Origin of the sequence: Cohnella kolymensis, from assembly GCF_000829465.1 — a bacterium.
In the GTDB taxonomy this organism is placed as follows: domain Bacteria; phylum Bacillota; class Bacilli; order Paenibacillales; family Paenibacillaceae; genus Cohnella; species Cohnella kolymensis.
The window spans coordinates 225,032-340,374 of record NZ_JXAL01000016.1 but is presented as its reverse complement, the minus strand read 5'-3'; the positions used below and the strand labels follow the sequence as shown (position 1 = coordinate 340,374).

The window sequence follows — 115,343 nt, the reverse complement described above, 5'->3', positions numbered from 1 at the left end:
GAACAACCGGTGTATCATTGACGATTGCATAACTTGTCCTCCGTTTCCAGCTTCATGTACCAAGTATAGCGGAACCGCATTCCTTGAAATAGCGGCGCGGGTTGTAACTTTTTCTCCGTCTCCAGACCGAGAGAGGTTATTTCCGTTCCAAATGAAAGAGGAACCGCTGCGGTTCCTCTGAAAATCGTGGCCGGCAAAAACATTATGTACGAGGGCTGTCGTCGTGTACTTGGGCGTTTAACCTGGCTTTGCTGCGATGAATCCGGGCTTTAACCGTGCCGACCGGGACACCCAAGGTATCCGCAATCTCTCTGTCCTTCAGCCCGTAGTAAAATTTATACAGGAGTAATGTCCGGGTCGTCGGATCGAGACAGCCGAGCAGATCGGAAAGCTCCAGCATTAACTCCGGTTCCGACATCGCGCCGTGGATATTGTATTCATTCTCGCAAGTTTCGCAAATGACTTCTTTACTCCGCGCCCGATTAGCATTATACGCCAAATTGGCTGCGATCGTTTTGGCCCAGGGAATGAGCTTGTCCTGTTCCCGCAGACTTGATCTGTTTTCCAAAATGCGCACCCAAGCTTCTTGCACCACATCGCCCGCATCAGGTTTATGCCACAGTTTATGTCGAACGACTTTCAACATCTGGCGATACAATTCCTCAAGGAGCTGCTCTTCCGTGCAAAAAGTTTCGGGGAAATGAGGGTTTCGGAGCATGCCCATAGGTTCGATGTCACCCCAAACGATGCCATAATGAAAGCACTCTCATTTTATCATAAACGAATAAAAAAGAAAATATTTTCCATTTAAATGGCATGTAACGACAATTATTGCCTTTTAAAGCGGGGAGCAGACAAAAAAGAAGACTGTCAGGGTTAAGCCTGACAGTCTTCCGGCTGCTTCGATTAATCAGTTCGTTTGGTCGAGATGTCGGATGTAATTCGAGTAATGAAGTCTGCGACCGATTCCGCTCCCAAGTCACCTTCGCCGCGGCGGCGCACCGACACGGTTCCGTTTTGCGACTCGTTTTCGCCGATGACCAGCATATAGGGAACTTTCTCAAGCTGCGCTTCGCGAATTTTGTATCCGAGCTTTTCATTGCGCAGATCCATCTCGACTCGTACGCCCGCATGCTGAAGCTTCTCAGCGACCTGTTGGACATAGCTCTCATAAGCAGGATTAACAGGGATGAGCTTCGCCTGTACCGGAGACAGCCACACCGGAAGAGCGCCTGCGAAGTTTTCAAGCAGGAAAGCTGTCATGCGCTCCATCGTGCTGATGATGCCCCGGTGAATAACAACGGGACGGTGTTTCTTGCCATCATCGCCGACATATTCGAGCTGGAACCTTTCAGGAAGCAGAACATCGATCTGGGCAGTGGACAACGTCTCTTCCTTGCCGAGCGCCGTTCTGATCTGTACGTCCAGCTTCGGACCGTAAAATGCGGCCTCACCCTCAGCCTCGAAGAAAGGAAGTTCAAGCTCCTCCGCAACTTCGCGCAGCATGCGCTGGGTAGTCTCCCACATTTGATCGTCCGGCCAGTATTTCTCGGCATCGTTAGGGTCCCGGTAGGAAAGACGGAAACGGTAGTCACGGATACCGAAGTCTTCGTACACCTGGCGGATCAAATTGACGACTCTTGTGAACTCTTCCTTGATTTGATCCATTCGGCAAAAGATATGAGCGTCATTAAGAGTCATTGCGCGTACGCGGTGCAGTCCTGTCAAAGCGCCGGACATCTCGTAGCGGTGCATCGTTCCGAGCTCCGCAACGCGGACCGGCAGATCGCGGTAGCTGCGCATTTCGCTTTTGTACACCATCATATGGTGAGGGCAGTTCATCGGCCGAAGCACCAATTCTTCGTTATCCAGCTCCATCTTGGGGAACATGTCTTCCTGGTAGTGCTCCCAGTGGCCGGAAGTTTTGTAAAGCTCCACATTGGCGAGAACAGGCGTATACACGTGAGAGTACCCGAGCTTTTCCTCGAGATCTACGATATATCGCTCCAATGTTTGACGGACTTTCGCTCCATGCGGCAGCCAAAGCGGGAGCCCTTGACCGACTTCCTTGGAAAATGTGAACATTTTCAGCTCTCGGCCGAGTTTGCGGTGATCCCTTTTCTTTGCTTCTTCCAGGAAATGCAGATGCTCATCGAGCTCGGATTTTTTCGCGAATGCCGTCCCGTAAATGCGCTGCAGCATCTTGTTTTTGCTGTCGCCGCGCCAGTACGCGCCTGCCACGCTGAGCAGCTTGAAAGATTTGATGCGTCCGGTTGAAGGAACATGAGGACCGCGGCAAAGGTCGAAAAATTCGCCTTGATCATAAATCGTAATCGCAACGTCATTCGGCAAATCCCGGATCAGCTCGAGCTTGAGCGGGTCGGATACCTCTTCATAGATCCGCAAAGCTTCTTCCCGGCTGACTTCCCTTCTGACGATCGGCAGGTTTTCTTTGACGATTTTGTCCATCTCTTTCTCGATGACCGCCAGGTCTTCAGGTGTAACGGACTGTTCCATATCGATATCGTAGTAGAACCCGTCTTCGATGACCGGTCCGATGCCGAGCTTTACTTTATCGGCGCCAAAAATCCTCTTGATCGCTTGCGCCATCAAGTGTGCGGTGCTGTGACGCATCACTTCGACCCCGTCGGCGTTGTCCAGAGTAACGATCTCCAGCGACACGTCCCCCGACACCTCGGTTCTCAGGTCCACAACGACCCCGTTTACTTTGCCTGCTACGGCGTTTTTCTTCAGTCCGGGACTAATCGACCCGGCTATGTCTTCGACAGTCACCCCATCGTCGTAAGTACGTACCGCACCATCCGGAAATTTAACTTGTACGCTCATTCGGCGAACCTCCTCGTTTGTTCTTAAAAGGCAACAAAAAAACACCGCGTCCCAAAAGGGACGGGTGCTCTGTGTGCGGCCCGTGGTTCCACCCTCCTTCAACCGGCAGTTGAAACACCGGTCCTCAGGCATGTAATAACGGTCATGACCCGGCCAAGCTTACTATCGTACCGTATCGCGAATCCGGTGACGAATTCAACTCCGCAGCCAGAAAGGGGTCAATGCCAGCAGGTTTCGGAAGGAACTTACAGCCGGGGTTCCTCTCTCTGTACCGTCCAAATCGGGCATCGGTGTCTTTCTCATCGCTTGTAAATGTGGATTGTTATGGCACATTATACTCTCGTTCGCCGTGTGCCGTCAAGTTATGAGCGTCTAATGAATCGGCATGTCCGGATACAGCGCGGCCCGATCCCCGAAAATCCCGATAATGGTTCTTATGACTTGGGATTCCGGTTCCGGAGTATGGATGTACAACTGCCCCGGCGAGGCGGCCAGCAACCGGCTGACGACCAAGCTCTCTTCTTCTTCATCCGGGTCTGAATCCGGGTCTGCGTCCACATCGTCTTCCAGCGGTCTCATTTCGCCATCCAGCAATCGAAATGCAAAGCCGCCCGAATGAAGGACGTGCACGGCCGGCGTCCTCGTTTCCTGCCACTCGACCATCGATTTCAGCAGCGACATAAATTCCTGGTACTGGGTTTCCATTAATCTTTCCTCAACGGCGGTTTCCGCAGCTTCATAAACTTCGGCGCGATAATCGCTGAGCCGGAAGCGCATGAACCCGTCCAAGTGCAAACGGTCGAAATCCTCTAAATAAACGGAAAACCTCGTCGCCAGCTTTCTCATACGACGTTCCCGCCCCACGCCGGCCCAGATTTCTCCGATGCCCGGCTCTCCATCCAGGAGACTCACCGCTTCGGCAATCAACGCATCCGTTTCCACAGCATCTTTAAGCCCGAACCGATATTGAAAAATTTTTCGCAGCAGTGATGGTTCTTGTTCCGTCAATGTGTAATCGGCGAGCACCCGGCCCACTTTGTCGCAGTAATTTTTTTTTGTCCTCGGGGCTCGGCCCCAAAGGAAACTGGCAACAGATGAAACCGTCTTCCCGCGACAATTCCCACTGCACGCTGTCCACCGCAGTCTCGGTGCCTACCGTCGTACGATTCAACATGGCTGCCAAACGCTCCAACGAAGGTTGATCCTGACTATTCTCCACGACGAACTGCCATTTTTTCATATCGTCACCCCCGGCTTTTAATAACTATATGGCGGCCCAAAAAGGGTTATACGGATGGGTTACCCCATTTCCTCAATCATTCCTCATTCGAGTATCTCCCGTTTTTGCTGTTTTCCCCCTGGTAAGGGGCAGATAGTTATTTCCAATCCAAAAAAAAGCCCCGCGGCGGGAGCCGGCGGAGCTTACGGTATGGACGATTAGGCATGTTAATTCTGCATGACGAAATCTTGCGCTACCGTTTCGTTCTCGCGATAAATTTTTAAGGTACGATACTTGGTGTCGCGCTGCGCAGGCGTTTTGCCCGCGTCCCGAATGAGTTTCAGGATGAGTTCGATATTCACTTTATGTGTGGCGCCGGCTGCGGACACGACGTTCTCTTCCATCATCGTGCTGCCGAAGTCGTTACAGCCGTAAGACAGAGAAAGCTTGCCGATTTCCGGCCCCATGGTCACCCAGGAGGATTGGAAATTGGGGATATTGTCCAATGTAATGCGACTGATGGCCAGTGTCTTCAAATACTCTTCCGGCGTCGCTTTCTCACGCTTCATATTCGTGTTCTCGGGCTGGAACGTCCAAGGGATGAACGCCAGAAACCCCGGGGACGGATAGCCGTTGTTCATGCATTCGTCCTGTGCGTCCCGCACTCTGAGAAGATGGAGCGCCCGTTCTTCCATCTCTTCACCGAAGCCGATGACCATCGTCGCAGTCGTGTTCATGCCAACTTTGTGTGCGGTCGTCATCACGTCCATCCAGTCGCGCCAGGTGCCTTTCAGACGGCTGATTTTCTTGCGGGTCCGATCGTCGAGGATCTCCCCGCCGCCTCCCGGCAGCGAGTCCAGGCCCGCTTCGTGCAGTTGACGGACCACATCTTCCAGCGGTATGTTGCCTGCTACGACCTGCATTTTGCGGATTTCGGCAGGAGAGAATGAGTGCATCGTGATGTTGGGAAATCTAATCTTGATTTCCCTCAGCAGATCTAAGTAGTAACTAAAAGGCAGATCCGGGTTGGTACCGCCCTGCATGAGAATTTCCGTGCCGCCGACATCAACCGTTTCCTGGATTTTTTTGAAGATCGCTTCGTTCGGAAGCACATACCCTTCAGCCGAACCCGGTGCACGGTAAAATGCGCAAAAGCGGCAATAAACATCGCAAACGTTCGTATAATTTATGTTTCGACCCACGACGAATGTCGTGATCGGTTCCGGGTGCTGCCGGAGCATGAGCTGATTGGCCGTATGGCCCATTTTCTCGACCTCGTCGCTCTCAAACAGGGTGACGACATCTTCCAGCTGCATGCGCTCGCCTTGGAGCGCTCTTTGTAAAATCCGGTCCACTTGGCTCATTACGCTGGACCCTCCTTTTTGTTGCGCGACTTAACTCCTTGCTGCTTGTTCCCATGGTAACATAAAAAGCCCGAATGAGTCACGAGGAGATGATGCGCAGCTTGCACCTGCGCAACTGTAAGGCAGGTAATCGGACTTACACCAGCAACGTTACTCCATTTGAGTGGCTGTAAGTCCGGTGATCGGCCTTACACAAGTAACTTTACTACATCTCAGTGGCTCTAAGTCTGGTGACTGGCCTTACACCTTACAAATTCGCTAAGTCGTCACCCTGTAAGGCGGCTAAACCGCCTTACATCCAACAATTCACTCACTTGCCCACCCTGTAAGGCGGCGAAACCGCCTTACAACAAAGAATTCGCGCACTCGCCGACCCTGTAAGGCGGCAAAACCGCCTTACAGCAAACTATTGCTTCACTCGCCCACCCTGTAAGGCGTCCAAGCTGTCTTACAGCAACGCTTACTGCTTAATAGCCGAGCCGGCCGCTTCGGCGAATTGCTGCAATGCTTTCAGCAATAGCGACCGCGGGCAGGCGATGTTGACACGCAGAAACCCTGCACCTTGCTTGCCGAACATGGAACCCTCGTTAAACGCGACACCGGCTTTTTCCCACATGAGCTTTTTGAGCGTCTGCGGATCGTCCGAAATTCCGCGGCAGTCCAGCCAGACGAGGTACGTTCCTTCCGGCTTGATAACGTTCACCTGCGGCAAATGTTCGCCCACAAATTGAATCAGTGTCTCGAGATTGCCTTCCAAATACGGAATGAGCTGATCCAACCATTCATCGCCGTATGTATAGGCGCTTTCGATTGCCGTAAGCCCGAAATAGCTCTCCATGTGCAGAGACAAGGTTTTGAGCAGCTGGTTGTACTTCGTGCGATGTTCGGAGTTAGGAATGATAACGACCGCCGCCGCAAGGCCCGCCAGATTAAAAGTCTTGCTCGGTGCCATACAGGTAATGGACTGCTGTGCGAATGACTCCGAAATAGAGGCGAACGGAATATGTTTGTGCCCGGGAAATACGAGATCGTGATGGATTTCGTCGGCAACGACCAGAATATTGTATTTTACACAGATGTCGCCCACCCGCTGCAATTCCTCCCGGCTCCACACGCGCCCGCCCGGATTATGCGGCGAGCAAAGCAGCAGCATTTTTGCCCCTTCTTGCGCTTGCCGTTCCAGCAGATCGAAGTCCATCGTATATTGGCCGTCTTTTAAAACCAGAGCGTTGTCCACCACTTTGCGCCCATTCAGCTGAATGACATCATAGAAAGGATAATAGACCGGCGATTGCAAAATAATGCTGTCCCCAGGCTCGGTGAACGCCTGCACGATCACGCTCATGGCGGGCACAACTCCGGGGCTCGAAGTGATCCAGTCTTGTTCGATGTTCCAGCCATGGCGGCGTGACAGCCAGCCGATGATGGCATCGTAGTATGTTTGAGTGCGGAACGAATAACCGTACAAGCCGTGTTCCGCCCTGCGCGTAATGGCTTCCACCACTTCTTTCGGCGCCTGGAAGTCCATATCCGCTACCCACAAAGGCAGCACGCCGGCGCGGCCGAACATTTTCTCGGACTGGTCCCATTTGTACGAAGCCGTATTTGTTCGGTCAATCACTTTATCGAAATCATACTTCATTGCGGAATTCCCTCCGATCAGCCGTTGATTTCACGCTCTGCCGCTTTAATAGCCTGCCCTAAATCTTCCATGATATCGTCGATATGCTCAATTCCCACACTGAAACGCAGCAGTCTGTCGTCCACACCGATCTTGCGCCGTATCTCCTCAGGAATGTCCGCGTGTGTCTGTACTGCCGGGTAGGTCATCAGCGATTCCACACCGCCCAAGCTTTCCGCAAACGCAATGAGACGGATGTTCCGCAGGATCGGCTCGATCGTACGGGCATCTTTCATTTTAAAGGAGAAAATGCCTGTGTTACCGGAGGACTGTGCGTTCTGGATCTCATGTCCCGGATGGTGAGGAAGGGCAGGATAGTAAACCTCCTCTACTGCAGGATAGGTTTTCAGCCATTCCGCCAGCCGGGTCGCATTATATTGATGGCGCTCCATCCTCAGGGCAAGAGTCTTCATTCCGCGCATGAGCAGCCAAGAGTCTTGAGGCCCGAGGACAGCGCCGATAGAATTGTGCAAAAACGCCATTTCAGCCGACAGCTCTTTGCCTTTGGTGACAATCAACCCCGCCAACACATCATTGTGCCCGCCTAAATATTTCGTGGCACTGTGGATCACGATATCCGCACCAAGCTCGATAGGACGTTGAAAAAACGGCGTTAGCAGCGTGTTGTCCACGATCGTCAGCAGGCCATGCTTCTGGGCCCAAGCCGATACTTTCGCCAGATCCGTAATCATCATCAGCGGATTGGTCGGCGTCTCGATCAGTACGGCCTTCGTGCCGGCCGTCCGATGCGATTCCAACGCGTCCAGATCGTTGGTGTCCACATAGGAAGCCGTTACGCCGAAGCGTGACATGATCTGTTCCAGCATGCGGTACGTGCCGCCGTACAAGTCCAGCGATACTAGCAGGTGGTCGCCTTGCTTGAATAAAGCAAATATCGTCTGCAGAGCCGCCATCCCTGAGCTGCAAGCAAAGCCGGCATGTCCGCTCTCCAGATCGGCGGCCGCAGCCTCCAATACCGAGCGGGTGGGGCTTTTGGTACGAGCGTAATCAAAGCCGGTGCTCTGACCGAGCTTCGGATGACGGAACGCGGTGGACTGATACACGGGGAAGCTGACTGCTCCGGTCTGCGGATCGCTCTGAGATCCGATTTGAGCCAAACGGCTTTCGATATTCATTGAACTGAAGTGCCCCCTATCGCAACGAGAATTGGCTTGCTTTGCCTAGTTCATAAGGTGTTGTCTGGTAAACGTAATAATTCAACCAGTTGGAGAACAGCAGGTTGGCATGCGCACGCCAGGTGGACACCGGTAATTTGGAAGGATCATTATTGGGATAATAATTTTTAGGAACGTCGATGCGCAGCCCTTTCGCTTGATCCCGGTCATATTCCCACTTCAGCGTTTGCGGATCGTATTCGGAGTGACCTGTGACGAAAATCTGTTTGCCATCCTCGGAGGCGGCGATGTACACACCGGCTTCCTCGGACTCCGACCAAATATCGACGCCCGGTATTTTCTCTATATCTTCCCGACGTACCTCAGTGTGCCGAGACTGAGGCACATAGAACATTTCATCGAAGCCCCGAAGCAGCGGCACGTTAGGTTTGGAGATTCCATGCGGGAACACTCCGAAAATCTTCTCTCTCAGCGGGTGCTTCGCAACACCGAAGTGATGGTACAAGCCCGCTTGAGCACCCCAGCAGATATGAAAAGTCGAGGTGACGTTATCGACGGTCCAGTCCATAATTTCCTTTAATTCGTCCCAGTAATTCACTTCCTCAAAGTCGAGCTGTTCCACCGGCGCTCCGGTAATGATCATCCCGTCGTACATATCGTCCTTGATATCGTCGAACGTTTTATAAAAGCTTTCCAAATGATCGGCGGAAGTGTTCTTCGAAGTATGCGTTCTCGGGTGTATCAATACGGCCTCAACTTGCAGCGGCGTATTACCGATCAGCCGAAGCAGCTGGGTTTCAGTCGTTTCCTTCTCAGGCATTAAATTTAAGATCGCAATGCGCAGCGGACGAATATCCTGATGATAAGCGACGCTTTCATCCATCACGAAGATGTTCTCGGCGGCCAGTACTTCTTTGGCCGGCAAACTGTCAGGCACTTTAATCGGCATCTGCAGTTCCTCCTTCAGTTCAAATAAAAAACGACCCCGAATGAGATAGGGTCGTGTAAGAAACGTACGCGCGCCCCTCTCATCTGTCAGAAACTTTACGTTTCCGCAAGAATTAGCACCGTGCGTTGCTGATACACGCCGGTTGCCGGGCTTCATCGGGCTAGTCCCTCCGCCTGCTCTTGATAAGATGGCAAAACTCTTATTCAGTTGTGGGATAAAACTAAACTTAATTTACCCGAAATTATAGGTCCAGTCAAGATACCGGCTGCTTGGAGCCGTCCGATTTTGTCCTTGAAAGGAGCGTGGGCGAGGATTATACTTAACACGTCAACCGCGCCTTACGGCGGCAATGGTAATCGGAAAATAAAGGGGGGAGCCGGAAATGGAAGGCGATAAGCCCAGGCCGCAAAGTATAAACAACATGAACAATGCAGGATCCGAATCCGCACTGGGAATCTTCCTTTGCTCCGGCTTCAACGGCTAAGGCTCCCTCTTTTTAACTGTGGAGATTCGTCCTGCATGCACCTCACCGTACATGCAAAGGAGCGATATCCGATGAAAATCAGACTGGTTCACAACGGTGTGTTTACGCCGATCGAAGATATTAACGACACACTCACTCCACCCGATAACGGGTTTTATTGGATTGATGCGGACGTGGATGACCTGGCCGTGCTGCAGCCGCTGTTCGGCTTACACGATCTCGCGGTCGAGGACTGCCTGTCTGAAGAAGAGCAGCGGCCGAAGCTGGAGATTTACGAAAACCAATACTTCCTAGTCATTAACAGCATTCGTTTCGATGATGAAGAGATTTTCCTGCGGGCAGTGAACATTTTCCTTGGACGTGATTATCTCATTACTGTCACCCGCCAAAAAATCAACGAACTCAGAAGCGTCAAACCGGTGCTTTGGGAGCAGGAGGTTAACCGTGCGGACCGCTTCCTCTATCACTTGGTGGATATTGTCGTCGATAATTACTTCACGGTCGGCGACCGTATTGAAGCCCGAATCGAAAGCCTTGAAGAAGATATTCTGATGCATACGAAGAAGTCGCATTTGACGGAAATCATCGGACTTCGAAGTGAAATTTTGTGGCTCAAAAAAAGCGCTCGGTCCGCAGCGGGAGCTCATTGCCACCTTGAATAAAAAAGATCTCCGATTGATCGACGACGAGCTTCAAAAATATTTCGGCGACATCCATGAGAACGCGGTCAAAGTGTATGAAACATTCGAAACTTACCGCGATCTGATGGGAAACTTGCGTGAAGCATACCAATCTAGTATTGCCAGCCGCGCTAATGAAATCATGCGCGTGTTCACCGCTCTGACCACGATCTTCATGCCTCTAACCTTCATTACAGGTATATATGGAATGAATTTTGATTATATTCCCGGTATGCACGAGAGTTTTGGATCCGTTATCCTGCTTGTGATCATGGCCGCAATCGGGTTCGGTATGTTCTACTTCTTCCGCAAAAAGGATTGGCTGTGACAAACAAACGGGCTGGCCCATAAGTCGATGGGAATCGACACAGGGTCAGCCCATTTCGCTTTAAATCGCTGCTTTACTCACACGGCGGAAGCGTATCCGCATCATCCTGAGCTTCTCATATTGTCTCTCCACTTCCTGCTCGCTGGACGTTACATCCCCATATACTTTGCGAAGAAGCGGCTTAAGATAGCGGTCGCCTAATTCATTCAACGCAGACTCGATCTGCAAGGACTCTTCAGCCGTCAAGCCGGACAATTCCTTCTCTACAACCGGAAGCACGTCGTATCCCTCCTCGTCGAGCCGCTCGATTCTCTCCAGCAGCTTGCGGCGCGGACAACTCAATTCGTTCTCCAACTCGCCTAATGTTCTGCCGTCACGAATTCCCGACAACAGGGAGCGTTTCTCCTGAACGGAAGACAGAGCCTTACCGTATCTCTCTTCCTTCTGCTGGAACATCCACGAGCAGAGCTGATCTTCATTCACGGCCTTCGAGACCCAGCCTTCCAGCGGAAAGGAATGTGTGCGCTCCACATCCTTCAGCATTTCGAGCAGATCCTTTCCGTAGCGTTCCGTTTTAATTTTGCCGAAGCCGGGAATCTGCCCGAGCTCTTCCATCGTATGCGGGATGTAAACCGCCAGCATCTGCAGCTCCCGATTGGTAGCGACCAGGTACGCCGATCTCTTCTCCTCGGCAGCTTTGGCCCTGCGCCATAAGCGCAGCCCGTTTAACAGCTCCTCCACATCCTCCTGCATGTCCGCATAGCATTGCAGCAGAAGCGGCAGGCTTGGCCGGCGCTCCCAGAACGGGGTTTCCTCCAGCATGCCGTCAAGCAAAGGACGAAAGCCTTGTCTCATCTTTCCCGCCACTCCGTGACGAAACGCTGCGAGCAGCTCTTCCCAGCTCATGCCTTCATACCATACGTCGTCCAACGTGGAAGCATCCGGCTGTACGGAGCGCCAGCCTGCGCTCCAGATGCCTTGGTCTTCCCCGATTACAACTTGCGCACGTGCTTCTCCATTCCCGTCCAAACGCTCGAACTGATTCAAAAACACCACCTGCATCTTGAATCCTCCTCTGACCGCTTCTGCGGCGATTAAGTAGCGTTCAAGCCGCGTACCGGTGGAACAGCATGCAAAAAAGCACCCCGCCGCCGGATGGCGATCGAGGTGCTTCCTCTCTCCTGCAAACATGAACACCTTCAGATTAGCAAAATTTTGTAAGTTAGGCAAGTACCCTTCGATGATTTATAATAGGGTAAGCTCAGCTTCTGAGGAGGAATTGTACTTATGGAAATGAAGGATTTCGACTTTTTATCGGATACTACGGAAAAGACGGAAACACGCTTTGTCACTTTTATAACCCCCGGCTTGAAACGGTTCGATCTTGCGATCCTTACGACAAACCGGTTTTATGGGAAGAAACTTGTAACCGATCTGCAATTCGGGCGCAGCGCAATTCTGGGACCCGATGATCTGGAGGAAGACGGCGTGCTCGAGGCGGCTTTTCGGATTAACGAAGAAGAGGCTTCCGAACTCGCTCAGTTTCTCGTTTTGGTTCTCGGAGAGGTAATCTTTACAGACTAAAGATTCAAGAAACGGACATTCTAACTGCAAAATTGTCCCTTATGAGGGGGAGTCTTCAAGTGTCCGAATTCATGAAAGAGAACAAACAACCGACCACCGATCTGGCTACAGTCGAATCGCAGCGCAATGACCTGACCGCCGAGGAATTCCCGGAAGGCCCTTACGGTTCGCCGATGGCCCAAGAATCGTTAGGCAAAAGCACCCCATGGCGGGACGACCAACGGCCGCCAAATACTTTCACCTACGAAAATCGCGCACTCCATGCCGGCAGGGACAGAGATTACCCCGGCGACCACGACACGCATGCAGAGAACGGCGGCAAAAGCCACGGTTCACCCCCAAGTTGAACGGATTTTGAGCATGCGGACAAATTGTCCTTATCAACTCTCATTACTGTGCGGCTGCCTATTCTTGCGGACAAAAAGGGCTTATCAAAAGGATTTGAAGCCGCAATGCCCTTATTTTCGGCGCTGTTAAGGACAATTTGTCCGCATGCGTGGCGTTTTGCCGTAAACTGTCGTTGATACGGACAATTTGTCCTTTAGAAAACCGTCAGGGAAGCTAGCACTGACGGTCCATTGGAAAAGCCCGGCCATCGGCCGGGCTTGTTTATTTACTAAAATTTATGATACCGCGATAAAGCTGACATCCTTCACCAGACTATTGAACTCAAGCTCCGCGAACATCTTCGCGATCTTGGCCGAATCCGGCCGCCATAGGCATTCATCGGGCAAGCAGGTGACCGGTGCGTCGCAGCTGATTGTAGCCAGCTCTCGGCACAAGTGCAGCATCTCAAGCTCGGCTTCAATCTTTGCCTTCACGCTTTTCGGGAGCAATGCCAAATTTTCAAGAATTCCTTCGATCGATAGGTATTCGACCAGCAGCTTTGTCGCTGTCTTCTCACCGATGCCCCGCACCCCCGGATAATTATCAGAGGTGTCGCCGATCAGACCTTTCAGATCTATAAATTGCTTCGCGGTCAACTGTTTCTCTTCCAGCAGTTTGTCGCAATCATAGACGGCATAATTGGATGCGCCTTTTTTCATAATGACGACCTTAACCCGTTCGTCTACCAGCTGCAGCATGTCGTGGTCGCCCGTCAGAACGAGGACTTCCATATGTTCGCTAAGCTGCCGCGATAAAGTGCCGATGCAATCGTCCGCTTCATAGCCGGGAAAGCTGATGTTGGGAATGTTGAAGCCGCTGACGACTTCCTTGACCAAATCGAATTGCGGAATCATCTCCAAGGGAGCTTCCGGCCGGTTCGCTTTATAGTCTGCAAATTTGTCCGTTCTGAAAGTTTTGCTTCCCAAATCCCAACAGCAGATCACATGAGTAGGATTAAAAGTTTTACAAGCATCCATCAGATACTTAACGAAGCCATATACGGCATTGGTAGGAAGGCCCGCTTTTGTTTTTCTGATAAACCCGCCGTAAGAATTGGCGTAGAATCCTCGGAACAGCAACGCCATGCCGTCTACCAGCAGTACTTTCTGTTCATTCATGATCCGTTCTCCCCAATGGTTCTGTAGTCTTAAGAAATTCGCCGATCCGCCTCGCAGCTTCTATCAATCTATCTTCAGATTCGACCAACGCCAGACGGATGTACCCTTCACCCCGCTCGCCAAAAGCGTTTCCGGGTATAGATGCGACTCCCGTACCGGTCAAAATTGCCCGGGAAATTTGTCGAGAACTCCATCCTTCAGGAACAGGGGCCCATACAAACATAGTCGCTTGAGGGGCAGGAACTTTCCAACCTTGATGACGAAGAGTGTTCACGAACACATCTCTGCGTTTCTCGTATAATGCCGCAACAGGCTGCGGGTCGTACATACCCATCTCTAAGGCGGTGATTCCTGCTTCCTGCGTGCCTAGAAATACACCAAAGTCTATATTATCTTTCAGAGCTCGCACAGCCGACAATACTTGCCGATTGCCTACAGCAAAACCGATGCGCGTGCCCGCCATGTGAAACGATTTGGACAGTGAATGAAACTCGATTGCCACATCTGCAGCGCCCGGAATTTCCAATACACTCGGAGGACGCAGGCCGTCGAATGCCATTTCGCTGTATGCATTGTCATGCACCAGCAGCACCCCGTGACGGCGCGCCGCATCCACAGCCCGTTCAAAAAAAGCCAAGTCGGCCGTAACAGATAAAGGATTGCTCGGGTAGTTCAAGATCATAAACTTCACTTTATCCCATACCGTCTGTGGAACGGCATCGAAATCAGGCAGATAGCCGTTCTCCGCTGAAAGAGGGAGAGGTATCGCTTCCACACCGGCTACAGCCAGTCCCGCCCCATATACAGGATAACCTGGATCCGGCAGAAGCGCCGCATCGCCGGGATCGGTTATGGCGAGCGCCAAATGCGCTAATCCATCTTGGGTTCCCATGAGTGCGAGTACCTCGCCATACGGGTCAAGCTCTACCCCAAACCGATGATGAAACCACTTGGCCACTGTCTCTCGAAACCGGACAGAGCCTTCCGTTCCCGGATACCGATATACATCCGGGCGCTCGCAAGCTGCCGCTAAAGACGCTCGAACCTTTTCAGCCGGAGGCTGATCCGGGCTTCCGATGTCAAGACTGATGACGTCCAACCCGTTATTGCGGGCTTCTCTTTTCCATTCCGCCACCTCGGCAAAGATCGCCGAGCCCAAACGGTTCAGCCGCTGTGATCTCCATTGTTGCGCCATCATGAATTATACCATATCCGGGCGAAATCCTCTTCACGGAAACCGATGGATGCCCGTTTACCGTCTGTCACGATCGGCCGCTTGATCAGCATGCCGTTGGAAGCGAGAAGCTTTATTTTCTCGTCATCGCTCATATCCTTAATCTTATCTTTCAAGCCCATTTCCCGGTACACTTCACCGGCAACATTAAACCACTTGGCAATGGGCAGACCGCTTAGCGGAATAAGTTGACGAAGCTCCTCGGCGGAAGGAGGCGTCTCTTTAATGTTATGCAGATCCACAGTATACCCCTGCTGCTGCAGCGCTTTGACCGCCTTACGGCAAGTATCGCATGCGGGATAATGGTAAACCTTCAACTTTCGTGTCACGCTGCAGAACACCTCTTATTATTTTTTATCGGCAAGATGGGCGAAATAATCGGTCTCCATCGACAGCAGCTCTTTCTCGAGCAGCTGCATATCTTCCGGCATCGCAGCTTCCAGTTTCATAAGCTCTCCCGTTACCGGATGTGCAAAACTCAATCTCACGGCATGCAGCGCCTGACGAGTTATAATCGTGGAGAGCCTGCCGGCAATTTCACTGTTACTCCATTCGGGATCCGTGTAATACGTGTCACCGATCAACGGACAGCCAATGGAGGTCAGATGTACCCGGATCTGATGAGTCCGGCCGGTACCGAGCCGCACGTCCAATGCGCTTGCTTTGCCTATGTAGCTGGCCGTTACTTCATAGAACGTCTGCGACGGAGCACCGTCCTCCCGAATAACCCGGCGATGCGGATCTTCCGTCTCGCGGCCGATCGGTGCGTTGATCTCACCCTCTAGCTCAGGCGCGCGGCCATAGACAAAGGCGCGGTATTCCTTCTGCACGGTGCCTTCTTTCATTTGCGCAGCCAGCTGCTGATTGGCAAAAGGGTTTTTCGCGACGATAACGAGCCCCGAAGTATGTTCATCCAATCGGTTAACAGGACGAAACCGGACCCGCTCTCCGCGTTCCTGCCAATAATGCATTACACCGTTAGCCAGCGTGTTCAAATAATGGCCGGTGGTTGGGTGTACGATTAATCCCGCCGGTTTGTTCACAACCAGCAAGTGGTCATCCTCGAAAACAATATCCAGATGCATCGGCTGCGGCATGATATCTTCGGAAACTTCCGTTTCCATTCGCATCGCGATGACATCTCCTTCGCGGATCGTATCCATCGCCCGAGCCCGTTCACCGTTGACGGTCAAGCCTTCGTCGGACGTTTTCAAGCGGATCATGAGCCGGCGCGAGATGCCCACACGCTTTCTTAACACATCCCGCAAATAGCGGCCGTCATCGGCAGCTTCGGCGACAAACTCAACCGGCGCATAGTAGCCTGAATTTTCGTCATTCATGAGATGATGACCTCCGCCGGAAAACATCCGCTCCGCGTTCATATTCGACATCCGACACGCCAAGACGAGCGTTAGCGGCGCGTGCGGCGGTGAAGAAGTAATCCGAAAGCCGGTTCAAATACTTGCGCACCGCTTCCGGGCATGGCTGCTCGCCGGCGAGCGATACGACCCTTCTTTCCGCACGCCTGCACACCGTCCGGCATACATGAAGAAGCGCTGCCGGCTCGCTGCCTCCGGGCAGAATAAACCTTTTGATCGGCGGGGTTTCCTGTTCATAGGCATCGATCCATGCTTCCAACCTGTCAATCATCGCAGATTCGACCTTCATCTTCTCCGGCTCGGGCTGCGCGTAAGAAAGATCGGAGCCGCAATCGAACAGCTCATGCTGAATGATCGTCAACTGCTCTACAAGATCGCCCCATTTCCCGGTGTGCCCGCCCGCTGCAACAGCAGCCGCATGGCCGACACAGGAGTTCAACTCATCAATCGTGCCGTAAGCTTCCACGCGGACATCGTCTTTACGCACTCTTCCGCCGATTACCGACGTTTGGCCTTCATCTCCGGTCCGGGTATATATTTTCATGATGGATATTCCCCCGTTTCACTCGGTAGCCTTTTACTTCCGCCGCGACTCCGGCATTGACACGGTAAAATGTATGGCTCGCCTCCGCCAAAGTACGATTCGCATCGGCCACTTTGTATGTATACCACTGCTCCCACGATCCAAGCGATAACCCGGCGGACGCATCTTCCGTTACAACTATCATTTTACCCTGAAAAGATAAAACCGCATCCAGAACCTCGGCCCATGCAGCCTCCACTTGCGGTTGCACAGCGCGGAGATTTCCTGGTTGAGCTTTGCTGACAAGAGCGCGAAGCCATCCGGATATACTATCTACCACCAACACCCTGTGCTCCGCACGAAAAAAAATTGGATTGCACGTTAATGAATTTGATTTTTGCGGCCAAAGTATCGTCTGCATCCGTATCCGTCCAGCAGAAGTCCGCCTCGTGCGGATGCTGCCGTTCTCTATCATATATTTGAGCTTCGGGCAGAGCAGGACATGACAAGCAAATCGCTTCGCGGCCCACGCTGAGTGCCAATTCCTCTGCAAAGGCCGATTTTCCACTGGCGATCCCGCCGGATATTAACCAAAGCATGGACTGTCCTCCCGCCCCGAGCGTCATAGACTATCCTCACTATAGCATAAACACATTTTCTCCCAAAAGAAAAAAGAGACTCGGAGAAAAATATCACCGAGCCTCATCGCGACGGATAAGTGCTTGTTTCATATACTGATTGATTTTTTGATCCAGCCGGCGGCTAAGCTCCATGACCGCGCCTGAATTAAGAGAGTCTTGCGTGATGAACGAATCGATCATCTCTTTGCGGAGCTTATCGATTTCGCCCATCAGCTTGGAGTCGTAAAAGCTCTTCCGGTAAACAACAGGGATGTCCATAGAATTGGGTTCTGCCGCGCCCATGTTTTTCCCCCTTTTCACAACAAAATCTTGAGCGGGTTAAAGAGCCATGGTGGTTGCAGCGGACTCGTCATCAATTCGAACACGATTGTTGGAGGCCTTCTACCGTCTTAACCCAATTTTCGCAAAAATGCGCCGATCCGTTCCAACGCTTCCGTCAATTGATTCACCGAGGTTGCGTAGCAGCACCGGATGAAGCCCTCTCCGCCTTTACCGAAAACATGTCCCGGCACAGCAGCCACTTTAGCTTCCTGGATGAGCCTCTCTGCAAATTGCTCGGATGTCAAGCCTGTTGACCGAATGGAAGGAAACGCGTAAAACGCACCCTGCGGCTCGTGACAGTCAAGTCCCATCTCGCGGAATCCTTGGACGACCAGACGACGACGCTGATTATAGGATTCGACCATACGGTCTTTTTCTTCCAGCCCGTTGGTCAGCGCTTCGAATGCGGCGACCTGCCCCATAATCGGAGCGCACATTACAGTATATTGATGGATCTTCAGCATTGCGCCGATCAGATCCGGATGCCCGCAAGCATAGCCCATACGCCAGCCTGTCATCGCAAAAGCTTTGGAGAAACCGCTGACGAGTATCGTACGATCTTTCATACCCGGAAGGGCGGCAAAGCTAACATGCTGCGTGTCGGTATAAGTCAATTCCGCGTAAATTTCGTCGGAAATAACAATCAGATCGTTGTCCTCGACAACTTTCGCGATGGGCAGAAGCTCCTCATAATTCATAATCGCGCCCGTCGGATTGCTTGGGTAGCAGAGAACAAGAATTTTCGATTTCGGCGTAATGGCCGCCTTCAAGTTCTCGGCCGTCAGCTTGAACTGATCTTCAGCGAAAGTTTCTATGCCTACTGCGACTCCACCGCTCAGTGTCGTTATCGGAGAATAAGAGATGTAGCTCGGCTCCGGAATGAGGATTTCATCCCCAAGCTCAACCAGCGCTCTGAGCGCCAGATCGATCCCTTCGCTTCCTCCGACCGTAACGAGCATTTCTTTGGCAGGATCGTAGCTTACATTGAATTGGTTGGATAAGTATTGTGCGATCGCTTCACGCAGCTCCGGCATTCCCGCGTTCGGAGTGTACTGCGTTTTGCCCTTTTCAAGCGAATACACCGCAGCGTCTCTTACCCGCCATGGAGTCACAAAATCGGGTTCGCCGACGCCGAGGGTGATAATGTCCTTATCTTTGCTCGCGTTGACCAAGTCAAAGAAACGCCGGATACCGGACGGAGGTATGGCTCGCGCATTCGCTGCCAAATACTGGTTCATCCCGTTGCTGCGAGACTGTTCCATCAAAGCTTGCGGCTTTTCTTCATCTTTTATCATCGGGCTTCTTCCTTTACGAGGACTGCTGCTTATGGAGATACCGGCAAGCGGTGATCGTCTTCGAATTCTTCGAAAATGATGCCGTCCTGTTTGTATTTTTTCAATATAAAAAAGGTTTTGGTGGAGATGACATTCTCGATGGTTGACAGCTTGTTGGAGACGAATGAAGCGACTTCCTTCAAGTTCTTGCCTTCGATCTCGACTTGCAGATCGTATGCACCGGACATCAGATAAACGGATTTCACTTCCGGATAGAGATAAATGCGCTCTGCGATGCTTTCAAAGCCTCTTCCTCTTTGAGGGGTACATTCGACCTCGATGAGTGCGGTAACCTTATCTTCGTCCACTTTGCTCCAGTTCACAACGGACGTGTATTTTACGATGACATGATCGCGCTCCATATCCGCAATTGCGGCGGAAACGTCCTTCTCATCTGCCCCAAGCATCGTTGCGATGGTAGCGGCGGACAGTCGGGCGTCTTCCTTGAGCAGATCCAAGATGCTGTGTTTGAATTCGTTCATCGAGATCCCTCCTGAATTACTATCCATCTTACCTCAAAAACAGGCAGCATGAAAAGCGATTAAAACAAAAAACTCCCCTGTCGGAAAGCTTTCTCCGATCAGGGGAGCCGGCTGCTTGAGTGTGTCTAGTGATTGTGCAGGCTGTTCATAAGCACATGATAATGCTGCATATGCACGTCGACCATGTGGGAATAAACCTGCAGCAGATGCGGGTTGCCGATGGATGAAGCGGTTTCGGCAGCGAGCTGCAATAACGATTGCTGGTCGAATGTCTCATCGAAGCTGTAGTCTTCGCTAATGTGTTCGAATGGCTGCATCGGGTTGAGCCCCTTATTGAATAGGTAATATTATCTATTTTCTCATATTTCCCCGATTTGACTAAAAACAAACCATTTTCAGAAGATATCCATGCTCAAATACCGCTCACCCGTGTCCGGTGCGATGCAGAGCACACGCTTGTCCCGGCCCAGCCGGCGGGCGATCTGCAAAGCAGCCCAGACGGAAGCTCCGGATGAAGGGCCGACGAGTATTCCTTCTTGGCGTGCAAGCAGGCGTGTCGTCTCCAGCGCATCCTCGTCCTTAACCTGAATGATCTCGTCGTACACCGAGGTGTTCAGGATCGACGGCACAAAGCCCGGACTTGTCCCGACCAGCTTATGCGGCCCGGGTTGTCCCCCTGACAATACGGGTGATCCGGCGGGCTCCACCACCGCGATATGAAGCTGCGGCAGTTTATCTCTCAGCGCTTCACCGACTCCCGTGATCGTGCCGCCCGTACCTGCCGTAGCCACAAAAGCGTCAAGCCTGCCTTCGGTTTGCTCCAATATTTCCACGGCTGTTGTGATCCGGTGTATGTCGGGATTGGCGGGATTCTCGAATTGGTTCGGCATATAGCTTCCCGGAATTTCTGCGAGCAATTGCTGAGCTTTCGCTATCGATCCAGGCATACGCTCTGCCGCCGGTGTCAACACGACCTCGGCGCCATAGCCGCGAAGCAAGGCAATACGTTCAGGCGTCATGTTGTCCGGCAGCACGAGAATAAGCCGATACCCCTTGGCGGCGGCAATCATGGCCAAGCCGATCCCGGTGTTGCCGCTGGTCGGCTCGATAATGACGGAACCTTCGCGAATGAGCCCTTTCTCTTCCGCATCTTGCAGCAGCCCGTAGGCCGCGCGGTCCTTAACGCTGCCGCTCGGATTCATTTTCTCCAGCTTCACGAGAACTTCGGCGTCATCGGGACCTGGCAGCCGCTGAAGCCGGACCGCAGGCGTATCGCCGATCAAGTCCGTTACGGATTGAACGACCCGTGTCATGGATGGCCTCCAGTGCGTCTGGTCGAAGCCTCGCTCAAGCGGCGGGCGACATGATGCCGGTCGTTTTCCGCAAGTGTGGTCTGGACAGTGAAGCAAGAAGGACACATATATACGGTCAAAGCAAACGGGGCTTCAAGAACCGCTTGACCTAGAGCTTCAGGAATGCGGGGACGAAACTGCTCGCCGGATATGAGCTGCTCACCGGCCTCCAACATGTATTCACGGCATTGCGGACATTCCGGCGCCAAATCCTGCTCATCCAAAATCTCCGCAACCGTTTCTTCGAACCGAAGCAACGCTTCGTCTTTTTCGCTCATTGCCACGTCCGAATTCCAATCTATTGCGCTGTCGTCATTTTCCTCTGCTTCTTCCTCTTCCTGTTCCTCTTCTTCCTCTTCGGAGCCGACGTTCACCCTCAGCGTCCGATAACCGTCCATCTCATTGTCGCACACCGGGCAGAATTTTTCGGGCTCCTCGCCTTCCTCGTGCGGCACTTCACTTTGACACCAAGGACAAATAGTAACTGCCATATATTCGTTAACCCTCCTTCATCATATATATGATACCGATCGCGAAGAACAAAACAGCCAAAGCAAACAACGTACCCCAAAGGTATTTCATTGCGATTCCTCCGTTTAAATGACCGCGGCGCCGATAATGTAGGACAAGGAGACCGATAGAATCATCGCCAAGAAGCCGACCGCACGATTATCCCGCGCGATTTCTTCATCGACACGGAGAACGGGCGTTAAAAACTCGAATAGAAAATAGCCGGCCAGCAGAAGCAGAAACCCGACCGCGGACCACAGCAGGCTGAGATAGATCGTATCATTCGCCTCGATCGAGAATCGGAAAATGTTGCAGATGCCGAATATTTTACCGCCCGTCGCCATCGCCACGGACAGGTTCCCTTTGCGGATTTCGCTCCAGCCGTCGTATTTCGTCACCCATTCAAAGACAGCGAGAAACACAATCAAAGCGAGAATTCCTACAGAGAAATAAGCGAGCACCGCTGAAAAAGCGTTAGACATTACCGTATCGACCAAACTCTGCATCTGCAAACCCCCCAATCAGTGAAGCTCGGCTACCGTCACACCGGCTCCGCCTTCCCCGAATTGCCCCAAACGATAGCTTTTGACATGCTTGTGTTTGCGCAAAAACTCTTGAATTCCGGTCCGCAGAGCTCCGGTACCTTTACCATGTATCACGTACACTTGCCCCAGATTGGACAGAAACGCTTCATCCAAAAAACGGTCGAACTCCATGATGGCTTCGTCCAGTGTCGCGCCGCGCAAATCGAGCTCCGTACGAATATTCTCGTCCCTGGAACGCTTGACGATCGTTGCTTGTGCCTGCGGCTTGGCTTGCGCGGTTTTGCGAACCGGCTCCAAGTCTGCAAGGGGCACCTTCATTTTCATGATCCCGAGCTGAACGAGCGCATCCGAATCGCCTGACAGCTCTACGATGTGCCCTCTTTGCCCGCCCAGGCTGAAAACCTTCACTTCATCGCCAGGCTCGAGCTTAACCGGCTTCCCGCCGGTTGTTCTTGCCGGCTTCGCTGCCGGTGCGGGCACCGCGTCCTCCAGACGCCTGCGGGCTTCAATCAGCTTGTGCTCCTTGACGGAAGCCCCTTCTTCCATCGCAAGCTTGCGGAGATCGGAAATGATCTCTTCCGCTTCGCGCTTGGCTTTGGCGACGGATGCGCGGGCTTGCTCCCGGGCTTCCTCCATAAGCTTGGCTTTTTGTTCTTGGAAGCGTTGGCGCTCTTCCTGAATTTGATTCTGCAATGTTTCTATTTCCCGGCGCAGCTCTCGGCGATCTTCCGTTCCGATTCCGCCCGAATCCGGTCCTGCTCCAAGGAAGCAATCATCGTATCGACCTTCAGCTCATCCTCGCTCACTTCCCCGCGGGCATGGTCGATAATGCCGGCCGGCAGACCCAGCCGCTCCGCAATAGCGAAAGCGTTACTGCGCCCAGGGACGCCTACCAAGAGCCGATAAGTCGGCCTCAATGTAGCGACATCAAACTCCATGCTGGCGTTGGTGATGCCCTCACGGTTATAAGCATAAGCCTTCAATTCGCTGTAATGGGTCGTGGCGATCAACCGGCAGCCGACCCTGTGCAAATGCTCGAGTATGGCGATGGCAAGAGCGGAGCCTTCTGCCGGATCGGTGCCCGCCCCTAGCTCGTCGAGCAGCACCAAGCTTTGCGAAGTGACCTGTCCTAACATGGAAATGAGATTCGTCATATGACTGGAGAAAGTGCTCAGATTCTGCTCAATGCTCTGTTCATCGCCGATATCGGCATAGATGCCGTCGAATACACATAGGCGGCTGCCGTCATCCGCCGGAATGAACAAGCCGGACATGGCCATCAGGCTGAGCAAGCCGATCGTTTTCAGTGAAACGGTCTTACCGCCGGTATTGGGTCCTGTAACGATGATAGCGGAATAATCTTCTCCGAGCTCGATGTCAATGGGCACCACTTGTTTAATATCGATCAGAGGATGGCGGGCCCTGCGCAAGTACAACCGTCCCTCCGCATTCATAGCAGGCAATGTGGCGAACATCGCCTCTGCGAGCGCGGCTTTGGCGAAAATAAAATCGATCCGCCCTAAAATTTCCGCGTCCCCCGTAAGCAGCTCCGCACGTTCCCCCGTCTGTTCGCTGAGCCTGCGCAATATTCGTTCGATCTCGTTTTGTTCTTTTATTGTCAGCTCACGGAGCTTGTTGTTCATCTGCACTACCGCTTCCGGCTCGATGAAAAGCGTCGCCCCGCTCCCGGATTGATCATGGACAATGCCGCCGAAGTGCGCCCGATATTCCTGTTTCACAGGGATAACATAGCGATCGTTACGCATCGTAATGAGGGTTTCCTGCAGCATTTTCTGAATGGACGCAGATCGGATCAGGCTTTCCAGCTTCTCCCTTGCGCGGCCCTCATTCACCCGGATATCCCGGCGCAAAGACGCGAGCTCCGCACTGGCTGTATCCAGCACATCCCCCTGTTCGTCGATGCAGCGCCGGATTTCATCTTCAAGCGGCTTGAAATCGGTTAATGGCTCGCACAGATCTTCCAATAAAGGCATGGAAGTTTCTTCTGCAGCCGAGGAAATATACCGGGTGAGCCTGCGCGATCCCATAATGAATTGGGCGACACTCATCAATTCAGCCGGCTGCAGCACGCCGCCCAGCTTGGCGCGCCGAAGAGCGGGCCTTACATCCGTTATTCCGCCGAAGGGAGGAGTGCCTTTCAACGACACCGCTCGAACCGCTTCATCCGTTGCGGCCAATCTGCGCTCCACTATCTGCAGTTCACGGGACGGCTTGAGCTGTTCTGCCTCCTCGCGGCCTAAGCCGGTGGCCGTCAATCCGGTGAGGCGATGAATGATTTTTTGGTATTCTAATGTATATAACGCCTTGTCGTTCACGGCGATATTCAACTCCTTCGACCTATATTATAGCCGAATCTGGAGAACTTGAGAAACCGGCGCACATACTGGAAAGAACATAGGACACACTATACATCAAACCGGCGCTTCAACGGTTAAAACCTCAATGTTGAGGAGGTCAAGCATGATGCGTTTTTTAAGCACAGTGGTTCGGTTCATTGTCTCTGCCATCGTCCTGATGGTCGTTAGTTACCTAGTGCCCCGATTTTCCGTAGGGGGCTTCGGCAGTGCCCTTCTGCTCGCTTTGGTTATCGCGCTGCTCGGTTGGATCATTGAAGGAATTTTCGGCAAAAGGGTGACACCTTTCGGCAGGGGCATCGTCGGGTTCTTAACGAGCGCACTCGTCATTTGGTTAGCTCAGTTCGTTGTTGACAATGTGAGGGCGACGCTGATCGGCGCGATCCTGGCTGCTCTGGTCATCGGGATCATCGACCTGTTCATTCCCGTGGCCAACCCGTTCGATACGGTTAAGGGCGGAGCCGGCGGACGCGACAATCCGCGCAGTTGACGCCAGACGAACACAAACCCCCTGCCGAGTCAGGGGGTTTGTGTTATTGTCATGGTTTCGACATAGGCTGTATGGAGTTACATATGTTACAATTGGCTGTGCTTACCATAGCTTTGATTTAAGGGGGAAAGAAACATGTCTAAAAAGCTTGCATTGCTGCTCGCCGCGGTTGTCATGATGCTTACGCTTTCTGCTTGCGGAGGAAGCAACGATAACGGTTCTGCGGGTAATGAAGCTTCGCCGGCGCAAGAGGCGTCCCAAGAAATTGTGATAAAAGCGACAAGCTGGGAGTTCGACCAGCCTGAATATGTAATTCCGAAGGACACACCCGTCAAAATTACGGTGGAAAACTTGAAGGGCGCTCACGGCGTTGAGGTCGAAGGCACCGACATCAATATTCGGGGGAACGATTCGCAAGTCGTCACCTTGAAGGCAGGCACCTACCCAATCAGATGCAGTATCGTCTGCGGCGCCGGCCATGCCCAAATGGTATCGAAAATTACAGTAAAGTAAGGCGTTGAGTGCAAGCTGGTGACAGCTTTGCACTTTTTTTGTTTGCTGGCTTGAGTGGATCACAATGAGCTCGCGCACGCGGTTACTCCACAGGAAAATGTGATGAGCTTTCAAGTGCGCGGAGTTAGTTTAGTTTTTATACGATCTCCGAGCAATCAGCCTTCAAGTGCACGGCGTTAGTTTAGTTTTTATACGATCTCCGTGCGATGAGCCTCTAAGTGCGCGGCGTTAGTCTAGTTTTGATACGATCTCTCTGTGATTAGCCTCAAAATGCGCGCCGTTAGTATAGTTTTTATACGATCTTTGTGCGATGAGCCTCTAAGTGCGCGGTGTTAGTTTAATTTTTATACGATCTCTGTGCGATTAGCCTCAAAATGCGCGGCGTTAGTTCATTTTCTATACAATCTCGAAATTGCGACTAGCCTCGTTCCTCCGTTTATCCGCTTTCCAACTAATTACACGACCCCGAATCATCCGCAGCCCCAGTTAGCAGGTTTTTCCGGTTATCTACGTTTGATTTGGCTCTTGAAGACTCGAGTTAGCATGATTTTCTGGCTATCTCCGTTTGATTTAGCTCCTGAAGACTCGAGATAGCAGGTTTTTCCGGTTATCTCTGTCTGATTTGGCTCATGAAGCTCCGAAATAGCTAGTGTTTGTAGCCCCTACACCTCATCGACAATGCAAATAGAAAGAGCTGTGATCCTAAGTCAGCGACTAAAGTCACAGCTCCGACACTCCTCACGGTTGTTCCAACAAATCGATCCACTCGTTGTACTCCGTCTGCAGCTTCGCGTATTCACTCCGCAGCCCGGCGTGCTCCCGCTTGAGCGCATCAAGCTCCGCTTGCGCCCGCAGCCCGCGAGCAGCTTGCTCGCGCAGCTGCTCTTGCGAGGCGGTCGACTCCGCCTCGCGAGAACCCGCGGCGGCCGCTTCCGCTCTGGCCGCCTCAAGCTCGCGCGACGCCCGCTCCGCGGCTTCGCGAATGCCAGCCTCGGCCGCGCTGAGCTCGGCCACCCGTGCTTCCAGCGCCGCAGCCCGTTCCGTTGCGGCGCGCCCGTCCCGCTGAGCGGCGACAAGCCGCTCTTGCATCTGCTGCAGCGATTCGCGCGACGACTTGTCGCGCTCCTCTCGCTCCCGAAGCATGCCGCTCAGCTCGTCGCGTTCCCGCTCCGCCTTCTCGCGGGCTGCCGCATGCTCGCGGATTCGCTCCTGCGTCTGCGCTTCGATCGCCTGCAGCATTTCCTGCTGCTCCGCAACGGCCCGGCGCTTATCCTCCGCTTCCCGGAGCCAATGCTCGAGATCACCTTCCAGCTGACCGCGCAGCTTATTCCATTCCTGCTCCCGTACATGCCACTCTTCACGTTCCCGCACAAACGTCTGCTTTTCCTTAAGCGCGGCGTTCAGTTCGGCCGCATATTTCGCTTCTGCCGCCTTCAGCTCCGCAGCGTGCCGGCTTTCGGACTTCTCAGCAAGAACGGCATGATTTCGTTTGAATTGTTCGATCTGCACGGTATATGCGGCTTCCAGCTCATCTTTCATTGCCGATGAGGAGACCTTCCCCGCTTCAAGCTCGGCTTTAAGAGCGGACCACTGCTCGGCAAACTTGGTTTTTATGCTCTCCAGTTCCTTATCTGCCTGAGCTTTGGAAGCCGCCAGATCATCAACCGCAACGGCCTTCAAAGCTTCCTCTCGCTCGGCGGATTCGGCCCTCATTCTCTCCAGTTCCGCAGTCGCCTGTGCGATGATGCTGTCCAGCTCTTGCGCGGCTTCCGCCTTCTGGCGTTCCAATTCCTCCAACAGACGGACACGCTCGCTTTCAGCTTGTTGCAGCCTCTGGGTGTCCAAGCGCAGACGTACCAGCTCATCGCCCATATTTACTGCAGCCAGTACCGCTAAACGCGGCAAATCCAATCGCGGTGCCCCGGATTCAACCTTATACATTTGATCATTGACGAGCGAGGCAACTCTTTTCATATGATCCGAACTGGAGTGACCCGTAAGCGTATATTGCGTTCCATATATGTCAACGGTCACACGCGTTTTTTCATTGGCATTCACGGCGTGTCCCTCCTACCTGCGTCCATTATGTCAACGGACGTGAAAATAAGTTACAGCGAACGATCCCGATCACTTGTTGTCTACACGTATTCGCTGCAACGACGGCAGTTTCCTGCCTATTTGCGCAGCTCGGCGTGGAAAGATTGTTCCAACTTTTCCAGAATACGGGCGTGAACCGCCGACACTTCTTCATCCGTCAAAGTGCGCTCAGCGTGACGGTACACCAGGGCTAAAGCAACGCTTTTCTTGTCGCTGCCGATCCTGTCCCCGGTGTATACGTCGAACACCTCCACCGATTCCAACAGCTCGCCGCCGACCGATCTGATCGCTTCCGTCAGCGCGCCTCCCGAAACAGCACGGTCGACAACAACGGCAATGTCTCTTTCCATTGCTGGGTAGCGCGGCAGCGCTCGATACTTGATCCGGCGGTCCGCATGGTCATATACCGCAGACAATTCAATCTCGGCAACATATGTGTCGGGCAGATCGAACTGCTTTTGCAAGTCGGGGTGCAGCTGCCCGACGTAACCGATCGTTTCCGTTCCCCGTTCCGTCTTCAGCGTGATTGCGGCCGTTCTTCCCGGATGGAATCCTGAAGGCTGCGCCGGCTCGTATGCGATCAGCCCAGCCAATCCCAACCGATCGAATACCGTCTCCAGCAAACCTTTTGCGTCATAAAAATCAACAGCCTCACCAGCGCGATTCCAGCTCGCCGAACGACGGTTCCCGGCAACAAGCAAAGCTGCGCGCGGTTTCTCCTGAGGCAGCCGGGTTAGAACCTCTTCATCGGAATGGTATACGCTGCCGATTTCGAACAGTGCCGGCGCATTGTTCTTGCGGTTCAGATTGTAAGCCGCCGATTCCAAAAGACTCGGCAGCAGCGCGGTGCGCAGCACGCTTCTCTCTTCGCTCATCGGCATAGCCAGAGCAATCGGAAGAGCGCCATCCGTTAACTCCTTAAACAAATGAGCCTGTTCCAATGACGTAACAGAATAGCTGATCGCCTCTTGAAGTCCGCCGTTCGTCAAAATCGAGCGAAGCTCACGGCGTATCGCCTGGGATTTAGTCAACGCTCCCGTGGTCGCAGGCCCTTCGATGCGCGTGGTCGGGATTTCATCATACCCGTGCAAACGCGCCACTTCCTCGACCAAATCCACATCGCGCGAAATATCGCCGCGGCGTGTAGGAACGGTAACCGTCCAGGAGCCTTCTCCATTCGCAACAGCATCAAACTGCAAGCGGGACAAGATCGTCTTAATCTCCAAAGAGGACAGGTCGGTTCCCAGCATGCCGTTTACGCGGGACAGCGACAATTCAACCTTGACCGGTTCCACATCGGCAGTCTCCGCCTCCGCAACTCCTTCGGTGAGCTGGCCGCCCGCATGACGCACCATCAACACAGCCGCGCGATTCAGAGCTTCACGAACCCGGCCCTGGTCCACCCCTTTTTCAAAACGGGCCGACGCCTCCGACCGCAATCCCAATTGCCGGGAAGTGCGGCGCACGGCGCCGCCGTCGAACTTGGCGGATTCCAGAATAATATCCGTCGTCTCGGGTGTCACTTCAGAATTCGCTCCGCCCATCACACCCGCCAGACCGATCGGCTTGTCATCACCGTCGGCAATGACAATCATATGAGGCTGCAGCTTACGCTCCTGATCGTCCAGAGTAACGAGCACTTCGCCCTCTCGAGCCAGGCGCACCTCAATGCGTCCGCCGGATACCTTGGCCGCATCGAAAGCATGAAGCGGCTGACCGTACTCCAGCATGACATAGTTCGTAATGTCAACGATGTTGTTAATCGGCCGGATGCCCGCGGCAATGAGACGGTTCTGCATCCACTGAGGCGCAGGTCCGATCTTCACGCCTTTGATATAACGTGCGGTATAGAGCGAACAGACCTCCGGATTACCGATGGAGACCTTAACATGATCCTCCGTCTTGTCCGCAGACGCATGTAAATCCTTCGACGGATCCGGCAGCGTCAGAGGCCGGCCGGTCAAAGCCGCCACCTCGTAAGCTACACCGAGCATGCTCAGGCAGTCTGAACGGTTCGGCGTCAAATCCAGCTCCAGAATCGAATCCTCCAATGCCAGCACTTCAAGAATATCCGTGCCGATCTCCGTATCTCCCGGCAGCACCATAATGCCTTCTTGCTGGTCTTTCGGCAAAAGCTTGTCGTTCATGCCCAGCTCGCGTGCGGAGCAGATCATGCCTTGCGATTCCACACCGCGCAGTTTCGCCCGCTTGATATTCACATCGCCGGGTAATTTTGCGCCGACTTTCGCTACCGGCACCTTCTGTCCGGCAGCCACGTTGGGCGCTCCGCATACGATTTGCAGATCCTCGCCTGTCCCGGCATCAACGATACAGACGCCCAGCTTGTCGGCATCGGGATGTTTCTCCCGCGATTTCACATAGCCGACGACGACGTTGTTGATACCGCTGTTGCGCGATGGAACGGAATCGATCTCGATCCCGCCGCGTGTCATCATCTCCGCCAGCTTCTGCGGTGTGATGCCGCTCAAGTCGATATAGTCGGATAACCACCGATAAGAAACGTTCATGGGAAACTCCCCTCATTTTTCTCGAAATAAATGCTTTGCTCGTTCGCCGTTACATTTTGGCAAATTGACCGAGGAACTTCACGTCATTCCCATAGAAATGGCGAATATCGTCAATGTCGTATTTCAAAAGAGCGATGCGCTCCACACCCATTCCGAATGCGAAGCCCGTCACCTCGTTCGGGTCATAGCCGCCGTGTTCCAGTACTTTCGGGTGAACCATCCCGCAGCCGAGAATTTCGATCCATCCGGTATGCTTGCACATCCGGCAGCCTTGTCCTCCGCATTGCACGCAGGTAACGTCCACTTCCGCGCTCGGCTCGGTGAAAGGGAAGAAGCTCGGACGAAGCCGGATCTGCATTTGCGAGCCGTACATCTCCTGCACGAACTGAAGGAGAGTGCCCTTCAAATCGCTCATCCGCAGATTCGGCGCGATCACCAGACCTTCAATCTGGTGAAACATGAAGGAGTGAGTCGCATCGTCGTCATCCCTTCGGTACACTTTGCCCGGGCAGATCACTTTAACCGGCGTTTGGCCGTTCATGGCTTTCATCGTGCGAATCTGTACCGGCGAAGTGTGTGTGCGGAGCAAAATTTCATCCGTGATGTAAAAAGAGTCCTGCATGTCGCGCGCCGGATGGTCTTTGGGCAAATTGAGCGCTTCGAAGTTGAAGAAATCGGTTTCCACTTCAGGGCCTTCCGCAATCGTATAACCCATTCCGAGGAAAATGTCCTCGATTTCCTGCGCCACTTTGTTCAACGGGTGCACCGCACCGACTTGGACCGCTTTACCCGGCAATGTGACGTCAATCGTCTCCGCCTGCAGCCTCCTCGCGGTCTCGGCGCGGTCAAAGCTTTCTTGCTTTTCTGCAATTACGGCTTCAATGGCTGCACGAACTTCATTGCCCACCTGGCCGATGATCGGCCGTTCCTCAGCGCTTAACGCGCCCATGCCCCGCAAAATTTCTGTCAGCTGTCCCTTTTTACCCAAATACTGGACCCGCAAGTCGTTCAGCCTGCTTGCATCCGCCACGCCTTGAAGCTGTTCCAGCGCCTCACGCCGCAGAGCTTCCAATCGGTCTCTCATCGAGCTTCTCTCCTTGTCAAAAAGAAATAAAAAAAGCCTTCTCTCCCGTAAGGGACGAAAAGACCGTGGTACCACCCTTTGTTGAAATGTCCGAGCCGGTATGAGCTTGTTCGCTCAACCCGCAGCGCTGCGCGCCATAGACATTCCCGCTTCATACGGCGTAACGTGCCGTCGGCCGGTTCCTTCTACTCTGGCGGAAAGAATCCCCGCTGTTCAAAGGACTGCTCCGGAGCGAACTTCAGCAGCCTGATTTCTTAGGAACGCTCCCAGTCTGCGGCGCTCCCTCCCTGCAAGAAGGCACTGCTTACTCTTCTCCATCACTGCATTTCAAGATTTACAAACCATTATAGGTTATCCGGAATGCGCAAGCAAGTTTTACCTTCACCTTATTTACATATTCAAAACAGCTTTAGATGGTTAATTAAACTATTAAGTTAAGGGGGTGTTTTCTGTGAAAAATGCCGGCATTCCCCTGGGCGAAGGCGGTCGTTTCCATCAATTGGATGCATTGCGCGGACTCGCCGCGTTAGTGGTGTTAATTCGCCACAGTTTCGATGTTGTCATGCATTTGCCGTCCTTTCTCGAGGAGTCGCCGCTCTACCTGTTTGTGGGTGGTCACGAAGCGGTCATTTTCTTTTTTATTTTAAGCGGATTTGTGCTTTCTCTGCCGTTCTACAAAGGTAAGGAGTTTGCTTACTTCCCTTATCTGGTAAAACGTGTATCGCGAATTTATCTGCCTTTCATGGCCGCCATGATCGTTGCGTTGATGATGAGTCAAATGTTGTACCAGGGCGGCGTTACACATTTAAGCGCTTGGATGAGCAACAAATGGAGTATCGAAGTGACGGGGAGCACTGTGCTCGAGCAGTTGAACATTCTGGGCAATCACGAAACCCGCACCTATAATCCGGTCGTTTGGTCGCTGATTCATGAGATGAGAATTTCATTGATATTCCCTTTTATCATGATCATAATCAACCGATTCAGCTGGAAAATGTCGCTCTTAGCCGCTGCAGCCTGCTCACTCATAGGCGGGCTCAACGGGATCTTCGGGATACAACCGTCGCTCGGCTATCAGACAAGCTGGTTTGACAGTCTTCATTTTACCGCGATGTTCATCATTGGGGCGCTGGCCGCAAAACATCGGCATCAGCTGCTCTCTGCGATAGCGGGGCTGACTAAAGTGAACAAGATGCTTATACTTGCGGCAGGGCTGCTCGCTTACATCTACTCCAGAGAAATGAAGACAAGCTCTATGTATTTCACTGACGCCGCCGCGGACTGGGGAATCAGCTTCGGTGTGGTGACCATTATCATCTTTGCGCTCAAGGATCAATCATACCCTCATTTACTGGGAAACCGCGTGGTCACCTTTATCGGCAAAATTTCATTTAGTTTGTATCTCTGCCATACAACGGTGATGTTTACGCTGGTGCATCTGCTGCACAATCAGCTTAATCCGTGGCTCATTCTTGCTCTTTCACTGGCACCCATCTTCATCTTGTCGTACGCAGCGTGGAAATGGGTCGAGCTGCCTTCAATCCGGTTAGGCAAACGGCTCACGCAAAGCCGGGAAAAATCGCTACTCTCACCGGGTGGAGTCAGACAAGTTTCTTAGTTTGGAGAAGCAACGATGTCAATCATCGCTAATAATCAGAACTTCTACCCGGATCGGCCAACAACAATGCAAAACATCCTTATTTTCCGGCTGAGCAGGCTTCAATTGCCTTCTGCTACTTGCATAGTGATGTATTTCATCGCTATCATTCACTCAGCCGCTGAGAGATTAAAATGACGATGAAAAACATCATATTTGTACTGTAAGCAGATGAGTTCCACTTTCCTGCATGGAGCAGCAAGCAAAAAACCGCGGTTTCAACTGCTATAAGCAGCAATACCGCGGTTTTTTCACGCCCGCTTGCGGAACAATGCAACCAACAGCGCGAGCACGCCTGCAACCAAGCCTGCAATGGCGAGCGACAGTGTCAGCGTATCGCGGCCTGCCGCGGCAGCTTCTCCTGCGGTTGCATCAGCCGCGCCGTGTCCATCGCCTCCATGTCCGTCGCCCTGTGCCGCCGTTACCGTGGTCACGGATGCAGGTTTGTCGGCATCCGGAGCACCGGTCCACTCTACAACTTCCCCATCTGCATATGTCTGGTAAGCCTTCCACACCAATTCCTTCGCATCATCGGCGACTTTGCCCTGCATACGGAATTCTCCGAATTCCGTTGCGCCGAGCCCTGCACCCGAGGTTTTCCAAGTTACCGAAGTGATTTTGCCGTCGGCATTCTTCTCGGTCACATAAGTCCAATCCGGTTTCGGTTCGAACCGGGAAACTTCCACACCCTCCGGAATCGCCACTTTAACCGAGGTGGTAGCGGATTCCTTCTCCGATGGAACACGAAGCGTGAACACCTGAAAGGATCCGGCCGGTGCCTCCTTCGGCTGAACCGTCACGTGCGCGCCGGCTAATCCCGCGAATCCCAATGTCAATACCATCACAAGCGTAAACATCAAACTTTTTTTCATCGGCACATCCGACCCTTCTTGTACAGAAATCGTTATGTACCCCAGTATATCCCGCTCCATCCTTTACACACATGACTCGAAAGAGTCATTTCGCGGCCGTTTCTGTGACAAATTAGAGAAGAAGCCTGCAGCTCCAGTTCAAACCTTAATCCGGATTCATCATTCCCCGTTCAAAAGCATACCGGGTGAGCTGAACTCTATTGTCCAGATGCAGCTTCTGCAAAATATTTTTCAGGTGGTTTTTGACGGTATGTTCGGAAAGGCGAAGAGAGGCCGCCACCTCCTTGTTCGTCTGCCCCCGCGCTACTTCTTGCAGAATTTCCCGCTCCCGCGGCGTCAGCTCTCTATCGGGAGATGATTCCCCCTGTTCATGCGAAACTGCAGCGGCCGCCGTCTTACTGTTCGAAAATTCCCGCAAAATAGCCAGGGCGAGCTCAGGATTGAGCGGAGCCTCATCCAGCGCCACCGCGCGAATGTAGTCCCGCCAAGCCGAAGGATTCAAGTTTTTCAGCAAATATCCTTGAGCTCCCTTTTTTAATGCCTCGAATAGATGTGAGGCCTCATCGGATACGGTGACCATAATAATCTTCACGAGGGGATATTGACTCTTGATCGCTTTAACCGCCTCAAGTCCTCCCATCCCCGGCATATTGATATCCATCAGAATCAGATCAGGCAGCAGACTTTCGGTCAGCGCCAGAGCTTCTTCTCCGTTTGAAGCTTCCCCTACAATTTGAAAAAAAGGATCTTCGGAGACGATCATCCGCATGCCCTCAAGGGCGTGCTCGTGATCATCCGCCAACAGGATCCGGATCGGCCCATTCATCCCGCTTGTCCTCCTCTTTTCACCCATTCCGCCACCGTTCTGTCCCCTCGACGTTCCAGTGAGAATCCCCATCCCATCCGCTCAGCCCGATCCTTAACCATACGCAGGCCGAACCGGCCGGGCCGCTGCAGAGGATCGCCGATAAAACCGAGACCGTCGTCTTCTACCGCACATCGAAACCCGCCGCTGCCGTCCGCTTCGCCCAGGACATATACTTTTGCAGCTCTGGCGTGTTTACGAACGTTAATTAACGCTTCGCGAACACAGGCATGAAGCTCCACTTTTTCTTTGTCCGTCAAGCTTCCTTCGGGGATATTCCAGTTAAACTCCGCTTCCGCTTCCGTAACGTCCGCCGTGTCGCCGAGCAGCTGCCTCAGCGGTACGACCCAAGCCGCATCGGCCGGATAAGGCGGAAGACGCAAGTTGGCGATCGCCTGGCGAACGTCCTCATGGATCACCCTTACCGTTTCCCGCAATCCGGCTCCCAACTGCCGTACCTGTCCTTCCGGAGCTATCTTGTCTAACTGATCCAGCTTAACCGCCAGCAGAAATAAAGATTGTGAAATGCCGTCGTGAAGTTCCCGTGCAAGCCGTTCGCGCTCCTCAAGAGCCGCATTCGAGGCCTTTTCCCGCTGCAACGCTTTCTGCGAATGTTCAAGTCGTGAGAACAAACTTCTAACTAATGTCAGCGTCACGGCCAATACGATAAAAGGAGCCAGCATATTTCCCAATTCCATGGACATGTAGGGAAGCAAAAAAGCATGTCGGATATATTCCCACAGCCCTATTGTTAAAGTTGGAATCGCTAATATGAGCCATTTTATCTTGTTATCCTTCACGAGATTCCCTCCCGTTCAATAAATCCGATACACCGTCTCCACGACTCTTTCGGTATCGTTCGCATCCGTCACCCGAACCTGTGCTTTCCATTCCCCGGCGAACGGAAGATAAGGGCCTTGAGCCCGGTAAGCGGTCTTCGTAAAGCCCGAAAAGCCGTCCAGCTCTTCATCCGAGTAAGCCCGGAGCGGAACGTCGATATACGAGACATCCTTACGGCCTGTCGGGAGCATCCGCAGCTGCACGTTTTTAGGCTTTCCTTTTCCAACCGTCTCCGGCAGCCAGATTTTGACCGTAAACTCATTGTCACCCGGCGAATTCGGCGTTACGACAAGGGTAACATGCATCTCCGTGCCCATCTTGTGAAAATGTAAAGGCTGATTGGCAGGCACGGGAGTTTGATAAGTCAGCACACCTACACTCACTACAATTGCCGCCAAAAGACCGAGATCCGCCTTTAACAGAATGCCCTGAGGCAAATCTCCCTTTTTCAATCGGATCCGGATGAGAAAAGCGACACCCGCCACTATGACGGAGAGAATCACCTTGGCAATCAACCAAGAACCCCAGGATGTGAACTTGAGATACTCAAGCGAAGGAAGAAAGCTCATCGTCGTGAGAAGTCCCGTTATCCAAAGCACAAAGAACGAGATCAGTGCCCACCTGGAGAATAACAGCGCAAATCTGCCCGCTTCGGGACGTTCCTTCATCCAAACAGCCAAGAGGAGAACGAGACCCCCGCTCCACACGGAGCTGCCGCCAAATGCACAAGATCCAGTCCCACCGTATAGGCGATGGGGGAGTAAACAGCCGCATGGCCAGACCAAGCTTCTGCAACTAAAGCGGCATAGGCCCATAAAAGGCGTACCGCCAAACCCGTCATAGGCAAAAGCGGCGCAGCGAATGCGAGCAGCAGCTGAACGATATACAGCCGGCCGACTGTCGTCTCGATGAGTATGCGCCCCCATTCGGACAAGGGCTGTCCTTCCCCTAAATCCTGCAGGCTCAAGAAGACATAGGCCAAAGTTGCGATCAAAGCGAATTTGCCGGCCAGTCCGATGGCTTTATCACGAGCTTCGCGGACCAAAGGCGATGCGTTGCGATGCATACTCCAGAACAACAAGCCGGCAACAACCAAAAGACCTGCATAGTACAAAACTCTCGCAGCATACAGCACAAAAACTCGTACCGTGAGATCCGATACTTCATGCGCATGGCCGACCTGCTGATGCGGATCCAGCTGATTGCCATCCGGCAAAGCCGCCGGGCTTCCTACAGTGAACACGTAGGCTCCGGACACGGGATGCCCGTCAGCGGAAATAACGGAGTATGACACCGTATAATGCCCGTCCTCAAGCCTCGGAAGGGGAAGATGAAGACCGGTGCCTTCCGCGATAAACTCCGGTTCGTCGTCAGCAACGTTGCTAGAGGATTCATCTAATACCAAGAGTCTCGCTCCTCCGGGATCAAGGCGCTCGTTAAAGAACAGTTCAATGTATTCCGGACTTTTATCTAAGCGGGAGTCGGCAGCAGGCGTTGTTTTCTCCAACTCGGCGTGAGCAGATGCATTCCCTGCAAAGCTCAATGCCGCCAACCACAGAAATCCGAAAACCATCAATATTTTCATCACGGATTTGCCTAACCTCATACCGCGCTTTCTCATGAACTTGCCCCCGCTCTAATACAGCACTTATGAATTCCATCCTACTGCAATGGGATGCTCTGTTCAACCGCCGGTTTGCAACAGATCGCTCTATAAAGTTAAAATCGGAATATCAGCTGGGAGAGTGGGTGCACTAAATGGAAACATACGACTTGGCGGATCTCACAATCTCCCAAGGAGCGCAAACTCGGGCTTTGAATTTTTCACGCGCTAAATTGATGGTTGTATCCGAGTACGGGACGAGACTATGGTACATAGACATTGAGGGGGTGCGCGACGACCGGCTGCTTGAGCATTTTGCCGCTTCCGAGGATATCGGAGTCGATGTCAGGACTACTACGATCGGCGGACGCAAGTTGCAGGGCAGAGGATTTTTTCACCCCAATCCGCAGCACAGCGCTGCAGCCATTAGGGGCGATGGGCATCTCGAGGGCTATAGCCAATCAACACCGAGTGAGATCGGATAATGGGTTTTATGCAGGGTACACTACAGGCAGGCTGAAACAAAAGAGGAGGAATTTACGTGGCTGAGACTGAGAATACGGTAACCGGCGGCCCATCCGGCGACTATGACACCCGAACGGAAGGGCCATCCAAGCCGGGGATCCCGGACGATCAACGCCAAAAAATAGAACCTAGCGATCCGACAACCGCCGCATACGATAAACATCGTGACGGGCCTGTCAGCCCAAGGTGTTGAGGAGATTCCGGACATGAACAGCGCAGAGGGCGGCAATCAATCGCTGAAGGAATCCTATCCCGTAGCCAAACTGTCAGATGGCGAAGAACAAAAGATCCGCGAGCTTGAATCGGAGCTCGACGTCGTTTTGGTCGCTTATGAGGATAAGCAAGACGGCAATTGAACGCGATAGCATGATAAACAAAAAACCCGGGTCCGCCTGTGAATGAAAAAAACAGGGCTCCCGGGTTCAGTTTTAGTCGACGTCAAAATATCGCAGTACGTAAGCGACAGGCTCTTTAACCGTATACGTACCGGCTGCCGTTGCTACATGGGTAACCGGTTCGCCGAGGTCGCTGTCAGACGCTTCGAACACGGCTGCGATGGCAGATCGCTTGATGTGCATTTCCGTACCGTTCGTTCCCGTCAGTCTGATCATCATGTTCTCCCTCTCGAAGTTTGTTTAGAATTAGCCCCTGCTAGGCTAATGAATTCGATGAGCGCGAACGATAATCCTTCTCTGCGAAATTAAAAGTAATAATCGACTGCAACCCTTCCGACCAAATAGCGCAGCATCGCCTCAAGCTCCAACTGCTGAAGCTGTTCCAGAATATGACGGGCGGTGTCGTCGGAGGACCGGGTTTCCTGGATTTCAATCACGTTCGTAAAAAGATACGGGTTCCAGCTCCCTTGCCCGATCATGGCAGCCAATGCTTCTCCAACCGCGCCGGCCGGCAATCGCTGCTGTCGAAGCTGGGCCTGCACCCGAATTTGCAGGCTGTGATATGCCGGATGATCACCGGTACGGCGAACCCAATATCTTGCATTGTCATAATCGCCTTCCCGGCGGTGAATGATTCCATGCACAGCGGAACCTGTCTGGGTATCAAGATGTTCTATCAGCGAATGTGCAGCCTCGAGGCTGTCATTCCAGAGATGAAGCGCCGCCTTCCACGCCGGTGCGGATAGCTCGCCATCGGGCCGCCCCGCAGCCAAATCCGCTTCCGGCAAAGCCGCAATCTCGGCATCCAATCCCGGATGCCAAATATGGGCGGGGCTTAGCGGAGGTAAATTTTTGCGGCTTTCCAGCCGTGCAATCAAAGGAACGCTTTGAGTTTCAAACGTCAAACCTTTACCTCCTTGTTACCATCATTTGACATCACAATAGCCCAAGCCGCGACATTTGTCGAGCCTCCATTGTAAAAAAGCGACAAAAAAGGACTCTCCTGTGTGGAGAGCCCTTACCGTTGATCATCACTTACCGTGAAAAACTTCCGGCGTCGTCATTTTATCGTAGAAATCCATGAATTTGTCGCGGTTGGCGGAAGCCCGCCACCCCATGGCCGAGCGAGGATGCTCATCCAAAGCGCCGGTGACCATGTCTGGAATGAGGTACCCCCACTCTTCCTTCTCCCGCAGCTTGATCATATGCTTCTCGATCATGCCGAGGATCGGCCGCAAGTTATAATCAGGCTTGGTCAGCTTCGCCAGCAAAAGCTCGGTGGGTGTGTTCCCCGCTGCGCGTCCCATACCGTACACGGAAGCATCGAGCAGCTCGACGCCCATCTGGGCTGCCGTCAGCGTATTGGCGAAAGCAAGCTGCAAGTTGTTGTGAGTATGCACACCCAGACGTTTGTTGTTAAGATTGCGCCGGAACTTCTCGACCAGATAGCGCATGTCATCGGGATCGAGACTGCCATAGGAGTCGACGATATAGACGAAATCCACCGGGCTCTCGTCAATCATCGCCAATGATTCATTGAGCTCGTTGTCCATAACGTTCGACAGAGCCATAATGTTGATCGTTGTCTCATATCCCCGGTCATGGAACAGGCTCACCAATTCGAGCGCTTTTTCGGTATCCCGGGCATAGCAGGCAACGCGGATCAAATCCAGCATCGACTCGCTGCGCGGTAAAATATCAGCCTCATCAACCCGGCCCACATCAACGAGCGCCGACAATTTGGTTTTCTTCTTTTCCCCGATCACCTTCCGCAGGAAATCGTCGTTCAGAAATCGCCATGGACCTTCGCTGCCCTCGCTCTTGAGCAGCTTGGGGGAATTTTTATAGCCGACCTCCATGTACTCGACCCCGGATTCATTCAGCGACTCGTACAAATCCTGCACGAACTCGATACTGAAATCCCAGTTGTTGACGAGGCCTCCGTCGCGTACGGTACAGTCGACAATTTTACAATGGTTCGTTTTGCTATGTATAGTCATCATGGTGCGGAATCTCCTTTTCCATAAGCAGATACGTAATAATTCTATCTAGTTTACATCAAACACGATAACTTGACCACCTAAGACAATTGAAACACGATATCCTCGCCTTCAGAATCGATCTTCAGGCTTTTGCCTTCGAGGAACCAAGTATCTTTCCGTTCCATGTAGAACGTCACTGCTTCAGCTACAGTAGTCACCGCTGCGTCAAGGGGAGTATCTCTCGTGATTCCGAACGCAAAAGGAAGCTCTCCTCCGCTCACGTACCGCACAAACACCCGTATGATTTCACCGTCACCGAAACCCCATTCCTTTTTAAAACATGACAGAGCGGAAGGCGTAACGATCAATTCCACTTCCATAACCTCCTGGACAGTTCGGATGTATTCAGCATAACAGAAAAGGTGCCGCCAGCTACACCCGCTGACGGCACCTTCTGCTCTTTCATTTTATTCCGTATAGAAGCTTTCATCCACAAGTTTTTCTAACGCCAAATCCTCTTTGATGCCGTCCTGTTCCGGCATATGGAAAGAGTGACGAACAACAATCGGCGGACATGGTAAAATGACCCCATTCATAACCACCATCATTCATAACCGGAGGCGGTTGCTCTTATGATATCCGATGAAACCCGGACTGCTGCAAACAGCTCCAGCCTGCTCTCCGTCCTGTCGACCTTTTTTGTGCTCGGAGCCACAACCTTTGGAGGAATGTGGGGCTCTACGCAGCAGCTTGAACAGGTCCTCGTACACCAAAAATGTTGGGTAACCGAGCAGGAGCTGGAAGCGATGCTCGTCACCGCCACAATCGTTCCGGCGCCCCGATTCATCGCTTTTGCCGCGTTAATCGGCTATAAGCTGAAGCAGTGGCCCGGCAGTCTAGCGGCTAGCCTTTCATTAATCGCGCCTGGCGCAATTATGCTGATGGCGGCCGTGTTTTTGGTCAACCCTTCGCTTCTTCATGGCAAGCTGGATCCGCTGCAGCATACGGTCTCCATCGCCATTGCCGGCATTTTATTCGGCAATGCCACGACACACTTCCGCAAAGCCAAAAGAAACAATAGCCGTACGGCCGCCGCGGCGGTTCTAACGATCGCTGTGGCTGCTTCGATCATCGCCGGGGTGCCCTTGCTTGCTGCAGCCGCAGTCGGATTTATTGCAGGTTATTTTGTGCTGAGAAATGGCAAGAAAGAGGCAGAGCATGAGTCCGGTTGAGCTTTGGGAGATTTTTTGGGTTAATTTGATCGGATGCTTGTTCTCCGTCGGAGGCGGGAACGGCTCGATCGCTGTCATTCAAGATGAATGGGTCGATTCCGGCCAATTGGCACCCTCTTTGTTCGCCTGGTCGCTCGCCATTAGCTATTTGACGCCCGGTCCCAAGGTTGCCTTCGTCGCAGGCGTCGGTTATTACGTTGGCGGCGGCTGGGGTGCGCTGGCCGCGTTGCTGGGCATTACAATCCCCACATGCGTCGGTGCCGCGGTTCTCACACACGGCATGAAACGCGTCAAACCGATCATTGCGAAAATCCAAGTATCCGCCGGTTTTGTGATTGCCGGGATGATCGCGGCTGCGGGATGGGCGATCGCCATTCCGCTCAAATTAAACGGGTTCGAAGTTGCCTCAGCCGCAGCGGTTGCAGCCGCTGTCGGATGGAGAAACGTCGAACCCATATGGATTATCCTTGCCGCTTTGGCCATAGGTGCCGTTCAAGCGTTTATTCTTTAATAATCCAAGGCGTATCACCGATTTCATCCTCAATATATTCGCAGAGGCCGTATATTCCGGTTTGGATGACATGCACATGGCTGAATTCACTTTCGATCAGATACTCGGCGGCGAAGCTGGAGCGTATGCCTTGTGAACAAATAATGTAATAGATTTGGGAAGGGTTAAGAGAATCAATATGCTCCGGCATATGTCTTAGAGGAATGTTGATGCTTCCGAGCAGCCTTACCTTTTTGAATTCCCACTCATCCCGCACATCGATGATTTGTCCTTCAAGCTGCGACGATTGATAGACTTCAATAAATCTCTTCGGGTAAATATCATATTCGTGTCCGTACTCGTCTCCATGGTCATGATGATGGTCATGGCCATGTTCGTGATCGTGGTCGTGGTCGTGCTCATGGTCGTGCTCGTGATCATGGCGATGATGATGGCCCCGATGTTGATGAGAGTGTTGCTGTTGATGACCCATCATAAGTCTCCTTTATACCGGTTATCTACTACCTACTATCAAACTATCAAAAACACTTGGTGCAATACACAGCTTGTGCCGCTATACGGAATCGTGCCCCAACGATATTCAACTTTTATTAACCGGTTGCTGACGGGGAGGCGTCCGTTTTGTGTGACGGTGAGTTCGGCATAAAGAAAATGAGTAGATTCGCCAGTATAATCGTCGCCGCGACAAAGTAAAATGTTGAGAACAAACCGAAACGATCGGCAATAAGTCCGGCGGCCGTCGGTGCCAGCGAGCTGAACAAGGCTTGCACACCGAATAGAAAGCCGACGCTTGTTCCGGCCATTTTCTTCGGAGTAGACTCCATCAGCCACGCCTGCATGACGGGACGAATGGCATAGAGAAAAAATCCGAGCACCGCAATAAATACGACAAATATTTTGGACTGGGGAAACGCCGCCATGACAACCAGGATCGCGGCGGTCATCACCATGCTGGCCGTTATGATGTTCTTCCTGCCAAGGCGATCCGAGAGCGATCCGGAAATCGGCGCAGCGATCAAGCCCGCCGCTTGCAGGACGAATAAAGCGACACCCAACATCGCTTCGGTAAAATCAAGCTCATAAAACAAATATAACGGTAAAAACGTATTTAAGGCGTTTTGCGTCATCGATCGAAAGCCGGAGCTTGTCGAGATAATAAGCAAGCTTCGGTTTTTCAGTAAAGCCCCTAAACCGGCCCGGTACTCTTTAAAGCTCATCCCATCCTTGTCTTTGGCCGGAGTCGTGTCCTTTTTATCTTTCTTGCTTACATATAAATTCCTTAAGAAATATAGGATGGCGAACGCCATGAAGACACCGGGCACGACGTTAAAAACAACGACCTGCCTCCAATCGAGTACGGTAAGAATAGATCCGATCGCAAGCGGCGCCAATGCGTCACCGATGTTGGCTCCCATGCCATGTATGGATAGTACGAATCCTTTACGTTCCGGATAATTATGCGACAATGTCGGAATGGCCGTCGGATGCCACAGGTTATTTCCGATTCCGACCAAAGCCACGCAAATCAACAAAAACCAATAGTTTTGCGTAAGACTCATCAAGACATAAGGAAACCCGACCCAAAATAACGACGTCGCCATGAGCAGCGATTTCCGACCGACCATATCCACAAGCATGCCGCCGGGGATGTTCGAGATGGAGCTTGCAATATATTGGAAAGAGATGATAAACCCGATCTGCGTATACGTCAGTCCCAGCTCTTTGCCGATGATCGGCAACAGCAAATAAAATGTAGCAGGATACCAATGGGTTAAACCGTGCCCGACCGTAATCAACCAAACTTCTTTCAACGATCGCTTCGGCCTGGCATCTATCGATTGCTCCATATACTTATCCCCTTATTGACGAGTGCCGTCTATTCAATACCAGACTTGAATGACATCCGCCTGATCTACGGCCAGCAGCAAGTTACTCACGTGAAAACCATCCTTCTCCGCAGCCGCCCAGAATGGATCCCCTTCTCTCAAGCCGACGAGAACTTGAATACCTCTGCTGCGCAGTCTGCGCGCCTGATCCTGTCCGTCTTCGTTATATCCGAGAATAGCCACAACTTTGTGGCTCAAATAATCGTTGGTCTGTGTCATGTTAATACGATCTCCTTTCCCGGTTTCTTTCTAAGATAGTTCATAAACCGGAGTTGCGGAGGGGGTCGTTCTCTCATATGGAACGCTTGAGCTTTGCATATTCATAGTCCCATACTTTTCTAAGTAAATTCGGTTTCCAAAGATTGTTGGCCATCGTGTTTCGTTCCTCTGCAGTCAAAGGCGTCACTTTACCGAGCTGCGTTGCCAGATACTGTCTCTCGGCATTATCCTCCAAGTAACAGGTAAGAGCAAACGTCTCGATGATCCCTTCCGCTGCTATGACTGCACCATGGGAACGCAGCAGCACAATACGGTGGGCGCCGAGCGTTTGGGCAACCCGCTGCCCCATCTCAGGCGTATTGACGGAAAGTGATGTAGGAAAGTATTGAATGTCTGCCAGAGTGGATGCTTGATTGATGACCGGCTCCAGCGGAACACCCGCCATGGTGAATAACGTGGACCACTTCGGGTGGGGATGTGCGATGGATCCGACATCTTCTCTCTTCTTGTAAATTTCCGTATGCAGATGGCATTCCATCGGCGGAGCCGAAGTGCCCTCCACCAGTCGGCCGTCCAGATCAATTTTCACAATGTCGTTCATGGTTAACGCGCTTCTTACCGATGAGCCGGAATTGATCCAGATATGATCCGAATCGGGAACGCGTACGCTGAAATGCCCGTTGCAGTCGAATATTCCGGCCTGTTCCAACATTAGAATCGCATCCGCCAGCTGCTGCTTCAACAGTTCAGCGTTCATCCTGCACCACCTCTGCAGTGTCGTTGTTTACATACGGAAAAGCAATGATTTGACCGTTACCGGAACCGTCATGGAAGGCTCCAATTGCTGCCCGATATCGATAAAATCGAAATCCTGAAGCATGATGCCGTCAATCGATACGATCGGATTCGTAAGTTTTAACTCTTCTTTGATCAAACTGCCCACCGTATAAGCCAGATCGCCGTCGAATACGACGAACACGGATCGACCGGCGGCAATCGTTGCCGTAAGTCCGCCGACGATGCCTTCAGCCAGCGCACGAACTCTGCCATACTCAGGCGCTCCGATCCATCGGAATGCGAGCGCGATATCCGTTTCGCCATTTTTAATATCGAATGCTTGTAAGTGCGAGCGTATCGATTCGGACAATTTGCCCGGCTCGATCATGCCGTCCAGCGCAACTTCAGGCTTCAATACTTGCACGTTCTTTTTGGGCAGTATGGAATGATCGGAAATATAGTTCGTATTGCCGCTCATCTGCACGGTGTACTCGGAGGCACCGACCACTGTCGCACGCATGCACTCCCCGGCAGGCAGCACTTCCCAAGGAAAGCGCGATTCGTCGAACAGCTTATGGAAAGCCTCACCCAGATAACGCCCCAGGTCGCCGAAATCCTTTTCCTCACGCTCGTAAATGAATTCCCCTACGCCGCCCGAGAACATAACGCCGGTTAATTCCCCGAGTTCCTGAAGCTCCGGCGTCAAGTAGAGCGACGAGCATCGATCGGGCAAGGGTCGCTGAACGATGCAGTCAACAATGGCTTGCGCCATCCAATCGGCCATTGTCTGCATTTGAGCGGGGGTTATGCGATCTCCCACTGCAAGCGGATGCCCAACCTGCTCGGCAATAAACGCTCCGCCCGGGTCCAGACGGACAACCACTCCTTCTTCATCCGCAACGACCAGACGTCCGCCGATATAGACAGCAGCCGTCTGTACGACTTTGCCGTTCTGCACGACAGCGAGCTTGGTAGTACCTCCACCGATATCGATATTCAGAATTCGTTCCTTGCGATCAAAAGATCTTCTTGCCGCGCCGGAACCGAAGGCAGCCAGCTGGGCTTCCATGTTATGTCCTGCTGTGGCGCATACGAAATCACCTACTTTGTCGGCCAACGCATCCCCGATGGCATGCGCGTTCTCGCGGCGAATCGCTTCCCCGGTCAAGATGACCGCACCCGTATGAATGTCCTCCGGCCGCATACCCGCGTGCCGGTAAGCATGATCTACGATGTCGGCAATCTTGTCATGGTCGATGAGGCTGTTCTCCAAGTACGGTGTGAACGATACCGGCGAACGGTAGGTGGAGCCTCTTTTGACGACGATATATCTACTGGATAAATCCTCTCCTTTGCGTGCCAAATGCAGCTTGGAGAAGATCAGCTGGGTTCCGGCCGAGCCGATATCAATTCCTACCGTGTTTAGTTCAATATGATCTGAAATCCATAACATGTTATTGTCAAGATCGTGATCCTCGTCTTCGTGTACATGGCCGAAGTCACCGTCATGATAGTAACGCATATCTACAACTCCTTCATGTTGAAACAACGCCGAATAGCCGCGTATGGCGGACATTCGGCGTTGTGGTAATTTTGCTTAATAGGGCTTCGGCGGTAAATCCGCCAATTCCGACTCGTACGCTTTGTCCATTTGCGGGTCAAGGCCGATCTTGGCCAACTCTTCTTTAAACATGTCGCGAATGTAAGGGAGTTCATCGGCGTAATCGATCTGGTCGCCGCCGACACGTTGACTGATCCATGCCTTCGGAACACCTTGTTCGTTACGGATGGACGTGCCTTCGTATTTTAATGCCAAATAACGGGCCGGTGCGTTGCCGGTATTGAAATGCTGGTGATACCAGAGGTTGGGCGGCACGATCATGCTGCCTTCCTCCCAGTCGTAACGATGCATGTTGTCAGGATCCAACCCCATCAAGCTGTATCCGCTGCCGCTCAAGATAATAACGTGGGCGCCGGGTCCGTGACGGTGGCACTTTTTGTACGTAGCGACCGGGAATTGCGAAATGTGGCTGTTCATTGAGCCTTTTGCCATATTAAAGCGGATATGGCCGCCGCCCGCACCGCGCTCTTTGGCTGTGATCAGAGGGATGTTTATGGAGTCCGCCACGAAGTTCGTTTCAAGCAGCAGTCCTTTTTGAACACCCTCGTTGTTGAAATAATCCGGCTCCCCGTTGAAGCGGTTCTTAAAGTCGTAAGCCGTGTTAAAAATAAAATTATCGTCGTCATACAAGTTAATGACGATCGGAGAGTTCGTTACCGCCAGAAATCTCGCAGGCTGTTGACCCGATCCGTTGAAGTGCTGGTGCCAGGTGTTAAGAGGTATTGCGAACAAGGCGCCGGCCTGCCATTCGAACGTAATCCGCTTTCCTTCATCGTTCCATACAGTGGTGGAACCTTTGCCATCCAGTACATAGACCATTTCCTCATAAAGCTGGCGCTGCGGCTCCAATTTACCGCCGTTCGGTATCTCGCATACATAGCAGTCGTTGGAGTGGCGGGAAGCCTCGTGATTAATGTAAACTCCGGATCCGCCTCGGCGGGCCCAGGTCTTCAATTCCACCGTGTGCAGGTTCTGAATGTAATGAGCGCTGATAATATCGAGCCCTTCATTTTTCACCCATCGTGAATAGGCGGATTCCTTTTCCGTCGCGAACTTTTTGGCTAAATCGTCTGAAACCTTTGCATCTAAAGCCATTACAAGCCCTCCTTTATACGAATTGTCCGGGTTAATGGGGACAAAACTTCGTGATGGAGCTTTGTCCCGCATTTGTACCGGCTATTACTTTTTCACAATGATTTCATTCCACAGGCCTTCCCACTTGTCGAACTCATCCAACACAATCCCGGCGTCGACGAAACGGAGCTTCATATCGTTTAGCGGGGTGTCGACCTTGGTGCTTGTCGGAACGAAGTCGATTTCTGCCAGGAACGGTTGAACATCATGAATCATGAAATCATAGAACAACACAGCAGCTGCGGGATTTTTCGGCTGTTTGGATACACCGACGCCGTTAGCGCGGGCAATCGCAGGCTCAATCGCATACCAATCGAGCGGAGCGCCGTCTTTTTTGAACTGTTCTGCCTTGTAGTTGTACACCGTCAACGCAAAGGGCACTTCGCCTGAAGCGACCAATTCAGTGAGAAGCGTATGACCTTTACGGAGAGAAACACCGTTCGTGCTCACCAGATCACGGAACAACTTGGTTCCCTTTTCTTCTCCAAGCTCTTTAATAACACCCGCAAACCAATCGATGTCTTCCGCTTCCACCGCCAGAGCCCCTTTAAACTTCGGATCCAGCAGTCCTTCCCATGTCGTCGGCAAATCCTCTTTTTTGAATTTTTTGGTGTTAAACGCCTGTACGAAGATGTTGAGCCGCGTGGCCGTCCAACCGCCGTGCGGGGTGATCGCTTCAGGGATCAAGTCGGCCAAATACGGAGACTTGACCGGCGTTAGCAGCTTCTCGCGCTGAAGTGCCTCCAATTCCGGACCATTCGTTTCCACCACATCGAAGTCAAAAACGTCCGGCCTGCGCCTCCGTTACGATTCGTTGGAGCACATTTTCCGATCCGGCGCGCCAAATCTCCACCTTGATGCCGTACAAGTCTTCAAACTTTGCCGCTACTTTCTCCATATCTTCTAATGCCATCGAAGTGTAAAGGCTAAGCTTGCCTTCTTTTTTTCGCCGCTTCTATTAATTTCTCTTGGCGATCCGCGCCTTCATAAGCCGCTAATCCCGCGATGTCGGCCGGGAATGCTCCCGCCGCCGGCGTTCCGCTTTCACTCGGCTTATCGGATGCTGCCGGAGATTGGGCTGCTGCCGCTGACGGTTTCGTCGATTCGCCTTTTCCGCAAGCCGCCACGAAGGACAGCATCAGAATAACAGCGATACACAAGGATACGATACGCCTGGTTGTCATTGCTTTTTGCATCTTATGAATCCCCTTTCCTCTAATTAATGCAAATACAAAATCAGGTGCAGAAACAGCGATGCAAAACAGACGTTGACACCTCCTTCGTCAAGAAACGGCTTGGGGCGGTGCCGCAACGGGCTCAATGGCCGGCGGCTTCCCATCCGCTAATGCGATGCATTTCTCCGGATCCATTGCCAAGTAGACTTGAGAGCCGACCGGATATCTTAAAGACGGATGGATCCGGGCCTGCAGCAGGGTTTCTCCCACTTTCAGCTGCGTATCCGAATATTCACCCAGGAACATTCGCGTATCAATCACTGCTTCGGCAACATTTCCATCGACAGGGCGTTCATGTGAAATATGGATATTTTCCGGCCGGATCGAAATGACGGCTTTGGTTCCCGGATGGAGCGCTTGGGCTGAATAAGCTTTGATGCGCCCGATTGGGGTTAGAACAAGATAATACCCGTCCCCGGCTGCATTCTCGACAGTTCCTTCCAAGAAGTTGGTCGACCCGATGAAATCCGCAACGAACTGGTCAGCCGGTTTTTCGTAGATATCTCGAGGTGAACCGACCTGGACAATTCGGCCTGCGTTCATGACGGCAATCTGATTCGAAAGAGCCAATGCTTCACTTTGATCATGGGTGACGTACACGGATGTAATTCCCAGCTCTCGCTGCAGTCTCTTGAGCTCAAACCGCATCCGCTCACGAAGCTTGGCATCCAGGTTACTTAACGGCTCGTCCAGGAGGAGCAGCTTGGGTTCCATGACCAGCGCCCTGGCCAGAGCAAGACGCTGCTGCTGCCCGCCGCTCAGCTTGGTCGCTTCTCTCGTTTCGTAACCGTCAAGCGCGACGACGTGAAGCGCCCGGAGAACTTTCTCTTCGATCTGTTTCTTGGAATATTTCTTCTTGCCGACCTCGAGCGGGAACGCCGTATTTTTGAATACGTTCATATGAGGCAGATGGCGTACGATTGAAATACCATGCCGATGTCCCTGCGATTCGGCTGCACGAATACTTTCTGTTCCGACGAATACATAACCTTTCCGTCTACTGTGATCTCGCCGCCTGAAGGGCGTTCCAATCCGGCAATCGACCGGAGCGTTGTCGTTTTGCCGCAGCCGCTTGGACCGAGCAGCGTGAACAGTTTGCCTTCCGGAATTTCGAAAGTGATATCTTGAGCCGCTTTCACCGATTCGCCTTGATCGTTCGGATATTCTTTGTACAAAGCCCGCACATTCAGCACCCTGCAAACACCTCCGCCTCAATTAGGATTCTTTAACTCCTACTCGTTTCGTGAACAACTGCATGGCGATCACCAACAGGAACAGCGTAATGATGAACATGACGCCCAAAGCGCTTAGTTTCGTGTACTGACCGTTCTCCCACAACTCCCATATCACAATGGATATAACTTCCGATCCCGGGCTGTATAGAAGGATCGAACTGGACAGCTCCCGGATAGATACGATGACGATATAAATCCAACCGGCAACAAAACCCGACTTCATCAGCGGGAGAATAATCCGCCGGAACGTCGTTCCCCATGTAGCCCCGCTCATGGCCGCCGACTCTTCCAACTCCTTGTGAATCTGCATCATCGATGTCGTGTTGTATCGTAAGCCGTACGGCATGAAACGCGTCAGATAAGCGATAAACAGAATCCAGATCGTACCGTAAACGCCGATGTCGAATTGCAGATACAGGATCATGATCGAAACGCCAAGTACGATACCGGGGAAAACCATCGGGAGCGACGCAATGTTATCAAGCATCCATCTGCCGCGAATACGCGTTTTGACAACGATCCAACAGATAACTGCCGTAATCAGCATGATTGTCGTTGCGCTACCGATCGACAACAACAAGCTGTTGGAAACGGAGCGCAAGAAGGATGGGTACTCCAGAATATAGCTGTAATTATCGAACGATATTTTTTTAAGAGCCGTCAATGACGGAACGCTGTAAAAACGTTGCAGCGACGACCAGACGAGCACCAGGAACGGCAATATTACGATCAACACGAAGTACACGATAAACACGGCTGCGGTAAAGTAACGCCACTTGCCCAGGTCCATCGCGCGCGGCCGGTAGCCTTTGCCCGTCATCGTCGAATATTTACTGCCGCTGCTCGACAGCTTGGATTGAAAAAATACACCTATACTGGTGATCAAGAGCAGTGTCACTGCATAGGCGCCGGCCAGACCGATTTCGCTCGGGTAGCGTTTAATGGCGCTGTAGATCGCCGAGGTGAACACATGAATGCCGGCAGGCAATCCGAGCAATGCGGGCACCTCGAAAGATTCAATCGAACGTACGAACATAATGAGCACTGCAGCAAAGAGTGCCGGCCAAGCCAGCTTTATCGTGATTTTAAAGACGATGTGCCGGATGCTTGCTCCGCTCATCATCGCCGACTCTTCCAACGAAGGGTCCATGGACCGGAACGCCGCAGTCATCAGCAAGAAAGCCATCGGTGAGTAATGAAGCCCTTCAACCCAAATCATGCCGCCCAGAGAGTAAATGTTGAAAAATACGTGATCCGTACCGAACAACCACTGAAGCGCCAAGTTGAAAATTCCGATCTCAGGGCTTGCCAGGAAAATCCACGAAACCGTGAATAAAATACTGGGTATGATCAGCGGAATAATCGAGAGCGCATAGAACAACGATTTGAAAGGCGTGTTCGTCCGTTCGTTCATCCATGCCAAAAGTGTGCCGAGCACGAGCGAGAACATGCTTGTCCCCACCGCAAACACGAAGGAATTGCGGAACAATACCAAGGTCTGCGGGTCACTGTAAGCCCTTACATAGTTTTGTGCGGTGAATTCCGCCCCTTGCACCATCGTCTGTGGTGTCGAAAAGCTTTGCCAGATCAGAAAAATGAGCGGCACGATTCCCAGATAGGTCACAAAGAAGATTGACACTCCTATGATGAACCATTTGAGATCGATCAACGGTTTCGGTTCTAACGTTGTCGGCGTTAACCTTAACGTTTTCTGCAATTCATCATCCCCTTTGAGCTGGAGAGCCCATGCTCTTCAGATCTAGATGTTCCATCCTAACGCCACTATAAACATTGGGGAAAATCGTTACCATAGCGGTTTTTTTAACGCGCTATTAGAAAATCCGAAGTGACCGGGGCATGAGCCTGAAATAAAAAATCAAGACACTCCGCAACTTCTTTCCTATACACATTTTTTTGCAGAGTGATGACATTGACTTCACGGGACAAGGGTACGGGCAGCTCCAAAGGTAAAATCTCCAGCCGTCCGCTTGCGACATCCTGCTCTGCAGCGCTCCACGGCATGAAACCAATGCCGTTTCCTTCCAAAATCATCCGTTTCATCGTATACGAATCGCTTAACTCCATAAGCAAGTCCGTCCGCATATTAATATCCCGAAACAAATTCTTTATCATATAAGACATGTTTGACTCCAATTTATACGTAAAAAGAGATTCTTCCCTCAGATCGTACAAAGTTATCGTTTCCCTGCGGCACAATGGATGGCCTGGCTGGGCCATCAAGTAGAACGGATCCTTAAACAGCGGGAACGTTGCTACCTCCGGATGTTTATAAAAGCCGTTGATGAACCCGATTTGACATACTTCATCCAATACCTGCTCGGTAACTTCCCAGGAACGGGCGGTTGAAAGTGACAGCTGCCAGTCCGGGTGTTCGCGATAGATTGTGCCGAGCAGCTTGGGAACGACATAAGCGCACAGATTCGGAGTACCGGCGATGGATAAACGGACGGTTTCGACCGAATGCTGTCCTCTGCATTGCTCCATCCCTTCTCTGAGAACGCGCAACGAGCGTTCGATATGCTCATAGAGCGTCTGCCCTGCCGGTGTCAGCTTGACCTGATTGCCCATCCGTAAAATGAGAGGCAGTCCGAGATCGTCCTCCAACGCCTTGATCCGGATCGTAACCGTCGGCTGCGACACGCCAAGATCTTTTGCCGTCCGGCTAAAGTTACCTTGCTTGACCAAATTCACGAATGTTTCCAGCTGAAGCATATCCAATGGTTCCACCTCCTAAGGAAGCAGATTCGCAGTGTAAGATTCGGCAAAGTTGACGAATGTCTGCGCTGTGACCGAAAGCTGCTGATTGTTCCGGGACGCGAACATGATCTCCGAACTCGCATCAAGGGCAGGATCGGCCGGTAACAGAGCGAATGTTCCCTCTGCGATTTCGTCCATCACAGAAACACGCGGTAAAAATGAAGCTGCATTCAGCTCCTTCATCAACTGCTTTAACGTTTCAACATGAGCCACTTCCATGATTACCTTCGGTTCAATTCCTTGCTGCCTATACCAACCGGCGAACGCGTCCCACTGCGGATGACCCTTTCCATAAGCCAACAAAGGAATATCACGCAAATCTACGGCCTTCACTGCGTTACCATGGGTAAACAAAGGATCCGGGATGACAAAAACCCAGTCATCCCGGTACCATTGATGCAGATTCAGCCCGTTCTCCGCTGCGTTCAAATACGTGATGCCGAGCTCCGCATGCCCGTTGTTCACTTTTTCGATCACCTGATAATTTGGACAAGCCGCTATTCTCAATTGAATGTGGGGATACTGCCGGCGAAATTCGCGGATGAGCTTGGGCAGCACGTAGCTGGCCACGATTGTCGTGACCGCGATGCTGAGCTCTCCCGTCCGCCCTTCCTTGGAAAGCTTCACTTTCTGATTGCCTTCCTGCAGTATGGAGATGAACCTGTCGACGTAAGACAAAAAACGCTTGCCTTCCTCATTCAGCTCGAACCTTCGTCCCGCACGATGGAACAAATCGATATTCAGCTCTTCCTCCAACGCCTTGATCCGCCCGGTCACCGTGGATACGGACAAATACAAATCGTCCGCCGCCTTGGAAATGCTCTGCAGCTTCGCGACTCGTTGAAAGGTTTGCAGCAGATCAATGTCCACCGGCGGTCGCCTCCATCCGTTGCGCTACATGAAATAATTAATCTTTAAGCCGAGCACAAAAGATAAATATACCGCCAGCGCCGTCAGCAAGGGATAAAAAACCGAAAGCATCCAGCTTTGCTTTGAAATCCACCTCAAATAGATGAACATGCATAGGACAATCGCATAAATCATGCCGACATAATAAATCAGCGCGACAAACAGAACCATCCATCCGATATACAGAAATCTGCTTTTTCTTTCTTCATTCGTTTCCGTATCTTCTTCAACGACTCCTTCACCGCCGATTGCGGTGTCCGCACTAGAACTCTTACTGAGAGAGGACAGCTTTGAACTGATCGCCGGAAACAGGTCAAGCGCCGCCTGAACGGCTACAAAAGCAAGGAGAATGACGCCGACGAGCCGCGGAACAAGGACGGTGTCATCGCGCATGCCGATCGTATCCGACAGGAGCACAGCGGTAAACACCAACAACAGAACCGAAAACAGGCTTTTTTCATTGATCCGGATCACGCTTGAATCCCCCTTCCGCGCTGCGTCCACTTCGTTCGAGCATACGGCCATATCAGGGACAACAGCGTCAGAGCAAGCAGCACAAGCGCGATCGGCCGGGTGACGAATCCGCTGTAACCGAACGTGGTCATGCTTTGGTAATAGGAGGATTCAATAAGCCCCCCAAGCACCATAGCGATAATAACCGCAATTCGTGAATAGCCGAATTTCTTCAAATAAAAGCCGATGATTCCGAAAACGAGAGCGACGATCACGTCCGCAATGTTGCCGGATGTCGCGTAGCAGCCGACTAATGCGATCGCGATAATTGCCGGCGCCATTACCGTCCCCTTGACCTTAGTGATGAACACCATCCGGGTACCGATGATAAAAGAAATGACCCCGGCGAAAAGTTTGCCCATGACCGCAGCGGCAATCAATAAATATGTAAGTTGAATGTCCTTAGTGAGCATCTCCGGCCCAGGAGCCAGCCCATGCATCAGAAGCCCCCCGATGAGTACGGCCATAGCCGAGCTTCCGGGTATACCGAAAGCGAGAGTCGGTAGCAGCGCGCCGCCTTCTTTCGCATCGTTGGCCGATTCGACGGCAATGACGCCTTCGATCGCCCCTTTACCGAATTTTTCCGGATTCTTCGAAGTTTGCACGGCCATCCCGTAGGATAAGAAGCTGGCTACAGCACCGCCCACACCAGGAATGATACCTATAAAAATGCCGATAAAACAGGATCGCAAAAACAGCCAGAAATTACGGAATACTGCGACAATTCCTTCCATCGCACCCTTGCGTCCGACTGTGATATCACTTCCATATGCTTCTTGCTGCGTAAACAGACTGAAAGACTCTGTAATCGCGAACAGCCCTATAATCACAGGAACCAAGTCAAGCCCGTCCCACAGATAATCCGAGCCGAACGTGAAGCGATCGAGCCCGAGCAGAGGGTCGGTTCCGATATAAGCGAGCATCAAACCGAACATCCCGGAAATCAATCCCCGGAACGTGTTTCCTTGCGTGACGACGGCAATGACGGTTAATCCGAATAAGCCCAGCATAAAAAAATTCCGGATAGGAGAAAGCGAGAACTAAGTTTCTGGCCACCGGTATGAGCAAGTCCAACAGGAACAGTCCCAAGAAGCCCCCTAGAACCGAAGCGAAAATCGAGGCGGAAATCGCCATCTTCGCTTTTCCTTGTTTGGCAAGCGGATAACCGTCGAAAGTCGTAGCCGCATTGGAGGCGTCTCCGGGGGTGTTCACCAGTATCGATGTGATCGATCCGCCATAGTTAACGGCGCTGTAAGCCGACATCAGCAGGACGATTGCAGCCTCGGGGCTCATGCTGAACGTAACGGGGATGAGGAGCGCCAATGTGACGCTCCCGCCTAAACCCGGCAAGATCCCGATAATTAAGCCGAACAGAACGGCGCCTATCATGATAACTACATAGTTCCAATGTAAAAGAGTGTCGATTTGGCCTAAAAAGCCCATAAATGTGTCCTCCCCGCCCGTAAGCGGTACGCAGCATTATTCTTTTTTGCCCAGAAGCTCGGTAACAACATCTTTGTATGTTTCGTAACCCTTCAGCGCATTATTGACCATGTTAGCGGTGTCTGCACCATTGAGGTAACTTGTCGTGAAATCCATCTTTTTCAGCACCTCATGAAATTCCGGGTCATCAATCGCCTTCTTGATCGCTTCTTCCAAAATGGCGCGAACATCATCCGGCAGTCCCGGAGGCGCCCCGATCAGGCGGTGCGTATTAAACGCTTCATTCATTTCTGCAGGCAATCCGGACTCGGAAGGAATCGGAACGTCGGGATAATCGGGGTGCCGTTCCGGACCATAATACATCAGCATCCGCAAGTCGCCGCTGTCAATATATTGCTTCTGGCTGTCTATGGAGCCCCAAGTGATATCCGCATCGCCTCGAATGACGGACAAAATCGATTCACTCGTTCCGTCATGGTTCAGAGGCGTCCATTTTACGCCCATTTCTGCGAATGTTGCAGCACCTGTCAACGTAGCGTTGGCCGCCAAACCTTTGGTGGACACTTTGACATTGTCCTTGGAAGCGAAATCTTGCAGGGACTTGTACGGCGACTTCGCGCTGACCGTCGCGATCGCGGGATCCTGAGACAATCGGGCCAGCCACGTCACTTTGGAAAGTTCGAATTCGACCTTACGGGCCAGCTGCGTACCCGCGAGTCCTCCGAGATTGTAGATGCCGATGGTGTAGCCGTCCGGTTTCGCTTTTTGCATGTAATTCGCTGCTATTGCGCTGCCTGCGCCTTCCATATGCCTGACCACGACGTTCGCTTGTTTCGGAAGATGCTTCTTGATGAATGGAGCTATCGCTTGAGCCCAGTCGCTGTAACCGCCGCCGGGAGCGTAGCCCACCACGAATTCAATGTCTTTATTCGGGAAATTAGAGGAAGCGCTTACATCACCGCCGCCGGGGGATGCACCGCATCCCGCCGTCACCAGCGTCAAACCCAGTACAAAAGCGAGCAGAACATGATGCCGACCTGCCTTTTTCACACAGAGCCCTCTTTTCCGTTCTAATTGGGATTACGTGTTTTGCTTTTGCTTTGCCTTTTGGATATATTCGGCTATCTTGTGTGCGTCCAATTTGACACTCGGGTCATATTCAGGCGCATTCTCGATTTGTTCCAAATCGTTCAGTCCGCAGTACTTATAAATCCGGTTGATTGCAGAAATCAGACGGGCCGGTTTCTCCGGATCCGCATTAAAATGCTGGTGGATCGTATTCGGCGGTAGGTAGATAACGTCGCCGGCCTTCCAATCAAAGCGCTTGACCTCATCTTGCGGTTTCCAGTGAAACGTATCCGTTATTTCCACATCGCAATCCTGATGCAAATCGTAACCGCTGCCTTCCAGCACGTACAGACACTCCTCCGCCAAGTGACGGTGCTTACCGGATCGGCTTCCAGGCGGAAGGATCTGCATGTAAGCGTCCACCGTTTCCATCCGGGTATTCATTTGTTCGTTCAGAAGGTGCTTCAACAAGCCTTGCGGCGCCATTTCCCATGGCATCTCGTTCGGTCTTACTATTTTCTTGCGCTTCGCATCCTTTACCGGACGTTCCGCTGCATCGGTGAGCAAATACTGATAATAATCGCCTTCTTCGTCGCCCTGCAGCCAAACCTTAGATTCATCCCAAGCCATTGAAGTTCCTCCCTATGATTCGAATTTTTACTGCTTGTCGCCTTCCTCGCGGGCTTTAAAGCCTACGCCCTCTGCAGTCGGCTCGATCGGGCGGGGCTCCACTTGCTTCTGAAAGAGCAGGTTCATGAACATATACATCGGTTTGGTCTTGATCACCAACGCCCTGGCCGGTTTATGAGCGTCCGCATTGAAATGCTGGTGCACGCAGTTGTTATGGACGATCGCTATGTCGCCCGCTTCCCAGTCATAGCGGATCTCATCGTGGATTTCATAACCTTTGCCGTCCAAAATGTAGAAAGCGGCTTCGTTTACATGGCCATGCTTTTGCGATTTGCCGCCCGGTCCATATTCTTCGAGGTGAATATGGAACGTCTGCGTCACTCCGTCTTCCGGTTCGATATAATGCTTGCTGAATGCTTGGGGGCCGTCGTTAAACTTGATCTCATCGCCCTTAAACACTCTCGGCATCGACCGCAATCGCTCCAATTCCTCTTTCAGGCTGTACTGACCTTGAATGCCTCTGACAAACACGCGGTCCTTCTTACTGTGATAATGCGATTCGTGACCCATAGCTTCAACCTCCGATTATTAAAATTTGGCCGCAAAATCCTCTTTCATGGCTTGACTCCAGTGCAAATCCTTGGGAATGAGGCGATCGCAACCTCGCACATTGCGGTAGGTTGAAGGATCGACGCCTTTGGGCTTTCCTCCTTGTTCTACGACTCTCGTCGCTTCAAGAAGCAGATGACGGGCCGCGATGATGGCCGTGTCAGCGGTGCCGAGCCTCTCTTTGGAACGGTCGCAGAACGGTTTTTCCATCGTTTCTTGAAGGGCGAAATCCTGAGTGTTAATGCCTTCGATCCCGGTAAAAGTTTTGGTTCGCTGCACTTCCCGGTCGATGAGAAAATCATTGGCAGGGTTGCGCTTGAGCCGATATCCTGCAAGCACGGCCTCCGGGCCCCTTCCGAATTGCGTTTCATGTTCGAGCACAAATTCCTCAGTAAACGGAATGCCGGGTTCCGACGAGTAGATGAAATTCCAAACCCAAGTCGTTGCGTCGTCAATCGGTACCCACAAGTGGCCCGCAATAGAGGGGAAGTCCTCCATTTTGCCGTCTTTCCAGCGAATGTTCGCTCCTCTCATCTGTTGTGCAGGCATAATGTACTGGTAACCGCGCACGTAGTTGCCGTCTTCCTTCAGGTCGCGAATACCGACGTACGAAAACCCGTAGTCTGACTTTACGACTTCCAGCTTCGGAGACGGAGCACGTGTTCTCAGTGCATTCTTGTCCGCAATATTGTTGTTATGCGCGAATGAGGAGTGAGACGTGTCGATTCCGCCCTCCAAAGCTTGCAGCCAGTTGCAGCTCTCGAATGTTTTGGATACGTGCCTGTGCGTCTCGGGCGCTCTTATCCACTCGTAGTCCGGAAACGGCGGCTGCTCATCGGCGGGGCCCATATAGGTCCAGATCATGCCTGCTTTTTCCCAACACGGATACGCTGTCGTTCTTACCTTCTGCTTAAAGTTGCTTTCCGACGGTTCGTTAGGCATATCCACACACTGGCCTGTCGTATCGAATTTCCAGCCGTGGTACACGCAGCGCAAGCCGCATTCCTCATTGCGCGCCCAGAACAGCGGTGCCCGCCGGTGCGGGCAATAGGCATCCAGCAGTCCCAGATTGCCGTCCGAATTCCGGAACGCAATGAGATCTTCGCCAAGCAAACGTACGCGGACCGGAGGACAATCCGGCGCAGGAAGCTCCTCCGAAAGCAACGCCGGTATCCAATAGCGGCGGAACACTTCACCCATAGGCGTTCCAGGACCGACCCGGCATAACCGTTCATTGTCTTCACGTTTCAACATGTCCCGACTCACTCCTTTCGGCGCTTTCGAATTGGAATGTATAACTTTCCCTAAGTGTAAAATGTTGTCGTCTGCCGCACATCAGTACGTTCTTGCATATGGAACATTTGTCAAAAATAAAAATCGGTTCCCAGAGGAAACCGATTTTTATGTGTAAATCGCTGTTATTCAAAAATCATGCGTTCGTTGATCAATCTGCTGTACATCCGCATTTCCTGGACATAGGACTGCACTTCGGCGGCCATGAATTGCGAGGGTGTTCCGGTAACGCTGACGGCGGCGATCACTTCGTTGTCGTCATTAAATACGGGAACCGCCGCGGAACAGATGCCCGGCTTCAATTCTTCGTGGCATACCGCGTACCCCTTCTGCTTCACCTGCTGCAACTGCTCATTCAATATTGCTTCATCGGTGATCGTTTTTCCCGTATACGCTTTCAAACCGTTAGAACAGAGACGACGCAACTCTTCTTCAGCCAGATAGGCCAAAAGCACTTTGCCTGATGCCGTACAATGGGAAGGCACTCTTTTTCCGATTTTGGAAATGGTACCCTGAGTACCCTCCGGAATTCGTTTGATCAAGTAAACGACTCCGCCGTTATTATAAACGCCCAGATGCACCGTTCGGCGAATCGAGCGCATCAGCTTGTCGAGAAGCGGCATTGCAACCGAGCGCAATTCCATCTCATGGTACACCGTAAATCCCAGCTCAAAAGCTGCGATCCCAAGATGATACTTCTGGTTTCGCGGATTTTGCTGCACGAGGTTGTTCTCGGTCAACGTTCTGATTAACCGGAACACCGTGCTCTTCGCTAAGCCTAAACGGCCGCTCAATTCACTGATCCCCAGCTCAGGCTGCTGCTTGGTGAATTCTTTGAGGATACGCATGGCATTATGTACCGATGAGAGAGTTTCCATTTGTTTAGCCAACAGCGAAAACCTCCTCAACATAATCAAGCGAAAAAGGAAGCGGATATACGGTAAGAGTAACATGCGCGGAATGAAACTTCAAACATTTTGTTTTCCAAATAAAGCCCTTACAACCAAGGGGATACTGTGACCAAGAGAGGCGAGGGCTCCCCTTCATTGCCCGCAGTCTTTAACGCCATATCCGTATCTTTTAACGCATAATTGTGCGAATTCATAATAGACAGAGGAAATTTCCCGGCGGCAATGAAGTCGATGGCCATCCGAACCGACTCGAAGCTGTGACCCCTTACGCCTTTGATTGTCAAAGTCTTTTTAATAATCTCGTCAAGCTCGAAAGCGTCCACCGCCTGGTATTTGTAGGCCCCGAACAGCACGGTTCCGTCTTTGCCGGCGCACTGAACGGAAGATAGGACTGGCTCGCTTCCGCCGGATGTCACATCAATGACGAGATCCGCCATTTTCCCGCCGGTAATGTCGCTGACACGCTCCAGCAGCGGCTCATCGGAAATATTAACGATGTGGTCAGCGCCGAGGCGGCGGGCAAGCTCCAGACGCTGCAAGCTGGAGCTGCGCCCTGTAACGATAACCTGCTCCGCGCCGGCCGCTTTCGCAGCCAATGCGCAGGCGAGACCTTGCTGGCCCGGCCCCTGTATTAACACCGTATGACCGGGCCGCGTGTCGCCGATAATGGACATCCACTCGAACCCGTTAGCCAGCGGCAGTGTCAGCGCAGCCTCTACTGCTGCAACATGGTCAGGCATCGGATGAAGCACAGCGTTCGGATGCAAATATAAATATTGGCTGAAACCGCCGTATAAAGAGGGCTGAACGCTAATCGGCGTGGCACCGTAGCGGATCCCGCCGGACCTAGGGTCGGTCGCCGGACAGGAGCGGTACTTCCCCGTCCGGCAAAACTCGCATTGACCGCACGGAATGTACTCTTCCATCGCCACGCGGTCGCCTTCCCTGAGGCCCCATCTGCGGGCAGCCTCCGCACCGATCTTTTCGATACGTCCGACCACATGATGACCTAGTATTCTCGGATCCTGCTTTTTCTTATAGTAAGAAACGTCCGAACCGCACACTCCGACGATCTCCACCTTCAGAATGCCGCTGTCCGCAGGGATGTCCGGCATGTTGAATTCGCGCAATTCGGTCGAGCGCGCATCCGTAGCTACGGCTGCAAGAACTGTTGTCATCTGTTTCCCTCCAGCCTGATCATTACAGGGTATATTTTTCCAACGTCGATTTGGCAAAAAGCTGTTCGATTTCCGGCTTCCGTTTAATCAACCCCTGCTCGTGCTGGTAGGTGACAAACGCTTCCAGAGTTTTTCGGTTTTCCTCCAAGCCATATGGCCAGAAGTCTTCGCCCATCAATTCCTTCGTTCTTTCGACTTCGGCGACTAACCATGCAGCGTTACCTTCAGTGCTGCCGTTTGACGGAAGCCGTCGTATATTTGCTGCTTAGCAGCGGTAAAAGCGTCGTAAAGATTGGCTGCGATCCAGGGGTGGCGTTCAAGCACTTCGTTGCGGATCGCAATGACGTGCATGATCGGGAATATGCCTGACCTCCGAAAGTACTCCTGCTCCACGGACGCGTAATCCGGGAACAACCGTTTCACTTTGGGTGATCCGTTCAAGAAACAAGACGGCGCGCGAGGCGCGATAAAAGCGTCGATCTCCCCATTTTCCAGCATCGCGTTCAACGTTTGATCGGGACCAATCGGTGTAAGCCGAACTTCCGGCGGCAGGTCAAGCTTCACCTTTTCAATTCGGCCCGGCTGCTCTTGTCCTCCCGTCAACCATTGCACGTCGCTTGCGGCCACTCCGTAATCATGCTGCAAAAATCCGCGAATCCAGGTACACGCGGTTAGTTGATATTCCGGTATACCGATTCTTTTTCCTTTCAAATCCCCCGGCTCTTGAATACCGCTGTTCACGTTGACATAAATACCGGAGTGACGGAACATGCGGGACATGAACACCGGGATGGCCGTAAACTTCGGATTTCCCCGGTCGTTGGCAATAAGGAAGGAAGAGAACGACAATTCCGAAACATCGAATTCTTGATGCCGCATCATCCGCCAGAACGTTTCCTCTACCGGCATTTTCAAGAAATTGAGATCGATTCCTTCCGCCTGAACGGTGCCGTTAATCAATGCTTGAACCCTGTCATAATCCCAACATGCGAAACTTAATTGAAGCTTTGACATAGAATCCCCGCCTTTGTGGTGGTTATATAGCTGCGCGTCGGCCGACAATCTGTTCGTGCCGATACGTGAACTCCGACTCCATTACCTGATGCGGGTGGCAAAAGCTCCAATCAGCAGCACAGCTCCGCTTAACCAGAAAATCGGAGACAATCCCGCCGAACTCCCGACTGCACCGAATAAAATGGGTGCGCCGAACTGAGAAGCCCGGTTAAAAGTAAGCCGCATCCCCAACACTTCGCCTTGCCGTCCCTCCGGGCTTGAATTCAACGCAAACACAAGGCTCAGCGGCTGGCCGAGCCCTAAGCTGCTGCCCATCGCCATCGCGAGGAACGCGAGCAGCACCGGCCAGTCCGAGATCGGGATAAGCAAGTACGCCGCTGAGCTCAGCAGAAGGGTGACGAAAAACAGCTGCCCCCGCCCGAACCTCCTTACTAAATAAGCCTGTGCTAGCCGCACCACGATGGACATGGCCGCCATGAGCGACAGAATAATCCCGATCTCCCCCGAACTCATGCCCAGATTGCTGGCGTAAATCGGGAAATACGCAACAAATAAATCCTTCGAATAAAGCACCAATCCGCTGATGACGAGCGCATTGCGAAGGTTGACGCTGCGGAGAAGCCCCCAAGTGTCCCCCATGCTGAACGCTCCGGATTCGCGATGGCCGGCTAAGGGATCCCCGCTCTTCCAAGCGGATCGGGCGATAATAACGCCCATGAACAAGGCAGCTGCGGTAAAGCCGGCTGCCGCCGTGTACGCAACGCTAAATCCGAAATGCATATAAATAAATCCGTTCATTAACGGCCCGATCAATTCTCCCGCCGAACCGCTTAAGCTGAAGGTCGCAAACAAGCGATCCCGGTCTCCGTTCAAATTACCGACCGTCTTCTGCAAAGAAATGAGCACGCAAATTTGTGACAGTCCCATCATCAACTGGGAAAAAAAGAACATCGGAACATTGGGGTACATGGATGGCAGCGCAATGGCCACGAGCATGCCTAACCCGCCCCACAAATTGACGGAACGTGCGCCGAAACGATCGAGCCATTTCCCCACACGAACTGCAAACACCATAGGAAGCAAGGCGTAGATCGAAACCAGTACGCCGACGAGTATCTCCGAGCCTCCGCTTTCGTGCACATAGAGAGAAAGAATGGGGCGTGTTCCGTAAAGCGCGACGGAATAAAACACATGCATCACAAAGTAATAGAATAGAAGCATCCTGATCCCTCGTTGATGAATCGGTTTGTGAACGGCTCAGCCAATTTCCATCATGAACGAGTCGGATAAGACGCGAAAGTACTCTGTTCCGTTATACAGCACGCTCGGGCAGGGAGGCATTCAGGCTTTCGTGCAGCTGCTGCTGGAGCCACCGGCTCAACTCCCCGATCCGAATCGGCATGGAATGAGGATCCCCTTGCCAAAGCATCGCAGCCAGCTCCGCCATCGGCGGCAGCTCCAGCTTCGTCTGCGCGAGAAGGCTGCGGTCCGCGAACAACTCGTTCGGACTCATTATGCCTGCACATTTACCGTCACACATAACGATGACGTCTTCCGCCCATTCCGCCACCAATTGCATATCATGTGTCGTGATCACGACCGTTCTGCCCATATCGGTGAGCATATTCATAATGCGCTGCAGCTCTTTCTTCCCGTGAGGATCCAAAAAAGCCATCGGCTCGTCGAACACGACGACTTCCGTTTCCATTGCGAGCACTCCCGCAATGGAAACCATCTTTTTTTGACCGAAGCTTAATTCATTCGGATTCCGTCCTTCTAGTTCGGATATACCGACAAGTTCCATATAATAGCGAACACGTCTATCCATCTCCTGTCGATCCAATCCCCGTTGTACGAGACCGAACGCGACATCCTCATACACCGTTAACGAAATAATCTGGTCGTCCGGATCTTGAAAGACGATGCCGACATGATCGACCAAACGAGCACGGATTTCCGGCGTAACCGGTTCCCCGCGAAACCAAACCTCGCCGGAAGACGGATGAAACAACCCGTTAAGGTGAAAGACGACTGTTGACTTACCCGCTCCGTTGGCACCGACGATCGCGGTCTTCCGGTTATCCATAATTTCAAAAGAGACGTCGGTTAACGCGGCCCGGTCAGTTCGATAACGATAAACCACCTGTTTGAATTGCACGATCGGCTTCATAAATTCCTCCAAAAGATACTCCACAGGAGCATCCCCAATACCGCTGTCGTCATGACGGCGGCTTTCAAAGCATCCAACCGGTGCGGAAGCGCGAACTCCCTTAAAGGAACAATCCCTCTATAACCTCTGGACATCATACCCATCGACACTTTTTCCGAGCGCCGCAGTGAACGAAGCATAAGGGAACCCAACAATCGGGATAACGCGGCGTAGTTCTTCAGTGAAAACCAGCTGGATTTACGAAATCCGCGGCTTCGAATGCTTTTCATCATGTGTGACGCCTCGGATCGAAACAGCTGCAAGTAACGAAGCGTGAATAAAATCATTTCGACAAAAATGGACGGCACCTTAAGGCGAAGCAACGCTCCAAAAAACAACGGCAGCGGCATTTGATGAAACAACAGCGTCAGCATCTGCAATGAAAAGAGCAGACGCCCGCAATACATCAGCGCTTGCGGAAGTCCTGCAGAATAGCCCGCATCAGGATGTGTCCACGGATACAGCAGCAGCATGAAGACAAAATACGGAATGGCCAAGCGAAACCGGCTCCAAAAGAGGCGGATCGGCACTCCGCCTGCCAGCAGCCACCCTTGTCCCAAGATGACTAAAAACAGCAGGATTTCAAGTCGTTCCACCGACACGCCCATAGCGATTATTAATAGAACAACGGCGATCCGCAGAGGCGGGTAGTGGATGACCGGGTTCATTTTGACTTTCTTCCTAACCGGCGCCCAATGAAGACGAACACCGCAAACGTAACAAGCACACCCACAATGCCTGGGATACTGGACGACAGCCAGCTTCCGATTCCCGGAATCGAATAGTCCGGCATCGGCGCAGCTAATAAAACTTCCGCGCGCTCGATGTAGCCGGCCTTTTCCCCGGCTTTCTCGAAGCCGTCCGGATGGGACGAAGCGAACAAGGAGAGGAAGCCTGCAAGGAACAAGGAAACAGCCATCCATGCGATGATTCGTTTTTTCACGACGCCATCTCCTTAGCGGCAAATGCAAACGAAGACCGTATGGCAAACTGCAGTACAACAGCTGTGATCAACCCTTCTCCGATTCCGATGAATCCATGCCAGAACAGAAGTGTGCTCATTGCAAGCTGAAGGGAAACGACTCCGGACAATGCTAATTCCAGCGCCCCGACGGCAGCGACAGTGACAACCGACACCCATCCGCTGACGATGGCCGACACACTGCCGGGCAGCGACAGCTTTTGCATCAGTTTGTGTGTCAGCGCCGCTGCCGCCGGTGCGACAATCGCCATATTGAGAATGTTCGCGCCTAAGGCGGTAATGCCCCCGTCCTGGAACATGACGGCTTGAATAATGACTACCGTAGACATAATCAGTGTCGAAGGCCAAAATCCGAACAAGATCGCGCAGACCGCAGCTCCGATCAAATGCCCGGAAGCGGCGGCGCCAAGCAGCGGAAAGTTAATCATTTGCGCGGCAAAAATAAAAGCGGCCATGGCGCCCATCACCGGTACTGCGCGATGCTCCAAAGTACGCTGCGAATACTTGACGCTTTTGTACAAGACGGCTCCGGTAACGGCCGCTGCGGAAACCCAAACCTTCGGATCGAGAATTCCGTCTGGAATATGCATGATTTACAACACTTCCTTTCTTTTGGAGCTTACTTTTTCATGGTGCTCATGGAGCCGGCTGCCGGCAGTGTCATGCCGGGTGTCAATAACGCTCACTGAAAGCTCGGCGTAGAAAACGCCCTTCTGTACGCGAATCGCATCGGTGAAGCTGCTCAACCGCCCGTACTCTCCGTTGACAACGATGATTTCCATACATTTATGATGACTGAGATGAACATGCATGGTGGAGATGATGTCACCGTAATAAGCGTGCTGGAGCTCCATCAAATGGCTCGGCAGACCGGACGCATGATGATCGTAAACAATGACGATTGTTCCGGCTACCAGCGCATTGGGCGCAAGGTAATCCATTTGAATAAGTACTTTCCTCACCAGATCCCGAATGGCTTCCGAACGATTGTTGTACCCCCGATCGGCAATAAAGGAATCAAACTGTTCGATGAGGTCCTGCGGCATCGACACCCCGAACCGCACCAATTCGCGCTCTTTCAACCTCGTAATCACCACCCGTGTTATCTTTAGGTAATAAAGTAACACGAATTGCGGCAGTGCAATATCCGCCTGTGCCATATAGCAGAACATATTGCTCGAAGTCAAAAAATAAAAAAAGCGAACCGTGTGGTGACGGTTCGCTTATTTGCATCAAGGCATCGGTTGGCCGCGTGAGGTGACGTAAAGCCGGTACCACTCTTCGTGACTCAAGTTTACTTTCTCGGCATCTCCGCATGCGCGGATTCTCTCTGGATTGACGGTGCCGATCACAGGCTGAATCTGTGCCGGATGGCGCAGCAGGAACGACAGGACAATGGCCTCCCGCGTGACCCCTCGATTTTCGGCCATACTTGCTATCAACGCCGCCGTTTCCCGCACGGTGCCGCTCGCGTCCGTCAGATCGCCGCCGCTGAGCAAACCTCGTGCCAACGGGCTCCAAGCCTGAAGCTGCACATTCTCAAGCCGGCAATATTCGATCGTTCCCTCAGGGAACGAAGAGAGCTTTCCGGCTTCTTGGTTCACATGCACGCCTGCGTCCAGCCAATCGAGCTTCAGCAAGCTCATCTCCAGCTGGTTCGCGACAAGCGGCTCATCCAGGTAAGCCTGCAGAAGCTTCATCTGCCCCGCGCTCATGTTGGATACGCCGAAGCGGCTCACTTTACCGGACGACTTCAGCTTTCGGAAAGCTTCCGCAACCTGTTCCGGTTCCACCAGAGGATCCGGGCGGTGAAGAAGCAGGATATCGATCTTCTCCGTACCGAGCCGGCTCAGGATATCATCTACACTGGACAAGATATGGTCCTGCGAGAAATCAAACCGTGTGAATTTCCCTTCTTGCTCCGGAAAACGGATGCCGCACTTGGATTGAAGAAAGATCGATCGCCTGAGCTCCGGCCGCTCTCTCAGCATCTGTCCGAACACCTGCTCGGCCTTGCCGTAAGCGTATATATTCGCATGATCGAACATATTGATGCCGATCGACAACGCGGCGTCCACAGCCTCATGTGCTTGACGCAGATCGTCCGCGGTCAACGGATTCCGGTTCCATCCGCCGCCCATGCCCATACAGCCCAATACAAGTCTGCTCGCAGAGAAGCCGTGCTTGTTCAAAGGTATCGTTGTACTCATCAGACATTCCTCCCCGAATAGGTATCCACCCCATTATAACGTAAAGAAGATTTGCGACAGGTACACGACTGCCGTTACCGTAATAGCGCTCAGCAAGGTGGTAAGCAGTACCGCCTCGGCCGCATAATCGGGATCATTCCCGTACTGCAGCGCGAAGAGAGCTGTGTTCCGGGAAGACGGGAATGAGCTTGCGATGAACAACGCTTGCGCCGTTACCCCCTCCAAGCCCATAGCCATAATGATAAGAAGCCCCAGCAAAGGTGAAAGCAGCAATCTGCCGAAGATCGTCAGAGACAGCGGCAAGGATGGCCGTCTGACCTTTAAGTACGCGACTTGTGCTCCCAGAGTGAATAAGGCGACCGCCAGAAACGCATTCGAAACGTTCTCTATAGGCTTCCATATAAATGAGGGTATTGTGATGGCAAATCCCTTAAATAAAAAGCCCAGCATTAAAGCGTAAATGATCGGCACTTTTAACAGTTCCAGCACGATTCTCGATCCGCGAACTTTGGCCGATACCGAAGTAAACAGGCCGTAGGTATGCGTAATTACATTTTGAAAGATCATGACAATGACTTGAATGGACATGCCGACCACATTGCCTTGGAAGACGAGCTGGCTGACCGGCAAGCCGTAGTTGCCGGAATTGTTCAGCACGACGCTGTTCTTGAAAGTTGCGGACACTCCGGTCTCCAGCTTCGCAGCTTTTGCTACGATTGCAGTGACAATCATTAAAGTAAAGTTCTGAACCAATAGAAAGCCGACGATCTGGGTCAGCAACTCTCCGGCGATATTGCTTTCATAAATATTTACAAATGCGATGGCAGGTAAAAACACGGATGTCGTCAAGGTCGATAATGTCTTCAAATCGAAATGATATTTCCGGTGCAGGAACGCACCTGCACCCAGCAATGCGAATACGGGAAAAATCACTTGCAAAATGATGAGGAACAAAACGTCCATTAACGGAAGTCCCTCGGCACCCGTCTGGCAACTTGCGTTTCGATTGCGGCCTTGATTACGGCCGCGCGCACCTTTTTGACGACGTCTTCATTAAACACACTGGGAATGATGTACTGCTCGTTCAATTCCTCTGTGCTCACGACGGAAGCGATGGCTTCCGCCGCAGCCAGCTTCATCTTCTCGTTGATCGTACTGGCGCGGCACTCCAGAGCTCCCCGGAAAATGCCCGGAAAGCAGAGAACGTTGTTAATCTGGTTCGGGTAATCGCTTCGGCCGCTGGCCATGACGCGAACGTACGGCTCCGCCGATTCGGGATCGATCTCCGGCTCCGGGTTAGCCATGGCAAACACGATCGGATCGCGAGCCATCTTTTTCAGATCATCAACCTTCAATATGCCCGGCCCCGATACTCCGATGAACACATCGGCTCCTTCCAACACCTCCGACAGAGAGCCCTTGATGTTGTATGGATTGGATCTCTCAGCGAGCCAGTTCCACATCGAATTGGGGTAGGATTCACCGGCCACCAGCGCCCCCTGACGGTCGACGGGGATCAAGTTTTTCACGCCTGCAGCAAGCAGCATCTTCGAACACGATACGCCTGCCGCACCTATGCCGGCGACAACCACTTTAATCGTCTCCGGCGTTTTGCCTACAATTTTCAGGGCATTCAGCAAACCCGCCAGCACGACGACAGCCGTTCCGTGCTGGTCGTCGTGAAATACCGGAATATCAAGCTCCTGTTTAAGCCGTTCTTCGATTTCAAAGCACCGGGGTGAGCTGATATCCTCGAGATTAATGCCGCCGAAGCCCGGCGCAATGTTCTTGATGGTACGGATGATTTCTTCCGTGTCTTTCGTGTCCAGACAGATTGGGACGGCATCTACGCCTGCCAGCTGCTTAAACAGCATCGCTTTTCCTTCCATGACCGGCATTGCCGCAAATGGGCCGATATCCCCAAGCCCTAATACTGCCGTGCCATCGCTGACAACTGCAACTGTATTCCGTTTGATCGTTAATGAGTAAGCCTTTGAAGAATCCTCGTGGATGGCTTTACAGACCTTTGCTACGCCTGGTGTATATACATGGGACAAGTCTTCCCGGTTTTTGATCGGCATTTTCGGCTGCATCTCAATTTTGCCGCCAAGGTGAACCAGGAACGTCCGGTCGGATACATTGATTACCTTCACACCGTTCAAGTCACGAATCCGCTTAAGCAATTCGGTATTGCTGTGATCAGGTACATTGACCGTAATATCGCGGATTGCCGACTCTTGACCGGAATGGATAATATCCGTCGCAATGATGTCACCGCCGGCGTTGCCGATGGCGACCGCTACTTCACCGAAAGATATTTTTGCTTTCTGAATATCCATCCGAATAATGATGTTTGAACTCGTGGCCACTGGTATTCTCCCCTTTGTCTGCTATAACCCAAGTTTACCTCTTATGCCTCCTCATTGACCAGAACCTTTTTCCCGCGCATCTTCAAGATCAGCGGAACGACAAGCCAGAGCACCGCAATGACCAAAAAGACGGCTGAAATCGGTTTTGTCATGAAGATGGAGAAGTCTCCATTCGAGGCCGTCAAAGCACGGCGCATATTATTTTCGATCATCGGTCCCAAAACGAGCCCTAATACCAACGGGGCAAGAGGGTAATCGTTCTTGGATAGGAAGTAGCCGGCAATGCCGCATCCCATCAACAGCAGCAGGTCGAACGTATTGTACTGAACCGCATATACTCCGAACACAGAGATCGCAATAATGATCGGAAGCAGGAACTTCGGCGGAGTATCGATGATTTTGGCAAATACTTTGACCAAAGGCATATTCAGCACAAGAAGCATCAAGTTTCCGATAAACATACTCGCGATAAGACCCCAAGCGACTTCGGGGTGGTCGGTGAACAACAACGGACCTGGCTGCACGTTATACATAATAAGAGCGCCCATGAGAATGGCCGTCGTTCCCGATCCTGGAATACCCAGTGTAAGCAGCGGCACCATAGCTCCTCCGGAGGCTGCATTGTTAGCCGATTCTGGAGCGGCGACACCTTCGATCGCACCTTTACCGAATTTCTCAGGATTTTTGCTCAATTTCTTTTCCATGATGTAGCTGAAAAAAGAAGCCAGCGTTGCGCCCGCTCCGGGCAGAACGCCTATAAAAAAAGCCTAAGATAGAGCCTCGCGCAATCGGACCGGCGCTGTCTTTCAAATCTTTCCTAGTTGGCAGAATGCGTCCGACACGAGCCTTTTCTCCGGTCTCATATTCACGATTGATGATCGTTTTGAATACTTCGCCAAGTGCAAACAAGCCTACGGCAATAGTCAAAAATTCAAGGCCGCTGTAAAGAATAGGGTTATTATAGGTAAACCGGGCGACACCGGACACGTTGTCCATGCCGATCGTGGCAAGCAAAAGTCCCATGACTGTCATAATCAACGCCTTGGTCATTGATTTGCCTGCAAGCCCGCTAACCGCCGCCAGTCCCAATAACATCAAGGAAAAATATTCTGCAGGCCCGAATCTAATCGCGATGTCGGACAATGGTCCTGCCAAAGCTACTAATGCGACTAACGAAAAAATGCCGGCTGCGAACGAACCGATTGCAGAAATGGCCAGTGCTGCTCCTGCACGTCCCTGTTTGGCCATCTGATAACCATCAAGTGTTGTCACAACAGAAGAAGATTCACCGGGCGTGTTCAAGAGGATCGAGGTGGTGGAGCCTCCATACATCGCACCGTAATACACTCCTGCGAGCAGGATGATTGCGCTTGTCGCCGCTTCTTCCGGACCCTGCCCTCCGGTCATTGTTGCCGTTACCGGGATCAGCAGGGCTACCCCGCTCATCGGGCCGATACCCGGCAGCACGCCGACCGCCGTACCGATGAGGACACCGATGAAAGCGAACAGCAAGTTATGCCACTGCAGGGCTGAAGCGAATCCATCCGCCAAAAAATTTAAAGCATCCATTTAGATGACCTCCGATTATCCCAGATTAAGCCAAGAAGGAAAACCCGGAAGACTTCCCTCTAAAACCTTGACGAATAAAAAATAAATCCCGTAGGAGAAAACCGCGGACACAATTAACGAGGTGACCCATTGCCCGCGTTTGATTACCTGGAACCCGAATAATAAGAACACAAACGTCCCAATCACATAACCGATGTCCTCTAAAAAATAAGCATATAGAATAGACGCCCCAAGTATCAGCAAAAACCTCTTGTAGTCAGGACGGGGCTGGTCACCCTCTACTGCACTCTGCGCCTTCATGACTTCATAGAAAAGCCGAATGCTGAGTAAAATCAGCACTATGCCGAGCCCCATCGGAAAGATGTCCGGTCCTACATTGCTGCCGTAAGAGCTTTGGCTGATCTTGCGGCTCTCCCACACAAAAAGAACACCGATCAATAGAAAAACAATACTTGCATACCTGTCAAATACTCTGTTCATACTTTTCACCTCACCGCTTTCTGGAAAAAAAGTGACGAAGGACGGTTTGTGCCGCCGACTTCGCCACTTCCGATAGACTTGCCTCTGCTAGGTATTACTTGGCCATACCTAAAGCGTTCAGTACATCTTTAATGAGCACTTCTTGTTCGCCAAGGAATTTCTCGAAATCGGCGGAGTTTTTATATTCAGGTTCCCAAGCGTTGGCTTGAAGCTCCTTCTTCCATGCTTCCGAGTCATTCAACGATTTCAGCGTTTTTTCCCAGAACGCAAGCTCATCGTCCTTCATTTCTTTAGGTCCGAAAACGCCGCGCCAGATTGTAAACTCCGCATCGATGCCGGATTCCTTCAACGTCGGAATGTCTTTAAAATCTCCGCCTAGTCTTTCTGCGGAAGTTACCGCGAGCACTTTAACTTTACCGGCCTTCAGGTATTCAGCCGCGCTGGAAATATCAGTGCCGATGGCGTCTGCATTTTTACCCAGCAAAGCTGCAATCGCTTCGCCGCCGCCGTCATAAGATACATATTTCACAGTTTTCGGATCGATTCCGTATTTATAAGCCGGCAATACGGTGATTACATGGTCCATGGATCCCGGCGCCGAACCGCCGGCTACGGTAATCTTGGACGAATCTGCTTTAATATCGTCGAGCAGCGATTTGATGTCCGTATATTTGGAATCGGCTGCTACGACGATCGCGCCGAAATCCTTGGTCAGCTGGGCCAGCGGTGTCGTGTCCTTATAGCCGTATGGGCTGTTGCCCTCTTTTTTAAGGTTGTTGATGATAATCGGCGGTGAGCTGACAATGAGCTTGTAAGGGTTTTTAGATTCTTGTGTAGCGTATTCCGCCAAGTAAACGGCTCCGCCGCCGCCCGGCTTATTTTCGACGGTCATCGTCTGATCTACGAGCTTCGCTTCAGCCAATATCTTCGTTAAGGAACGGGCTGTTTTGTCCCAACCGCCGCCTGCGCCGGAAGGGGCCACGACTACGAGCGGCTTCTCCGGATAGCTCGATTTCCCGGATTCTTTGCTGCCGCAAGCCGTTAAAGCTACTGCCGTCAGGAGCGTAAACGCGCCGACCTTCCACATTTTCTTTTTAAGTGACAATTTTCTTCCCCCTTATGATATATTACCTATAACCTTGCAACCCTTGTTAGCGCTTTCACTTCGAATATTACCACTGATGCATTCGCTTGCAAAGGTTCTGAACATTAATTGAATTGTGGCCATAAACTTTATTTTGTTCATAAAATTCACGGAACGGTGTGAAACGGATTGAAGCTGCAAACGAAATTAATACTGCTGATGTGTACTCTGACCTTCATTTTATTAGTCGCTGTGTCTGTTACGTTTCAAGAAATGTGGTCCACCTCATACAAAAATCAAATCGGGTCTAAGGCGCTTAATTTGGCGAAAACGGTCGCTTCCATCCCCGAACTGAAAAGTGCATTCCATGATCCCAATCCTGCTGCAACGATACAACCGATGGTTGACGAAATTCGCAAACAGACGGATGCCGAATTTATTGTTGTCGGCAATCGCGATGGAATCCGGTATTCCCATCCCATTGCGTCACGTATAGGCCAATCCATGGTCGGCGGTGATAATGGACCGGTATTTCTCGGGCAGTCTATCGTTTCACAAGCGACGGGTACTCTGGGGCTCTCACTCCGGGGAAAAACGCCGATTTTCAACGAGCGGCATGAGGTCATCGGCGTAGTGTCCGTGGGTTTCCTGATCGAGGACATTAACAAGCAAGCCTACCAGTTTCGAAACACGATTATTGCGATCGCATTGGTAGCCCTTCTTCTTGGAGCGGCAGGGGCAGCGATAATTGCGAATAATGTGAAGCGTTCTATTATGGGCTTGGAGCCCGAAGATATCGGAAGACTGTATCAGGAACAAGAAGCCGTCCTGGAATCCATACACGAGGGAATTATTACCGTCGATAAGAAAGGCGTCATTACCCTGGTCAATCAGAACGCTTTAAGTATTCTAGGAACGGAGGATAAATCCGAAATCATAGGCCGACCGATCTCGGAGCTCGTTCCATACATGACCCCGCCTGAAGCCATCCAAAAAGGCTTGGCCGAATTCGACAGCGAATTGGTGGTAGGCGGTAACGTGGTCGTCGTCAACCGGTTGCCGGTAAAAGACCGCAATGGTACGGTAATAGGTGCCGTGTCGAGTTTTCGAAATAAATCGGAGCTCTACTTACTCACCCAACAGCTGTCTCAATTAAAGCAGTATGCAGACGGCCTGCGGGCCCAAACCCACGAGTATTCCAATAAGCTTCACACGATTTCGGGACTTATTCAATTGGAATCCTATCGGGAGGCCATCGATTTTATAACACGCGAATCAGATACCCAGAGCGATCTGCTCAAGCTGATCACGAAGGAAATTCCCGATCCCATCATCGGCGGTCTGTTAATCGGGAAAATCAACCGGGCAAGAGAGCTGAAAATACGCTTGAACATTGACGAAGGCAGCACGTTCAAAGATGTGCCGCCGTCGATCGACCGTAATCAGCTCGTCACCATTTTGGGCAATTTACTGGATAACGCAATGGAAGCTGTGCTGGCAAACGACAAGGACAAGCACGTTAACATACTGCTGACGGATCTCGGACAGGATTTGATCGTGGAAATTGAAGATAACGGCCCCGGCATTCCAGCCGAATGGTGGGACCGAATTTTCGAAGTGGGCTTCTCAACGAAAAATGGAGAAAAGCGCGGCTTGGGTTTGGCATTGGTCAGCAGAGCGGTTGAGCAGCTGGGAGGGCTGATCGAGCATCATCCGGGGCAAACGGCGGGCACGCGATTTTTTGTTGCGATTCCTAAGAACGGGAGGGACACCGATTGATACAGGTACTCATCGTGGAAGACAACATCCGAAATGCGGAGATCAACAAACGGTTTGTCGAAAAGGTCGAGGGCTATCAAGCAGCCGGAATCGCCACGGACGGCCGCCAAGCCAAGGATCTCCTGGAGATATTAACGCCGGATCTGGTGCTGCTCGATCTTTATCTCCCGGATGTTCATGGCTTCGATCTGCTTCGGCATATCAAATTAAATCATACGCGCACGGACATCATTATGGTCACTGCCGCCAAAGAGCTGCATACGGTTCGGGAAGCGATTCATGGCGGAGTTTTCGATTATATATTAAAGCCGGTCATTTACGAGCGCCTGGAAGAGACGCTGCAAAAGTACAAGAGCTTCCGAAGTAAAATAAGCGCGCTGGAGGAGCAGGGTTCCGAAAGCACCGTTGATCAATATAAAATAGACCAGCTGCTGCGGCTGAACGAAGGCGATAAAAGCAGGTCTTCTTATCCTAAAGGGATCGATCAGTTGACGCTGGATAAAGTGACCGCGTATACGAACCGGGCGGAAACGTCTTTTACAGCCGAGCAGGTCGGCGCGGATTTGGGCATCAGCCGATCCACATCCCGAAGGTATCTTGAGTTTCTCGTCTCTTCGGGCAAAGTAGCTGCGGATTTGGCTTACGGATCGGTGGGCCGTCCGGAGCGTGTCTATAGAAAAAAATAAAAGGCTGGGAGGCTCCCAACCTTTTTTCTTATTTGCGTACCCACATCTTTTCGATATCCTCCAAGGATTTCCCCTTGGTCTCGGGTACGACGGCGGCCGAGAAGATCACCGCGACTACCGCGATGACGGCAAATACCCAGAAGGTTGCGGCAGGACCGATGCCCGTGCGGCGATGGATCAGGATCGGAAATGTTTGCGCAACGATAAAGTCCGCAAACCATAGCGAGAACGAGGCGATGGCTGTCGCGCGCCCGCGAATGCGTGTAGGGAACAGCTCGGAGATCATGACCCATACGACCGGTCCGAAGGAAACGGCGAAAGACGCTACATACAGCAGGATAAAAAACAAAATCAGCATGCCCGATACATTCTCCGCTTGAAAAGCATAGCCGACTACCGCCAAGCTGATCGCCATTAAAATTGCGCCGACGACAAGCAGCGGTTTGCGCCCGACCTTGTCGATCAGCCAAAGTGCAACCAACGTAAACACGAAATTCACGATACCGACCAGCACCGTTTGAAGTAACGCGGCATTCGTGCCTGTTCCCGCCTGTTTGAAAATGTCCGGAGCGTAGTACATGATTGCATTAATGCCTGTAATTTGTTGAAGCACCGCCAGCACGACACCGATGATCAGCGCAAGGCGGAGACCGGGCCGCAGCAATTCTGTAACCGAGGCTTCTTTGCCTTCCTTTAAATTCACAATCTCATGAAGCTCCGATTTGGCGGCCTCCCTGCCGTTCATCCGCTCGAGCACTTCCAACGCCGCTACCTCTTGTTTCTGTTTCATCAGCCATCGCGGGGTTTCCGGGATCCGCAATAACAGCAGCAAATACAGCAAACCCGGCACAACGCCGAAGCCAAGCATCCAACGCCAGGAATAATTGATTTCCCAAGCTTCATCTCCGAACCGCACAATGGCGGCATTGATGAAATAGGTGACGAAAATGCCTGTGACAACGGCGAACTGATAAATCGAAACAAGTCGTCCGCGATTTCTGGCCGGGGCAATTTCTGCGATGTAGAGCGGAGACAATGTAGACGCCATACCGACGCCGACCCCCGCGATCATTCTGGCCACAATGAGTTCGGCGACGGTGCTCGGGATGGCGGAAGCGATCGCTCCGACGATGAACAACAGAGCGGAGAGAATCAACATTCTTTTACGCCCGAAGCGATCGCTCAAGAACCCGGATACTGCAGCACCGAGAGTGGCTCCGACAATCAGGCTGGATACGACCCATCCCTCCATGGCGGGTTCCAAACCGAACAATTGTCTGATAAAACCGATCGCGCCTGAAATTACAGCGGTATCATATCCGAACAGGAAGCCGCCGATTGCAGCAATAATGGCATAGATCGTAGCAACTTCAGTAAATGTGCGTCTTGAGCCGGCAGTAGTCAAAGCGATTTCCCCTTCGTATGTGATTTTATGTAGCAGATTCTGCCAATACGTAGTCTGCGCAGTTGCCCCTGAAAAATCCGCAGAACAACAAAAAAACCCAACCTCGGTTGGGTTTCGTTATTGCTTTCGGGTTCCGGATGCTCTGTTAATGATCGTTTAATCGCGCCGTTATGATAGCTTGAGCTACCCTTTTGCCGCCGGTGTAGACTTCCACTTGAACCTTGCAGAACCTCCGGCTTGATTCGATGACAGTCGGGAACAGATCCACAACGTGATCGATTTCAACAGGCGCAAGATAGTAGACGGAGGTGCTGTCGATGACGAGATCTCCCCGGCGCTCCTCCTTCATCGTTCTGGACACGACTTGATTGATGAGGCCGGCCAGTATCCCTTCGGATAGATTACCCACCGGGTTGCTCATATCGGCGGCAACGGCTCCGTGGTAATACGGCTTCCCGTCATCATCACGGAGCTCCTCGAAGCCGGACCAGATTCTTTCTTCCAGCGTTTCCCCGTATTGAGGCTGCATCTGAATGTTCTGCATGGCCTTCAGCACATCCTTGCGGCTGATCACTCCCTGCAGGCTGCCCTTATCATCGATAACGGGAAGAAGTTCAATGGCTTCCCACACCATTTTGTGGCCGGCCGCCGCCACTGAAGTTTGCCCGGTAACGGTTACCGGATTGCGTGTCATCAACTTATCCACTCTCTGATTGCCGGAAGCGCCGATAATATCCTTGGTCGTAATCATGCCGACCGGCTTATTCGCATCGTCGACCACCGGGAAGCGGTTATGGTTCGTCTCGTCGATGCGCTTCAATAAATCATCGACGGTGTCCGATTTGTGCATATAAGCGAGCGGCAAGTCATGGCGTACAATATCCCTGACAAGGACGATTTTCTTCTTGATGAGCCTGTCGTAAATGGCGCGATTGATGAGTGCAGCTACAGTGAACGTATCGTAACCGCTGCTTATAATGGGAAGTTCAAGCTCATCGGCAAGCTCTTTCACCTCGTCCGTCGTGCCGAAACCGCCTGTGATCAACACACCTGCGCCCAAAGTGAGCGCGCTGTGATGCGCCTTATTCCGGTTGCCGACTATGAGCAGATTGCCCGGTTCGATGTACTTGATCATCGCTTCAAGCTGCATGGCGCCGATCACAAATTTGCTTAACGTTTTGTGGAGGCCGGCTGAACCGCCTAAAACTTCTCCATCCACCATTTTAACGATTTCTTCGAATGTCAATTTGTCGATATGCTGATTTTGTTTTTTCTCTACCCTTACGCTTCCCGTCCGCTCTTTGGTGCTGACAATTCCACGATTCTCCGCATCCTTGATCGCCCGATAGGCCGTACCCTCGCTTACCTCCAGCTCCTGCGCGATCTTACGTACGGAGATGCGCGTCCCCACACTAAGACTTTCAATATGTTGAATGATTTGCTCGTGCTTGGTGGCAAATTCCGTAGGACCCATGGCTCTCAAACCCCTTAATGATAACTGTGAATTCCCGCTAAGCTCATTATAGTATAAGATTCAGCAGATGTTGGTTTAAACTTCTCGCTGACAGCCGGCAATAGATTAAAATCCGCTCATTGTTATAGGTTTTACATTCCAAAAATATCTATCGAACATTCGTTTTCTAGAATTTAATTGAGCTTCTACCTACTAGAAAACGGAGGTAAGTTGATGAAAAAAACAAAGTTTATCGCCCCATTGTTGAGTTTGGCGGTGCTTTTCCCATCCGCAGCGAACGTATTCGCTGAACCTGACAAAAGAGTGTCCGTCGAGAAAGTGGAGTTTATAGGAATGGACGCACCCGATACCGCCGAAGAACGCTCCAAAATGTATAGTGAGGCAGCCGTTCTGGTTACATACGACAACGGTTCTCAACGTACGCTCCCGCTAGAGTATAAATCTTTGTTCCGGCCAGGGGATGTAATTAACGGAACAACCGCTGGCGCAGCTTATGATGCTGATGGCAATATGATCAAGTCTCCTGAAGGTAAACCATACATCTCCACTTCTCCGGACAGCAACACCCTGATTGATGTCCACGGAAACCTGTACATGGTGAACCATTATGAATCCATGCCGTCAAACACGATCGGAAACATGCCGAAATCCATGATGTTGAATACGGTTGTACAAAATCAAGAGACAGGTCAACTGACTGTGACGGACACGAAACCGATTGATTTTTCTGCTGACGGCGGTATATGGACTCCTTGCGCAGGTTCCCTGTCGCCTTGGAACACACATCTGGGCAGCGAAGAGTATGAACCGGACGCTAAAGAGCATGAAGCGAATCCGGAGAAGTCTGCCGTCACTCAATTCGCCCGCAATTACTATCAAGACGACACGATCCTGGGAAATCCATATCTTTACGGACACACACCGGAAGTAACCGTTCACGCAGACGGTACTGCCACGGCCGTGAAACACTACAGCATGGGACGGCTTTCTTCTGAGAATGTAAAGGCAGCCCCGGACAACCGTACCGTTTATTACGGCGATGACGGTTCATATACGATGTCATTCATGTATGTCGCAGACAAAGCGAAAGACCTTTCTTCCGGAACACTTTATGCCGCAAAATGGATCCAAACGAGTGCGGATAACGGCGGTACTGCCGATTTACAGTGGATTAAGCTGGGGCATGCGAATGATGCGGAAATCAAACAAATAGCTGAGAAAGTTAAATTCAGTGATATTTTTGAAACGACTGCCGATGCAGAATACGCAAAAGCCAATGGATTCACGAGAACCAAAGCCGGCGGACGAGACGAGTGGTTGAAGCTGAAGCCGGGAATGGAAAAGGCAGCTGCTTTCTTAGAATCCCGCCGTTACGGTGCCCTGCTGGGTGCAACTGCGGAATTCAACAAGATGGAGACCGTTGAACTGAATGAAGCCGACAACAAGATGTATGTTACCATGTCAACGATCAGCGGCGGAATGACAGCAAATACGATGGATCCTGCGGATGATATTCAAGTTTCTAAAGTAAACTCCGGTGGAATCTATCAAATGTCCCTGGCCGACGGCCAGCTGGATCGCGACGGCAATAAGATAAAAAGCAAATATGTCGCTGACACAATGACCGGTCTTGTGTTCGGTAAAGACCTTCCTGCCAAAGACGCGGCAGGCAACACATCTGATCCGGAGAGAATATCCAATCCCGACAACATCGTATTTTCCGAAAAGCTGAGAACCTTATTCATCGCCGAAGATGGCGGCAGGCACCACAACAATTACGGCTGGGCCTATAATATCGATACCGGCAAGCTCTCCCGCATAATCTCCGCTCCCGATGGCGGAGAAGTAACGGGCGTACAATTCGTTGACGATTTGAATGGATTTACCTATCTTATGGTCGAATCCCAGAATCCCGGCAACGCAGGTTATATCTCCGGTTTGCCTTCTCTTGCTAAGACCGACAACGATGACAACAATGATGAGAATCACGGTATTAACAACAACGATCAAAGATAATGCAATATAAAAATGAGGAGGTCGCAATATGGTGCGGCGACCTCCTCCCAATCTAGATTCAATCATGTTACGCTGGAACTGCAGGAATTAATGTAGTTGCAGAAGCCCTTAAAAAAAAGTGCCCCGACCGTGGCTCCTGGGTCTTGAAGTCCAATAGATCTCTCGAGATAACGACCAGCCCTGCCGTGCCGTGATTGCATATCTATGGTCCTCTTCGCACCGTTCTCTGCCGCTGCAAATGCGTCATTTAGAGCCTCTTTCATGGTTTTCCCCTGGTTTAAAGCTTCTTCAACGGCATCCATTGCTGGAATAAACGAATCAAGGACCGTTTTGTCTCCCGCTTTTGCTTTACCCCGATCCATTAAGGCCTGCACCATTGCGGTTATCATATTTAGCAGATCTTCGACCGACAATTCGGTTTTCCCCTGAGTAACTTTACCTCCACGAATCAAAGCTGTAGCCATTAAAGTGCCCATAGTAGACGCAACCGTTTCTCCCATAACAACAGCACTGTTCATTAACATAACACCAATATTATCGTCTGGAGTTTGTGGCAAGTTCTGGATAACGGCCTTAAAACCCTTTGACATCGTTAACCCGATATCACCATCTCCTAGCGCCCCATCGAGCTTGCACAAGTAATCCTTGTTTTCATCCATAATCGTGCTAATCTCTTTAAGAATATTTTTCAAATCATTCACATTAAGAGTTGCTTTCACGTTAGATCCTCCTCCTTATGCGACTCTTTGATGCTCAGTTTTGTATGCGAAAAGGGGTAACGAACGGGACATCGAGCAAAGAACGTAATTCCTCGTCAGTCCGTAGAATAGACACGGAGAGACCCGCCATCTCCATAGAAGTGGCAAATTCGCCGATATAGCGGCTATATACATGAATGCCTTTTTGTTCGAGCAGCTTATGAACAGCGCGATAAAAAATATACAGCTCTTCCAACGGTGTGGCTCCCAATCCATTGATTAGGACAGAAACATCGCTGCCTTTCTCTATTGGCATATCTTTCAATATGGTGCTGACCAACGTATTTGCCACTTCATCGGCAGTTTGTATAATCCCGCGTTGGATTCCCGGTTCACCATGAATACCCATTCCGATTTCCATTTCACCCTCACCGATTTCAAAAGTGGGACGACCGACTGCAGGCAGGATGCAAGGGGTAAGCGCAACACCCATGGTTCGAACATTTGCATTGGCCTTCTCCGCTATCCGTTTTACTTCGTCTAAACTAGCTCCCTGTTCAGCTTTTGCAGCCGCTAATTTATAGAGGTAGAACATGCCGGCAACCCCACGGCGCTGATGCTCATAACCTTGAGGCATCGAGGCCACATCGTCAGTGGCAACCACAGTCTCTACTCTTATGTCTTCAAGATCAGCTAATTCCGCAGCCATGTCGAAGTTCATTACATCTCCACCATAATTCCCATAAATATACAACACACCTTCCCCACCATGGATGGAACGGGTGGTGTCGAGCATTTGTTGAGAGCTGGGCGAGGCAAAAATATCACCCACTGCTACTCCGTCTAACATGCCTTTACCGACATATCCGAGGAATAATGGAAGATGTCCGGAGCCGCCGCCCGTGGCGATCGCTACTTTTCCCGAAACAGGAGCATCCGCCCTGACAAGAGCCCGGTTGTCACTTCTCACACTTTTTAGTTGATCCGAGTGAGCAATGAGCAGTCCTTCCAACATCTCATCAACGACTTTTTCAGGATCATTAATAAACTTTTTCATGACATTCAGCTTTTGGTCCATCATTCATTACCTCCACAGTTTCTTTTGTAGTGTGCAGTCGAATGCTATTTGGATTTTTTATTGCTTAGCGAATCTATTAATGCGGCTAGAAGGATAACGCTTCCCATAATTAAACCTTGATAGTGAGAAGAAATATTCATAAGATTCATGCCGGTATTTAAAACGTTTATTAATAGAACACCAATCAAAGTTCCGAAAATCGTCCCTCTGCCGCCCGACAAGCTGCTTCCGCCAATGACAACTGCAGCAATCGCCATCAACTCAAGGTTGACACCCGCAAGCGGGGTGCCGGAACCTAGTCTCGCGGTCATCATCAGTCCGCCAACACCGGCCAGAACACCAGCGATGATATAAACCATCATTTCTACCCGTTTTACATTGATGCCTGAAACCTCAGCCGCTTTTTTATTACTGCCAATGGCATAAACATGTCGACCGAACACAGTGTTGGATAGTACATAATTCGCAATGATAAATAATACGGCGGTGATCAGGATCATGACCGGAACTCCTAAGACATTTCCCATACGAAGAAATTGCAGGAAAGGATCCTTGTACACTGATATGGTTTGTGCATCCGAGTAAACCAAGGTAATAGAACGAGCAGCAGCCATCATGCCTAACGTGACGATGAAAGGCGCCATATTGAACCTGGTGATAAAAAATCCATTAATGACACCGCTGCCCATGCCGATAACAAGACCAACCAGAATAGCCGCTATGACCGGAATGCCGGAGATTATCATGCCTGCAATAATCATTCCGGAAACCGCAACAACTGAGCCTACTCCTAAGTCAATTCCCGCTGTTATGACGACATAGGTCATACCGATAGCGATGATACCCATGATTGCGCTTTGCAAAAACACGTTTAAAATATTGTCGATTCTTAAAAATTGTTCGGAGGATAAGCTGAAAAATACGCATAGCAATAATAAGGCGATAAGGACCTTATTTTTCAAAAGCAGTGAAAATATATTCCATCGTCCTATCGGCGGTCCCTGTTTATGTATGGGCTGTGGTGAAGATTGACTGGCGGAGAGATTAGGATCGCTCATGTTAAACTCCTTTCGTAGCACTAAGCATGATCGTTTCTGGTGTGGCCTCTTCTCTAGAAAATTCACCGGTAATTTTCCCGCTGGCCATGACAAGAATCCGATCGCTCATTCCGATGATTTCCGGTAATTCCGACGAAATCATGATGATGGATGTTCCTTTGGCGGCCAGGTCATGAATAATTCGATAGATTTCTGATTTTGCCCCGATATCGATTCCACGAGTAGGTTCGTCAAGAATCAGAATTCTTGGCTTGCACTCGAGCCATCTGGCTATGATTGCTTTCTGCTGATTGCCACCGCTCAGATTGGATATTATCGTTGCGCCGCTAGGCGTTTTGATGCTGAGTTGGGCAATGTATCGATCCGTAATCTCCCGTTCTTTCTTGAAATTGATCTTTTGGAGAAAGCCAGATATATTTCTTAAAGTTGTAAGAGTTACGTTCTGAACAACCGAAAAATTGTTAATCAGACCATGCTTACGCCGGTCTTCTGGTACTAGGGCAATTCCTCTGGAAATGGCGTCAGAAGTGGACTTTATTTTTACCGGTTCGCCATTTAAGAATAATTGTCCTTGTGATATATGCTCTAAACCAAATATCGATTCCATCAATTCGGTTCGGCTGGAACCCATCAATCCGGAAATACCTAGAATTTCACCCTTATAAAGTTTGAATGAGATGTTGTCGAAAACACCCTCCCTTGAGAAGTTTCTGACTTCCATAACTACCTCATCAAGGTCATGTCTTTCTCTCTCCGGAAATATCTGGGTCATTTCTCTTCCGACCAGCATTTTCACGATTTCCTTAGGCTTGAGAGAGCTCGACAAACCTTCACCGGCATTTCGGCCATCCCGCAAAACAATTATGCGATCACAAATCTCGTAAATTTCTTCCATTCGATGAGAAATATAGACAATGGCAATCCCTTTAGATTTTAATGAACGAATGATCTCAAACAGTTTAACTGTTTCTTGCTCCGTAATCGCCGAAGTGGGTTCATCCATTATGATCATTTTGGATCGAAATGATAAGGCTTTCGCTATTTCAACCATTTGCTGGGCACCTACGGTTAAGTCCTCAACAAGGGTTTTAGGATCAACACCGAAGCCTAGATCATCCAGTAAGAGTTGCGACTCTTTTAACAGCTTCTTTTTATCTAACACGCCCCTTTTTTGGGGCAATGATTGTATAAATATATTTTCCGCTACCGTTAAGTGCGGCAACAGATTTAATTCCTGGTGAATCGTGCTGATGCCGAAATTTTGCGCGTCTCTGGGTCCACGAAAAATAACCGGCTCTCCTTCTAACAAGATCCTTCCATCATCAGGCATGTATATCCCGCTTAATACTTTCATTAAGGTCGATTTTCCAGCACCATTCTCCCCAACAAGGCCGACAACTTCGCCTCTATTTACTGTAAAATTCACGTCATTTAAAGCTTTCACTCCGAGAAATGATTTGGAGATCCCCGTCATCTTCAATAACGCTGCCTCATCCATCATTGCGATCCCCCTTATTTTGAGTCTGGAAGGGTGAATTTCACGAATACCCTTCCAGACCAAAATGGCGACTGATTAGTTACCTTTTAGTTCAGTAGCCCAAAGCTTCTCTTTGTCCACGTTTTCTTTAGTTACAAGGAAATTGCGGGTAAAAGTATGGTTCTCTACTGTCTTTTTATCAACTAGTGCTTGCTTCGCATATTCAACCGCTAATTCACCCATCTCGATCGGTACTTGGGAAATTGTTGCATCGATTCTTCCATCTTTAATGGCCTGCACAGCACCTCGCGTGCCGTCGATTCCAATAATAACAATGTGATCTTTGTCCCCAATCGCCTTAAACCTTCCTGCTTGGTCTACAGCATTAGCAGCGCCCACTGTATTGTCATCATTATGGCCAAAAACGGCATCGATCTCAGAATTGGCTTGAAGAATATTAGTCATGACATTGAGTGCCTTTTCTTGGTTGAAATCCGCGGCTTGGCGCGCAACGATTTTGATATTAGGATACTTTTGCTCCATTTGCTCGTTAAATCCCTTACCCCTATCACGTGCAGCAGATGTACCTAGCAGACCTTGCAGTTCCACCACGTTACCTTTGTAGTCTCCGTATTCTTTTTTCAGTTCCTCTGCAATATAGTCCGCAGCTCTCCGTCCCATTTCAACGTTATCTGTCTCAAGAAATGACAGTAACTCACCAGCGGAAGCCCCGCGATCCAACGCAATCACTGGTATTTTTGCCTGATTTGCTTTCTCAATGGCAGGGACAATAGCATCAATGTCCTGCGGGTTAACAATAATAGCGTCGACGCCTTTTTGAATCATATCTTCGATGTCTGCGACTTGTTTGGCTGCATCTCCGTTTGCGTTGGTGTTGATAAGCTCATAACCGTTTTTGGCTGCTCCTTGCTCTACGCCCTGCTTAAGAGCAACAAAAAAAATCTATACTCAAAATGGAGTTTGACATTCCAATCTTTAATTTCTCATTCCCGGCTGCAGAATTATTTGCCGTATTGGCATCTTTAGAGGCAGTGTTAGACGCAGAGCTACCGGAAGCATTATCTTTTGTGTCTGAGTTGGATCCACAAGCGGCCAGAACAACGATAATTGTTAATGCCATCAGTAAACTAATGATCTTTTTCATTGAATTTATCCCTCCATAAACTTTGATATGTACCATGGCTTAATAACACAACTCTGCAACCTTTAAGCCTTTTTATATTCCTACATCACCTCCAATTCGGTTGATTTTTTCACTCAGAATGAAACGTTTCATTTATAAGGTGAGATAAGACCTCTGGGACTCGATGATTAACAATGGGATGACAGCCGCAAGATGCACCGAGAATAATTTTAGGACTTATTACAAACTCTTTTGGTTCACTAATCGGTTTATCCATTTCGATTCTCTCGAACAATGTCTCATATGCGATCTTTCCAACCTCGTAAGGATCTTGTTTTGCTACCGTAACACTTGGTTTCAAAATGCCGTAGGTATCGATGTCTCCGAAACCAACAATCGCAATATCATCTGGAACGCGAATATCCATATCCCACAGAGCTCTAATCGTTCCAGCTAAGGCTAAGTGATTCGTAGCATATATCCCTTGTGGCAATCCTTCATGTTTCAAGTAGTTTCTAACAGAAGCCGCGATGGAGTCTAAAGTCGTTCCTGCGTCCAAAAAGTTCTGCTCATCAATATCGAGTTTAAGATTGCTGATTGCCTGTCGGATCCCGACTAATTTTTCTTTCTCGGCTGAATGGCGCAGTGAGCCATGAATAAATAGAAATTTTCGATGACCATGTGAATATAGATGCTCTACTAGGCCGGCGGAAGTATGCATATTTTCATGTATTACACTGTCAAAGCGCTCATTCTTATCCTTGGTCTCGACGAAGACTAAAGGCATTATGTTAGGCACATTTAAATCATCCAAATCACTCCCGATAGGCATGATAATGATACCGTCAACTCTTTTTTCCAATAACCACTGAAGCGCTTTCTTCTCTTGTTCAGCTTGATTGTTGTGTGAGCAGGAGATAAGGTTATACTCCATTTCATAGGCGAAATTTTCCACAGCTTTGATGATCTTCATCGTATATAAGTTTGAAATATCATCAACAAGGATTCCAATTAGTTTTGTTTTCGACTGCTTTAAACTTCTGGCTATGGCGTTGGGTTTATAATTTAGAAGAGAGATTGCAAGAAGAACACGCTCTCTTATTCTTTCACTTACAAAGCCGGACTTGTTGATCACTTTCGATACGGTGCCGATTGAAACACCGGCAGCTGCCGCTACATCTTTAATTGTAGGTGTCATGTATACTCCTCAATGAACGTTCATTACCAATAATTATAATTTAAAAGCGCTTTCATTACAATGCAATTTGTTAAATTTTTGAAGTAATGCGTGTTCACTTTTTGCCTTCAACCGCTTATCGACTTTACTGACCACGCGGGGCTTTTTGTTTTTCCAGACACAAAAAGGGACTGCCCATCAAGTCATATTAGACCTTTTGGGAAAGCCCCTTTTGAACTGAACCGAATTCAATCTGCAAAACGGTAATAATACTGGTTTAAAAAATAAGCCGACATCGGCAGATCGGCGGTATCGCCGCAGCTGCTGCAAAGGATCGAGGAGCCGCTCGGCTGTTCGTTGTCCATCGTCTCCCCGCATGCAAAGCAGCAGGCTTTCTCCGCCGTCGTACCCGTCGTGTTTCCAGTGTTGTTGATCATTATTTTTCCTCCTCTTATGGACTTTAGGCTAAATAACAATAACCGCGTGTGGTGAAAAAATCCTCAAAGGTTTCGGAGAGTATCATCTCCCGGAACAACTTGGCTGCCAGAACGAAGTTAAGCTGCCGAAGCGAATCCGGACCAAGCTCTTGCATCATTGTGTCCGACTCTTCCTTCACAATGAGTTCGAACCATTCGGCCGTAATTTGTCTGCCGTCTTCCAGGACGCCTTTGGGGTGCCGGATCCATTGCCATAGCTGCGCTCTGGAAATTTCGGCGGTGGCCGCATCCTCCATGAGATTATAGATCGGAACGGCGCCGGAACCTCTCAGCCAAGCGTCCATATATTGAAGCCCCACGCTGACATTCAGTCTGACTCCGGCTTCCGTAATAGGACCTTGAGGAACTTCAAGCAGATCGGAAGCTGTGATGTGAACTTGATCAAGCTGTCGGTCAACCTGATTCGGCGACGGCATCCATTCATCGAATTCCTCCATCGCGACCGGCACAAGAGCGGGATGAGCGACCCAGGTCCCGTCATGTCCGTCCCTGACTTCGCGAAGCTTATCGGAGCGGACCTTGCCGACCGCTATTTCGTTTGCAGCCGGATCATTCTTGACGGGAATCTGTGCCGCCATGCCGCCGATGCACAGGGCGCCCCGTTTGTGACAAGTTTTAATCGCAAGCAGCGAATACGACCTCATGAACGGAGACTCCATCGTGACCAAGCCGCGGTCTGGCAAAATGACGTCCGGCCGGTTCCGCAGTTTCTTGATATAGCTGAAGATGTAATCCCATCTGCCGCAATTCAAGCCGGCAATATGATCGCGCAGTTCGTACAGAATTTCATCCATTTCAAAAGAGGCGAGAATGGTTTCGATCAGTACCGTTGCTTTGATCGTCCCCTCCGGGATTCCGAGCTCCCGCTGCGCGAAGACAAAGACTTCATTCCAGAGTCTGGCCTCCAGATGGCTTTCGATCTTCGGTAAGTAAAAATAAGGGCCGGTTCCTTGTTCAAGTAAAACCTTGGCATTATGGAACAGGAAAAGTCCGAAATCGAACAAGCTTGCGGATACCGGCGAACCGTCAACGAGGAAATGCTTTTCGTCCAGATGCCATCCGCGGGGGCGCACCATTAAGGTTGCCGGAGACTCTCCCAGGGTGTATATTTTGCCTTGTTCATTTTCAAAGCGAATCGTGCCGTTAATTGCATCCCTTAAATTGATTTGTCCGTCAATCGTATTGGACCAAGTCGGGGAATTCGAATCTTCGAAGTCCGCCATGTACGCTCTGGCACCCGAATTCAACGCATTGATGACCATCTTGCGATCCCCTGCCGGACCGGTGATTTCGACCCTGCGGTCCTGCAGGTCGGCCGGTATTGCGCCGATCGACCAGTCCCCATTGCGGATGTGAGCCGTCTCCGGCAAAAAATCCGGCAGCCGTCCCCGGTCGATCTCACGCTGTCGTTCCTCTCTCCGCTGCAGCAAACGGTTGCGCTGCGGCCCGAAATACGTCTCGAGCTTTGCGACGAATGATAGAGCGTTAGAAGAAAGGATTTCCTCGTGGCCAGGTCTCTTCCTTTCTCCCCGCAGTTCCATCATCCCGACCCGCTGTATATCCCTCATTTCCGTATCCCTCCTCCGGCATGTATCATTGAGCGAATTGCTCTTCTTCCGTAGAACCGGTAAGCGCTGTGGTGGTTGCACTGCCGCCCGCAATCACTTGCGTCACTTCATCAAAATAACCGGTGCCCACTTCACGCTGATGGCGAGTAGCCTCATAGCCATATTTTTCGCTTGCGAATTCGGCTTGCTGCAGCTCGGAGTAGGCTGCCATGCCGCGCTGCTTGTAGCCGCTGGCCAATGTAAACATGCTGTAATTCAATGCGTGGAAACCGGCAAGAGTCACGAACTGGAATTTGTAACCCATCTGCCCCAGCCTTTGCTGAAAGCCGGCGATCTCGTGTTCACTAAGCTTCTTCTTCCAGTTAAAGGACGGTGAACAGTTATAGGCTAACAGCTTGCCGGGATATTGTGCGTGGATGGCTTCGGCAAATCGTTTGGCCTCCTCCAGATTCGGTTCCGACGTTTCACACCAGACCAGATCAGCATATGGGGCATAGGCGAGTCCTCGCGATATCGCCTGTTCGAGGCCTTCTTTTACATAGAAAAAACCTTCCGGAGAACGCTGCCCCGTCAAAAACGGCCGATCGTTCTCGTCGACATCGCTCGTGATCAGTCTTGCGGCATTGGCGTCGGTTCGCGCGATGATTACGGTGTCCACTCCCATGACGTCAGCTGCCAGTCTGGCTGCGATCAGATTGCGCACCGCTTGCTGCGTGGGCAGCAGTACCTTGCCTCCCATATGTCCGCACTTCTTTTCCGACGACAATTGATCTTCAAAATGAACACCCGCCGCGCCGGCCTCGATCATCGATTTCATCAGTTCAAAAACGTTCAGAGGCCCGCCGAATCCCGCTTCGGCATCCGCTACGATCGGTGCGTAGAAATCAATATCGCTCTTGCCCTCCGAGTGCTGGATCTGATCGGCCCGCTGCAGCGCTTGATTGATTCTCTTCACGACATGGGGAACGCTGTTCGCCGGATATAAGCTTTGGTCGGGATACATATGGCCGGACAGATTCGCGTCTGCCGCCACCTGCCAACCGCTTAAATAGATGGCGTTCAATCCCGCTTTCACTTGCTGCACGGCTTGGTTTCCCGTCAGTGCTCCGAGTGCGTGCACATAATCTTCCTCTTGGAGCAATTTCCACAAACGTGCCGCACCTCTCTGTGCCAGCGTCTGCTCTACCAGAACGGATCCTCTCAATCGGAGGACATCCGGCGCCTGATACGGACGCTCAATCCCCACATACCGCGGCTGCCGCCACCTGTCTTCCAGTTCTTCCAGCATAGCTTCCTTCAACACTCGGCATCTTCCTCTCCCTGAGATCTGACGACTCTTCTTCTAATGACCTTGCCTACGCATACTGTTCGAGGAATCCGCTTCCCGCACAGCGGTAACAAGATACGATGTGCGTGTCATTGCACCGCTCACACCGGAATTCTGCAGGGGCGCTTCTCTCCATCTGCTCTACGGATTCGCAATCATGGCAATCCAGTTCTCCATTACCGTGACACATCGGACAGTCCATCCGTTTCACCCCCGAGGTTATCTGTTGTATAACAGATTTATTAATGTGATGTCATTATATAACAATATCTAAAACTGTTGCAATACTGTTTTTTAAATTATTTTATTGTTATATAACAATTAGTGATTTAGTCCCGGGAAAACAAAAAGCAGCCCTTGAAGGGGCTGCAACAAGGATATCTATAACTGAATTCTAAGTTATCGGTTTTAGCCATCCCCGTTCTTCTCCAACCCGTGCAGCCGCTTATCAATATGTGTCAGCCGCTTTTGGATCTCTAAATTTTCCTGTTCTGCCGTATAATTGATAGCAATATCGAGCATTTGCTCCTGCTTATCCTTCATGGCCTGCCGGTTTTGGCTCATCTGGATGAGCGCCGCTTGAAAGACAGTAAATATAGAGAGGCTGAAGCTGAGCATAAACAGTGAGAGCCGGCCGTGGTCCCAGATCAGCCATACGGTCAGGATGACAGTCAGTGCGGCGACAAACCGCCAGCTGCCGCCAAAATTGGCTACCCTGTCAGCAAAACGGTCCATACGGCCGGCCTTCTTTTCCTGCTGCTCGTGCAAATGCGCTTTGATTTTTCCCTGGTATTCATTTACCATTCGGGCAACCCGATACACGTCATCCTTGTTCATTTTATGTTTAGGGTATTTTTCCAATTCCTGCATAAGGAGCTCTTCCGATTGCGGTTCCGGATCAGAGACAGAGTGTGCACGCTGTGTTTCGGTCACCTTTCATTCCTCCTGATACAGACATCCTCTTTCTTACCCGTTTTCACACCGCAAGCTCACTAGCTCGCATCAGCCTTTTTCTTCCACAACGCTGCATCAGCCCGCTATACACGACTCTGCATCCGCTCGTGAAAACGAGAAAAAGCCGAATCCCATTGGGATCCGGCTTTACAAGAGTGTGATTGCTGCCAGCATTATGAATGAAAGTCCTGACCCGAACGAACTTCTCTTACGTAGCCCGCGCGGATGACAAAATCACCGAAGTGCTCGGCTTCCTGCCGTTCCTTCGCATAGTGATCGATAATCGGTTGCAGCGACTCCAGAATCTCGGCTTCGCCGATATTTTCCTTGTACAGCTTGTTCAGCCGGTTTCCGGCAAAACCTCCGCCCAAATACATGTTATATTTGCCGGGCGCTTTACCGATGAACGCGATTTCCGCCAGCATCGGCCGGGCACAACCATTCGGACAGCCGGTCATACGGATCACGATTTCCTCGTCCCGCAGCCCCGCTTCAGCAAGCATAGGCTCGATCTTATCCAGCAGCGAAGGAAGGTAGCGCTCCGATTCGGCCATCGCCAATCCGCAGGTGGGGAAAGCCACGCACGCCATGGAATTTCTCCGCAATGCCGAGTGGTGAGCCCCATCGGTGAGCCCGTATTCCTTGACCAATTCTTCGATCCTTTTCTTTTTCTCGCTGCTTACGCTTCCTATGATCAGGTTCTGGTTCGGTGTCAGCCGGAAATCGCCGGTATGGATCTTGGCGATCTCCCGCAGGCCCGTCATGAGGAGAAGGTTGTCTTCGTCTTTCACCCGCCCGTTCTGGATGAAGAGGGTCAAGTGCCATTTCCCGTTGATGCCCTTCACCCAGCCATAGCGATCCCCGTTATGATCAAAATGGAACGGGCGTGCTTCCTCTAGCTGCCAGCCTAATCGATGGCTTAGTTCAGCAATGAACCACTCGATCCCGCGATCGTCGATCGTGTACTTGAACCGCGCGTGCTTACGCACCGAGCGATCGCCGTAATCGCGTTGGATGGTGACTGTCTTTTCCGCGACATCGATGATCTGATCCGGTGTGCAGAACCCGATCACTTGGCCAAGCTGAGGATAAGTGCTCGGATCGCCGTGCGTCATTCCCATACCGCCGCCTACAGTAACGTTGAAGCCTTGCAGGCGCCCGTCTTCGACGATCGCGATCAAGCCCAGATCTTGCGAGAATACGTCCACATCGTTAGAAGGAGGAACGGCTATAGCGATTTTAAATTTTCGCGGCAAATAGACAGGCCCATAGATCGGCTCTTGCTCGCCTTCGGTATCCTGGCTGTCGACCACCTTCTCACCGTCAAGCCAGATTTCATGATAGGCTTTGGTCCGAGGATTCAGATGCTCGCTGAGCCTGCCGGCCCACTCATATACTTCCGAGTGAACTTCCGACTGGTACGGATTCGGGTTGGCCATGACGTTGCGGTTCACGTCGCCGCAAGCTGCCAGCGTGGTTAGAAGAGCGTCGTTCACTTCCCGGATCGTCTTCTTCATGTTCCACTTGATCACACCATGCAGCTGAAAGGACTGGCGAGTCGTCAGACGAATCGTTCCGTTGGCATTTTTCTGCGCGATCCGGTCCATCATCAACCACTGTTCAGGCGTCACTACCCCGCCCGCCGCACGCACGCGCAGCATAAACTGATACGCCGGTTCCAGCTTCTGTTTTTGCCTCTCGTTCCTCAGATCCCTGTCATCCTGCATATAGCTGCCATGATGCTTCATTAACCGGTTATCATCCTCGGGTATGGACCCGGTAATGACATCTTCCAATGTCTCTGCAAGACTTCCCCGCAAATAATTGCTTCTTCTCTTAATATCCTCAACGTCACTGTGCGGCGCACTATTCGATGAAAGTAAATGATTGTCGGACATTTGCATTACCCCTCTCGCAACCTTAAGGACTTTACTTAGTAAACATCCCGCTGATAACGTTTCTGCTGCTGCATACGGCTCAAATATTCCGCAGCCTCATCCGCGCTCAAGCCGCCCTCTTTCTCGAGGATATCGGCCAGCGCTGCGTGGACGTCATGCGCCATCTTGTTTTCGTCACCGCAAACATACACACACGCCCCCTCCTGCAGCCATTGGTACAGGTCGCGGCTCTTCTCCAGCATCCGGTGCTGTACGTACACCTTATGGTCGGTATCGCGGGAGAATGCCACATCCATGCGTGTCAGCACGCCGTCCTTGAGCCAACGCTGCCATTCAACCTGATACAGGAAGTCTGTGGAGAAATGCTGATCGCCGTAGAAAAGCCACGTTTTTCCCTGCGCTCCGGTCTCTTCCCGTTCTCCCAGGAACGCCCTGAAAGGAGCAACGCCCGTGCCCGGCCCAATCATAATGATTGGAGTATCCGGATTGTCCGGAAGCTTGAAATTCGGGTTGTGCTGAATATATACCGGCAGAGTGTCGCCAGGCTGCACACGCTCCGCAAGCTGAGAGGAGCATACGCCGTATCGATTACGTCCATGGGTCTCGTAGCGCACCGTACGCACAGTAACGTGAACCTCATCCGGAAAAGCTTTCGAGCTGCTTGCGATCGAGTATAGGCGACCAGGAATCTTGCGCAGGAACGATACGAATTCATCTGCAGGCACTCCCTTAAGAGAATAATCCTGCACCAGATCCAATAGATCCCGACCGCCAATATACGCCCTTAGTTCCTTTTCGCGTCCCGGATTCAAGAGCTCTTTCAGGCGACTATCCGTCGTAAGCTTTGATGCTTGCTCCAATAACGGCTTGGTCAACACGGTAATCTCATAATTTCGCAGCAGCGCCTCTCTCAACGTGCGCTGATCGCCATTCTTAACGGTAACTAGCTGCTCAGCTGTCCAGCCCATAGCTTCGATCAGCTCATCCACAAGGCGCGGATGGTTTTCCGGGTAGATGCCCAAGCTGTCACCAGGTTCGTATTGAAGATTCGATCCCTCCAGGGAAATTTCGAGATGGCGAGTTTCCCGGGCAGACCCTCGGCCGTTCAAATTCAAATTCTCCAGAACCTCGGCCTGGAACGGATTTGACCTTGAGTACTCCGATTCGGCTGCACTCTCGGTTGTAGCGCTCACAATACTTGTATTTGCCGGGGAGGCGGACGCCTCAGTTAGCGTCTCAGCAACTTTATTCATCCACTCCGAAGCCGCTTCCTCAAAATCGACATCACAATCCGCACGCGGGGCAAGACGCTTACCGCCCAGCTGTTCCAGACGCTGGTCAAAGTCCTTGCCTGTTTGGCAGAAAAACTCATAGGACGTATCCCCGAGCGCCAGCACGGAATACCGCAGATCGTCCAATTGCGGCGCTCTCTTGCTGTGAAGGAATTCATAGAAAGCAATAGCGTTGTCCGGCGGCTCCCCTTCACCATGAGTGCTCACCAGTAAAAGCAGGTTTTGAACCTTCTTTAAGCCGTTCGGCTTGAAGTCCGCCATCGACGACAGCGTAACGTGAACCCCTTGCTGTTCGAGCTTTTTAGCCACTTTTTTCGCCAAGCCATGACAGTTGCCTGTCTGTGATCCGAAAAGCACGGTCACCTCGTTGGAGGCTGCGATCACATTCCCCGCCGAAGCCGAAGCAGGTGCAGCGCCGGACGCCGCCGGCATAGCAGTTCCGGGCAAAGCTGCAAGATAACCGCTCAGCCACATCCGCTGTGCTTCCGTCAGCATTGGCAGCAGGCGATTGAGCAGATCAACTTGATCTTGATTAAAAGGACTGTTCGTAACATGAAGTTCCAATAATACCACCTCGCGCAGCATGTGATCATCTAATTCCGAGTATTCTTATCAAATTTATATTTGCTCTCTTGACCGTACCATAGCAAGCGATAAGGGTCAAATAGAATGACCTTATATGATTCATCAGTGAAATTGATAAAGGAAAATAATGGCGTGCTTATGCAAACAAAAAGACGGCCGTAAGGCCGCCGGTCACTTTCTACTCTTCACTGCATCGAATTCCGCCCGGTACTTCCGCTCGTATTCCTCGTCCATATCGTTAAGCCAAAATGCGTATACATCCGCGTCGAGAGCCATCTGGCTGCCGTCGTAATCGTCATTGTATGGCTGTAACTCCAGCTCACCGTATGCCTCCGTAGCGACTCTTTCATTAACGAAGTGCATAATATCGTGCATTGCTTGACACAGTGCCTTGATCTCGATATCAGAGAGTCTTTGTGCTTTTGCCGCCATCATCGCGTAACCGATCGCTGCCTGGTTTATCATGCTGCGTCCCTCCTCCTATCTCATCTCCGATATTAAGGCAGGAGCGTAAGCCTGTCAACGTTTGGCCGTCATACGAGGCCGTCTTGCATGCACTGCGTCTATATAAAAGGACCACAACTTTCCCTCGCGGATAGAGTCTAAACATAACAATTGCGAAACGATCTTGGGAGTGTGCACGCATGAGAGCAAAAATTTTGACACAGCTATCGATTCTTTTTATGGCGTTTATGTTGCTCGCTCCGGCCGCATACGCAGGAGACACCGATCAGTGGATTGCACGAGGCGATCAAGACGCACTTGTTATCGGGAAAGTTACCTCCTACAAGGATGGCATGTACACAGTCGATGTCCAGAACACGTTGATGGGCACGATGGAAGAAAAAAAGATAAAGATAGCATTTCCTCACAACCCGAATTCAGTAGAACCTGCTGCCGGTGATTATGGATTATTTTCACTTGATGAGGATGACGACCATTATAAATCAGCGTACGGAGTGTACAAAGTGGATTCTCCCGATTATCGTACACTGAAGATCGCCCGTGCAGTAGAACATGATGGCATCAGGGAACGATTGCAACAATTTATAAATAGCGGAGCGTTCATGGAGAAACAAAAACAGGCGCCTGCGAAAGAGGCAGCTGTCTCGATCAGTACAAAGACCGCAACTGCCGAGCCGATCAAAGCATCGGCTGGAATGAGTTATCTTCCGTTCATTATCGTAGGCGGTATTGCTCTGTTTGCTCTAACAGCAATCACCGCGGTGCTCATGCTTAAACGTAAAAGAACATGAGAGAAGATGGGAATTGATAAGACAAAAGAGCGCCTAACAGCGCTCTTTTTGCATACTGACATTCAAATCTCCTTCGATCCGAACAAAGAGATCACTGGCGGCATATCATCAACATATTTTCGTCAGGGTCTTTGATAATGAACCAATGATCGTATTGAATATCGGTGACGATATTGATGTTGTTAGTTTTGGCGAACTCGTAAGATACCTGCAGGTCGTCCGTTACCAGCATAAAAGCCGGAGTCTTAAGATTCGGGGCGCCTCCGGGCTCATTGCCACCCCACATCGGCATCGTGTCTAGAATAAGGCCTGTTCCATCCATCGGCAGCGGGCATAAATGACCGTTCATGATCGGACAGTCTGTCGGCAGCCCAAGCAGCCTGCAGTACCATTCACGTGACTGTTCGATGTTCCGCACGGGGATAAATATGCTGCCGACTTTGTTCTTGACGGGGCTTGTGACAACTTCCGACAGCTTGTGATCAACATTTCTCATAGCGATTCCTCCAAATAAGATCTTGGCCGCTTTAGGTATGATCAGCGGTTTATAACCATGGACTTTTCTCCTTATCGTAAATCCAGACTTACCACGGTGCTTCTTTGCGTTCTCAGACATCGCGATCTATCCTTTCGCACTTGATGACTCTACACATTGCTTCTAATTACGGGGAGATAACAGATAACGGTTGTAGATCTTTCCGCTTCCGGGCCGCTCGCCGGCAAATATTCGGCGAACCACGAGCGTGTTTCGTCAAGACAGTAATCATCCGTTTGACAGAGCCACTCGTGAAGCAGATCCAGCACACCCGTCATCACGCCATATGCCACGGTGCTTACGGACGCGTAAAGTCCCCCGCCCAACCATTTGACTCGTCCCGCATCTTCCCCAGTGATATGGATGTCATCTGGAGCCGCTATCCCAAGTTCGTACCATGAGTCGTCACACTCAGTGATGCCGTAGCTATAAGACATATAAAGTGAACGACGAATATCACCGACCACTGCTTGCTGATTCAACCATGCAGTCAATTGATCGTCTGCCAACGATTGGGCATGAATCCCGCCCGCTCTAAAAGCAAGTATCCGGCTGCGGGGAAGAGCGGCAACTTCGATCGTTTCCTGTTCATGTTTCTTCGATACCGGCAAAAACAGCTTCATGCGTGTAATCCTGCCCCGATGATGGAAGAACTCCTCTACGAACGGATGGGAGCCGAGCTTGAAGCTACTGCGCGGGAGCCATTCGGCCACAATCCGGTTCCAGGCTGCAATGATGGCCGAAGCGGGTGCAGCGGGCGCCTTACCCTCTGCGTAGAGTCCTCCCGGCAGCTTTGTTACGAAAAGGTCCGGATGTCGGATCGCTGCAGGCAGCTCAATCGGAGCCATGATGACGTATTCGTGAAGATCAGAAGGACTGTCTGACAACGGGGCATCGAATCCAAACAACCTGGTTCGCTCCATTTCTATTCCAGCGCTCGCCAGCATTTTGTAAAAAAGCCGAAAGGCCTCGTCTTCCAAACCCTCCCTTACGGAGGAACCATGGCGGTAAGCGATTGCCGGCTGCGCTGCGAGCCGTACAACCTTTACATCCGGAAACCGGTGGGATAACTCCCTTTCTTCCAGATAACTGACTCTTTCCAGTAGATTTACTCGTTCGAAACTATAATACAAACTGGCCTTGCGATACATCCCTGGCGTTAAACCGGTTGCCTTTTTGAATACGGCCGCAAAAGTCCGGTAAGAATCAAATCCGCTTTCAAAAGCGATATCCAGAATGGGCGATTCGGAGTAACGCAGACAATGAGCCGCCCGATTGACACGCCTTTTCCGTATATATTCCATGAGAGGATGGCCTGTCAGGGCATAGAAAACACGGTACAGATTCGGCAGCGACATTAATGCGGCTTCGGCAATTCGATTCGGTTCCATCCGTTCGCAGAGATGTTCCTCCATATAGTCGATCGCTTGCTGTACGGCTTTAACTGCTTCCATGTCCACCCTCTTTCCCGTCGTTTGTCCGATAACTGAATCATACCAAATTAAAAACAGAAAAACGTGCCATTTTTTATCAAGTTAATATTGATGCAAAAGCCAAACTAAACAAAAAAAATCGAGTGCCGGCATTTAGCCGTGCACTCGATTTTTTTTCATCATTGATGATAATTACTCTGCAGGCGCCGCGTCGATCGCAATCTGATAAGCATCCAGTATGGAATTCGCCTCTTCCTCATTGTCGATGCCTTCCAAATATTGTTCGCCGGCTTCGTTGCCGACCACGCGCATCAGAATGATGTCATCCGTTGATTTCAACAGCGCATAAGTACTGTCATTCATGTCGAACAGTGCTTCGACTGCAAGCTGCTTGGTTTTACCTTCCGCATCCTCAACCGTTATAAGGTCTCTCTTCTTTTCATCCTCCACCGAAAGTCACCACCCGTTGGCTGAATACACATTATTGTGCTCATTATCCAGGCCTTTGAATCGAAACGGGAGGCAAGAACTTTGTTTACGCTGAGCAAAATTCGATTTTCGAGGATTCCCGGGTGTCTGCGAAAGACCGAAACTGCTCGTTGTATTGCTCAATGATTTCCGATGCGCTTTGATTCGATTGGCCCCAGGTACTGTGAGCGTCTTCGGCAACGAGCACTTCAAAACCCAAATCACCGGCTCGCCGGCATGTTGCATCGACACACATATCGGTTTGAATGCCCGTCAGGACCACTTTTTTAATTCTTAGCTCCGCTAATTCGTGCTGCAGATTCGTTTCGTGGAATGAGTCTGGAGTATGCTTTTGAATGATGAGGTCTCCGGCAGCAGGCTCAACTGCAGGGTGTATGTACCAGCCTGGACTGTTTGTTTCTAACGGTTCACCTTCGTCTTCACTGTGTTGGACATAAATGACGGGAACATGGCAGGCTCTTGCTTTCGCGATAAGGCCGCTAATGCGCGCAAGCAACCCATCGGCGTCGTAAACAGGGTCTGTTTCCGGAAACATGGCGGCTTGAACATCAATTACCAGCAAAGCAGTATCGATTTTCATATATAAGGCCCTCATCTCAAGTAAGGAATTTATTTCCTTTCCCATTATATTAGAACATATGTTCCTGAACAAGTGAAATCATATTAAAATAGCGAAGGTATCTTATTCAACCATGCAATAATCGAAACTTAGCAGTTGGCGAAACACAGTGAAACTTCGTTTTCCATTACTCTTCACGATAATCTGCTTATTACTTTACTTAAATGACATGGTTTCTTTTGAATGGCCTGGACCAGCAGTATTTAAATCCATAGTGTTTGGCTTAGCAGTCGGGTTGCTGTTTTACATATTCGATAGGTTGGGATTTCCGATAAACAAGTATCCGTACCAATTGGAATAGGGATTATTATGCTAGGAATCATTATGTATTGCCCGCTCCCCGACATATAAATGATCTCTTCGTCATTAAATTGTAATTGGAGGCATAAATTCGTTTCACAGCAAGTCAATACGAGGGGAGCTTGTATGATGCAGTACGGACCTCATCCATTCGGCATGGTTAATGTTCCGCATCCCATCAGGAAAGATGGCGCAGGCGCAACTGATTTCGGTCCCCGGGACGTCATGAGGGATCTTGAGAACCCCGACCTGCTGGTTCCGCCGGCTACCGATGCCGGAACGGTCCCTAACTTGAAGTTTTCATTTTCCGACACTCATATGGAATTAAGCCACGGCGGCTGGTCCCGGCAAGTGACGGTTAGACAACTGCCTATCGCCACTAGTCTTGCAGGCGTTAATATGCGTCTCACCCCCGGGGGTGTTCGTGAGTTACATTGGCATCAGCAAGCGGAATGGGCGTTCATGATTTTGGGGAAGGCACGCATTACTGCCGTTGACCAGAACGGACGGAACTTTATCGCCGATGTAGGCGCAGGCGATCTCTGGTATTTCCCCCCCGGCATTCCTCATTCCATACAAGGGCTGGAGGAAGGCTGCGAGTTTTTGCTTGTCTTCGACGACGGGAGCTTCTCGGACCTGAACACCTTCTCCATCTCCGATTGGTTCGCTCATACGCCAAGGGACGTGCTCTCGGCGAATTTCGGCGTACCGGAAACCGCCTTTGCGAACATCCCCACCAAGCAGCGATATATATTCCAAGCGGAGGTGCCTGGCACAATGGAAAGCCAGAAAGTACCGGATCCTTATGGTACAGTGCCGAAGACTCTCACACATCGGCTGCTTGCGCAAAATCCGATAAGAACTCCCGGCGGGACGGTGCGTATCGTTGATTCAACCAACTTCCCCATATCCACCAGGATTGCGGCGGCGCTGGTTGAAATTGAACCGGGCGGAATGAGAGAAATGCATTGGCACCCGAATAACGATGAGTGCAGTATTACCTCACGGGTATGGGACGCATGACGGTCTTCGCATCCAATGGTACGGCCCGAACATTCGATTACCGAGCGGGTGACGTAGGATACGTACCATTCGCGTACGGGCACTACATTCAGAACACCGGGAACCAAACCCTTTGGTTTCTGGAAATTTTCAAAAGTGACCGATTTGAAGACGTGTCGTTGAACCAGTGGATGGCACTGACTCCTCGTCAATTGGTACAGGACAATTTAAATGCAGGATCAGAGCTTATGAACGCACTGCGCAAGGAGAAATGGCCCGTGGTCAAATACCCGGGGCTCTGAACTTGAATCCTATTTTAATGGATTACATAAAACACTAAAGATTTTTTTGTATAACTCCGTAATTGCTTCATCACTAAGGTAAGCTTCGATTAACTCTTTCTGGCCATCAATGGCTTCCCCTCTTGCTTTTATAACATCCTGAGCTATTTCAGCAGCAAGGTCATACATTGTTTTGTACATGAGCATTCGCCTCCCGATTTCATCATATGACGTGGATAGGCATAAAGCTAAAAATCCATTCGCCGTCGACAGCGAATTTTCCCGCAGCAGGATCGTTAAAATCAATCACACCTTCGATAACGCAGCTCTTCATGTGGATCATGATTCATTCAGATTTCACAGTGTCGCATTACTCGGAGCAAGATTTCTGACCACAAGTAGGACAAATCGCACATCCGACATTAACCGGTACTGGATATGCTGTTACACAATTGAAGCACTCGATAACTTTCATTTCAGTTTTTTGTTGAAGTTGCGGATAGGCATAATAATATCCTCCAGGAAGTTGCTCGTGTCTAATTTAGAGTCTACGTAAACACGCTTACTCTTTTCTCACATTATAACCGAACATTTGTTCCTGTAGGCAAGTATCCTGCCAATTAGCTGAAAAGGCTACCAAAGCAGCCTTCTGTGTATTGAGTTATCGTATCCGCTAGCATAGAAAATTCGTTATTTATGATACGGTTCGGCGTGCTATCTGTAACGGCAAGTTTTCGCTAAGACCAAGGGTTCGCACTGTTGAAGTATAAATTTCGCGGATAAGCTCTGGGTTTTTCAACAGTGACACGCCATAAGAAGGAATCATTTCTTTTATTTTCGGCTCCCACGCTTTTATATGTTGCGGAAAGCATTTTTTTTATTACGTCAAGCATGACGGAAACGGCGGTAGAAGCACCCGGAGAAGCGCCGAGCAATGCAGCGATCGAGCCATCAGCGGCACTAATAACTTCCGTACCAAATTGAAGCGTTCCTTTTCCGGCATCAGTATCTTTGATAACCTGCACACGTTGACCCGCTACCACTAAATCCCAATCCTCGCTTTTGGCGTTCGGGACAAACTCCCGTAAAGCTTCCATGCGCTTTTCTTTCGATAACATTACTTGCTGAATCAGGTATTTTGTCAATGAAACGTTTTTTGCGCCTGCCGCCAACATCGTTACGAGATTATTCGGTTTTACGGAAGTTAACAAATCAAACATTGAACCGGTTTTTAAAAACTTTGGTGAGAAGCCGGCAAACGGTCCAAAGAGCAACGATTTTTTGTTGTCGATAAATCTTGTGTCAAGATGCGGAACAGACATTGGAGGAGCACCAACCGGCGCTTTGCCGTATACTTTTGCATGATGCTGCGCTACAATATCCGGATTGTTACATACCATAAATAGTCCGCTTACCGGAAAACCTCCAATATGTTTTCCCTCAGGAATACCGGATTTTTGCAGCAAATGCAGGCTTCCTCCGCCGCCGCCGACAAAGACGAATTTTGCAGTATGGTGTTCGACAGTACCGCTATCGACATTCCGCACTTTCAATTCCCACGAGCCGTCGCTGGTACGTTTAATATCATCAACATTATGGTTGAATTTTATATCGACGTTTTTACTCTTTAAATGGTCAAACATCATGCGCGTTAAAGCGCCAAAGTTGACATCAGTGCCAGAGTCGATTTTTGTTGCCGCTATAGGTTCATCCGATGTACGGTCTTTCATCATAATCGGAAGCCATTCCATCAGTTTTTCCGGGTCATCGGAAAATTCCATCCCTTGAAACAGGGGATTGTTAGACAGCGCTTCAAACCGTTTTTTTAAGAACGTTACATCTTGTTCCCCTTGTACTAAGCTCATATGAGGCAATGGCATGATAAAGTCCTGCGGTTTACGTATCAGATTTCTGTTTACAAGATAAGACCAAAACTGCCTTGAATCCTGAAACTGTTCATTAATTTGTATAGCTTTGCTAATATCTATGGATCCGTCCGGTTTTTCGACGGTGTAGTTGAGTTCGCAGAGTGCCGAATGCCCCGTGCCCGCATTATTCCATTCGTTAGAGCTTTCCTCACCCGCGTTTGCGAGCTTCTCAAACACTGTGATTTTCCAGTCCGGTGCTAATTCTTTCAACAGTGATCCCAAAGTCGCACTCATAATTCCGGCACCAATTAAGATTACGTCTGTTCTAGTTTGTTTGTTGATCATTTTTACCTTCCTTATAACCTAAGAATTGCATACCATAACCCTAACAAAGCTTATTACTATTATTATAGATTAAAATAATTGTTCGTGTAACCCTTTGCTATCTATTCGTCACTTTCAGCGTTATAAAAACGAGCGCAAGATATGTCTGCTCTCCCTCGTCAGGTAAACAGATGTAAACTCCCGATAACGGATTTGCGCTTACAGCCACGCAGCTTCCACGCCATTTCACGCAGATTAGCGTCTGTTTACAACGCCTAAATGTGTAATCGCACACCGGGCCGACGTGTAACTGTGAGCCGGCTGCTGCCGCGGCCTTTCGCCTGTCATGTGTCAGTTCCCGATAGCGGTCCGTATTTAACCGAAAAAAGCCTCGGCAACAATATGTCGAAGCCTTTCGAATGGCGGTGGAACTCGAGAGCTGTCGCTAACTTACGAACGGCGCATCCACGTTACACAAAAGAAGCGTGATCATCGTTGAGCTATCGTTCCCGTTAGCGTAATACTGATGATCACTACCGTCATAAAATAGTTTATGGTCCTTTATATTCTTAGGAGGAATGATGGTAATGGGAGAGGAGCATCTTGAAATAACGCCCCCGTGGCAAGGATTCCATCATATCGCATTGATTACGTCAAATTTGGACGAAACAGTGAGCTTTTATGTAAATGTACTAGGCATGGAACTGCATGAGGCAGGGATCAGACCGGCAAATCCCCTTCACGGTAGACATGCAATGATCAAACCTGGTTCGTGCGAATCATGGGGCTTGCATTTTGTCGAACAGGCAGACGCCCTCATTCATACCCATCCCGAAGTATTGCAGAAAATGGTCTTTGTCTCCGGTGCCCTGCAGCACATTTCCTTCGGGCTCCCCGACGAAGAGTCAGCTTCTGCATTCAGAAGTAGGCTGGACCGCTTCGGTGTACCCATGACTCCCATCATCAAACAAGGAACCTTAAACCTCATGCAGTTCACCGACAACATCGGCATTATACTAGAAACGATATGGCCACAACGGGAACCATAAATTGATACCAAGCATCTCAGCCATTTCGCTGCGCCGTTCCCGAATGTCACTGCGCCGCTTGTCGCGCTAGTCAATTAACCCATTGTGGTGGTTGTACGCAGATCCTGTCCATCAAAGAAAAAAATGGTAATACTTATAAAATAAGGTATATAATAGAATAATATCGTATAATACTAAAGCCGCCTATTTTGCGGTGGCCGGGTTGGCCGGCCTGTCATCACTCATGTAGAGGAGGAACTGATGTTGAAAAGCATCGACCTAGGCAAGACCGCCATTCTTTTCATGGATTTCGTCAACGACGTGGTTCATCCCGAGGGTAAGTTTGCCGCGATGGGAGTCGCCGCACATCTGGAGCAAACCCGCACAATCGAGAACGCCGAGAAAGCGCTCGTTGCTGCCCGCACCAAGGGCTTGCCGGTCATCCACGTCCGCGTCGCCTTCAGGCCCGGTCACCGAGAGCTGAATGGGGATGTCCCGTTCTGGGCTGGAGTCATACAGGGCGATGCTTTGGTCGAAGGCACCTGGGGGACTGAGTTCCTAAAGGCGTTGGCTCCGGTCGAGAACGAAGTCGTGATGATAAAACGCGGCGTCAGCGCGTTCAACGACACCGAGCTCGCTCGCTACCTCACCTTCAAAGGCATCCAAACGCTCGTCCTCGCTGGCGTAGCCACGAACTGGGTTGTCGAGGCGACCACCCGCGACGCCGCCGACCTCGGCTATACACTGGTCGTCCTCCAGGACTGCTGCGGCAGCTTCAACGAGGAGTTGCACAGCTTCTCTGTCCAGAACATTCTGGGCTCTCTCGCCACCCTCACCACAGCCAACGAGTTCGCAACGGCCCCATGATCATTGCTCTCCGCTAATAGTTCTACCTTTAGGGTTGTAGCATGGTGGCCATAGGGTAGACCGTTCGAAGCCAATAGGGAGAGGATATACTTGACGGATACGCAAATTGTAGACTTCGATGGCGAATACGGGCAGGAATATGAACAGCAAATCAAGAAACTTATCCCCACTTATGATCAGTTGTTCGATATGTGTTACGCATTCCTCAAAACTACACTTGAAGATAGTGCAAGGCTACTTGTCGTCGGCGTCGGGGGTGGCAAGGAACTATCGGCCTTTGGTCCTCCTAATCCTAAATGGACATTCACCGGAGTTGATCCTTCTGGTCAAATGCTTGAAATTGCAAAGAAGCGAGCTGAATCATTGGGATTTGAGGATCGAGTAAGCCTTTACAAGGGAATCGTGGAAGAACTTGTAGATGCTGAGCCATTTGACGCCGCAACATGCCTATTAGTTTTACATTTCATACCTGATGATGGTTCAAAGCTCTCTATCCTGAAAGGAATTGCAAAACGTTTGAAGCCGGAAGCTCCTCTCATCCTTGCGTGTATGGTTGGTGAGCATGGGAGTCCTGAGCACAGCAGGCAAATGGCTGCGTTGTCAAAGCACAGGGAGCTGGTTGGGCTATCCCCGGAAATCATCGGGTGCGGGATGAAGCGCATGGGAGCCACACCAATAGTACCAGAAAGCCGAGTGCTCGATCTTTTACAGACCGCTGGATTTGGCAATGTCCTCACATTCTACGGCTCATATCTGCTCCGAGGGTGGGTAGCGACGAAAATGTAATTGATACATTTCTCTGATTAAAAGAATACGGTGTTCAAGTAAAAGGTTCTGACATGATGAAAGACATTATCTACCTAGCTATTTTCACGAAGTACGAGGACGACGAGGGAAGGTACGGCGTTCACTTCCCCGACATTCAATTCGCAGCTACCGGAGGCAACGACGTTCCCGAAGCGTTCCGCATGGCTACCGAGTTGCTTTCGAGCGTACTCTACCATGAATACGCATCCGGGAATGAGCTTCCTAAGCCAACTCCGATTAACGAGGTTAAATTCGTACCGGATCCCGACGATGGTCCTTGTGAGTGGTTCGTATCGCTCGTGACGACTCGCTTCCTAGCGAATAGATATAACGAAGCCGTCGAACGTGTCAACTGCACCCTGCGGAGCATTTTAAAAGCTGCCGCACAAAACGCCAAGCTTAATTTCTCGATGATCCTGCAAGAAGGTATTAAGGATGCCCTGGGTATCGTCGAAAACAAACGAAGTGAATCCGTAATGATTAAAATGTAAACCTCACCAAATCTTGAAGCGCCGGCAAAAAAACCGTCTTCAAATATCGACCAGTCCACCTTTTTACGCCCAATTAAACGACTAGCATGGTATTTTGACCAACTTGCTTTTTTCTTTAGTATAGTGACAAACTCACCTCTCAGTTATAACGAGATACCAATTATATTTTATTTTACAATAATCAAAAAATTACTTTGAGCTATCCAAACTCAAACACAAAGGAGACGCTGTATAAGCGTCTCCTTTGTGTTAGTCAAAATCATACCGTTGCTCTTTCCAAGGGTCGCCGCGCATAAGACAATGTAACCATTATGAATTAGACCTGTGGCGGGCTCTTTTTGTCCGTCTTTTTTCTTTTTCTCTCCACCCATTTCCAGAGCCTCGATCTTTGCACAGATTTCATGGAGCCATTCCATATCCCCGACTTCGTATGCGACCTGTGAACAATTCTGCAACATAACCAGTTCCCAACAATAACTTGCGTTGGCCGCTAAACAATGCGTCATCTCCATGACTTCGGAATCGGAGAGAGTTCTTTGACGTTGGTGCAGAAACAATTCAGCGAGACGTACATGATACGGCATAGCACCCATTTGTACCATCCTCCTGTTGATTTGGATAGCACATGTTATGCCGGCAACATTAAAATTGACACTCTAATCAAGCGAGATTATTCCCTGATTGTCCAACAACATAAATGCCTCCACTGTTCTTCCGGTTTTAGAGGCTATCTTCAGCGCCCATTCCATTGAAGGCTGCTGGTTGTTACTCTCCCATCGGCTGTATGTGCTTGCATTAACCCCAAGAAATTCCGCGAAGTCCTTCTGATCCATCTTCATTTCGAAGCGTAAATCTCTGAGTGTGTTACGAACACCCATAAGAACCACACCTTTCAGATTTTTGTTTATAAGTATGAATGGTTATGGTTGTTCTATTTCTTTTATCCAAATATCATGCACGCTCAAGTTCAATTCCTCAGAGATCCGATAGGCCATTTCCAGTGTTGGCAGCGAACGATTATTCACTAATAAGCTCAGCGTTGTTTGGCTGATTTCCAATTTTTCCGCGAATGGTTTCTGACGTGGTGAATTTCGCCAAGGACTTGAAAAAGAACTGGGAGTACTTCGAAATGTCTCACAAGAAGCTCGCTGTTCAATCCTTGTTTAAGGAAATTATTGTGGATGCCACAGGGCCAGCTATTGGCGGCCCAGGACGCAGAACGCCTTGTAAAATCGTATCAATAACAACGAAATAAGGCGGCTTAATTGCCGCCTTTAACTTTAATCAAAATCGTAACGTTGGCTTAGCCACGGGTCGCCGTACATGCTGTAGCCGTTGCGCTCCCAGAAGCCGGGCTTGTCCTTTGCCATGAACTCGATTCCTCTGAGCCATTTCGCGCTTTTCCAGAAGTAGAGGTGCGGCACAACCATGCGTACGGGAAATCCATGTTCCGGCGTGAGCGGCTCTCCGTTATGCTTGATCCCGAAAAAGGACGTATCGCGAAGAAAATCTTCCAGCGGCAGGTTGGTTGTCCATCCTTGTTCGGCGTGCAGCATGACATATTTAGCTTCGAGCTTCAGTTTAACACGTTCCATTACGGCCGAGACCGGCACGCCTTCCCATACATTGTCCAGCTTGGACCAAGTCGTAACGCAATGGATATCGTTAGTGTACTCCCGGCGAGGAAGGCTCATGAACTCATCGTAAGATAGAAATACCTGTTCCTCGACAAGACCGAATACCCTGAAATCCCACCTGCTCAAATCTCCATATTCAATTGTGTCCCCATGATGCAGCACGGGGAAGCCCTCCGTCAGTCTTTGCCCCGGAGGCACCCGTTCCTGCAGCTTCGTTGTATCGTCTATACTCATGCTTTAAGTTTCGCCCCTTCCTTCACCTTCATGTTAACTCTAGAATGCCCCCGCCGATGACTGAACACAAACGGAGCAATGCCAAGGGCTAAGAGCAGCATGGCCGCCCCGGCGATAGAAGTCATCCCATACGTCTGCAGCCAGCGAGGACCGGTATCCGCCTGATCGTATAACCAGCCTCCGGCAATCGGGCCGATAAACCCGGCAATTCCGGTGAATGCGGAGAACACGGCAATATACATAGGACGCTCCGATTTCGGAGAGTCCCCGATAAGAAAATTGAATACAAGCAGGTTATAGCCGGCAAGACCGAAACCAAGCATGATATGAACGACCACAAGAATCAGAAGAGCAGGCAGGATCACCATCCCGGCCCATACGACACAGGACAGGGCAATGATCGGAAACGTCCATAAAAGCAAAGTGTTCGTAGAATATCTGCCGTTTAGAATTCCCCAATAGTAGTAGCTGACCATCATCACCAAATTCTGCAGAACTGCGATTAACGTAACCATCGTGGTGCTGAGGTTCATCACTTCAAGCATGACATACGCGAAAAGCGGAATAACGACGTTCTCCACAAGGATAAATACGGAGATGAACAAAGTGGACGACAAGAAAAGCTTGTCCGAAAACGGCCTAAACAGCATTCGATACGACGTACCGCTGTCCGAAGGCTGAAACGGTGGATTCGGATAGCGGGACAGCTCCCATGCGTTCCAAATGACGCAGATCCCGCTGATTGAGAACAGGATGATGAACCCCGTTGTCCCGGGAAGCCACTCCATGATTTGACCGCCGGCGAACAGCGTGACGCACACGACGGCCCAATGTATCGTGTTGCGGATACCGAAATATTTGCCCCTGACTGATTTGGGTACGAGATCCGCCATTAAAGACGTCCAGATCACCCCGCTGGAATGAGCAGCGAGAAAGGAAACGAGCCACAAAGCAATATAAACGGGAATCCAAGCATCTTGCGAGAAGAATAGCGGAATAAGTCCTGTACAGACCCATAAAGCCCGATGGGCAATGGCAAAAAAGGACAAAAATAATTTACGGTTATGCCACTTCTGCATGGCAATTGCAATAACTATCTGAATGAGCATCGCAAATGGAGGAATTGCCAACACAAGCCCGATATGGACCGCTGTGAAACCGAGATAAGTCAGGTAAATCGTCTGCAACGGTCCGCCAAGCAGGTTCGCAATGATATTGGCAGGTATTCCTTCAATTAACGCAGTGCGTAAACCTTTGCGGTTCACAGACTCAATCTGGCGAATGCCCATCGTCCGCCGGAAACCTTGAAGAAATGAATTCAGCATCCGAAGTTCCCCCATGTTGTGTAAAAAATTATGTCATTCTACGATGTTCCGTTTCGTATCGAATATATTCAAGCAGCGTCCGGACCATAACACCCGTTCCGCCTTTGCTCTCGAATCCCCGATCGCTCCACATCCAGGTTGTTCCGCCGATATCGAGATGAATCCATGGACGTTCCTCCGCGAACGCGCCGATCAGCAATGCGCCTGCAATCGCGCCTGCCCAAGGTCCGCCGTGGTTTTTCATATCGGCAACTTCGCTTTTGATCAAGCTGCGGTATTCAGGATGCAAAGGCAGCGGCCATACGTACTCACCCGCCCGGTTCCCGGCTTGAATAAAGCTCTGCAGAAAAGCGTCCTCGTTCGTAAAAGCGCCGGTGGTAAGATCGCCCAACGCATGCATTACCGCGCCCGTCAAGGTTGCGATATCCACGAGCTGTGTAGCGCCGGCTCGAATCGCGGTTGTCATTGCATCCGCCAGAACGATGCGCCCTTCGGCATCGGTGTTAAGCACCTCGATGGTTTTTCCGCTATAGGTCGTTATTACATCGCCAGGCTTATAGGCGCTGCCGGACGGCATATTTTCAGCAGCTGCAACGACGGCTGCGACATTGATCGGCGGCTTTAACGAGCCGAGTCCTCTCATAACGCCGAATACCGCCGCAGCGCCGCCCATGTCTGAAATAAACTCTTCCATGCCATGCGACGGCTTCAGAGATATTCCGCCGGCGTCGAAAGTGATGCCTTTGCCCACCAGGCCTAGAATTTCTTTGGAATCAGGCGCACCCGTATAACGCATCACAATCATTCGAGGCGGATTTATACTGCCTCCGCCAACGGCTAACAAGCCGCCCATTTCCTCTTTGGCAGCTTCTTCCTCATTATAAATACGGCACTCAAAGCCGTATTGGTCCGATAATGACTGGGCCTGCTCGGCCAACACCTGAGGTGTCAACAGATTAGACGGCTTGTTCGTCAGCTCCCGAGCGTAACAGACTGCGTCAGCCACCTGTCTGCCATGCTCCACACCTTGATTCCAATCCGCAATATATTGCTGATCTTCAAGAACAAAGACAACTTCTTCGAGTGCGGCTTGCACGCGGCCGGATTTCTCCAGGGTGTCGCGGCGGTACAGGCTTAACAAAAGTCCTTCAACGAAAGCGGAGCTGCAATCGATAACTGCCTCTCGACCATCGACATCGATAATCCGGCAGGTACGATAACGTGCGCCGTCCTGATCTTCAACTCGAGCAGCTTACTGCCGATGCTCCCTGCGGCATTGCGCAGAGCTTTGGACGTATAAGGCGCAGCTTCACAGCCTGCGAATAAAGCGTATTTCTGCGGGAGCAATCCCAAAGTAGGCAACAATGCCGTCTCAGCCGGCTTCCCTTCAATAACGCCGCGGCCCGCTAAGTCGCGAAGCGCTTCATCCAATACCGGATGCAAGATTGCTGTGCTGCCGTCCTTAATGCCGGTATCGACCAGCACGATAATTACATCGGCCGAACTGTCCTGCAGTTCACCGGAAGCGACGGATTTCCATTTAACCGGCCATGCTTTCCATAACATGAGTGAATGGGTCCCACCTTATGCGGATGTGTATTTATCCCGATTCTACTCTTTTCCTTCCGCAAAAGGCAAATAGATCATAAATTCCGTGCCTTCATTCACTGTGCTGTCCACTTCAATCGTCCCTCCGTGATTGCAGATAATGCGGGAGCTGACGGAGAGCCCCAAGCCTGTTCCCGCTTCTTTGGTCGTGAAGAACGGATCGAACAATCTATTTAAAATGGCGCGTTCCATGCCCTTACCGTTATCCCGAATTGAAATCAGCGCATATTTCCCCTCGCGCCGCGCACAAATATCGATGCGTCCCTTACGTTTTTCTTTAACCTCTGAAATGGCATCCAACGCATTTTTAACGATATTGAGCAATACTTGTTTTACCTGTTTCACATCAATGGCTACCGTGAGATCTGGGTCAAACACTTCACAATGAAGCTCGCACCCTCTCATTAATGCCTCGCTTTCCGACAACATGATAGTTTCCTTGAGAAGCATGCCGACCACGACTTTCTGTTTCATCGGATCCGAAGGCTTCGAGGAATTAAGAAACTCGAAAATGATGTCGTTAGCCCGGTCGATTTCGGAAAGGATAATCCGTCCGTATTCCTCCTTGCCGACTTCCTTGAGGAACGGATTCAGCAGTTGAATAAATCCTCTAATGGAAGTAAGCGGATTGCGGATTTCATGCGCGATGGCCGCGGCAATTTTACCGAGCATCGCGAGCTTGTCGTTCTGAAGAGCGCTTTGCTCGATTTGCTTGTACTCCGAAACGTCCTTGACGCTGACCAGGTAATCTCCATCCAGTTCTTCCATCTTCGAGATGCTGACAAGAAGGCATCGGCCGTTCACATCCTGAAATTCCCCGTGAAACCGGCGGTAAAGCGTCATTTCTTTATACATGCGCAGAAACATTCTCCGGATCGGAAGCCGAAGATTCCTATGGAAAAACAGCTGAAACAGCGTACTGCCGATGAGCGATTTGCGGGGTGCTTGCAGCATGCGTGACATTTGGACGTTCAAAAACCGCAAATTACCTGCCCCGTCGAACAAGGCAACTCCGCTGTCCATATGTTGGAGAACGGTTTCAAATTTGTTCGGGCGTTCTTCCTCGATCGGCGGCGTATGGATCACTTTGAGCAAATGTTCCGCATACATGCCATCGCTCGCCGCCGCAGCTTCAGGCAAGCGCAGCGCTAAAAGAAGCTCCGTAATAAACAAAAGAGACCGATGAACGAACGTCATCCGGTCTTCAGAATCCGCATAGGAGAGTAGGAATTTAACACTCTCTTCGTGATGTTCCAGGATGTCGTCGATCGGCACTCCGCTTAGCTGCTGTCGCAGCGGTTCGGTCTCAAGACGACCCGATTGACCGCTGTTACGGACAAAATCGGCAAGAATCGGAAAATACTGTGCTCTCCACCCATCCATACGACACGCCCCTCCTACAGAGATGCCATGCAATGACAAAAAGCCAAGTTAATCATAGTCATTGCGCGGCAAACCTGTCAACGGGAGATGTTGTCGATAGATAACAGCTGTTGTCGAAAGCAGAACCTTTTCAAATCTTTCTTATTCATCGGTGTCTCTGTCGTCGTCATCATGATCAGGATCGTCGTTTTTCCCGGAATTTTGGTCTCGTTTGGTTTGCCATTTCTGAGCGGCATCCGACTTTTTACGGTCGTCTGTTTTCACTTTGCCGTCTTTGTCGCGAACTTTGTCTTGCTTTCCGTCGTCTACTTTATCCTCATCATCTTTGTCATCGTCATTACCTTGTCGATCCTTAGGCTTGTCCTGTCCGGAGCGCCCGGGTTTATCGATATCTCCGGATTTCTTGCCATCTTCCCCTTCGCCCGCTTGTTTCGGTTTATCCGATCCTTGCGGTTTGTCGGAGGCATCCGGTTTTTCTGACGGTGTCGGTTCCACGGTTTCTTCTTCACCGCTGGGTGCCGGAGAGTTCCGCTCGGATTCGGCCGTCAGTTTTTTATTCTTTTTAGCTTGCTTGAGAAGCTTCTTCCATGCATGTTTGGTCTCTTTACTCTGTTCATGATCGCTCATGATTTCATCTACTTTACCCCAAGATGCCGCAATGTTCTTGAGCGATTCGCTTTTTAACGTATCAATGGAGAGTTCATGCCCTTGGCTGTCGGCAATGAGCCAGAAAGCCATTTTGCCGGATGAGACCCCGTTAGCTTCCGCTTCTTCACGCACTTCGGCCGGCAGTGAAACGGTGGTGATGTGAAGGCTCTGAGCGGCTTGCACATTGCCCTGCCCTGCTGCCTCAAGAAGGACTTGCTTCATTTTGTACGTCACTTCTGTTTCCCAGCCGGCATCCAAAGCTTTCACCGGCACACTTGCGATGACGATCTGTCCGTCGGTCATCGTCAACAGGTTCTTGGCAACCAGTTTCTTCGCAATCTCGGCCATGACAGACTCTAGATCACGACCGCGATAACTCAGACCTTCAACAATAAAGTCCGCATCGTCATTAACGGCCCTGACTTCTCGCACGCGCTCTTTCGCATCCAGCCCCAATTCTACGCTCGGGTTAATATCCATAGTGACATAGGCGACGACGGGAGGAGTCCAGAAGGTCCACAATCCGAGAAAAAGAAGAAGCAGTGCGGCTGCCGACAATCCTGAAGCGATCCAATGCCTGCCCATGCGCAAATGCGCTTCGGTGGAAAAGGCAGTCTCTGTACCGATCCGATGATGCGTTTCTTTTCTTATATGCACAAATTGTCCATCCGGCGTAAGCACTACCGTGTTCTTCCTGCCGAGTTCCATTACGGTTCCCCGGTTCATAGCGACTCCTCCTTCCCTAATCCATCCAGCCCGATATACTCCTGCAAATACGGGTAAACTCCATGAACTATGAGTGAAATGGCGATCAAATACTTCCGGTGCCGTTCTATCGTTTTCCTTGACACCGTTTCGTTCTCGCATAGTTCTTTAATGGGAAGCTGCCTTTTATCGCGCAGCGTATGAAATAACTTATCGTTAAGAGCAAGACGTTTGCCCATTGACAGAAGCGTGCGGCGTGAGTCCTGATGCCGCGGAGAATGATCCGCCAGATCAGCGAATGTTATGCCGAATACGGCCAACTCTTCCGTCAGCGACAGGATCTCCATTCTTCGTTCGTCCGCCGTCAACTCCTGATTGTAGACTTCAAGCGCCTGAGTGACTTCAATTCGGTTCATGGGGGCGCCGTCATCACTTTCGGTATCGAATGCGCTGTAAGGGACCGAAGCCGCATGTTTCTTTTCTTGCCGCACATAATCGATAAGCCTGCGCCTCATGACCGTTTCCGCAAAACCCAAAAACAACCGCCCGCCCTCCGGGGAATACCGGGAGATGGCCTCATCGAAAGCCGACAATGCAACACTGAATTCGTCATCACGCTGCGGATCGATATACCGGCGGAAAAATCGGCTTGTTGTCTTCAATATGTATGGATGATACTTCTGAATCAGCTGGTTGCGAAGCTCACTGTCACCGTCCTGGATGTTTTCCACCCATTGTTCCGGCGTTTCTTCTATAGAAGCGCGAGCAGCGTTATCCGGCGCGTTCAGCCATTTTTTCCATAGTACGAGCAGCACCCGCTCACCCCACGTTCATAAAATTCGGAACGCCCCGATGATTTGAGGGGGTATCCCTGAAAATATAAAGGGACTGACCCTGGCAGACTGTGATCTGCTTGAGGGGCAGTCCTCGTATTAACCGATTCGGATAGGACGGTATGAAGCAAGTCAGATTGCGCCCCCGGACGTTTTCTTCATACGCAGCTTGTGGCGCCTTTGACTCAGTACCCCAAGGCGTTTCTTGAGCTGCTGCTGCCATTCGGCGTCTTCGATTTGCTTCGCAAAGGAGAGCAAGTCAAGTGAAAGATCGATTTGGCTCTGTACGATAACCATCGGATCTTCATCTTCATTGTTCACGCAATTCTCATGGAGGGCTTTGTCCGACTCATCCACATAGTCGTGGAAGTCGACTTCAGACGCTCCGTCGCCATGCGCATACTCGGCCAATATTTCGTATTCGTTCTCAACCAGATAGTGGACCTCGACTCTGTGACAAACGGGACAAAACATAATGGGCACGTTATGAATCCGTGTCCGATAATGTTTCAACGTGCCTTTCGTCCCAATCAT

The 115,343-nt window shown here is 50.9% G+C and carries 120 protein-coding genes, 6 pseudogenes and 1 riboswitch (2 of these 127 running past the window's edge); of the genes and pseudogenes, 20 read left to right on the top strand and 106 right to left on the bottom strand.

Annotated features, from left to right (window positions below):
* The 9 genes from liaF to metA form a co-directional block, all read right to left on the bottom strand.
* Nucleotides 1-30, bottom strand: the beginning of a protein-coding gene (liaF, locus tag SD71_RS11765; protein WP_052476185.1) for a cell wall-active antibiotics response protein LiaF. It extends 963 nt beyond the left edge of the window; only the first 30 of its 993 coding nucleotides appear in the window; its start codon is at nt 28-30; the stop codon falls past the left edge of the window.
* Between the two features lie 172 nt (nt 31-202).
* Complete coding sequence (locus SD71_RS11755; protein WP_082034196.1) at nt 203-724, bottom strand: RNA polymerase sigma factor; 522 nt, start codon at nt 722-724, stop codon at nt 203-205.
* Nucleotides 725-906: 182 nt separating this feature from the next.
* The gene (thrS, locus tag SD71_RS11750; protein WP_041062948.1) at nt 907-2,847 is read right to left on the bottom strand and encodes a threonine--tRNA ligase; all 1,941 of its coding nucleotides are present in this window, start codon (nt 2,845-2,847) and stop codon (nt 907-909) included.
* A 372-nt stretch (nt 2,848-3,219) separates the two neighbouring features.
* Nucleotides 3,220-3,873 carry a putative sporulation protein YtxC gene (locus SD71_RS22225; protein WP_052476184.1) on the bottom strand — a complete coding sequence of 218 codons (654 nt, stop codon included), beginning with the start codon at nt 3,871-3,873 and terminating at the stop codon, nt 3,220-3,222.
* On the bottom strand, nt 3,797-4,087 hold the full coding sequence (locus SD71_RS23995; RefSeq protein WP_161793382.1) for a hypothetical protein: 291 nt from the start codon (nt 4,085-4,087) through the stop codon (nt 3,797-3,799). The genes SD71_RS22225 and SD71_RS23995 overlap by 77 nt, the downstream gene beginning before the upstream one ends.
* A 206-nt stretch (nt 4,088-4,293) precedes the next feature.
* Complete coding sequence (mqnC, locus tag SD71_RS11740) at nt 4,294-5,430, bottom strand: cyclic dehypoxanthinyl futalosine synthase (protein WP_041062945.1); 1,137 nt, start codon at nt 5,428-5,430, stop codon at nt 4,294-4,296.
* 460 nt (nt 5,431-5,890) lie between these two features.
* Nucleotides 5,891-7,072, bottom strand: coding sequence for a MalY/PatB family protein (locus tag SD71_RS11735; protein WP_041062942.1), 1,182 nt, complete (start codon nt 7,070-7,072; stop codon nt 5,891-5,893).
* 17 nt (nt 7,073-7,089) lie between these two features.
* Complete coding sequence (locus SD71_RS11730; protein ID WP_041062939.1) at nt 7,090-8,247, bottom strand: aminotransferase class I/II-fold pyridoxal phosphate-dependent enzyme; 1,158 nt, start codon at nt 8,245-8,247, stop codon at nt 7,090-7,092.
* A 16-nt stretch (nt 8,248-8,263) separates the two neighbouring features.
* Nucleotides 8,264-9,196: a homoserine O-acetyltransferase MetA gene (metA, locus tag SD71_RS11725; protein WP_041063250.1), complete on the bottom strand. Its 933-nt coding sequence runs from the start codon at nt 9,194-9,196 to the stop codon at nt 8,264-8,266.
* Between the two features lie 76 nt (nt 9,197-9,272).
* Nucleotides 9,273-9,385: riboswitch (SAM riboswitch) on the bottom strand.
* Between the two features lie 366 nt (nt 9,386-9,751).
* Between metA and corA the strand changes: the two are divergent.
* Nucleotides 9,752-10,688: pseudogene (gene corA / locus SD71_RS11720) on the top strand (magnesium/cobalt transporter CorA).
* A 60-nt stretch (nt 10,689-10,748) separates the two neighbouring features.
* Here the strand turns inward: corA and SD71_RS11715 are convergent.
* Nucleotides 10,749-11,750 carry an HRDC domain-containing protein gene (locus SD71_RS11715; protein ID WP_041062936.1) on the bottom strand — a complete coding sequence of 334 codons (1,002 nt, stop codon included), beginning with the start codon at nt 11,748-11,750 and terminating at the stop codon, nt 10,749-10,751.
* 225 nt (nt 11,751-11,975) lie between these two features.
* Between SD71_RS11715 and SD71_RS11710 the strand changes: the two genes are divergently transcribed.
* Both SD71_RS11710 and SD71_RS11705 read left to right on the top strand, forming a co-directional pair.
* Nucleotides 11,976-12,272: a DUF3055 domain-containing protein gene (locus tag SD71_RS11710; protein ID WP_200889593.1), complete on the top strand. Its 297-nt coding sequence runs from the start codon at nt 11,976-11,978 to the stop codon at nt 12,270-12,272.
* Between the two features lie 59 nt (nt 12,273-12,331).
* Nucleotides 12,332-12,619, top strand: coding sequence for a hypothetical protein (locus tag SD71_RS11705; RefSeq protein WP_200889592.1), 288 nt, complete (start codon nt 12,332-12,334; stop codon nt 12,617-12,619).
* A 276-nt stretch (nt 12,620-12,895) separates the two neighbouring features.
* On the opposite strand, the gene SD71_RS11700 is transcribed toward SD71_RS11705, so the two are convergent.
* The 15 genes and pseudogenes from SD71_RS11700 to SD71_RS11630 form a co-directional block, all read right to left on the bottom strand.
* Nucleotides 12,896-13,777 carry a 5'-3' exonuclease gene (locus tag SD71_RS11700; RefSeq protein ID WP_200889591.1) on the bottom strand — a complete coding sequence of 294 codons (882 nt, stop codon included), beginning with the start codon at nt 13,775-13,777 and terminating at the stop codon, nt 12,896-12,898.
* A complete protein-coding gene (locus SD71_RS11695) occupies nt 13,770-14,972 on the bottom strand; it encodes an aminotransferase class I/II-fold pyridoxal phosphate-dependent enzyme (protein WP_041063244.1) in 1,203 nt (400 codons plus the stop codon). The genes SD71_RS11700 and SD71_RS11695 overlap by 8 nt, the downstream gene beginning before the upstream one ends.
* Entirely contained in the window at nt 14,972-15,340 is a 369-nt protein-coding gene (locus tag SD71_RS11690; RefSeq protein WP_041062928.1) for an arsenate reductase family protein, read from the bottom strand. Before SD71_RS11690 ends, SD71_RS11695 begins: the two co-directional genes overlap by 1 nt.
* 18 nt (nt 15,341-15,358) lie before the next feature.
* Nucleotides 15,359-16,351, bottom strand: a complete 993-nt coding sequence (locus tag SD71_RS11685; RefSeq protein WP_052476183.1) for an RluA family pseudouridine synthase — start codon at nt 16,349-16,351, stop codon at nt 15,359-15,361.
* The gene (locus tag SD71_RS11680) at nt 16,344-16,934 is read right to left on the bottom strand and encodes a cob(I)yrinic acid a,c-diamide adenosyltransferase (RefSeq protein ID WP_041062925.1); all 591 of its coding nucleotides are present in this window, start codon (nt 16,932-16,934) and stop codon (nt 16,344-16,346) included. Before SD71_RS11680 ends, SD71_RS11685 begins: the two co-directional genes overlap by 8 nt.
* Nucleotides 16,906-17,253 carry a bifunctional adenosylcobinamide kinase/adenosylcobinamide-phosphate guanylyltransferase gene (locus SD71_RS25585; protein ID WP_268747738.1) on the bottom strand — a complete coding sequence of 116 codons (348 nt, stop codon included), beginning with the start codon at nt 17,251-17,253 and terminating at the stop codon, nt 16,906-16,908. The genes SD71_RS11680 and SD71_RS25585 overlap by 29 nt, the downstream gene beginning before the upstream one ends.
* A complete protein-coding gene (locus SD71_RS25580) occupies nt 17,243-17,512 on the bottom strand; it encodes a bifunctional adenosylcobinamide kinase/adenosylcobinamide-phosphate guanylyltransferase (RefSeq protein ID WP_041062919.1) in 270 nt (89 codons plus the stop codon). Before SD71_RS25580 ends, SD71_RS25585 begins: the two co-directional genes overlap by 11 nt.
* A 93-nt stretch (nt 17,513-17,605) precedes the next feature.
* Nucleotides 17,606-17,836, bottom strand: a complete 231-nt coding sequence (locus SD71_RS11665) for an aspartyl-phosphate phosphatase Spo0E family protein (protein ID WP_041062916.1) — start codon at nt 17,834-17,836, stop codon at nt 17,606-17,608.
* A gap of 107 nt (nt 17,837-17,943) precedes the next feature.
* Nucleotides 17,944-19,170, bottom strand: coding sequence for an aminotransferase class I/II-fold pyridoxal phosphate-dependent enzyme (locus SD71_RS11660; protein WP_041062912.1), 1,227 nt, complete (start codon nt 19,168-19,170; stop codon nt 17,944-17,946).
* 29 nt (nt 19,171-19,199) lie between these two features.
* Nucleotides 19,200-19,691, bottom strand: a complete 492-nt coding sequence (locus SD71_RS11655; RefSeq protein ID WP_041062909.1) for an Lrp/AsnC family transcriptional regulator — start codon at nt 19,689-19,691, stop codon at nt 19,200-19,202.
* Between the two features lie 125 nt (nt 19,692-19,816).
* Nucleotides 19,817-20,008, bottom strand: a complete 192-nt coding sequence (locus SD71_RS11650) for a hypothetical protein (protein ID WP_041062906.1) — start codon at nt 20,006-20,008, stop codon at nt 19,817-19,819.
* Between the two features lie 78 nt (nt 20,009-20,086).
* Nucleotides 20,087-21,004 (bottom strand): cysteine synthase A, encoded by a 918-nt coding sequence (gene cysK / locus SD71_RS11645; protein WP_041062904.1) that lies wholly within the window; start codon nt 21,002-21,004, stop codon nt 20,087-20,089.
* Entirely contained in the window at nt 21,001-21,534 is a 534-nt protein-coding gene (locus SD71_RS11640) for a hypothetical protein (RefSeq protein ID WP_041062901.1), read from the bottom strand. Before SD71_RS11640 ends, cysK begins: the two co-directional genes overlap by 4 nt.
* Before the next feature lie 105 nt (nt 21,535-21,639).
* Nucleotides 21,640-22,059, bottom strand: a complete 420-nt coding sequence (locus SD71_RS11635; protein ID WP_041062898.1) for a DUF350 domain-containing protein — start codon at nt 22,057-22,059, stop codon at nt 21,640-21,642.
* A 15-nt stretch (nt 22,060-22,074) separates the two neighbouring features.
* A pseudogene (locus SD71_RS11630) lies at nt 22,075-24,434 on the bottom strand (endonuclease MutS2).
* A 148-nt stretch (nt 24,435-24,582) separates the two neighbouring features.
* Between SD71_RS11630 and SD71_RS11625 the strand changes: the two are divergent.
* The gene (locus SD71_RS11625) at nt 24,583-24,963 is read left to right on the top strand and encodes a phage holin family protein (protein ID WP_052476204.1); all 381 of its coding nucleotides are present in this window, start codon (nt 24,583-24,585) and stop codon (nt 24,961-24,963) included.
* 135 nt (nt 24,964-25,098) lie between these two features.
* Entirely contained in the window at nt 25,099-25,476 is a 378-nt protein-coding gene (locus SD71_RS11620) for a cupredoxin domain-containing protein (protein ID WP_041062895.1), read from the top strand.
* Between the two features lie 738 nt (nt 25,477-26,214).
* Here the strand turns inward: SD71_RS11620 and zapA are convergent.
* The 3 genes from zapA to pheS form a co-directional block, all read right to left on the bottom strand.
* On the bottom strand, nt 26,215-27,534 hold the full coding sequence (gene zapA / locus SD71_RS22220; protein WP_052476182.1) for a cell division protein ZapA: 1,320 nt from the start codon (nt 27,532-27,534) through the stop codon (nt 26,215-26,217).
* Nucleotides 27,535-27,650: 116 nt separating this feature from the next.
* On the bottom strand, nt 27,651-30,101 hold the full coding sequence (pheT, locus tag SD71_RS11610; RefSeq protein ID WP_041062892.1) for a phenylalanine--tRNA ligase subunit beta: 2,451 nt from the start codon (nt 30,099-30,101) through the stop codon (nt 27,651-27,653).
* A gap of 49 nt (nt 30,102-30,150) precedes the next feature.
* Nucleotides 30,151-31,185: a phenylalanine--tRNA ligase subunit alpha gene (pheS, locus tag SD71_RS11605; protein WP_041062889.1), complete on the bottom strand. Its 1,035-nt coding sequence runs from the start codon at nt 31,183-31,185 to the stop codon at nt 30,151-30,153.
* Between the two features lie 451 nt (nt 31,186-31,636).
* Between pheS and SD71_RS11600 the strand changes: the two genes are divergently transcribed.
* A complete protein-coding gene (locus tag SD71_RS11600; RefSeq protein WP_041062886.1) occupies nt 31,637-32,803 on the top strand; it encodes an acyltransferase family protein in 1,167 nt (388 codons plus the stop codon).
* Between the two features lie 290 nt (nt 32,804-33,093).
* Here SD71_RS11600 and SD71_RS11595 read toward each other — a convergent pair whose 3' ends face one another.
* The 5 genes from SD71_RS11595 to SD71_RS22210 form a co-directional block, all read right to left on the bottom strand.
* Entirely contained in the window at nt 33,094-33,714 is a 621-nt protein-coding gene (locus tag SD71_RS11595) for a YcnI family copper-binding membrane protein (protein WP_041063234.1), read from the bottom strand.
* A gap of 145 nt (nt 33,715-33,859) precedes the next feature.
* A complete protein-coding gene (locus tag SD71_RS11590; protein ID WP_041062883.1) occupies nt 33,860-34,540 on the bottom strand; it encodes a response regulator in 681 nt (226 codons plus the stop codon).
* Nucleotides 34,537-35,379 carry a sensor histidine kinase gene (locus SD71_RS11585; protein ID WP_041062880.1) on the bottom strand — a complete coding sequence of 281 codons (843 nt, stop codon included), beginning with the start codon at nt 35,377-35,379 and terminating at the stop codon, nt 34,537-34,539. The genes SD71_RS11590 and SD71_RS11585 overlap by 4 nt, the downstream gene beginning before the upstream one ends.
* Before the next feature lie 15 nt (nt 35,380-35,394).
* On the bottom strand, nt 35,395-36,099 hold the full coding sequence (locus SD71_RS22215) for a hypothetical protein (protein WP_152619425.1): 705 nt from the start codon (nt 36,097-36,099) through the stop codon (nt 35,395-35,397).
* Entirely contained in the window at nt 36,084-37,040 is a 957-nt protein-coding gene (locus tag SD71_RS22210; RefSeq protein WP_052476180.1) for a copper resistance CopC/CopD family protein, read from the bottom strand. The genes SD71_RS22215 and SD71_RS22210 overlap by 16 nt, the downstream gene beginning before the upstream one ends.
* 137 nt (nt 37,041-37,177) lie before the next feature.
* On the opposite strand from SD71_RS22210, the gene SD71_RS11575 reads away from it, so the two are divergent.
* The 3 genes from SD71_RS11575 to SD71_RS23985 are packed head-to-tail and all read left to right on the top strand — an operon-like array spanning nt 37,178 to nt 37,903.
* Entirely contained in the window at nt 37,178-37,507 is a 330-nt protein-coding gene (locus SD71_RS11575) for a hypothetical protein (protein ID WP_041062877.1), read from the top strand.
* Between the two features lie 56 nt (nt 37,508-37,563).
* On the top strand, nt 37,564-37,740 hold the full coding sequence (locus SD71_RS23990; protein WP_161793381.1) for a hypothetical protein: 177 nt from the start codon (nt 37,564-37,566) through the stop codon (nt 37,738-37,740).
* Nucleotides 37,741-37,753: 13 nt separating this feature from the next.
* The gene (locus tag SD71_RS23985; protein WP_161793380.1) at nt 37,754-37,903 is read left to right on the top strand and encodes a hypothetical protein; all 150 of its coding nucleotides are present in this window, start codon (nt 37,754-37,756) and stop codon (nt 37,901-37,903) included.
* 72 nt (nt 37,904-37,975) lie between these two features.
* Here SD71_RS23985 and SD71_RS11570 read toward each other — a convergent pair whose 3' ends face one another.
* The 4 genes from SD71_RS11570 to SD71_RS11555 all read right to left on the bottom strand — a co-directional run bounded on the left by SD71_RS11570 (nt 37,976) and on the right by SD71_RS11555 (nt 40,298).
* On the bottom strand, nt 37,976-38,161 hold the full coding sequence (locus SD71_RS11570) for a hypothetical protein (protein ID WP_041062874.1): 186 nt from the start codon (nt 38,159-38,161) through the stop codon (nt 37,976-37,978).
* 86 nt (nt 38,162-38,247) lie between these two features.
* Nucleotides 38,248-38,847, bottom strand: coding sequence for a hypothetical protein (locus tag SD71_RS11565; protein WP_052476179.1), 600 nt, complete (start codon nt 38,845-38,847; stop codon nt 38,248-38,250).
* Between the two features lie 126 nt (nt 38,848-38,973).
* Nucleotides 38,974-39,942, bottom strand: coding sequence for an aldolase catalytic domain-containing protein (locus SD71_RS11560; protein WP_041063228.1), 969 nt, complete (start codon nt 39,940-39,942; stop codon nt 38,974-38,976).
* Between the two features lie 80 nt (nt 39,943-40,022).
* Entirely contained in the window at nt 40,023-40,298 is a 276-nt protein-coding gene (locus SD71_RS11555; protein ID WP_041063225.1) for a HesB/YadR/YfhF family protein, read from the bottom strand.
* Between the two features lie 258 nt (nt 40,299-40,556).
* Between SD71_RS11555 and SD71_RS11550 the strand changes: the two genes are divergently transcribed.
* Both SD71_RS11550 and SD71_RS11545 read left to right on the top strand, forming a co-directional pair.
* On the top strand, nt 40,557-41,156 hold the full coding sequence (locus SD71_RS11550; protein WP_052476178.1) for a chromate transporter: 600 nt from the start codon (nt 40,557-40,559) through the stop codon (nt 41,154-41,156).
* On the top strand, nt 41,143-41,667 hold the full coding sequence (locus SD71_RS11545) for a chromate transporter (protein WP_052476177.1): 525 nt from the start codon (nt 41,143-41,145) through the stop codon (nt 41,665-41,667). Before SD71_RS11550 ends, SD71_RS11545 begins: the two co-directional genes overlap by 14 nt.
* On the opposite strand, the gene SD71_RS11540 is transcribed toward SD71_RS11545, so the two are convergent.
* From SD71_RS11540 to SD71_RS11380, 36 genes and pseudogenes are all read right to left on the bottom strand, one after another.
* Nucleotides 41,657-42,139: a rhodanese-like domain-containing protein gene (locus tag SD71_RS11540; protein ID WP_041062871.1), complete on the bottom strand. Its 483-nt coding sequence runs from the start codon at nt 42,137-42,139 to the stop codon at nt 41,657-41,659. The genes SD71_RS11545 and SD71_RS11540 overlap by 11 nt on opposite strands.
* Before the next feature lie 118 nt (nt 42,140-42,257).
* Complete coding sequence (locus SD71_RS11535) at nt 42,258-43,514, bottom strand: MFS transporter (RefSeq protein WP_041062870.1); 1,257 nt, start codon at nt 43,512-43,514, stop codon at nt 42,258-42,260.
* Between the two features lie 33 nt (nt 43,515-43,547).
* On the bottom strand, nt 43,548-43,772 hold the full coding sequence (locus SD71_RS11530; RefSeq protein WP_041062867.1) for a ketol-acid reductoisomerase: 225 nt from the start codon (nt 43,770-43,772) through the stop codon (nt 43,548-43,550).
* Between the two features lie 73 nt (nt 43,773-43,845).
* Nucleotides 43,846-44,529 (bottom strand): class II aldolase/adducin family protein, encoded by a 684-nt coding sequence (locus tag SD71_RS11525; protein WP_041062864.1) that lies wholly within the window; start codon nt 44,527-44,529, stop codon nt 43,846-43,848.
* A gap of 27 nt (nt 44,530-44,556) precedes the next feature.
* Nucleotides 44,557-46,071, bottom strand: a complete 1,515-nt coding sequence (locus tag SD71_RS11520; protein WP_052476176.1) for an ethanolamine ammonia-lyase reactivating factor EutA — start codon at nt 46,069-46,071, stop codon at nt 44,557-44,559.
* 75 nt (nt 46,072-46,146) lie between these two features.
* Nucleotides 46,147-47,265, bottom strand: a complete 1,119-nt coding sequence (locus SD71_RS11515) for a cupin domain-containing protein (RefSeq protein ID WP_041062861.1) — start codon at nt 47,263-47,265, stop codon at nt 46,147-46,149.
* Nucleotides 47,266-47,349: 84 nt separating this feature from the next.
* Nucleotides 47,350-48,075, bottom strand: coding sequence for an ABC transporter substrate-binding protein (locus SD71_RS11510; protein ID WP_200889590.1), 726 nt, complete (start codon nt 48,073-48,075; stop codon nt 47,350-47,352).
* Between the two features lie 155 nt (nt 48,076-48,230).
* Nucleotides 48,231-48,500 carry a hypothetical protein gene (locus SD71_RS24440; protein ID WP_041062858.1) on the bottom strand — a complete coding sequence of 90 codons (270 nt, stop codon included), beginning with the start codon at nt 48,498-48,500 and terminating at the stop codon, nt 48,231-48,233.
* Between the two features lie 87 nt (nt 48,501-48,587).
* Nucleotides 48,588-49,502, bottom strand: a complete 915-nt coding sequence (locus SD71_RS25575; protein WP_268747737.1) for an ABC transporter ATP-binding protein — start codon at nt 49,500-49,502, stop codon at nt 48,588-48,590.
* A complete protein-coding gene (locus SD71_RS25570) occupies nt 49,436-49,732 on the bottom strand; it encodes an ATP-binding cassette domain-containing protein (protein ID WP_268747736.1) in 297 nt (98 codons plus the stop codon). Before SD71_RS25570 ends, SD71_RS25575 begins: the two co-directional genes overlap by 67 nt.
* 22 nt (nt 49,733-49,754) lie before the next feature.
* The gene (locus tag SD71_RS11495) at nt 49,755-51,491 is read right to left on the bottom strand and encodes an ABC transporter permease (protein WP_052476175.1); all 1,737 of its coding nucleotides are present in this window, start codon (nt 51,489-51,491) and stop codon (nt 49,755-49,757) included.
* A gap of 104 nt (nt 51,492-51,595) precedes the next feature.
* The gene (locus SD71_RS11490) at nt 51,596-52,507 is read right to left on the bottom strand and encodes a LysR family transcriptional regulator (RefSeq protein ID WP_235427088.1); all 912 of its coding nucleotides are present in this window, start codon (nt 52,505-52,507) and stop codon (nt 51,596-51,598) included.
* Nucleotides 52,508-52,525: 18 nt separating this feature from the next.
* Complete coding sequence (locus tag SD71_RS22205) at nt 52,526-53,422, bottom strand: LysR family transcriptional regulator (RefSeq protein WP_052476174.1); 897 nt, start codon at nt 53,420-53,422, stop codon at nt 52,526-52,528.
* Nucleotides 53,423-53,446: 24 nt separating this feature from the next.
* Nucleotides 53,447-53,935, bottom strand: coding sequence for a tripartite tricarboxylate transporter TctB family protein (locus tag SD71_RS11480; RefSeq protein WP_041062852.1), 489 nt, complete (start codon nt 53,933-53,935; stop codon nt 53,447-53,449).
* Nucleotides 53,932-54,984, bottom strand: a complete 1,053-nt coding sequence (locus SD71_RS11475) for a tripartite tricarboxylate transporter permease (protein WP_268747732.1) — start codon at nt 54,982-54,984, stop codon at nt 53,932-53,934. Before SD71_RS11475 ends, SD71_RS11480 begins: the two co-directional genes overlap by 4 nt.
* Before the next feature lie 73 nt (nt 54,985-55,057).
* Nucleotides 55,058-55,363, bottom strand: a pseudogene (locus SD71_RS25565) (tripartite tricarboxylate transporter permease); the annotation flags it as partial.
* A gap of 90 nt (nt 55,364-55,453) precedes the next feature.
* Entirely contained in the window at nt 55,454-56,467 is a 1,014-nt protein-coding gene (locus SD71_RS11470; protein ID WP_052476173.1) for a Bug family tripartite tricarboxylate transporter substrate binding protein, read from the bottom strand.
* Between the two features lie 30 nt (nt 56,468-56,497).
* Nucleotides 56,498-57,115 carry a cupin domain-containing protein gene (locus tag SD71_RS11465; RefSeq protein WP_041062848.1) on the bottom strand — a complete coding sequence of 206 codons (618 nt, stop codon included), beginning with the start codon at nt 57,113-57,115 and terminating at the stop codon, nt 56,498-56,500.
* Between the two features lie 27 nt (nt 57,116-57,142).
* The gene (locus SD71_RS11460; RefSeq protein ID WP_041062845.1) at nt 57,143-57,685 is read right to left on the bottom strand and encodes a cupin domain-containing protein; all 543 of its coding nucleotides are present in this window, start codon (nt 57,683-57,685) and stop codon (nt 57,143-57,145) included.
* Nucleotides 57,686-57,703: 18 nt separating this feature from the next.
* Complete coding sequence (locus SD71_RS11455) at nt 57,704-58,978, bottom strand: Rieske 2Fe-2S domain-containing protein (RefSeq protein ID WP_041062841.1); 1,275 nt, start codon at nt 58,976-58,978, stop codon at nt 57,704-57,706.
* A gap of 164 nt (nt 58,979-59,142) precedes the next feature.
* Nucleotides 59,143-59,907 (bottom strand): IclR family transcriptional regulator, encoded by a 765-nt coding sequence (locus SD71_RS11450; RefSeq protein WP_041062838.1) that lies wholly within the window; start codon nt 59,905-59,907, stop codon nt 59,143-59,145.
* A gap of 107 nt (nt 59,908-60,014) precedes the next feature.
* Nucleotides 60,015-61,106: a zinc-dependent alcohol dehydrogenase gene (locus SD71_RS11445; RefSeq protein WP_041062835.1), complete on the bottom strand. Its 1,092-nt coding sequence runs from the start codon at nt 61,104-61,106 to the stop codon at nt 60,015-60,017.
* Nucleotides 61,107-61,128: 22 nt separating this feature from the next.
* Complete coding sequence (locus tag SD71_RS24925; RefSeq protein ID WP_235427079.1) at nt 61,129-61,281, bottom strand: hypothetical protein; 153 nt, start codon at nt 61,279-61,281, stop codon at nt 61,129-61,131.
* Nucleotides 61,282-61,310: 29 nt separating this feature from the next.
* Nucleotides 61,311-62,120: an ABC transporter substrate-binding protein gene (locus SD71_RS11440; RefSeq protein ID WP_235427078.1), complete on the bottom strand. Its 810-nt coding sequence runs from the start codon at nt 62,118-62,120 to the stop codon at nt 61,311-61,313.
* Between the two features lie 81 nt (nt 62,121-62,201).
* The gene (locus SD71_RS11435) at nt 62,202-63,341 is read right to left on the bottom strand and encodes an MFS transporter (protein ID WP_052476172.1); all 1,140 of its coding nucleotides are present in this window, start codon (nt 63,339-63,341) and stop codon (nt 62,202-62,204) included.
* Nucleotides 63,342-63,432: 91 nt separating this feature from the next.
* Nucleotides 63,433-64,290 (bottom strand): energy-coupling factor ABC transporter ATP-binding protein, encoded by an 858-nt coding sequence (locus tag SD71_RS11430; RefSeq protein WP_052476171.1) that lies wholly within the window; start codon nt 64,288-64,290, stop codon nt 63,433-63,435.
* Nucleotides 64,287-64,997, bottom strand: coding sequence for an energy-coupling factor transporter transmembrane component T family protein (locus SD71_RS11425; RefSeq protein ID WP_041062832.1), 711 nt, complete (start codon nt 64,995-64,997; stop codon nt 64,287-64,289). Before SD71_RS11425 ends, SD71_RS11430 begins: the two co-directional genes overlap by 4 nt.
* The gene (locus SD71_RS11420; protein WP_041062829.1) at nt 64,994-65,272 is read right to left on the bottom strand and encodes a PDGLE domain-containing protein; all 279 of its coding nucleotides are present in this window, start codon (nt 65,270-65,272) and stop codon (nt 64,994-64,996) included. The genes SD71_RS11425 and SD71_RS11420 overlap by 4 nt, the downstream gene beginning before the upstream one ends.
* Nucleotides 65,269-65,901 (bottom strand): energy-coupling factor ABC transporter permease, encoded by a 633-nt coding sequence (locus SD71_RS11415; RefSeq protein ID WP_041062826.1) that lies wholly within the window; start codon nt 65,899-65,901, stop codon nt 65,269-65,271. Before SD71_RS11415 ends, SD71_RS11420 begins: the two co-directional genes overlap by 4 nt.
* Before the next feature lie 3 nt (nt 65,902-65,904).
* On the bottom strand, nt 65,905-66,393 hold the full coding sequence (gene nikR, locus SD71_RS11410; RefSeq protein WP_235427077.1) for a nickel-responsive transcriptional regulator NikR: 489 nt from the start codon (nt 66,391-66,393) through the stop codon (nt 65,905-65,907).
* Between the two features lie 150 nt (nt 66,394-66,543).
* Complete coding sequence (locus SD71_RS11405; protein ID WP_041062823.1) at nt 66,544-67,521, bottom strand: aldo/keto reductase; 978 nt, start codon at nt 67,519-67,521, stop codon at nt 66,544-66,546.
* Nucleotides 67,522-67,554: 33 nt separating this feature from the next.
* The gene (locus tag SD71_RS11400; RefSeq protein WP_041062820.1) at nt 67,555-68,484 is read right to left on the bottom strand and encodes an AEC family transporter; all 930 of its coding nucleotides are present in this window, start codon (nt 68,482-68,484) and stop codon (nt 67,555-67,557) included.
* Nucleotides 68,484-69,860, bottom strand: coding sequence for an NAD-dependent malic enzyme (locus SD71_RS11395; RefSeq protein ID WP_052476202.1), 1,377 nt, complete (start codon nt 69,858-69,860; stop codon nt 68,484-68,486). The genes SD71_RS11400 and SD71_RS11395 overlap by 1 nt, the downstream gene beginning before the upstream one ends.
* Nucleotides 69,861-69,931: 71 nt before the next feature.
* A pseudogene (locus SD71_RS11390) lies at nt 69,932-71,459 on the bottom strand (tripartite tricarboxylate transporter permease).
* Between the two features lie 15 nt (nt 71,460-71,474).
* Nucleotides 71,475-71,939 carry a tripartite tricarboxylate transporter TctB family protein gene (locus tag SD71_RS11385; protein WP_041062815.1) on the bottom strand — a complete coding sequence of 155 codons (465 nt, stop codon included), beginning with the start codon at nt 71,937-71,939 and terminating at the stop codon, nt 71,475-71,477.
* A gap of 94 nt (nt 71,940-72,033) precedes the next feature.
* Nucleotides 72,034-73,026 (bottom strand): tripartite tricarboxylate transporter substrate binding protein, encoded by a 993-nt coding sequence (locus SD71_RS11380; protein ID WP_041063197.1) that lies wholly within the window; start codon nt 73,024-73,026, stop codon nt 72,034-72,036.
* Between the two features lie 186 nt (nt 73,027-73,212).
* Here SD71_RS11380 and SD71_RS11375 point away from each other — a divergent pair, with 186 nt between their 5' ends.
* Nucleotides 73,213-74,802, top strand: coding sequence for an ATP-binding protein (locus tag SD71_RS11375; RefSeq protein WP_041062813.1), 1,590 nt, complete (start codon nt 73,213-73,215; stop codon nt 74,800-74,802).
* The gene (locus tag SD71_RS11370; RefSeq protein ID WP_041062811.1) at nt 74,799-75,488 is read left to right on the top strand and encodes a response regulator; all 690 of its coding nucleotides are present in this window, start codon (nt 74,799-74,801) and stop codon (nt 75,486-75,488) included. The genes SD71_RS11375 and SD71_RS11370 overlap by 4 nt, the downstream gene beginning before the upstream one ends.
* A gap of 28 nt (nt 75,489-75,516) precedes the next feature.
* On the opposite strand, the gene SD71_RS11365 is transcribed toward SD71_RS11370, so the two are convergent.
* Together SD71_RS11365 and SD71_RS11360 are read right to left on the bottom strand one after the other, a co-directional pair.
* On the bottom strand, nt 75,517-76,893 hold the full coding sequence (locus tag SD71_RS11365; protein ID WP_235427076.1) for a sugar porter family MFS transporter: 1,377 nt from the start codon (nt 76,891-76,893) through the stop codon (nt 75,517-75,519).
* 145 nt (nt 76,894-77,038) lie between these two features.
* On the bottom strand, nt 77,039-78,367 hold the full coding sequence (locus tag SD71_RS11360; protein WP_041062808.1) for a DRTGG domain-containing protein: 1,329 nt from the start codon (nt 78,365-78,367) through the stop codon (nt 77,039-77,041).
* Nucleotides 78,368-78,580: 213 nt separating this feature from the next.
* Here SD71_RS11360 and SD71_RS11355 point away from each other — a divergent pair, with 213 nt between their 5' ends.
* Entirely contained in the window at nt 78,581-80,383 is a 1,803-nt protein-coding gene (locus tag SD71_RS11355) for a PhoX family protein (protein ID WP_082034187.1), read from the top strand.
* Between the two features lie 62 nt (nt 80,384-80,445).
* Here SD71_RS11355 and dhaL read toward each other — a convergent pair whose 3' ends face one another.
* The 14 genes from dhaL to SD71_RS11290 all read right to left on the bottom strand — a co-directional run bounded on the left by dhaL (nt 80,446) and on the right by SD71_RS11290 (nt 95,601).
* Nucleotides 80,446-81,102 carry a dihydroxyacetone kinase subunit DhaL gene (gene dhaL / locus SD71_RS11350; protein WP_052476169.1) on the bottom strand — a complete coding sequence of 219 codons (657 nt, stop codon included), beginning with the start codon at nt 81,100-81,102 and terminating at the stop codon, nt 80,446-80,448.
* Nucleotides 81,103-81,136: 34 nt separating this feature from the next.
* On the bottom strand, nt 81,137-82,159 hold the full coding sequence (locus SD71_RS11345) for a dihydroxyacetone kinase subunit DhaK (protein ID WP_268747735.1): 1,023 nt from the start codon (nt 82,157-82,159) through the stop codon (nt 81,137-81,139).
* Between the two features lie 44 nt (nt 82,160-82,203).
* Nucleotides 82,204-83,217, bottom strand: a complete 1,014-nt coding sequence (locus tag SD71_RS11340; protein WP_082034186.1) for an ABC transporter permease — start codon at nt 83,215-83,217, stop codon at nt 82,204-82,206.
* Between the two features lies 1 nt (nt 83,218).
* The gene (locus SD71_RS11335; RefSeq protein WP_041062805.1) at nt 83,219-84,718 is read right to left on the bottom strand and encodes a sugar ABC transporter ATP-binding protein; all 1,500 of its coding nucleotides are present in this window, start codon (nt 84,716-84,718) and stop codon (nt 83,219-83,221) included.
* 72 nt (nt 84,719-84,790) lie between these two features.
* The gene (locus SD71_RS11330; RefSeq protein WP_235427087.1) at nt 84,791-85,594 is read right to left on the bottom strand and encodes a substrate-binding domain-containing protein; all 804 of its coding nucleotides are present in this window, start codon (nt 85,592-85,594) and stop codon (nt 84,791-84,793) included.
* Nucleotides 85,595-85,637: 43 nt separating this feature from the next.
* Nucleotides 85,638-85,859: a hypothetical protein gene (locus SD71_RS23610; RefSeq protein ID WP_152619422.1), complete on the bottom strand. Its 222-nt coding sequence runs from the start codon at nt 85,857-85,859 to the stop codon at nt 85,638-85,640.
* 109 nt (nt 85,860-85,968) lie between these two features.
* Entirely contained in the window at nt 85,969-87,036 is a 1,068-nt protein-coding gene (locus tag SD71_RS22195; RefSeq protein WP_052476166.1) for a LacI family DNA-binding transcriptional regulator, read from the bottom strand.
* Nucleotides 87,037-87,263: 227 nt separating this feature from the next.
* Complete coding sequence (locus SD71_RS11320) at nt 87,264-87,452, bottom strand: hypothetical protein (protein ID WP_041062802.1); 189 nt, start codon at nt 87,450-87,452, stop codon at nt 87,264-87,266.
* 23 nt (nt 87,453-87,475) lie between these two features.
* Nucleotides 87,476-89,080 (bottom strand): malate synthase A, encoded by a 1,605-nt coding sequence (gene aceB / locus SD71_RS11315; RefSeq protein ID WP_082034185.1) that lies wholly within the window; start codon nt 89,078-89,080, stop codon nt 87,476-87,478.
* Nucleotides 89,081-89,105: 25 nt separating this feature from the next.
* Nucleotides 89,106-90,368 carry an isocitrate lyase gene (gene aceA / locus SD71_RS11310; RefSeq protein ID WP_041063177.1) on the bottom strand — a complete coding sequence of 421 codons (1,263 nt, stop codon included), beginning with the start codon at nt 90,366-90,368 and terminating at the stop codon, nt 89,106-89,108.
* Between the two features lie 447 nt (nt 90,369-90,815).
* On the bottom strand, nt 90,816-91,340 hold the full coding sequence (locus tag SD71_RS11305) for a DUF1003 domain-containing protein (RefSeq protein ID WP_052476165.1): 525 nt from the start codon (nt 91,338-91,340) through the stop codon (nt 90,816-90,818).
* A 194-nt stretch (nt 91,341-91,534) separates the two neighbouring features.
* A complete protein-coding gene (cysI, locus tag SD71_RS11300) occupies nt 91,535-93,259 on the bottom strand; it encodes an assimilatory sulfite reductase (NADPH) hemoprotein subunit (protein WP_041062799.1) in 1,725 nt (574 codons plus the stop codon).
* Between the two features lie 35 nt (nt 93,260-93,294).
* On the bottom strand, nt 93,295-95,115 hold the full coding sequence (locus SD71_RS11295; protein WP_041063171.1) for an assimilatory sulfite reductase (NADPH) flavoprotein subunit: 1,821 nt from the start codon (nt 95,113-95,115) through the stop codon (nt 93,295-93,297).
* 192 nt (nt 95,116-95,307) lie between these two features.
* Complete coding sequence (locus SD71_RS11290; RefSeq protein ID WP_041062796.1) at nt 95,308-95,601, bottom strand: hypothetical protein; 294 nt, start codon at nt 95,599-95,601, stop codon at nt 95,308-95,310.
* 179 nt (nt 95,602-95,780) lie between these two features.
* Here SD71_RS11290 and SD71_RS11285 point away from each other — a divergent pair, with 179 nt between their 5' ends.
* Nucleotides 95,781-96,392, top strand: coding sequence for a hypothetical protein (locus tag SD71_RS11285; RefSeq protein WP_041062793.1), 612 nt, complete (start codon nt 95,781-95,783; stop codon nt 96,390-96,392).
* A 91-nt stretch (nt 96,393-96,483) separates the two neighbouring features.
* Here SD71_RS11285 and SD71_RS11280 read toward each other — a convergent pair whose 3' ends face one another.
* The 4 genes from SD71_RS11280 to SD71_RS11265 form a co-directional block, all read right to left on the bottom strand.
* Nucleotides 96,484-96,888, bottom strand: coding sequence for a VOC family protein (locus tag SD71_RS11280; protein ID WP_200889588.1), 405 nt, complete (start codon nt 96,886-96,888; stop codon nt 96,484-96,486).
* Nucleotides 96,889-97,037: 149 nt separating this feature from the next.
* A complete protein-coding gene (locus tag SD71_RS11275; protein ID WP_052476164.1) occupies nt 97,038-98,381 on the bottom strand; it encodes a helix-turn-helix domain-containing protein in 1,344 nt (447 codons plus the stop codon).
* Between the two features lie 171 nt (nt 98,382-98,552).
* Complete coding sequence (locus SD71_RS11270) at nt 98,553-98,810, bottom strand: DUF1292 domain-containing protein (RefSeq protein WP_041062790.1); 258 nt, start codon at nt 98,808-98,810, stop codon at nt 98,553-98,555.
* An 85-nt stretch (nt 98,811-98,895) separates the two neighbouring features.
* A complete protein-coding gene (locus tag SD71_RS11265; RefSeq protein ID WP_041062787.1) occupies nt 98,896-99,429 on the bottom strand; it encodes a cysteine hydrolase family protein in 534 nt (177 codons plus the stop codon).
* Between the two features lie 468 nt (nt 99,430-99,897).
* Between SD71_RS11265 and SD71_RS11260 the strand changes: the two are divergent.
* Nucleotides 99,898-101,072 (top strand): annotated as a pseudogene (locus tag SD71_RS11260) (oxalate decarboxylase family bicupin).
* Nucleotides 101,073-101,081: 9 nt separating this feature from the next.
* Here SD71_RS11260 and SD71_RS23980 read toward each other — a convergent pair.
* Both SD71_RS23980 and SD71_RS11255 read right to left on the bottom strand, forming a co-directional pair.
* Complete coding sequence (locus SD71_RS23980) at nt 101,082-101,252, bottom strand: hypothetical protein (protein WP_161793379.1); 171 nt, start codon at nt 101,250-101,252, stop codon at nt 101,082-101,084.
* Nucleotides 101,253-101,745: 493 nt separating this feature from the next.
* Nucleotides 101,746-103,264: pseudogene (locus SD71_RS11255) on the bottom strand (malate:quinone oxidoreductase).
* Nucleotides 103,265-103,830: 566 nt separating this feature from the next.
* Here SD71_RS11255 and SD71_RS11250 point away from each other — a divergent pair.
* The 4 genes from SD71_RS11250 to SD71_RS11235 all read left to right on the top strand — a co-directional run bounded on the left by SD71_RS11250 (nt 103,831) and on the right by SD71_RS11235 (nt 106,436).
* Nucleotides 103,831-104,292 (top strand): VOC family protein, encoded by a 462-nt coding sequence (locus SD71_RS11250; protein ID WP_041062785.1) that lies wholly within the window; start codon nt 103,831-103,833, stop codon nt 104,290-104,292.
* A gap of 240 nt (nt 104,293-104,532) precedes the next feature.
* Entirely contained in the window at nt 104,533-105,138 is a 606-nt protein-coding gene (locus SD71_RS11245; RefSeq protein ID WP_041062782.1) for a cysteine hydrolase family protein, read from the top strand.
* A 90-nt stretch (nt 105,139-105,228) separates the two neighbouring features.
* Nucleotides 105,229-105,924, top strand: coding sequence for a class I SAM-dependent methyltransferase (locus SD71_RS11240; RefSeq protein ID WP_052476163.1), 696 nt, complete (start codon nt 105,229-105,231; stop codon nt 105,922-105,924).
* A 53-nt stretch (nt 105,925-105,977) separates the two neighbouring features.
* Nucleotides 105,978-106,436 (top strand): type II toxin-antitoxin system HicB family antitoxin, encoded by a 459-nt coding sequence (locus SD71_RS11235; protein ID WP_041062779.1) that lies wholly within the window; start codon nt 105,978-105,980, stop codon nt 106,434-106,436.
* Between the two features lie 209 nt (nt 106,437-106,645).
* Here SD71_RS11235 and SD71_RS24435 read toward each other — a convergent pair whose 3' ends face one another.
* The 11 genes from SD71_RS24435 to SD71_RS11185 all read right to left on the bottom strand — a co-directional run.
* Nucleotides 106,646-107,029, bottom strand: a complete 384-nt coding sequence (locus SD71_RS24435; protein WP_200889587.1) for a DUF7667 family protein — start codon at nt 107,027-107,029, stop codon at nt 106,646-106,648.
* A gap of 63 nt (nt 107,030-107,092) precedes the next feature.
* Complete coding sequence (locus SD71_RS11225) at nt 107,093-107,314, bottom strand: helix-turn-helix transcriptional regulator (protein ID WP_041062776.1); 222 nt, start codon at nt 107,312-107,314, stop codon at nt 107,093-107,095.
* Between the two features lie 42 nt (nt 107,315-107,356).
* Nucleotides 107,357-107,593, bottom strand: coding sequence for a helix-turn-helix transcriptional regulator (locus tag SD71_RS25560; protein ID WP_082034184.1), 237 nt, complete (start codon nt 107,591-107,593; stop codon nt 107,357-107,359).
* Between the two features lie 123 nt (nt 107,594-107,716).
* On the bottom strand, nt 107,717-108,307 hold the full coding sequence (locus SD71_RS11220) for a sulfite oxidase-like oxidoreductase (protein ID WP_041062774.1): 591 nt from the start codon (nt 108,305-108,307) through the stop codon (nt 107,717-107,719).
* Nucleotides 108,304-109,632 (bottom strand): MFS transporter, encoded by a 1,329-nt coding sequence (locus SD71_RS11215; protein WP_052476162.1) that lies wholly within the window; start codon nt 109,630-109,632, stop codon nt 108,304-108,306. The genes SD71_RS11220 and SD71_RS11215 overlap by 4 nt, the downstream gene beginning before the upstream one ends.
* Nucleotides 109,633-109,660: 28 nt before the next feature.
* Nucleotides 109,661-110,773, bottom strand: a complete 1,113-nt coding sequence (locus SD71_RS11210; RefSeq protein WP_052476160.1) for a leucyl aminopeptidase family protein — start codon at nt 110,771-110,773, stop codon at nt 109,661-109,663.
* Nucleotides 110,767-111,198, bottom strand: coding sequence for a macro domain-containing protein (locus tag SD71_RS11205; RefSeq protein ID WP_041062771.1), 432 nt, complete (start codon nt 111,196-111,198; stop codon nt 110,767-110,769). Before SD71_RS11205 ends, SD71_RS11210 begins: the two co-directional genes overlap by 7 nt.
* Nucleotides 111,199-111,243: 45 nt before the next feature.
* Nucleotides 111,244-112,623 carry an ATP-binding protein gene (locus SD71_RS11200; protein WP_041062768.1) on the bottom strand — a complete coding sequence of 460 codons (1,380 nt, stop codon included), beginning with the start codon at nt 112,621-112,623 and terminating at the stop codon, nt 111,244-111,246.
* 141 nt (nt 112,624-112,764) lie between these two features.
* A complete protein-coding gene (locus SD71_RS23975) occupies nt 112,765-113,997 on the bottom strand; it encodes an anti-sigma factor domain-containing protein (protein WP_041062765.1) in 1,233 nt (410 codons plus the stop codon).
* On the bottom strand, nt 113,994-114,791 hold the full coding sequence (gene sigI, locus SD71_RS11190; protein WP_041062762.1) for an RNA polymerase sigma factor SigI: 798 nt from the start codon (nt 114,789-114,791) through the stop codon (nt 113,994-113,996). Before sigI ends, SD71_RS23975 begins: the two co-directional genes overlap by 4 nt.
* Nucleotides 114,792-114,941: 150 nt before the next feature.
* A protein-coding gene (locus SD71_RS11185; RefSeq protein ID WP_041062759.1) for a hypothetical protein crosses the window boundary here: on the bottom strand, nt 114,942-115,343 show its 3' portion. 24 nt of this gene lie beyond the right edge of the window; only the last 402 of its 426 coding nucleotides appear in the window; its start codon lies off the right edge, out of view; it ends in the stop codon at nt 114,942-114,944.

What these genes read in the sequence shown, in the direction of transcription:
- aceA (WP_041063177.1), bottom strand. Translation starts at nt 90,368, where the DNA reads ATGCTGGAAGAACTGGAAGACAGGTGGCGGCAGCCGCGGTATGTGGGG.
- SD71_RS11460 (WP_041062845.1), bottom strand. Translation starts at nt 57,685, where the DNA reads ATGGGTCACGAATCGCATTATCACAGTAAGAAGGACCGCGTGTTTGTC.
- SD71_RS11405 (WP_041062823.1), bottom strand. Translation starts at nt 67,521, where the DNA reads ATGAGTACAACGATACCTTTGAACAAGCACGGCTTCTCTGCGAGCAGA.
- SD71_RS11735 (WP_041062942.1), bottom strand. Translation starts at nt 7,072, where the DNA reads ATGAAGTATGATTTCGATAAAGTGATTGACCGAACAAATACGGCTTCG.
- SD71_RS11335 (WP_041062805.1), bottom strand. Translation starts at nt 84,718, where the DNA reads ATGATGGATGAGGCAGCGTTATTGAAGATGACGGGGATCTCCAAATCA.
- SD71_RS11680 (WP_041062925.1), bottom strand. Translation starts at nt 16,934, where the DNA reads ATGAAAATATATACCCGGACCGGAGATGAAGGCCAAACGTCGGTAATC.
- mqnC (WP_041062945.1), bottom strand. Translation starts at nt 5,430, where the DNA reads ATGAGCCAAGTGGACCGGATTTTACAAAGAGCGCTCCAAGGCGAGCGC.
- SD71_RS24440 (WP_041062858.1), bottom strand. Translation starts at nt 48,500, where the DNA reads ATGCAAAAAGCAATGACAACCAGGCGTATCGTATCCTTGTGTATCGCT.
- SD71_RS11430 (WP_052476171.1), bottom strand. Translation starts at nt 64,290, where the DNA reads ATGAAGCCGATCGTGCAATTCAAACAGGTGGTTTATCGTTATCGAACT.
- SD71_RS11320 (WP_041062802.1), bottom strand. Translation starts at nt 87,452, where the DNA reads ATGATCAACAACACTGGAAACACGACGGGTACGACGGCGGAGAAAGCC.
- aceB (WP_082034185.1), bottom strand. Translation starts at nt 89,080, where the DNA reads ATGAGGGATATACAGCGGGTCGGGATGATGGAACTGCGGGGAGAAAGG.
- SD71_RS11700 (WP_200889591.1), bottom strand. Translation starts at nt 13,777, where the DNA reads ATGAATGAACAGAAAGTACTGCTGGTAGACGGCATGGCGTTGCTGTTC.
- SD71_RS11445 (WP_041062835.1), bottom strand. Translation starts at nt 61,106, where the DNA reads ATGACAACAGTTCTTGCAGCCGTAGCTACGGATGCGCGCTCGACCGAA.
- metA (WP_041063250.1), bottom strand. Translation starts at nt 9,196, where the DNA reads ATGCCGATTAAAGTGCCTGACAGTTTGCCGGCCAAAGAAGTACTGGCC.
- pheS (WP_041062889.1), bottom strand. Translation starts at nt 31,185, where the DNA reads ATGAGAGACCGATTGGAAGCTCTGCGGCGTGAGGCGCTGGAACAGCTT.
- SD71_RS11595 (WP_041063234.1), bottom strand. Translation starts at nt 33,714, where the DNA reads ATGAAAAAAAGTTTGATGTTTACGCTTGTGATGGTATTGACATTGGGA.
- SD71_RS11400 (WP_041062820.1), bottom strand. Translation starts at nt 68,484, where the DNA reads ATGGACGTTTTGTTCCTCATCATTTTGCAAGTGATTTTTCCCGTATTC.
- SD71_RS11715 (WP_041062936.1), bottom strand. Translation starts at nt 11,750, where the DNA reads ATGCAGGTGGTGTTTTTGAATCAGTTCGAGCGTTTGGACGGGAATGGA.
- SD71_RS11395 (WP_052476202.1), bottom strand. Translation starts at nt 69,860, where the DNA reads ATGGATATTCAGAAAGCAAAAATATCTTTCGGTGAAGTAGCGGTCGCC.
- SD71_RS11545 (WP_052476177.1), top strand. Translation starts at nt 41,143, where the DNA reads ATGAGTCCGGTTGAGCTTTGGGAGATTTTTTGGGTTAATTTGATCGGA.
- SD71_RS11520 (WP_052476176.1), bottom strand. Translation starts at nt 46,071, where the DNA reads ATGCGTTACTATCATGACGGTGACTTCGGCCATGTACACGAAGACGAG.
- SD71_RS11515 (WP_041062861.1), bottom strand. Translation starts at nt 47,265, where the DNA reads ATGGCTTTAGATGCAAAGGTTTCAGACGATTTAGCCAAAAAGTTCGCG.
- SD71_RS11355 (WP_082034187.1), top strand. Translation starts at nt 78,581, where the DNA reads ATGAAAAAAACAAAGTTTATCGCCCCATTGTTGAGTTTGGCGGTGCTT.
- SD71_RS11655 (WP_041062909.1), bottom strand. Translation starts at nt 19,691, where the DNA reads ATGAACGAATTCAAACACAGCATCTTGGATCTGCTCAAGGAAGACGCC.
- SD71_RS11290 (WP_041062796.1), bottom strand. Translation starts at nt 95,601, where the DNA reads ATGATAAACCAGGCAGCGATCGGTTACGCGATGATGGCGGCAAAAGCA.
- SD71_RS22210 (WP_052476180.1), bottom strand. Translation starts at nt 37,040, where the DNA reads ATGAGAAAGCGCGGTATGAGGTTAGGCAAATCCGTGATGAAAATATTG.
- SD71_RS11665 (WP_041062916.1), bottom strand. Translation starts at nt 17,836, where the DNA reads ATGGGCGCGGCAGAACCCAATTCTATGGACATCCCTGTTGTTTACCGG.
- SD71_RS11755 (WP_082034196.1), bottom strand. Translation starts at nt 724, where the DNA reads ATGGGCATGCTCCGAAACCCTCATTTCCCCGAAACTTTTTGCACGGAA.
- SD71_RS24435 (WP_200889587.1), bottom strand. Translation starts at nt 107,029, where the DNA reads ATGGGTGCTATGCCGTATCATGTACGTCTCGCTGAATTGTTTCTGCAC.
- SD71_RS11250 (WP_041062785.1), top strand. Translation starts at nt 103,831, where the DNA reads ATGGGAGAGGAGCATCTTGAAATAACGCCCCCGTGGCAAGGATTCCAT.
- SD71_RS11575 (WP_041062877.1), top strand. Translation starts at nt 37,178, where the DNA reads ATGGAAACATACGACTTGGCGGATCTCACAATCTCCCAAGGAGCGCAA.
- SD71_RS11490 (WP_235427088.1), bottom strand. Translation starts at nt 52,507, where the DNA reads ATGCTTCAGCTGGAAACATTCGTGAATTTGGTCAAGCAAGGTAACTTT.
- SD71_RS11385 (WP_041062815.1), bottom strand. Translation starts at nt 71,939, where the DNA reads ATGAACAGAGTATTTGACAGGTATGCAAGTATTGTTTTTCTATTGATC.
- SD71_RS11710 (WP_200889593.1), top strand. Translation starts at nt 11,976, where the DNA reads ATGGAAATGAAGGATTTCGACTTTTTATCGGATACTACGGAAAAGACG.
- SD71_RS11685 (WP_052476183.1), bottom strand. Translation starts at nt 16,351, where the DNA reads ATGAATGACGAAAATTCAGGCTACTATGCGCCGGTTGAGTTTGTCGCC.
- SD71_RS11540 (WP_041062871.1), bottom strand. Translation starts at nt 42,139, where the DNA reads ATGGGTCATCAACAGCAACACTCTCATCAACATCGGGGCCATCATCAT.
- SD71_RS11220 (WP_041062774.1), bottom strand. Translation starts at nt 108,307, where the DNA reads ATGAGTATAGACGATACAACGAAGCTGCAGGAACGGGTGCCTCCGGGG.
- cysI (WP_041062799.1), bottom strand. Translation starts at nt 93,259, where the DNA reads ATGTCCGACAATCATTTACTTTCATCGAATAGTGCGCCGCACAGTGAC.
- SD71_RS11265 (WP_041062787.1), bottom strand. Translation starts at nt 99,429, where the DNA reads ATGAAAATCGATACTGCTTTGCTGGTAATTGATGTTCAAGCCGCCATG.
- SD71_RS23985 (WP_161793380.1), top strand. Translation starts at nt 37,754, where the DNA reads ATGAACAGCGCAGAGGGCGGCAATCAATCGCTGAAGGAATCCTATCCC.
- SD71_RS11215 (WP_052476162.1), bottom strand. Translation starts at nt 109,632, where the DNA reads ATGCTGAATTCATTTCTTCAAGGTTTCCGGCGGACGATGGGCATTCGC.
- SD71_RS11640 (WP_041062901.1), bottom strand. Translation starts at nt 21,534, where the DNA reads ATGGCAGTTACTATTTGTCCTTGGTGTCAAAGTGAAGTGCCGCACGAG.
- SD71_RS11440 (WP_235427078.1), bottom strand. Translation starts at nt 62,120, where the DNA reads ATGTCAAAGCTTCAATTAAGTTTCGCATGTTGGGATTATGACAGGGTT.
- SD71_RS11535 (WP_041062870.1), bottom strand. Translation starts at nt 43,514, where the DNA reads ATGGAGCAATCGATAGATGCCAGGCCGAAGCGATCGTTGAAAGAAGTT.
- SD71_RS11345 (WP_268747735.1), bottom strand. Translation starts at nt 82,159, where the DNA reads ATGGACCAAAAGCTGAATGTCATGAAAAAGTTTATTAATGATCCTGAA.
- SD71_RS11285 (WP_041062793.1), top strand. Translation starts at nt 95,781, where the DNA reads ATGAGAGCAAAAATTTTGACACAGCTATCGATTCTTTTTATGGCGTTT.
- SD71_RS23975 (WP_041062765.1), bottom strand. Translation starts at nt 113,997, where the DNA reads ATGAACCGGGGAACCGTAATGGAACTCGGCAGGAAGAACACGGTAGTG.
- SD71_RS11590 (WP_041062883.1), bottom strand. Translation starts at nt 34,540, where the DNA reads ATGAATGGGCCGATCCGGATCCTGTTGGCGGATGATCACGAGCACGCC.
- SD71_RS11550 (WP_052476178.1), top strand. Translation starts at nt 40,557, where the DNA reads ATGATATCCGATGAAACCCGGACTGCTGCAAACAGCTCCAGCCTGCTC.
- SD71_RS11560 (WP_041063228.1), bottom strand. Translation starts at nt 39,942, where the DNA reads ATGACTATACATAGCAAAACGAACCATTGTAAAATTGTCGACTGTACC.
- SD71_RS11200 (WP_041062768.1), bottom strand. Translation starts at nt 112,623, where the DNA reads ATGGATGGGTGGAGAGCACAGTATTTTCCGATTCTTGCCGATTTTGTC.
- SD71_RS11415 (WP_041062826.1), bottom strand. Translation starts at nt 65,901, where the DNA reads ATGCATATTCCAGACGGAATTCTCGATCCGAAGGTTTGGGTTTCCGCA.
- SD71_RS11235 (WP_041062779.1), top strand. Translation starts at nt 105,978, where the DNA reads ATGATGAAAGACATTATCTACCTAGCTATTTTCACGAAGTACGAGGAC.
- SD71_RS23995 (WP_161793382.1), bottom strand. Translation starts at nt 4,087, where the DNA reads ATGAAAAAATGGCAGTTCGTCGTGGAGAATAGTCAGGATCAACCTTCG.
- SD71_RS11695 (WP_041063244.1), bottom strand. Translation starts at nt 14,972, where the DNA reads ATGGCGCAACAATGGAGATCACAGCGGCTGAACCGTTTGGGCTCGGCG.
- SD71_RS11380 (WP_041063197.1), bottom strand. Translation starts at nt 73,026, where the DNA reads ATGTGGAAGGTCGGCGCGTTTACGCTCCTGACGGCAGTAGCTTTAACG.
- SD71_RS11620 (WP_041062895.1), top strand. Translation starts at nt 25,099, where the DNA reads ATGTCTAAAAAGCTTGCATTGCTGCTCGCCGCGGTTGTCATGATGCTT.
- SD71_RS11225 (WP_041062776.1), bottom strand. Translation starts at nt 107,314, where the DNA reads ATGGGTGTTCGTAACACACTCAGAGATTTACGCTTCGAAATGAAGATG.
- SD71_RS25580 (WP_041062919.1), bottom strand. Translation starts at nt 17,512, where the DNA reads ATGCTTTGGTTAATATCCGGCGGGATCGCCAGTGGAAAATCGGCCTTT.
- cysK (WP_041062904.1), bottom strand. Translation starts at nt 21,004, where the DNA reads ATGACACGGGTCGTTCAATCCGTAACGGACTTGATCGGCGATACGCCT.
- SD71_RS11475 (WP_268747732.1), bottom strand. Translation starts at nt 54,984, where the DNA reads ATGCTGGGCTTATTCGGATTAACCGTCATTGCCGTCGTCACGCAAGGA.
- thrS (WP_041062948.1), bottom strand. Translation starts at nt 2,847, where the DNA reads ATGAGCGTACAAGTTAAATTTCCGGATGGTGCGGTACGTACTTACGAC.
- SD71_RS11650 (WP_041062906.1), bottom strand. Translation starts at nt 20,008, where the DNA reads ATGCAGCCATTCGAACACATTAGCGAAGACTACAGCTTCGATGAGACA.
- SD71_RS11570 (WP_041062874.1), bottom strand. Translation starts at nt 38,161, where the DNA reads ATGATGATCAGACTGACGGGAACGAACGGTACGGAAATGCACATCAAG.
- SD71_RS11455 (WP_041062841.1), bottom strand. Translation starts at nt 58,978, where the DNA reads ATGTTGAAACGTGAAGACAATGAACGGTTATGCCGGGTCGGTCCTGGA.
- SD71_RS11465 (WP_041062848.1), bottom strand. Translation starts at nt 57,115, where the DNA reads ATGGCTTGGGATGAATCTAAGGTTTGGCTGCAGGGCGACGAAGAAGGC.
- SD71_RS11280 (WP_200889588.1), bottom strand. Translation starts at nt 96,888, where the DNA reads ATGAGAAATGTTGATCACAAGCTGTCGGAAGTTGTCACAAGCCCCGTC.
- SD71_RS11435 (WP_052476172.1), bottom strand. Translation starts at nt 63,341, where the DNA reads ATGCTTCTATTCTATTACTTTGTGATGCATGTGTTTTATTCCGTCGCG.
- SD71_RS22195 (WP_052476166.1), bottom strand. Translation starts at nt 87,036, where the DNA reads ATGACACCTACAATTAAAGATGTAGCGGCAGCTGCCGGTGTTTCAATC.
- SD71_RS11660 (WP_041062912.1), bottom strand. Translation starts at nt 19,170, where the DNA reads ATGATAAAAGATGAAGAAAAGCCGCAAGCTTTGATGGAACAGTCTCGC.
- SD71_RS11245 (WP_041062782.1), top strand. Translation starts at nt 104,533, where the DNA reads ATGTTGAAAAGCATCGACCTAGGCAAGACCGCCATTCTTTTCATGGAT.
- SD71_RS11205 (WP_041062771.1), bottom strand. Translation starts at nt 111,198, where the DNA reads ATGTTATGGAAAGCATGGCCGGTTAAATGGAAATCCGTCGCTTCCGGT.
- SD71_RS11635 (WP_041062898.1), bottom strand. Translation starts at nt 22,059, where the DNA reads ATGCAGAGTTTGGTCGATACGGTAATGTCTAACGCTTTTTCAGCGGTG.
- pheT (WP_041062892.1), bottom strand. Translation starts at nt 30,101, where the DNA reads ATGAACGTTTCTTATCGGTGGTTATCCGACTATATCGACTTGAGCGGC.
- SD71_RS11530 (WP_041062867.1), bottom strand. Translation starts at nt 43,772, where the DNA reads ATGACACAGACCAACGATTATTTGAGCCACAAAGTTGTGGCTATTCTC.
- SD71_RS24925 (WP_235427079.1), bottom strand. Translation starts at nt 61,281, where the DNA reads ATGGGCGAAGACTTCTGGCCATATGGCTTGGAGGAAAACCGAAAAACT.
- SD71_RS23980 (WP_161793379.1), bottom strand. Translation starts at nt 101,252, where the DNA reads ATGTACAAAACAATGTATGACCTTGCTGCTGAAATAGCTCAGGATGTT.
- SD71_RS11425 (WP_041062832.1), bottom strand. Translation starts at nt 64,997, where the DNA reads ATGAACCCGGTCATCCACTACCCGCCTCTGCGGATCGCCGTTGTTCTA.
- SD71_RS11730 (WP_041062939.1), bottom strand. Translation starts at nt 8,247, where the DNA reads ATGAATATCGAAAGCCGTTTGGCTCAAATCGGATCTCAGAGCGATCCG.
- SD71_RS11360 (WP_041062808.1), bottom strand. Translation starts at nt 78,367, where the DNA reads ATGGGTCCTACGGAATTTGCCACCAAGCACGAGCAAATCATTCAACAT.
- SD71_RS23610 (WP_152619422.1), bottom strand. Translation starts at nt 85,859, where the DNA reads ATGAAAAAGATCATTAGTTTACTGATGGCATTAACAATTATCGTTGTT.
- SD71_RS11340 (WP_082034186.1), bottom strand. Translation starts at nt 83,217, where the DNA reads ATGAGCGATCCTAATCTCTCCGCCAGTCAATCTTCACCACAGCCCATA.
- SD71_RS11275 (WP_052476164.1), bottom strand. Translation starts at nt 98,381, where the DNA reads ATGGAAGCAGTTAAAGCCGTACAGCAAGCGATCGACTATATGGAGGAA.
- SD71_RS11625 (WP_052476204.1), top strand. Translation starts at nt 24,583, where the DNA reads ATGCGTTTTTTAAGCACAGTGGTTCGGTTCATTGTCTCTGCCATCGTC.
- SD71_RS11525 (WP_041062864.1), bottom strand. Translation starts at nt 44,529, where the DNA reads ATGAACGCTGAACTGTTGAAGCAGCAGCTGGCGGATGCGATTCTAATG.